General features: G+C 39.9%; 88 protein-coding genes, 1 other RNA gene and 7 pseudogenes. 67 read left to right on the forward strand and 29 right to left on the reverse strand.

The features are described from left to right. From NLX67_RS14725 to NLX67_RS14735, 3 genes are all read right to left on the reverse strand, one after another. Positions 1-317 (reverse strand): MerR family transcriptional regulator (locus tag NLX67_RS14725; protein ID WP_254312279.1); only part of this gene is annotated, 317 nt, incomplete at its 3' end. A gap of 313 nt (positions 318-630) precedes the next feature. Continuing rightward, on the reverse strand, positions 631-1,197 hold the full coding sequence (locus NLX67_RS14730; protein ID WP_254312280.1) for a PIN domain-containing protein: 567 nt from the start codon (positions 1,195-1,197) through the stop codon (positions 631-633). Next, positions 1,145-2,296 (reverse strand): helix-turn-helix domain-containing protein, encoded by a 1,152-nt coding sequence (locus tag NLX67_RS14735; RefSeq protein ID WP_254312281.1) that lies wholly within the window; start codon positions 2,294-2,296, stop codon positions 1,145-1,147. Before NLX67_RS14735 ends, NLX67_RS14730 begins: the two co-directional genes overlap by 53 nt. 394 nt (positions 2,297-2,690) lie before the next feature. Here NLX67_RS14735 and NLX67_RS14740 point away from each other — a divergent pair, with 394 nt between their 5' ends. Then, the gene (locus NLX67_RS14740; RefSeq protein WP_254312282.1) at positions 2,691-3,389 is read left to right on the forward strand and encodes a hypothetical protein; all 699 of its coding nucleotides are present in this window, start codon (positions 2,691-2,693) and stop codon (positions 3,387-3,389) included. A 320-nt stretch (positions 3,390-3,709) separates the two neighbouring features. Here NLX67_RS14740 and sda read toward each other — a convergent pair whose 3' ends face one another. The 3 genes from sda to NLX67_RS14755 all read right to left on the reverse strand — a co-directional run bounded on the left by sda (position 3,710) and on the right by NLX67_RS14755 (position 7,484). Continuing rightward, positions 3,710-3,862 carry a sporulation histidine kinase inhibitor Sda gene (sda, locus tag NLX67_RS14745; protein WP_254312283.1) on the reverse strand — a complete coding sequence of 51 codons (153 nt, stop codon included), beginning with the start codon at positions 3,860-3,862 and terminating at the stop codon, positions 3,710-3,712. Between the two features lie 214 nt (positions 3,863-4,076). After that, positions 4,077-5,498, reverse strand: a complete 1,422-nt coding sequence (locus NLX67_RS14750) for a 6-phospho-beta-glucosidase (protein ID WP_305882035.1) — start codon at positions 5,496-5,498, stop codon at positions 4,077-4,079. 72 nt (positions 5,499-5,570) lie between these two features. Beyond that, positions 5,571-7,484 (reverse strand): beta-glucoside-specific PTS transporter subunit IIABC, encoded by a 1,914-nt coding sequence (locus tag NLX67_RS14755; protein WP_254312285.1) that lies wholly within the window; start codon positions 7,482-7,484, stop codon positions 5,571-5,573. A gap of 473 nt (positions 7,485-7,957) precedes the next feature. On the opposite strand from NLX67_RS14755, the gene NLX67_RS14760 reads away from it, so the two are divergent. The 4 genes and pseudogenes from NLX67_RS14760 to NLX67_RS14780 all read left to right on the forward strand — a co-directional run bounded on the left by NLX67_RS14760 (position 7,958) and on the right by NLX67_RS14780 (position 13,228). Continuing rightward, positions 7,958-9,400, forward strand: coding sequence for a glycoside hydrolase family 1 protein (locus tag NLX67_RS14760; RefSeq protein ID WP_254312286.1), 1,443 nt, complete (start codon positions 7,958-7,960; stop codon positions 9,398-9,400). A 594-nt stretch (positions 9,401-9,994) separates the two neighbouring features. Further along, positions 9,995-10,855, forward strand: a complete 861-nt coding sequence (gene licT, locus NLX67_RS14765) for a BglG family transcription antiterminator LicT (protein ID WP_254312287.1) — start codon at positions 9,995-9,997, stop codon at positions 10,853-10,855. A gap of 378 nt (positions 10,856-11,233) precedes the next feature. Then, a pseudogene (locus tag NLX67_RS14775) lies at positions 11,234-12,347 on the forward strand (IS4 family transposase). Next, positions 12,344-13,228 (forward strand): AAA family ATPase, encoded by an 885-nt coding sequence (locus NLX67_RS14780; protein WP_254312290.1) that lies wholly within the window; start codon positions 12,344-12,346, stop codon positions 13,226-13,228. Before NLX67_RS14775 ends, NLX67_RS14780 begins: the two are co-directional and overlap by 4 nt. A 1,208-nt stretch (positions 13,229-14,436) precedes the next feature. On the opposite strand, the gene NLX67_RS14785 is transcribed toward NLX67_RS14780, so the two are convergent. Both NLX67_RS14785 and NLX67_RS14790 read right to left on the reverse strand, forming a co-directional pair. Further along, on the reverse strand, positions 14,437-14,772 hold the full coding sequence (locus tag NLX67_RS14785) for a hypothetical protein (protein WP_254312291.1): 336 nt from the start codon (positions 14,770-14,772) through the stop codon (positions 14,437-14,439). A 190-nt stretch (positions 14,773-14,962) separates the two neighbouring features. After that, positions 14,963-15,223, reverse strand: a complete 261-nt coding sequence (locus tag NLX67_RS14790) for a MerR family transcriptional regulator (protein WP_254312292.1) — start codon at positions 15,221-15,223, stop codon at positions 14,963-14,965. Between the two features lie 335 nt (positions 15,224-15,558). On the opposite strand from NLX67_RS14790, the gene NLX67_RS14795 reads away from it, so the two are divergent. Next, entirely contained in the window at positions 15,559-15,927 is a 369-nt protein-coding gene (locus NLX67_RS14795) for a YolD-like family protein (protein ID WP_254312293.1), read from the forward strand. A 141-nt stretch (positions 15,928-16,068) separates the two neighbouring features. After that, positions 16,069-17,157, forward strand: a complete 1,089-nt coding sequence (locus NLX67_RS23070) for a Y-family DNA polymerase (RefSeq protein WP_375143391.1) — start codon at positions 16,069-16,071, stop codon at positions 17,155-17,157. 338 nt (positions 17,158-17,495) lie between these two features. Here the strand turns inward: NLX67_RS23070 and ssrS are convergent. The 3 genes from ssrS to NLX67_RS14815 all read right to left on the reverse strand — a co-directional run bounded on the left by ssrS (position 17,496) and on the right by NLX67_RS14815 (position 19,176). After that, positions 17,496-17,692, reverse strand: a non-coding RNA gene (gene ssrS, locus NLX67_RS14805) — 6S RNA. Between the two features lie 109 nt (positions 17,693-17,801). Next, complete coding sequence (locus NLX67_RS14810) at positions 17,802-18,041, reverse strand: hypothetical protein (protein ID WP_254312294.1); 240 nt, start codon at positions 18,039-18,041, stop codon at positions 17,802-17,804. Positions 18,042-18,339: 298 nt separating this feature from the next. Then, a complete protein-coding gene (locus NLX67_RS14815; protein WP_254312295.1) occupies positions 18,340-19,176 on the reverse strand; it encodes an AraC family transcriptional regulator in 837 nt (278 codons plus the stop codon). A gap of 209 nt (positions 19,177-19,385) precedes the next feature. Between NLX67_RS14815 and NLX67_RS14820 the strand changes: the two genes are divergently transcribed. The 3 genes and pseudogenes from NLX67_RS14820 to NLX67_RS14830 form a co-directional block, all read left to right on the forward strand. Then, positions 19,386-20,591 carry a Gfo/Idh/MocA family protein gene (locus tag NLX67_RS14820; RefSeq protein ID WP_254312393.1) on the forward strand — a complete coding sequence of 402 codons (1,206 nt, stop codon included), beginning with the start codon at positions 19,386-19,388 and terminating at the stop codon, positions 20,589-20,591. Between the two features lie 199 nt (positions 20,592-20,790). Next, a pseudogene (locus tag NLX67_RS14825) lies at positions 20,791-21,218 on the forward strand (MFS transporter); the annotation flags it as partial. 2 nt (positions 21,219-21,220) lie between these two features. After that, positions 21,221-21,364: pseudogene (locus tag NLX67_RS14830) on the forward strand (family 1 glycosylhydrolase); the annotation flags it as partial. 561 nt (positions 21,365-21,925) lie between these two features. Here NLX67_RS14830 and fba read toward each other — a convergent pair. Continuing rightward, positions 21,926-22,780 (reverse strand): class II fructose-1,6-bisphosphate aldolase, encoded by an 855-nt coding sequence (fba, locus tag NLX67_RS14835; RefSeq protein WP_254312296.1) that lies wholly within the window; start codon positions 22,778-22,780, stop codon positions 21,926-21,928. Between the two features lie 23 nt (positions 22,781-22,803). Next, positions 22,804-23,175 (reverse strand): annotated as a pseudogene (locus tag NLX67_RS14840) (aldehyde dehydrogenase family protein); the annotation flags it as partial. Positions 23,176-23,369: 194 nt separating this feature from the next. On the opposite strand from NLX67_RS14840, the gene NLX67_RS14845 reads away from it, so the two are divergent. The 6 genes and pseudogenes from NLX67_RS14845 (at position 23,370) to NLX67_RS14870 (ending at position 29,369) form a co-directional block, all read left to right on the forward strand. Beyond that, the gene (locus NLX67_RS14845; RefSeq protein ID WP_254312297.1) at positions 23,370-24,128 is read left to right on the forward strand and encodes a DeoR/GlpR family DNA-binding transcription regulator; all 759 of its coding nucleotides are present in this window, start codon (positions 23,370-23,372) and stop codon (positions 24,126-24,128) included. A 442-nt stretch (positions 24,129-24,570) separates the two neighbouring features. Further along, positions 24,571-24,921 (forward strand): Gfo/Idh/MocA family protein, encoded by a 351-nt coding sequence (locus NLX67_RS14850; protein WP_254312298.1) that lies wholly within the window; start codon positions 24,571-24,573, stop codon positions 24,919-24,921. A 12-nt stretch (positions 24,922-24,933) separates the two neighbouring features. Further along, a pseudogene (locus NLX67_RS14855) lies at positions 24,934-25,233 on the forward strand (Gfo/Idh/MocA family protein); the annotation flags it as partial. Positions 25,234-25,819: 586 nt separating this feature from the next. Then, positions 25,820-26,779 carry a sugar ABC transporter substrate-binding protein gene (locus tag NLX67_RS14860; protein ID WP_254312300.1) on the forward strand — a complete coding sequence of 320 codons (960 nt, stop codon included), beginning with the start codon at positions 25,820-25,822 and terminating at the stop codon, positions 26,777-26,779. 57 nt (positions 26,780-26,836) lie between these two features. Further along, the gene (locus NLX67_RS14865) at positions 26,837-28,357 is read left to right on the forward strand and encodes a sugar ABC transporter ATP-binding protein (protein WP_254312301.1); all 1,521 of its coding nucleotides are present in this window, start codon (positions 26,837-26,839) and stop codon (positions 28,355-28,357) included. A 19-nt stretch (positions 28,358-28,376) separates the two neighbouring features. Continuing rightward, complete coding sequence (locus NLX67_RS14870) at positions 28,377-29,369, forward strand: ABC transporter permease (protein ID WP_254312302.1); 993 nt, start codon at positions 28,377-28,379, stop codon at positions 29,367-29,369. A 412-nt stretch (positions 29,370-29,781) separates the two neighbouring features. Here the strand turns inward: NLX67_RS14870 and NLX67_RS14875 are convergent, their stop codons facing one another. Continuing rightward, positions 29,782-30,558, reverse strand: a complete 777-nt coding sequence (locus NLX67_RS14875) for a 3-ketoacyl-ACP reductase (RefSeq protein ID WP_254312303.1) — start codon at positions 30,556-30,558, stop codon at positions 29,782-29,784. 172 nt (positions 30,559-30,730) lie between these two features. Here NLX67_RS14875 and NLX67_RS14880 point away from each other — a divergent pair, with 172 nt between their 5' ends. The 18 genes from NLX67_RS14880 to NLX67_RS14960 all read left to right on the forward strand — a co-directional run bounded on the left by NLX67_RS14880 (position 30,731) and on the right by NLX67_RS14960 (position 49,904). Further along, positions 30,731-31,591 (forward strand): AraC family transcriptional regulator, encoded by an 861-nt coding sequence (locus NLX67_RS14880; protein WP_254312304.1) that lies wholly within the window; start codon positions 30,731-30,733, stop codon positions 31,589-31,591. 137 nt (positions 31,592-31,728) lie between these two features. Next, positions 31,729-31,851, forward strand: coding sequence for a hypothetical protein (locus NLX67_RS22845; protein WP_256519898.1), 123 nt, complete (start codon positions 31,729-31,731; stop codon positions 31,849-31,851). A gap of 565 nt (positions 31,852-32,416) precedes the next feature. Continuing rightward, positions 32,417-33,886 (forward strand): CoA-acylating methylmalonate-semialdehyde dehydrogenase, encoded by a 1,470-nt coding sequence (locus NLX67_RS14885; RefSeq protein ID WP_254312305.1) that lies wholly within the window; start codon positions 32,417-32,419, stop codon positions 33,884-33,886. A 75-nt stretch (positions 33,887-33,961) separates the two neighbouring features. Then, on the forward strand, positions 33,962-34,786 hold the full coding sequence (iolB, locus tag NLX67_RS14890) for a 5-deoxy-glucuronate isomerase (protein ID WP_254312306.1): 825 nt from the start codon (positions 33,962-33,964) through the stop codon (positions 34,784-34,786). Between the two features lie 17 nt (positions 34,787-34,803). After that, a complete protein-coding gene (iolC, locus tag NLX67_RS14895) occupies positions 34,804-35,787 on the forward strand; it encodes a 5-dehydro-2-deoxygluconokinase (protein ID WP_254312307.1) in 984 nt (327 codons plus the stop codon). Between the two features lie 29 nt (positions 35,788-35,816). Continuing rightward, positions 35,817-37,727, forward strand: coding sequence for a 3D-(3,5/4)-trihydroxycyclohexane-1,2-dione acylhydrolase (decyclizing) (gene iolD, locus NLX67_RS14900; protein ID WP_254312308.1), 1,911 nt, complete (start codon positions 35,817-35,819; stop codon positions 37,725-37,727). A 13-nt stretch (positions 37,728-37,740) separates the two neighbouring features. Next, positions 37,741-38,649, forward strand: coding sequence for a myo-inosose-2 dehydratase (gene iolE / locus NLX67_RS14905; protein WP_254312309.1), 909 nt, complete (start codon positions 37,741-37,743; stop codon positions 38,647-38,649). Positions 38,650-38,651: 2 nt separating this feature from the next. Next, complete coding sequence (locus tag NLX67_RS14910; RefSeq protein WP_254312310.1) at positions 38,652-40,067, forward strand: sugar porter family MFS transporter; 1,416 nt, start codon at positions 38,652-38,654, stop codon at positions 40,065-40,067. A gap of 30 nt (positions 40,068-40,097) precedes the next feature. Then, complete coding sequence (gene iolG, locus NLX67_RS14915) at positions 40,098-41,129, forward strand: bifunctional inositol 2-dehydrogenase/D-chiro-inositol 1-dehydrogenase (RefSeq protein ID WP_254312311.1); 1,032 nt, start codon at positions 40,098-40,100, stop codon at positions 41,127-41,129. A gap of 28 nt (positions 41,130-41,157) precedes the next feature. Next, on the forward strand, positions 41,158-42,036 hold the full coding sequence (locus NLX67_RS14920; protein WP_254312394.1) for a sugar phosphate isomerase/epimerase family protein: 879 nt from the start codon (positions 41,158-41,160) through the stop codon (positions 42,034-42,036). A gap of 4 nt (positions 42,037-42,040) precedes the next feature. After that, positions 42,041-42,886: a 2-keto-myo-inositol isomerase gene (gene iolI / locus NLX67_RS14925; RefSeq protein ID WP_254312312.1), complete on the forward strand. Its 846-nt coding sequence runs from the start codon at positions 42,041-42,043 to the stop codon at positions 42,884-42,886. Between the two features lie 171 nt (positions 42,887-43,057). Next, entirely contained in the window at positions 43,058-44,203 is a 1,146-nt protein-coding gene (locus tag NLX67_RS14930; RefSeq protein ID WP_254312313.1) for an MFS transporter, read from the forward strand. Between the two features lie 92 nt (positions 44,204-44,295). Then, positions 44,296-45,318, forward strand: coding sequence for a LacI family DNA-binding transcriptional regulator (locus NLX67_RS14935; protein WP_254312314.1), 1,023 nt, complete (start codon positions 44,296-44,298; stop codon positions 45,316-45,318). Positions 45,319-45,570: 252 nt separating this feature from the next. After that, a complete protein-coding gene (locus NLX67_RS14940; protein ID WP_309143140.1) occupies positions 45,571-45,825 on the forward strand; it encodes a substrate-binding domain-containing protein in 255 nt (84 codons plus the stop codon). A 229-nt stretch (positions 45,826-46,054) separates the two neighbouring features. Then, positions 46,055-46,444: a tautomerase family protein gene (locus tag NLX67_RS14945; protein ID WP_254312316.1), complete on the forward strand. Its 390-nt coding sequence runs from the start codon at positions 46,055-46,057 to the stop codon at positions 46,442-46,444. Positions 46,445-46,881: 437 nt separating this feature from the next. Then, positions 46,882-47,805: a sugar phosphate isomerase/epimerase family protein gene (locus NLX67_RS14950; protein ID WP_254312317.1), complete on the forward strand. Its 924-nt coding sequence runs from the start codon at positions 46,882-46,884 to the stop codon at positions 47,803-47,805. A gap of 32 nt (positions 47,806-47,837) precedes the next feature. Next, positions 47,838-49,004 carry a Gfo/Idh/MocA family protein gene (locus NLX67_RS14955; RefSeq protein ID WP_254312318.1) on the forward strand — a complete coding sequence of 389 codons (1,167 nt, stop codon included), beginning with the start codon at positions 47,838-47,840 and terminating at the stop codon, positions 49,002-49,004. A gap of 651 nt (positions 49,005-49,655) precedes the next feature. Next, positions 49,656-49,904, forward strand: coding sequence for a hypothetical protein (locus NLX67_RS14960; protein ID WP_254312319.1), 249 nt, complete (start codon positions 49,656-49,658; stop codon positions 49,902-49,904). A gap of 195 nt (positions 49,905-50,099) precedes the next feature. Here NLX67_RS14960 and NLX67_RS14965 read toward each other — a convergent pair whose 3' ends face one another. After that, the gene (locus NLX67_RS14965; protein ID WP_254312320.1) at positions 50,100-50,741 is read right to left on the reverse strand and encodes a hypothetical protein; all 642 of its coding nucleotides are present in this window, start codon (positions 50,739-50,741) and stop codon (positions 50,100-50,102) included. Positions 50,742-51,181: 440 nt separating this feature from the next. Here NLX67_RS14965 and NLX67_RS14970 point away from each other — a divergent pair, with 440 nt between their 5' ends. The 5 genes from NLX67_RS14970 to NLX67_RS14990 all read left to right on the forward strand — a co-directional run bounded on the left by NLX67_RS14970 (position 51,182) and on the right by NLX67_RS14990 (position 53,598). Beyond that, positions 51,182-51,397, forward strand: a complete 216-nt coding sequence (locus tag NLX67_RS14970; RefSeq protein ID WP_254312321.1) for a hypothetical protein — start codon at positions 51,182-51,184, stop codon at positions 51,395-51,397. Then, entirely contained in the window at positions 51,398-51,823 is a 426-nt protein-coding gene (locus NLX67_RS14975) for a hypothetical protein (protein ID WP_254312322.1), read from the forward strand. A gap of 26 nt (positions 51,824-51,849) precedes the next feature. Beyond that, a complete protein-coding gene (locus NLX67_RS14980; protein ID WP_254312323.1) occupies positions 51,850-52,134 on the forward strand; it encodes a hypothetical protein in 285 nt (94 codons plus the stop codon). A gap of 83 nt (positions 52,135-52,217) precedes the next feature. Next, positions 52,218-53,375, forward strand: a complete 1,158-nt coding sequence (locus NLX67_RS14985; protein WP_254312324.1) for a hypothetical protein — start codon at positions 52,218-52,220, stop codon at positions 53,373-53,375. A 1-nt stretch (position 53,376) separates the two neighbouring features. After that, entirely contained in the window at positions 53,377-53,598 is a 222-nt protein-coding gene (locus NLX67_RS14990; protein ID WP_254312325.1) for a hypothetical protein, read from the forward strand. A 40-nt stretch (positions 53,599-53,638) separates the two neighbouring features. Here NLX67_RS14990 and NLX67_RS14995 read toward each other — a convergent pair whose 3' ends face one another. After that, positions 53,639-53,800, reverse strand: coding sequence for a hypothetical protein (locus NLX67_RS14995; protein ID WP_254312326.1), 162 nt, complete (start codon positions 53,798-53,800; stop codon positions 53,639-53,641). A gap of 194 nt (positions 53,801-53,994) precedes the next feature. Continuing rightward, positions 53,995-54,540: a MerR family transcriptional regulator gene (locus tag NLX67_RS15000; RefSeq protein ID WP_254312327.1), complete on the reverse strand. Its 546-nt coding sequence runs from the start codon at positions 54,538-54,540 to the stop codon at positions 53,995-53,997. 374 nt (positions 54,541-54,914) lie between these two features. Here NLX67_RS15000 and NLX67_RS15005 point away from each other — a divergent pair, with 374 nt between their 5' ends. Both NLX67_RS15005 and NLX67_RS15010 read left to right on the forward strand, forming a co-directional pair. Further along, on the forward strand, positions 54,915-55,487 hold the full coding sequence (locus tag NLX67_RS15005) for a hypothetical protein (protein WP_254312328.1): 573 nt from the start codon (positions 54,915-54,917) through the stop codon (positions 55,485-55,487). 322 nt (positions 55,488-55,809) lie between these two features. Further along, positions 55,810-56,148: a hypothetical protein gene (locus NLX67_RS15010; protein ID WP_254312329.1), complete on the forward strand. Its 339-nt coding sequence runs from the start codon at positions 55,810-55,812 to the stop codon at positions 56,146-56,148. Positions 56,149-56,763: 615 nt separating this feature from the next. Here the strand turns inward: NLX67_RS15010 and NLX67_RS15015 are convergent. Continuing rightward, the gene (locus NLX67_RS15015; protein WP_254312330.1) at positions 56,764-57,930 is read right to left on the reverse strand and encodes a stalk domain-containing protein; all 1,167 of its coding nucleotides are present in this window, start codon (positions 57,928-57,930) and stop codon (positions 56,764-56,766) included. A 143-nt stretch (positions 57,931-58,073) separates the two neighbouring features. After that, positions 58,074-58,232, reverse strand: a complete 159-nt coding sequence (locus NLX67_RS15020; RefSeq protein WP_254312331.1) for a hypothetical protein — start codon at positions 58,230-58,232, stop codon at positions 58,074-58,076. A gap of 213 nt (positions 58,233-58,445) precedes the next feature. Here NLX67_RS15020 and NLX67_RS15025 point away from each other — a divergent pair, with 213 nt between their 5' ends. From NLX67_RS15025 to NLX67_RS15035, 3 genes are all read left to right on the forward strand, one after another. Further along, the gene (locus NLX67_RS15025; RefSeq protein ID WP_254312332.1) at positions 58,446-58,946 is read left to right on the forward strand and encodes a hypothetical protein; all 501 of its coding nucleotides are present in this window, start codon (positions 58,446-58,448) and stop codon (positions 58,944-58,946) included. A gap of 113 nt (positions 58,947-59,059) precedes the next feature. Then, positions 59,060-59,806 carry a cysteine peptidase family C39 domain-containing protein gene (locus tag NLX67_RS15030; RefSeq protein WP_254312333.1) on the forward strand — a complete coding sequence of 249 codons (747 nt, stop codon included), beginning with the start codon at positions 59,060-59,062 and terminating at the stop codon, positions 59,804-59,806. Positions 59,807-59,907: 101 nt separating this feature from the next. Continuing rightward, a complete protein-coding gene (locus tag NLX67_RS15035; RefSeq protein WP_254312334.1) occupies positions 59,908-60,315 on the forward strand; it encodes a hypothetical protein in 408 nt (135 codons plus the stop codon). Between the two features lie 178 nt (positions 60,316-60,493). Here the strand turns inward: NLX67_RS15035 and NLX67_RS15040 are convergent, their stop codons facing one another. The 3 genes from NLX67_RS15040 to NLX67_RS15050 all read right to left on the reverse strand — a co-directional run bounded on the left by NLX67_RS15040 (position 60,494) and on the right by NLX67_RS15050 (position 62,143). Continuing rightward, the gene (locus NLX67_RS15040) at positions 60,494-61,513 is read right to left on the reverse strand and encodes a helix-turn-helix domain-containing protein (RefSeq protein WP_254312335.1); all 1,020 of its coding nucleotides are present in this window, start codon (positions 61,511-61,513) and stop codon (positions 60,494-60,496) included. A gap of 65 nt (positions 61,514-61,578) precedes the next feature. After that, positions 61,579-61,761, reverse strand: a complete 183-nt coding sequence (locus tag NLX67_RS15045) for a hypothetical protein (protein WP_254312336.1) — start codon at positions 61,759-61,761, stop codon at positions 61,579-61,581. Positions 61,762-61,969: 208 nt separating this feature from the next. Continuing rightward, complete coding sequence (locus tag NLX67_RS15050) at positions 61,970-62,143, reverse strand: hypothetical protein (protein WP_254312337.1); 174 nt, start codon at positions 62,141-62,143, stop codon at positions 61,970-61,972. Between the two features lie 547 nt (positions 62,144-62,690). On the opposite strand from NLX67_RS15050, the gene NLX67_RS15055 reads away from it, so the two are divergent. The 5 genes from NLX67_RS15055 to NLX67_RS15075 all read left to right on the forward strand — a co-directional run bounded on the left by NLX67_RS15055 (position 62,691) and on the right by NLX67_RS15075 (position 67,801). Next, positions 62,691-63,818 (forward strand): tyrosine-type recombinase/integrase, encoded by a 1,128-nt coding sequence (locus tag NLX67_RS15055; RefSeq protein ID WP_254312338.1) that lies wholly within the window; start codon positions 62,691-62,693, stop codon positions 63,816-63,818. A 309-nt stretch (positions 63,819-64,127) separates the two neighbouring features. Continuing rightward, positions 64,128-64,337, forward strand: coding sequence for a hypothetical protein (locus tag NLX67_RS15060; RefSeq protein ID WP_254312339.1), 210 nt, complete (start codon positions 64,128-64,130; stop codon positions 64,335-64,337). Next, positions 64,334-65,305: a hypothetical protein gene (locus tag NLX67_RS15065; RefSeq protein WP_254312340.1), complete on the forward strand. Its 972-nt coding sequence runs from the start codon at positions 64,334-64,336 to the stop codon at positions 65,303-65,305. Before NLX67_RS15060 ends, NLX67_RS15065 begins: the two co-directional genes overlap by 4 nt. Then, the gene (locus NLX67_RS15070) at positions 65,298-65,771 is read left to right on the forward strand and encodes a hypothetical protein (RefSeq protein WP_254312341.1); all 474 of its coding nucleotides are present in this window, start codon (positions 65,298-65,300) and stop codon (positions 65,769-65,771) included. Before NLX67_RS15065 ends, NLX67_RS15070 begins: the two co-directional genes overlap by 8 nt. A gap of 23 nt (positions 65,772-65,794) precedes the next feature. Continuing rightward, positions 65,795-67,801 (forward strand): hypothetical protein, encoded by a 2,007-nt coding sequence (locus NLX67_RS15075; protein WP_254312342.1) that lies wholly within the window; start codon positions 65,795-65,797, stop codon positions 67,799-67,801. Between the two features lie 426 nt (positions 67,802-68,227). Here NLX67_RS15075 and NLX67_RS15080 read toward each other — a convergent pair whose 3' ends face one another. The 3 genes from NLX67_RS15080 to NLX67_RS15090 form a co-directional block, all read right to left on the reverse strand. Next, a complete protein-coding gene (locus NLX67_RS15080) occupies positions 68,228-68,962 on the reverse strand; it encodes a DUF3800 domain-containing protein (RefSeq protein ID WP_254312343.1) in 735 nt (244 codons plus the stop codon). A gap of 203 nt (positions 68,963-69,165) precedes the next feature. Next, a complete protein-coding gene (locus NLX67_RS15085) occupies positions 69,166-69,609 on the reverse strand; it encodes a hypothetical protein (protein ID WP_254312344.1) in 444 nt (147 codons plus the stop codon). Between the two features lie 344 nt (positions 69,610-69,953). Beyond that, positions 69,954-70,202 (reverse strand): LexA family protein, encoded by a 249-nt coding sequence (locus NLX67_RS15090; protein ID WP_254312345.1) that lies wholly within the window; start codon positions 70,200-70,202, stop codon positions 69,954-69,956. 404 nt (positions 70,203-70,606) lie between these two features. On the opposite strand from NLX67_RS15090, the gene NLX67_RS15095 reads away from it, so the two are divergent. Both NLX67_RS15095 and NLX67_RS15100 read left to right on the forward strand, forming a co-directional pair. Then, entirely contained in the window at positions 70,607-70,978 is a 372-nt protein-coding gene (locus NLX67_RS15095; protein WP_254312346.1) for a YolD-like family protein, read from the forward strand. Further along, positions 70,962-72,254: a Y-family DNA polymerase gene (locus NLX67_RS15100; protein ID WP_254312347.1), complete on the forward strand. Its 1,293-nt coding sequence runs from the start codon at positions 70,962-70,964 to the stop codon at positions 72,252-72,254. Before NLX67_RS15095 ends, NLX67_RS15100 begins: the two co-directional genes overlap by 17 nt. A gap of 157 nt (positions 72,255-72,411) precedes the next feature. Here the strand turns inward: NLX67_RS15100 and NLX67_RS15105 are convergent. After that, positions 72,412-72,552: pseudogene (locus NLX67_RS15105) on the reverse strand (IS5/IS1182 family transposase); the annotation flags it as partial. Between the two features lie 42 nt (positions 72,553-72,594). Between NLX67_RS15105 and NLX67_RS15110 the strand changes: the two are divergent. After that, positions 72,595-72,783: a recombinase family protein gene (locus NLX67_RS15110; protein ID WP_254312395.1), complete on the forward strand. Its 189-nt coding sequence runs from the start codon at positions 72,595-72,597 to the stop codon at positions 72,781-72,783. Between the two features lie 363 nt (positions 72,784-73,146). Here the strand turns inward: NLX67_RS15110 and NLX67_RS15115 are convergent, their stop codons facing one another. Next, on the reverse strand, positions 73,147-74,217 hold the full coding sequence (locus NLX67_RS15115; RefSeq protein WP_254312348.1) for a LacI family DNA-binding transcriptional regulator: 1,071 nt from the start codon (positions 74,215-74,217) through the stop codon (positions 73,147-73,149). A gap of 257 nt (positions 74,218-74,474) precedes the next feature. On the opposite strand from NLX67_RS15115, the gene NLX67_RS15120 reads away from it, so the two are divergent. The 15 genes and pseudogenes from NLX67_RS15120 (at position 74,475) to NLX67_RS15190 (ending at position 91,987) form a co-directional block, all read left to right on the forward strand. Continuing rightward, positions 74,475-75,932 carry an L-fucose/L-arabinose isomerase family protein gene (locus NLX67_RS15120; RefSeq protein ID WP_254312349.1) on the forward strand — a complete coding sequence of 486 codons (1,458 nt, stop codon included), beginning with the start codon at positions 74,475-74,477 and terminating at the stop codon, positions 75,930-75,932. Positions 75,933-75,958: 26 nt separating this feature from the next. Continuing rightward, on the forward strand, positions 75,959-76,789 hold the full coding sequence (locus NLX67_RS15125) for a transketolase (RefSeq protein ID WP_256519902.1): 831 nt from the start codon (positions 75,959-75,961) through the stop codon (positions 76,787-76,789). Beyond that, positions 76,786-77,754, forward strand: a complete 969-nt coding sequence (locus NLX67_RS15130; RefSeq protein ID WP_254312350.1) for a transketolase family protein — start codon at positions 76,786-76,788, stop codon at positions 77,752-77,754. Before NLX67_RS15125 ends, NLX67_RS15130 begins: the two co-directional genes overlap by 4 nt. A gap of 10 nt (positions 77,755-77,764) precedes the next feature. Then, positions 77,765-79,252, forward strand: a complete 1,488-nt coding sequence (gene glpK / locus NLX67_RS15135; RefSeq protein ID WP_254312351.1) for a glycerol kinase GlpK — start codon at positions 77,765-77,767, stop codon at positions 79,250-79,252. A 34-nt stretch (positions 79,253-79,286) separates the two neighbouring features. Beyond that, positions 79,287-80,774: a sugar ABC transporter ATP-binding protein gene (locus NLX67_RS15140; protein WP_254312352.1), complete on the forward strand. Its 1,488-nt coding sequence runs from the start codon at positions 79,287-79,289 to the stop codon at positions 80,772-80,774. A 23-nt stretch (positions 80,775-80,797) separates the two neighbouring features. Further along, positions 80,798-81,766: an ABC transporter permease subunit gene (locus tag NLX67_RS15145; RefSeq protein ID WP_254312397.1), complete on the forward strand. Its 969-nt coding sequence runs from the start codon at positions 80,798-80,800 to the stop codon at positions 81,764-81,766. Between the two features lie 13 nt (positions 81,767-81,779). Next, on the forward strand, positions 81,780-82,706 hold the full coding sequence (locus tag NLX67_RS15150; protein WP_254312353.1) for a D-ribose ABC transporter substrate-binding protein: 927 nt from the start codon (positions 81,780-81,782) through the stop codon (positions 82,704-82,706). A 527-nt stretch (positions 82,707-83,233) separates the two neighbouring features. Beyond that, a complete protein-coding gene (locus NLX67_RS15155; protein ID WP_254312354.1) occupies positions 83,234-85,159 on the forward strand; it encodes a BglG family transcription antiterminator in 1,926 nt (641 codons plus the stop codon). Between the two features lie 261 nt (positions 85,160-85,420). Next, on the forward strand, positions 85,421-85,720 hold the full coding sequence (locus tag NLX67_RS15160) for a PTS sugar transporter subunit IIA (RefSeq protein WP_254312399.1): 300 nt from the start codon (positions 85,421-85,423) through the stop codon (positions 85,718-85,720). A gap of 32 nt (positions 85,721-85,752) precedes the next feature. Next, positions 85,753-86,058 carry a PTS sugar transporter subunit IIB gene (locus NLX67_RS15165; RefSeq protein ID WP_254312355.1) on the forward strand — a complete coding sequence of 102 codons (306 nt, stop codon included), beginning with the start codon at positions 85,753-85,755 and terminating at the stop codon, positions 86,056-86,058. Positions 86,059-86,146: 88 nt separating this feature from the next. Then, positions 86,147-86,281 (forward strand): annotated as a pseudogene (locus tag NLX67_RS15170) (family 1 glycosylhydrolase); the annotation flags it as partial. Positions 86,282-86,327: 46 nt separating this feature from the next. After that, entirely contained in the window at positions 86,328-87,632 is a 1,305-nt protein-coding gene (locus NLX67_RS15175; protein WP_254312356.1) for a PTS sugar transporter subunit IIC, read from the forward strand. 93 nt (positions 87,633-87,725) lie between these two features. After that, positions 87,726-89,009: a glycoside hydrolase family 140 protein gene (locus tag NLX67_RS15180; RefSeq protein WP_254312357.1), complete on the forward strand. Its 1,284-nt coding sequence runs from the start codon at positions 87,726-87,728 to the stop codon at positions 89,007-89,009. Positions 89,010-89,232: 223 nt separating this feature from the next. Beyond that, complete coding sequence (locus tag NLX67_RS15185) at positions 89,233-90,675, forward strand: 6-phospho-beta-glucosidase (RefSeq protein ID WP_254312358.1); 1,443 nt, start codon at positions 89,233-89,235, stop codon at positions 90,673-90,675. A gap of 607 nt (positions 90,676-91,282) precedes the next feature. Next, entirely contained in the window at positions 91,283-91,987 is a 705-nt protein-coding gene (locus NLX67_RS15190; RefSeq protein WP_254312359.1) for an S-layer homology domain-containing protein, read from the forward strand. A gap of 463 nt (positions 91,988-92,450) precedes the next feature. Here the strand turns inward: NLX67_RS15190 and NLX67_RS15195 are convergent, their stop codons facing one another. Both NLX67_RS15195 and NLX67_RS15200 read right to left on the reverse strand, forming a co-directional pair. Further along, positions 92,451-92,993, reverse strand: a complete 543-nt coding sequence (locus NLX67_RS15195) for a hypothetical protein (protein ID WP_254312360.1) — start codon at positions 92,991-92,993, stop codon at positions 92,451-92,453. After that, on the reverse strand, positions 92,986-93,798 hold the full coding sequence (locus NLX67_RS15200; RefSeq protein ID WP_254312361.1) for an AAA family ATPase: 813 nt from the start codon (positions 93,796-93,798) through the stop codon (positions 92,986-92,988). The genes NLX67_RS15195 and NLX67_RS15200 overlap by 8 nt, the downstream gene beginning before the upstream one ends. Positions 93,799-94,071 lie beyond the last annotated feature (273 nt).

Genomic DNA, 94,071 nt, shown 5'->3' on the forward strand with positions numbered 1-94,071 from the left:
TTCATCGGTTCTGGTTTAACCGGTATTTCTCCCGTTGCGAAGTAATATTCAATCTGCTTGATCGAATAGTTCTGGTCCCGGTTCAGTTGGCGGATCAGCATGAGCCTTTCTAACGCCCCCTGATCAAAATAGTGGTATCCGTTGTCTCCCTGCATGGTGGGGATATAAGATTTTAACTCTCTCAGCCAGTTGCGCACAACACCCGGGCTTTCATTCACATATTTCGCCGCTTCCTTCACCGTTAAGCGCATATCCTTCAAGTTTTCAGATATGTTTTCAGATAAGTTTCCAGCACCTTGATCTTTCATTTGAGTCATGATTTTCCTCATCCTTTCAAGGTATGTTGCAACGTATGTGTCTGATAAGCAGCCTAATGCGGCCTACTTTCAAAGGTGTGCGGCGGGTTTCAATAAGGTTTCCACGTATGTTTTTCACTTATGTGTTAAGTTCGGTGGATGAACACGAATGTCCTTTGACTAAATTTGTCGTCTGGTTAATTTCCGTGTACTTTGTGCATAGGTACACTTTTACGCAAATATTATTATGAGAGAGCCAATTAAAAAAGCTAAATTACCATTAATATGAGCAATTTAGCTTTTTTCGTTATTTATCAAAAAAATTTTCTATTCTCTATTTGAATTTGTAATAAGAGAATACTGCATTTTTAATTTTTGGACCTAAATATGCTGTGCATTCTGGAGAAAATAATTTTTTTATTAATTGTTCAAATTCATTTAAACTTAGAATCTCATGTTCATAAGCACAACATAAAATCCCAATAGTTCCTGTACAATCAACATCGTATTCTTCACAAATACTTAAGACTCTCTTTTCATTAGAAGTGCAATAAATCATTTTCTCTCGTGCAATGGCGATACATTCTGCATCATATGAGGAGAGAGCTGGCTTTTTTTCCAAGATCGTCAGTAAAAATTCATAAGACTCTGGCTGCTCTAGGGCGGTTGGTTGATACTCAAGCCACTCCATATTGGATTGGATCGTTTCAAGTATTGCCTCGCGATCCAGAATACTTTGTGGAATAAAAACTTTAACGAAAACTTTATTTAATAAAGATATGCATTGAAGTTCTGTAAAATCATTCAAGATGTTATTATCTAGTACACCTACTTTACCCATAAAGCTTTTAATCTTCTGAATATTGATCTCCATAGTCTTCTTCAGCCCATGCTTTAACAAGCATGCGCGCCTCCTTGTCGTTTAATAATAACAATTCGGCAACCTTATTTGTAGTTACCTTTTCATCTAAGTATAGTCTACGGAGAATAGATTCCAATTTCTTGTTTTTTTTGATTGACGATATAGGGTGAGGCTCTATTTTCTCAAATCCATTTTGTTTCAGACGATTGTACAGGAAGCCAAAGTTTTTTTGATCTATATATCCTTCCTCTTTTAACGCTAAAATTAAAGCTTTTGCACTGACCCCGAATTCTTTTTTGACCTCGAATATATTTCCAAAATTAGCAACAAATCCACGGAATAGTTTTTTATATCCTCTTAATTGGTTCCTTGGAATTAAAAAATAACTAGCAAAAGTATTTGCAATTTTTTCATTAACATTACTACGTGACTTACTATATGCTAACTCTCCAGGTTCACTGTCATAATCGTCTCTATGAAAAATAAGATGGCCCAGTTCATGAAGAGCGCTAAATATTTTTCTCTCCTCTGGTATATCTGGATGATCATTAATGACAATGAAAGCCCCTTTATCTTCTGAATATGCAGATAGACCATCAATATTACTATTATCTAATCTTAAAGCCAATACATTAATATTATTCTTTTCTAATATTGAATAGATGTCATAATCAAATATTTCTTCTAAACCAAAAGATTTTCTCTGTTTCTCAGCAATATCTCGGATCAGTTCATAATCATCTTCATTTAACTTATTATCTTTTAAATGTAATCGATATGCTTGAGGCAAGTAAGATACATTATTTTCCTCAGCTAACTCTAAGATTCGAATGTATTCATTAAGAAACTTGTTTAGATAATGAGCTAAATCGTCGTCAAAGTTTTCCTGTGGATTATCTGCCCTAAACATAAAAGACATTGATTCTTCGTTAGAAACCAAAAACCATTTTAATGGAAGGTTAAATTTACTAGCTAATCTAAATAACCGTGCACTATCAATTACTTGATCACCCGATAGGTATTTGGCTACCGTAACCCTAGTCACCCCAATAATGTTTCCGATGTCTTCATTAGTCAATCCTTTTGATTGCTTTAGACGATCAATTTTATGTCCAATCACCTTAGCAATGTCCTCCATCTTAAACACACCTCCTCTTAAATGAGCTTTCTATGTTAATAATAGTTTCCCCTCATACCATTATAATATACACTTGATGTAAAGAAAAGTTTCCTTTTTGCTTGACGACAATAAAAAAACCTTCTATAATTTAACTATAGAAGGTTTCCACATAGACAGGGATTATTCCATCGAGCCTGATACTGGAATATCAGGTAAAGGATTTGTCTACGTTCCGTTTATAAAACATGTGTATTCATTATATAAAAAATTGTTGAAAAGGGCAACAAATATTGTTTTCCTTAAAATCCCTTTAAACGGCACCAGATATCATCCTCTTGATTGGAAAAAAAGGAGGATAGCAACCCTCTCTTTGTGTAGGAAACCTCCTTACTAAATTATTGGAGGTATATCAATGAATACAATCTTTCTACAAGAAATGACTGCAAATATTCAGAGACTGTCACGTTACAATGAGGGCCGTGTAGACCGTGTAACAGTTCAAACATTGCTTCAAACCGTTGAGCCAATTGCAGAAGGACAATTTTGGTACATCCCTTCTGGAGCGAGTGTTCCACCTCATGTATTAGATTTTCTTAAAAAAGATGCAGAATCAAAAGGAGCACAATTCCAACTTCCTATGATTCCGCTTAAATCGGATATTTTGGAAAGCACTGAGGATATCCAAGAACAAGCATTGGCTGGAAACTTAAGAGAAGTATTGGATGATGTTAACAAAGCTATCCTAGTTTCAGTTATGAAAAAAACAGAGTTATCCAAATTACCTGGAAGATCTAAAGAAGGACACTACGTTTACGAAATTAATTACGAACATAACATTTACGAAGTTCCTAACCAGCCTAATCATTATGAATTCGTTACCCAATTACCATTTTCCGGCATGCAGTTGTCTCCAAGTGGAGGGAGAGTAGAATTGGTTGTGGTGATGCCAACTGGAGCAGTTGTAGATTCAAATCTAACAAAGGGTATTGATGAGAATGGTCTCGAACTACAAGAGTACATTACTCAGATTCCTGGAACCACTAAAAGTGTAGTTTCCTTTGAATACCGGTTAGATCCGACGTTTACAGTTCACTATTCTTACAATGAATAAGAAAAAGCTCAATAGGATGCTTATATAAATAAATCTTTAAAAAGAGCAAACCCTTCGCCGGGTTTGCTCTTTTTTGTGAAATGAAACATTGTTTCTAAACAAAAGGTGTGTGATCTGTTTCATTAAGGTTTTAAGGTAGGTACGTGTACAATTCGGTGTGTCCAAATTATTGACTCAAATCCATAAGTTTTTAAAACGCTTTGGCTTCTAAAGGAAAAGCCAAAGCGTTTTATATTCAATATCGGTCTACTATTGATCTGTAAAACGGAATGCAACATAAATGCTATTTTGTTGTATTTCATTCAAAAACCCCCGACGTTTTAAAACGTCAGAGGTTTTTTTGATGTTTCAGAAAGTTTTCTTAATTGGATTTCTTCCTTTAGCATATTGATGAATTCTTTATCCAAATTCAATTTTTGAGCTTGATGATATGCTTGAAGAAGTTCCTTATCCGATAAAACTGACCTTTTCATGCTTCCTCCTGCTTAATTTCAATCAAACACATTACCCTAAAAAAACAGTTTGGAAACCACATTTTAAAAAATAATATTCGCTTTCAAATGCAACATAAATGTTATCTTGTTACATTGATCAAAAAAACAGCCTGAAGAATTTATGAATTCTTTGGTATCTTTTTATACATTCGTAAGCAGGAAAGCCACAAATGGGCTTTCCTGCTTGGTTTACTTACAGTTTTTCTCCATTCGTTTCAATAACCTCTTTGTACCAGTCGAAGCTCTTCTTCTTTGAGCGATTGAGCGTTCCATTTCCTTCATTGTTCTTGTCAACATAAATGTAGCCGTAACGCTTTCGCATTTCACCCGTTGAAGCACTGACAAGATCAATTGGCCCCCAGCTCGTATAGCCAATAATTTCAACGCCGTCTTCAATCGCTTCGGACATTTCAGCCACATGCTTTCGTAAGTACTCGATACGGTAATCGTCATTAATTTCTCCATCTTCTGCCGGAACATCGACAGCACCTAAACCATTTTCCACAACAAATAAAGGTTTTTGATAGCGGTCATATAGTTGATTGGCTGTAATACGAAAGCCTTTTGGATCAATAGTCCAGCCCCACTCAGACTTTTCTAAGTAAGGATTTTCAATAGAACCAAATACATTTCCAGAGGTCATCTTGTTGATTTCTGGGTCGGTACTTGTTGTACGGCTAGCGTAATAGCTAAAGCCAATATAATCTACTGTATAATTTTTAAGAAGTGCTTCATCTTGCTCTTCCATTTCGATCTTTAGATTATTGTCCTTGAAAAATCTCTTTGCATAGCCGGGGTATTGGCCACGAGATTGGACATCAATAAAGAAGAAGGAATCACGGTCTTTTTCCATTGCATCCAATACATCCTCTGGATCACATGAATAAGGATACGTCTGGCCAGCAGCCAGCATACAGCCGATTTTGACATCAGGAATGATTTCATGTCCAGCTTTTACGGCTAATGCGCTGGCAACCAATTGGTGATGGGCCGCTTGGTACTTCACTTGCTTTTGATCTTCTCCCTCTTCAAACACAAGGCCTGCCCCAACGAACGGCAAATGCAGAAGCATATTGATTTCGTTAAAAGTCATCCAATACCTTACCTTGTCTTTGTATCTCTTGAAAAGAGTTGTCGCATATATTTCAAAGAAGGTAACGAGCTTGCGATTTCTCCAGCTGCCGTAATTCTTCACTAGGTTAACTGGCACATCAAAATGCGCAATCGTTACGACTGGTTCAATCCCATGCTTTAATAGCTCATCAAACACATCGTCATAAAATTGCAGTCCTGCTTCGTTTGGTTCAGCATCATCTCCATTCGGGAAAATTCTTGCCCATGAAATCGATAAACGCAATGCTTTAAAGCCCATTTCAGCGAACAAGGCAATATCCTCTTTATACCGGTGGTAGAAATCAATCGCTTCATGGGATGGATAGAACTCCCCTTCAAGTGGTTCGTATGAAGGCAGATTACCAAACATGATGTCAAAACGCTTTTTCCCTGTTGGCAGCAAGTCTACTGTTGTTAACCCCTTCCCATCTGCTAAATGCGCACCTTCTGTTTGGTTAGCAGCAATCGCGCCGCCCCATAAAAATCCTTTTGGAAAAGCCATCATAATCTTCCTTTCTTGAGAAACCAGGAAGAAAGAAATCGTTTCTTTCCTTTCTCCTGGAAATTTAGTTGTTTAGTGTACTAGTTCAAATAATTGATCGCCTGTTTTCACTTGTTTCTGGTTAGTCAGCTTTAAGTCTTGCTCTTTATGATTCGTCACAATGATAGGAGTGGTTAACGACTTACCCGCTTTTTCAATTTGATCCATATCAAATTCAATAAGTAATTGTCCTTTTTTCACATAGTCACCTTGAGCTATATGTGCTGTGAAATATTTCCCTTCAAGCTGAACTGTATCCATTCCAATATGAATCAAAATGTCTGCACCTGAGTCAGTTGTAATGCCAATTGCATGTTTTGTTGGAAATAATGCTGATACGGTTCCGGATACAGGAGCAACCAGCGTTCCTTCGGTTGGTTCAATAGCTACACCATAGCCTAGTGCACCAGATGAAAACGCTGCGTCTTTTACTTGTGATAACTCCAGCACTTCTCCATTCAACGGACTTACGACTTCTTCACTTGGAAGCTTTGTTGCTGCTATTTCATCAGAAGCTGCAGTGATTCCTTCCGACAGACTGGAAGGCTGCGCTTTATTAATTCCACCAAATAACATAGTTAGGACAAATGCTACGATAAAGCCAACGACGATTGAGATAAGTGCACCCCACAGATCCATTCCAAGCCCGTCAGGACTGATATATGAAGGAATACCGAAGATGCCAAGACCACCCATAACGAAACCCTTTACATTAGTAAAACCTGCAATCGCACCACCTATTGCTGCACCGATACAGCTGATAATAAATGGCTTCTTTAACGGCAGCGTGATCCCGTAAATAGCCGGCTCTGTAACACCGAAGATGCCGGAGATGAAGGCTGGAATACTTAATGATTTTAACTTTTGATTCTTTGTTTTGATCATAATGGCGAGAACCGCACCAATCTGTGCAAAGGATGCAGCAAACACAGGAGCTAAGATTGTATCATATCCCATCGTTGCCACGTTATTGATTGCAATCGGTATCACTCCCCAGTGAAGACCGAAAATAACAATAACTTGCCATAATCCACCAAGCAGAATCCCTGCAATAACGGGACTTAGATTATAAATGAATAATGATCCCTGGCCTAATAGACCGCTTGCCCATGTTGCTACTGGACCGATCACCATAAACGTAACAGGAACAACGATCAGCAAGGTGAATAAAGGTACAACAAAAGCCTTGATTACATCTGGAATAAAGGTTCTAAGCCATTTTTCTACTTTAGCCGCAAAAAAAGTAGCAAGGATAATAGGAACAACGGATGATGAGTAAGACATTAAAATAACCGGAATGCCTAAAAAGGTGATAAAAATAGGTGATGCAAACATGGTTCCTTCAAATAACGTGTAAAGCGGTTCACCAGCTGTTAATGTAGAAAGTGCCGGGTAAACTAACGCTGCCCCTATTGCCATCCCAATAAACGGAGTGCCGCCAAATTTCTTAATAGCCGTATAGCCTAAAAAGATGGGCAAGAAATAAAACAATGCATCTCCGGTGGCATTTAAAATTTGATATGTGCCGGAAGTATTCTCAATCCAGCCAAGTGCTACAAATAACGCATTAAAACCTTTGATCATCCCTGCGGCTGCTAACACCCCTAGAATTGGGGTAAAGATGCTTGAGATCATATCAATAAAACGGCTGAAAAGCGACCCTTTTGGACCCTCTTCTTCCTCAACGGTTGGCTCGCCTTGGAATCCAGCTTCCGCCACCACTGCCTTATACACATCTGGTACGTGATTTCCAATAACGACTTGATATTGCCCTCCGCTTTTCATAACGGTTACAACATCATCCATATTTTTAAGAACTTCTGTATTCGCCTTGCTTTCATCCTTTAATTTAAAGCGCAGACGCGTAATACAATGAACAACACTGGAAACGTTTTCTTTTCCGCCTACATTTGCAATGATATCTCTTGCTAACTGCTCGTATTTCATTTTCGCCCCTTCTTTCCTTATTTAATTTTTTCAAATAAAAAACCTGAACCGTCTAAAAACACACACGAATCGCGTGTTTCAGTCAGTTCAGGTTATGCCCACTTAAGGTAACATTCCTTTAAGGAATTCATTAAGTTTTACTTGATGTGTGTAATTTATCATAGGTATTCAATTTTTGTCAACGCTTTCTTTTTGATTTTTTTATAAAATTTTAGATTTCCGAAAAACATCTTATATATATAAATTTCAAAAAAAATAGCGATTACAAAGTTCTTGATTTAGTCAAATAGTGATGTTATATTTAACGCAATCAAACAAACACCTATTTAGGATTGTTACTGGTTGTGCAGGCAAAACCTAAATCACGCAGACTATGAGGCTATGATGTCCTTATTACTGCGTGGTTTAGGTTTTTTTATTTGCTTTTTATGAAAATGCAAAAACATAGCTACTAAAAAATGGAGGGATTTCCCATGAGTAAAACAGCATATCAATTTCCAGAAGGATTTTTATGGGGCGGCGCAACAGCTGCCAACCAATTAGAAGGTGCCTATCTTGAGGGTGGTAAAGGAATGAACCTGGCAGATGTAATGCCTGGTGGGAAAATTCGATTAAAAATGATCTCTACACCTGGATTCGACTTTGAGATCCACAAAGAAAAATATTCCTACCCAAACCATGATGGGATTGATTTTTATCATCGGTATAAAGAAGATATCGCTTTATTTGCTGAAATGGGTTTTAAAGCCTACCGTATGTCCATTGCCTGGTCACGTATTTTTCCTAAAGGAGATGAACTTGAGCCAAATGAAGAAGGCTTAGCCTTCTACGATCGGGTATTTGATGAGTGTTTAAAACACGGGATTGAGCCAGTGGTAACGATCTCTCACTATGAAATGCCCTTGCATTTAATTAAAGAGTATGGCGGCTGGAGAAGCCGTGAAGTCATTGCATTTTTTGAGCGTTATGCTACTACTTTATTTAATCGTTATAAAAACAAAGTAAAGTACTGGCTGACATTTAACGAAATAAATGGAGCTGTATTCCATCCGATTTTTGGACTTGGTTTTTCTCCATCTACTGAAGATGTTCGTCTGCAAGAAAGTTTCCAAGGACTACACCATCAATTTGTAGCAAGCAGTTTAGCAGTAAAAGCCTGTCACGAAATAATTCCTGGAGCTCAAATTGGCTGTATGCTTATTTATGCTCCCGTCTACTCGATCGATTGCAATCCATCGAACGTGTTGTACGCATTCCAGGAAGAGCAATTCTTTAATTATATTTGTGGAGACGTACAAGTTCGCGGAGAATATCCAGCATTCTCAAAGCGTTTCTTTAAAGAAAACGGCATCACGATTAACATGCAGGATAGTGATTTAGAAACAATAAAAAATTATCCAGTCGACTTTATTTCTTTCAGCTATTATATGTCACGCACAGAAAAGAAAGAGAAAACAGCAGAAGAAAAAGCAGCAGGAAACATCTTCTCAGGCGTGAAAAATCCATACCTAAAAGCAAGTGATTGGGGCTGGGAAATTGATCCTGTTGGTCTGCGGCTCGCTTTAAACCAGTTATATGACCGTTATCGTGTACCGTTGTTTGTCGTAGAAAATGGCCTTGGAGCATATGATAAAGTAGAAGAAGACGGAAGCATCAATGATGATTATCGAATTGATTACTTGCGTGGTCATATCGAAGCGATGGGTGAAGCAATTGAGGATGGGGTGGATCTAATAGGATACACCTCCTGGGGTTGTATTGATCTAGTAAGTGCGTCAACAGGCGAAATGTCGAAGCGCTATGGTTATATCTATGTTGATAAGCATGATGACGGGACTGGCACGCTTGAGCGTAAAAAGAAGAAATCGTTCTTCTGGTATAAAAACGTGATTGCAACAAACGGGCAGGAACTATAAAAATGGAAAAGCAGAGACTAAGAGCACTTAATCTCTGCTTTTTTATATTAACGACAGTGAATGGTCAAAACTAGTTACTGTAAAGGAAAAATGATGGACTAAACGGATTTTAGTTTATCTAACATCAAAAGGATATAAGGCAAGAAAACTACTCATTTTTTGCACGAAGAATCTTTGATTCGGCTCTTTTTTGTTTATTTTTCTATATATTAGGTATATAAGATTTAGAATTACACCTCAGATACCTCATATAAAAAGAGATAAATCCCCTTTTATTTGATTTTCGATAGGGAAGATTAACCAGCACTCGCAGGGCAAACTAAAGATAAAAAAAGAGGCATGATTGGTCAAGTAAAACTAATGAGAAAGCAACAACAGGCGAAATGAATTAGGCTAGGATGACAGGTGAATAGATATTGACAGTAACGATTGAATATGATAAAAAATTAGTAACCGCTTTCAAAATAAAGATAAATCAGGGTTGTTACTGATTAAGCAGGCAAAACCTGAATTTGTGCCGGAAAGGCTTATTTCCTATGCACAAATTCAGGTTTTTTTAGTGTCTCCCAATAAGGTAAAGGTGTGGTATAAACAATGGAGATTAAAAAAGTATTCAATAATAATGTTGTACTGACCCGAAACAGCAAAGGCCAGGAAATGGTTGTCATGGGACGTGGACTTGCATTTCAAAAAAAAGCGGGTGAAACTATCGAGACAGATAAGGTGGAAAAAACCTTTATTCTTGACAATCGCGGAGTTTCCGACAAAATTGGTGAGTTGTTGCGGGAGGTGCCGGAGGAGTATTTAACCATTGCAGACCGGATTATTTCCATGGCAAAAGAGCGGCTCGGTGCCGGTCTTGACGATTATGCCTACGTGGCGCTTATGGACCATATCAGCTTTGGTGTCACCCGCCATAAGCAGGGCATGGTTCTTCGCAACGCGCTCATTTGGGAAATTAAAAAGTACTATAAAGAAGAGTTTTCTATTGGCTTGCAGGCCCTCGATGTGATTGAAGAAGAAACGGGCATCCGTATGGAAGAAGACGAAGCAGCATCGATTGCCCTCCACCTTGTGAACAGCCGTGTCTCAGGGGAAGGTCTTGATGCCGCTGTGCAAATTGTCAAAGTCGTCAACGACACGCTGAACATTGTAAAGTATCATTATAAAATGGAAATTGATGAAACCTCCATTAATTATGAGCGCTTTTTAACACATCTCCGCTTTTTTGCCATCCGGCTTGTCCGCCGGGAGAAAACAGAAGTGCCGCCAGGGGATGATTTTATGTTTACGCAGGTGCAGACGCGTTATCCAGAAGCGTTTGCCTGCAGCGAGAAAGTTACCTCTTATGTAGAAAAAACGTTTAACTGGTCTATATCGAAGGATGAAAAAGTATATTTAACGATCCATATTCACCGTGTTACGTCGCGACAGGAATTGAATCGGCAGGGTTAGAATTCGAATAGCCCGAGTAAACAAGTTCAATCATTGACAGCATCATCTGGGTCAGCTTTTCCTTTTTCAAATAATCGACACCTGTTAGTTTAAGTGAAATCTTTACGCTTTCTTCATCCGTTCCCAAAATATCTTTCAAACTGAAATTACAAATAAGAATAAATTTGTTCTTCTACAACTATTCAAAGACCCTCGTTGAAATGTGGACGAGACATCAAAAAGAGTATGTTGTATCAGTTTTTTGAATGTTTTTCACCTTATCTGTACATAATCTCACGCGTGTTGATATGAATAATCTTCCATAAATAAACGACAAAAAGAGATGCCCTCTTGTAAAATGTAAGTACGACCAAACAATTACGAGAAGAGGCATCCCCTATGAAACGGAATACCATGTTCCCGAGTTTGATTCAAAAGTTTATATCAGATGAAGAATTGCAGCCCTTGATCCAGCTGGTTGGCTACAAAGATACCGCGAGAAAACTGAATGTCAAAACGCTGATTCAGTATCTGGTGACGGCTGCCGCCTGCGAATGGAAAAGCCTGCGCTACTGCGCAGACGTCGGTTCAACGGCCGGTCTCGTCGACGTGAATTATTCGACATTGTCCAAAAAGCTTGGACAGCTGGATTAGGCCTTAATGAAACAAGTCTTTGCGCTCATCGTCCGCAAATGCAATCGAGTCACACGCCGGACGCTTAAGATTCCAAACCAGCTGCTGCTCGTTGATTCAACGACGGTGACCGTCGGAAAAACGCGCCTGCCGTGGGCCGTCTACCACGGAGAGCGATCCGGCATCCAGCTCCATGTAAGCTTTTCGCTGGAAACTCATATGCCCCTTCATGTCATTGAAACGATCGGCTTAAAGCACGATCCACCCGTTGGCCGCCAGCTGGCTGATCCGCGCTTTGTCCTCGTTGAGGACCGGGCCTACTTTTCTATTAAGCAGATTGACCAGTACCTTGTGAAAGAGCAGGACTTTGTGATCCGGATGAAAGAAAATTTGGAGCTGCCCCATGTGAAGTCACTTCAGCGCCTGCCGGAGAAGGAGTCGAACGTGACCCGTGACATCATCTGCCGCCTTGGAACGATTCAATCCCGTTCGGAGAAATGGCACCGGGTGGTCTTTTTCAGAGACCATGAAAATCGTGAAATCCGCGTGGTGACCAGCCTGCGGAATGTGGCAGCTGAAGTGGTCGCCGACATGTACAAAGCACGCTGGGCGATCGAGTCGTTTTTCCGATGGATCAAGCAGAACCTCAATGTGCCGGTGCTTTTTGGCACGACAGAAAACGCCGTATACAATCAGCTTTTTGCGGCCTTGATTGCCTATGTGCTGCTCAAATGGGAAATCTTCCATTTCGAATGCCAAGCTGTCTCTTGCCGGCTTTCAGCGAATGCTTCTTTATGGCGCGCTGCCACTGGAATGGCAGGCAGAAATAGCCTTGTTTCTGTATCATTATTTTGAGATTAACTGGAAGGTAACTGTATGATTTTGGTTAATCAACACGCGTGTGTGGAATACTCTATAAATGAAATCAACGCGTTGTTAAAGTCATATGGATTTACTAACTTTGAACTCGCTGCCTCAAGTGAAAAAGGTAATTATGGGATAGTATGCAGTAACGGAGAAAATGCTAAAGAAACTTTAAGCGAAGGTGAAAAGACTTTTATTACTTTTCTATATTTTTCTCAACTTATAAAAGGAAGCAATAATAAAGAATCACTTAGGCGGGATAAAGTTATTGTTCTAGATGATTCCATATCTAGTCTAGATAGTAATATCCTTTTTATCGTCAGCAATTTAATACGTAAGTTAGTAGATTCAATTCGATCAAGTAATTGTGATATTAAACAGCTTTTTATTTTGACTCACAATATATATCTTCATAAAGAGGTGTCTTTCAATAAAGGAAAAGGAGCAACAAAACTAAAAGATGAAACTTTTTGGATAATCAGAAAAATTGATAACAAATCATATGTAGAATCTTATAATGAAAATCCAATCAAAACCTCATACGAGCTACTCTGGAAAGAACTACTGGCTGCCAAACAAGATGAAAGTGTAATTACAATACAAAATATAATGAGGAGAATTATCGGAAATTACTTTAAATTTTTTAGAAATATAGATATTGATAAGCAAATAGATGCTTTTCCAGAAGAAGACCGAACAGTTTGCCATTCGATGATGTCTTGGATAAATGACGGATCTCATTATATAAATGAGGATTTATATGTAGAGGCCCCTGCCGAAGTAAGTACAAGATATTTTAAAGTGTTTGAAAAGATATTTGAAAAATCTGGTCACCATGCACACTATAAAATGATGATTGGTGAAGAAATTGATAGTAGTGAACTTACTGTTTTATAACTTCCCTAAGCATTGTAGCAGATAATGGTCCCTTTATATTTACTACATCCGTCTGACGGCGGGTGTTTTTTGTTTGTCACTCATTAAAAAGTGTTCATGTGTAGTTATCCGCTATCATCAAAACAATTATTAAGCTCGTCCTCCTTAGAGTTACTTTAGGCTTCATAGCTCAAAAGAATTGCCATTTATGTTGCTCTATATGTTCCAAAACTCGTCCTTTTTTGAACACGGCCGTCCGGTTCTCAAAAGGACGCTTTTTTACTAGTTTTCCTGTTACAGAACTCTGTTCATTATTCTATGTTCAATAAGCTATACCTTTGGTTACATTTTTTATAACTGTATTTGGCAATTAAAAAATGCTGTTTACGGCAGTATGTTTTTTGAATGTAAGAAAGCCGAAAACATATAAGGAATGAATAAAAACTTGCATATTTTCGGCTTATGATAACTTTGGATATTAAACTAAAGCCCCCGTTACTTTAAGTAAATTATTTCACAAACTTTTATATCCAACATGTTGCATTGAAAGACCGGCAGCCAAGCGAAAACAGGCGCCATCCCTTATTTATCAATGAACGGCGCCTGTTTTTTTATGTATCCGCGAATGCAATAAAATTCTCTTTATGTTGCATTCTGTTTTCCTGGTCAACAGTAGACTGATACTGTTTAATAAAAAAACCTCTGGAATTCAGAGGATGTTGATTTACTTTGCTATTAATTAATTAGCTTATGAATGACTGATGCAGCTTCTTCTACACTTTCATAATGTTCGATCGTTTCGCTTTGAATAAAAGTTACTTGTATTGTAGTGGTATTTCTTAAGCAATTAGCGAAAGCTATAGGCTGATTATTCCTATAGAACCTGTGTGTTATTTCTGTACAGTTGTAGTTGCATAACAGTTCCAAAAAAATTTTTAAGCTACCTAAATTCAAATTCATCTTCGCTCTCCTTTCTAACGTATATCGGAAAGAGACTAAGCAAAGCGACTCTATATTTTTAGGTAAGTTTTTTTACGTGAATGCGCTTACATTAATTTATGCATCTAGATGCTAAAACATTCCAATATTGCCTTGTTGGGGAAAAGGAAGCGGATCTGTGCAAGCAGGGAGGCTCCGTTGACCGAAACTGTTGATGAAAAAAGAAACGTATCTTTAATGTAAACGCTGTTTTTGAATATCACGCAAAGAGTCATTGTAAAAGGTTTATGCTAATCCTGTTCTTTATTAAATACTCGGTACTGCCCATTTTCTTCGACGGCTATTGCTTCACTCACAGAAAGGTCTTTCACTTTAAAAATTGGCTCCCCTTCAGAATAAGCATTTGCATATCCGTTTTGGGTCGGAAAGCCTCCTTGTACTTGCCCTCTGATAGTACCTATTTCATTTTCTATTTCCTCTTTTGAAACAAGAGTGCCTGAACCTATATAGTCGGCATTGTCCCACCTTATTGCTAATGGATAATCTTCTATTGTGCTGGAACATCCACCTAACATTATTATTATTAGCGCTACAAAAAAAGGGAATTTAATATACCTCATTTTCATATTGACCCTCCCCATAAATAAATCATTCTTACAATAGCAGCTTAAGATGAAAAAGACTTAAATAGACATCTTTTCACTCTACAAATTCAATTGGAATAGCAAGTTTACTACTCATTGCTTAATATTCGTCAGGCATTAGTCGACACTTCAAATTATTTTTATAATTATTTTAACAATAAAGAGAAAACAATTACACTAATTGGTCAAGAGTTCGTCTAAACTGTTGAATAAGCATTAACCGTTGCAATGCCGGCTGATTAAAATAGTTATAGCCGTTTTCACCCTGTACGACAGGGATATGCGTTTTTAATTCCCTCATCCAATTGCGGATCACACCCGGACTTTCGTTCACATGTTCCGCTGCCTCTTTGACTGTTAAACGAATCTCACGAAGGTTTTCACCCAGGTTCTCCAGCAGGTTTTCAGCACGTTGATCTTCTGTGTGAGTCATGTTTCCACTCATCCTTTCCAGATACGTTTCAACATGTGTGTCTGTTCCAAGATCGATTACAGCGCTCTTTCAAAGGTGTGTGATTCCGTTCATTCAGGTTTTCAATCATTTTTAACCCATGTGTTAAGTTAGGTGGAGAAAAGCCAATGTCCTTTGACTAAACTTGTCATTTAGTAATATGTTTTAGAACGAAGAAACAGAGACGCCTGCAAACTGCAGGCGTTTTTACATAGCTTCCTTTAATAAAAGTTGCATTTTCATGCAGGAATATTTGTTCTTATGCTGAATATAATACTTATAGAACAAATGTTCTCTTTGAAAGGAGTGGTGTTGGTGTGAGAAAACTATATCCAGACCGAGGGATGCTGAAATGGAAAGGATTGATCCTTTTCGAGCATGCTGACATGATGAACGCTGAAAAAAACAAAATGGAAAGAAGAGAAATCCTGTTTGATGAACAGCGAAATGAAGAGTTTAACCGAATTATTCATCTCTCGATCCACTTGAAAAAAGATGTCATCTTTGAATTGAATACGTTTGGTGATGACGACCTGCTGAAAGTGAATGGGGTTGTATCAGAGTGCAGCCGAATTCCCGGCCAGAAACCGTATGTGAAGCTGGATGGCTTCAATTCGACGTTTTGGGTAGATGAAATGGTCTCTATCGCGCTTGCTGAAGGGGAAGAGTATGGGGACGCCGATTGAAGACGATCAGCTGCCGCGCCGCGATGTACTTTGTGTTGACGTAAAATCTTTTTTTGCCAGCGTAGAAGCGGTCAGAAGGCGATTCATCCGCTTCATGCCTATATCATCGTTATTGCAAATAAAGAGCGTTCTGGCTCCGTTGTGCTGGCTGCTTCCCCTCGCGTAAAAAAAGAATTTGGCATCAAAACAGGATCCAGGAACTTTGACATTCCCAAAGACCCGCGGCTGATGGTGGTGGAACCCTCCATGGCGCTTTATCTCAAAGTAAACCAAATGATTATTAACATCTTCCGCCGCTTTGTGGCAGATGAAGACCTGCATATCTACTCCATTGATGAAGCGTTTTTGGATGTGACAGCGTCGCGGAGACTTTTCGGCGACAAGCTAACCATTGCGCAGACGATCCAGCGCTCGATTTGGCGCGAGCTTCGGCTGGTGGTCACAGTCGGCATTGGTGACAACCCTCTGTTGGCAAAATTAGCGCTTGATAACGAAGGGAAAAATGCGCCAAACGGTCTTGCTTGCTGGACCTATGAGGATGTGCCGGAAAAAGTTTGGGCTATCCATCCGATTACGGACATGTGGGGCATTTCATCGGGATATGCCAGCTCGCTTCACAATATCGGGATTGAATCAGTAAAGGATCTCGCCCATGCGGACAAATGGAAGCTGAAGAAGAAATACGGTATCGTTGGTTTGCAGCTTTACTATCATGCCTGGGGAATCGATTACAGCGTTCTTTCTGATAAAGTGGGACCTCGTGAAAAGTCCTATTCAAAAGGGCAGATCTTAATGAGGGATTACTACAATGAAGATGAAATTATCATCGTCATCAAGGAAATGACAGAAGATGTGGCGAGCCGACTACGCCGGCATGGCGTTGCGGCGTCAGGTATCGCGCTTGGCATTTCGTATACGCGCGACATTGAAGACCGGGGATTCAAACACCAGGTTCTGCTTCCAAGGAGCACAAATTCAACCGCGGAACTCGCCGGCCATTTCATCCGGCTTTTTAAAAAATACTGGGTTCAGCAGCCGGTCCGCCAGATTCACGTTGCGTGTAGCAAGCTTCAGCCTGCAGGACACGAGCAGATTGACCTTTTTACCCCGCCGGATCTGGATGAGCGCCGGCATATTTTGGATGAAACAATCGATGAGATACGCGACCGGTTCGGCAAAGATGCCATTTTTAGAGCTTACAGCCTGATGAAAGGCGGAACCTACCTGTAGCGGGCCGGTCATGTAGGCGGGCACAAAGGTAATTCGAATTAATTTCTTAATCCTGTAGCTACAGGGTTAGGAAATAAAATTTGATCATTTTTGAAATCCTTCTCTCATTAAAGCACCCTTTAGCCATCTATGCAGCGCAAGTAATGCAGATTATATAAGGAAATCCGTTCTTACATGGGAGCTTTAATAAGAAAAAACTATGTACATCATCAGGGTTTTTGATCAATCTTTATTATAAATCGCCAAACTTTATTCAAAATCCACACTAATCAAGCATCATGGTAAAAACGCAAAAAGACCGGCCCCAAAAGGGTTCGGTCTGAATAATCATTCATATTATGGAAGCCGCCTTTGCCGTTGAATAGAAGAAAGTTTTAAACCACCACTCCTCAAAGTGGGTGTTCGCAGAAGCCTTCCTGCCTGTCCTCATTGGTTTAAAAAACGAACGAGGCATGTCATTCCGGATTCATATTAAAACTCCCTGTTACAGCTTAAAGGTTAAAACTTTATATCGTGACGTACAATGCAGCTTGTATTCATATATTACAACGATCAATCGTTACATTCAATGGTAGTTGTTGCCCTGTATTCCTAAATCATCCCAAACGGCAAAAGCTCTTCGGAACTTTTCATTCGGGAAGCTTTCAGCGATTCGGGCAGCAGCTGGACTTGTTTAATGAATCTTTAATGTATTGCTGCTGTTCATTAAGTTTTATCACCAGCTCCTGATTAAACTGCTCCTGCACATCCAGCTGTTCTAAAATAACGGCCAAGTCTCCCTGGATGTCTGCAGCGGCTTCTTTCACCGTTAAGCGCATTTCCTCAAGGTTTTCACTTAGGTTTTCAGCACGTTGATCTTGCGTTTGATTTGCGATTTTAATCATCCTTTCAAGATAAGTTTCAACATATGTGCATATTAAAAAGCTTAATGTGATCCTCTTCTAAAGGTGTGTGGCAGGTTTCGATAAGGTTTCCAAGTATGTTGTTCACTTATGTTTTAAGTTCGGTGAATAGAAACAAATATCCTTTGACTGAATTTTTCGTCTCTTTATAAGTTTTAACTATCACAAGAGTTAATGCAGAAGAACAGCCACTGTATTAAGTGCCTTTCTTTCTAACAACGTTGTGTAATAGTAAACTTTTACGCAAAATTTGTTATGAGTAATATTCAGGCTGTTTTCCTTAGATATTAAGATTTCGGAATTCCGTTGGGGTAAAATCAACTTTTTTGAAGAAAATATTAATAAATGCAGAGCTGCTGCTGTAGCCAACCTGAAAGGCAATATCAGATACAGAGAGAGATGTCGTTTTTAACAAGCTTTTGGCTGTATCAATTCTATTTTTTGTAGCAAACTCGATCGGAGCATATCCCGTTTCTGTTTTAAAGACATGAGAGAAATAATAAGGGCTTAAATTTACATGGTTAGCAACTTCTTTTAACGTGACCTGTCTGTCTAAATTCGCTTTAATATACTGAATGGCTTTATCAACAGGAGAGGCTTCGTTGTGTTGTTTTTCCGGCTTGGCGGAAAGGCTGTTTATCATGTTATAAATCATACACGTACAGTCAGAAACAGACATTTCCTGTTCATTGTGATGTGTATAGATCATTTGGTAAAGCCGTTTTCCGATCTCGACATTGTGTTTATGCTGAAAGAAAAACCCATGCTGTTTCATGATATAGCGGCATAATTCCTGAGAATTAGGTCCTTCAAAGTGTATATAGATAAATTCCAGTCGGTCTGAGCCATAATAATGGTGGGGCTCACGGCAGTCTAGTAACAGCACATCTCCTTTCTTAGCCGTTACTGATTTATCGCGATAATTTACATGCAGTTCTCCATTTCGAATATAAAGCAATAAAAGGTAAGGGAAGTAATTCCGCTTGATATTGTAGTCCGCATTGCAAAAGTAATGACCGCAGCAAATCAAATGGTAATAATGTTTTTTGATGGTTTCAGAAGGGGTGAAAAAATAATAATGGGAACCCTCTGTTACTCCAGGTTCATTCAGCAGCATGTTCATACTCCTTTCATTTTAAATCATCTTATGATTACGCTTTCAAAAAAGCAAGAATAATGAATAATAAAGCAACATTGTGTATTTTTGATTTTTTTGTTTTCAACTATATTAGGTATATAAACATGATTTTGAAAAATATCCTATAAATTGCTTTTTTATTTCTTACAGCAATAATAAAAAACTTAAATGTGGAAGAGAGGAATTTAATTATGTTGAATGGAGAGAAAAAAATCGCAAGACCGCTACGCTGGGCAATGATAGGCGGAGGAAGACTCAGCCAGGTAGGATATAAACATCGCACTGGGGCATTAAGAGACAACACAGCTTTTCAATTAGTGGCAGGCGCATTTGATATTGATGCTGCCAGAGGAAAAGAATTTGGCATTCATCTCGGTGTGGCGGAAGACCGTTGCTATGAGAACTATGAAACGATGTTTGCTGAGGAAGCAAAAAGAAAGGATGGCATTGAAGTCGTATCTATCGCTACGCCAAACGGCACGCACTATGAAATTACAAAAGCAGCCTTGGAAGCAGGCCTTCATGTCATCTGTGAAAAGCCGTTATTCTTCACGACTGAAGAAGGCTTAGAGGTTAAAGCGCTCGCAAGAGAGAAAGGGAAAATAGTGGGAGTAACCTATGGATTCTCAGGTAACCAGATGCTGCTTCAGATGCGGGCGATGATTGAGCAGGGGAAAATTGGTGATATCCGTATGGTCGAGTTGCAGTATACACATGGCTTTAGCGCGACAGATGAAGCCGATAAATTCAGCGATGCACAAAAGTGGCGGGTTGACCCGAAGATTGCAGGGCCGAGTTTCGTTTTAGGTGATCTTTCGACCCACACGTATTATATGTCCCAGTTAATCATGCCTGACATGAAGATTAAGAAGCTGCTTTGTGACCGCCAGAGCTTTATCAGCAGCCGGGCTCCATTGGAAGACAATGCATATGTCATGATGCACTACGAAAATGGCGCGGTAGGAAGACTATGGACCTCTTCAGTGAATGCAGGATGTATGGATGGCCATCGAATTCGCATTGTCGGCTCAAAAGGAAGTCTGGAGTGGTGGGACAACAAGGGTGGGGAACTCTCGTATGAAATCCAAGGCCAGCCTGCACAAACGTTGATTCGTGCTATGCCGTACCTGGATGACAGCTCTAACGCAGATGAACGTTTAGGGGCTTTACACGTAGAAGGTTTGTCTGACGCGTGGGCCAATATTTACCTTAAATTTGCGATTGCCATTGATGCAAAAAACCGTGGTGATCAAGAAACGCTGGATAACCTCGTGTATCCGGATATTGATGCTGGGATTGAAGGCATTCGCTGGATTGAACATTGTGTACGTTCGGCTGATCAGGGAGCTGCCTGGGTTGATTTTAAATATGAGCAAGAAACACAGTTAACATAATTTGTCCTTTTAAAAATCATTCGCTGTAAAATATATCTGCTGTATTCAATAGTCTAATTGCTATTGAATATAGCAGAGTAACTATAGACCCTTATTTGCTATATAAATATATAGACTTAAAAATCAAGAGAGGAATCTGAGAGAGCCAGAAGTCAAGAATAGAATAATTTTACAAATACATCTTAGAAGGGGATTTGACATGAACAAGCAGGAAAGCCAAAAGCCCTTTTTAGGCATCATTATTATTATCTCCACATTTGGTGGTCTTCTCTTTGGATATGACATAGGCGTTATCAATGGTGCTTTGCCTTTTATGTCTGAAGAACTTGGACTCAATTCATTTACTGAAGGTCTTGTAGCTAGTTCGCTTCTTTTTGGCGCTGTGCTGGGTGGTCAGTTGTCAGATTATAAAGGACGCCGTAAGAATATCCTCTATCTAGCCGTTCGTTCTTTATAGGTGCTGTTGGATGCACCCTCGCCCCAAATGTTGCAACAATGGTCATCTTTCGTTTTCTATTAGGCTTTGCGGTTGGCGGAGCATCGGTAACCGTTCCGACCTATCTGGCAGAAATGTCGCTTATGGAAAGAAGAGGAAGGATCGTTACCCAGAATGAGCTCATGATTGTTGTGCGAGTGCTTCAGAAATGTCGAAACGCTATGGATTTATTTACGTAGATCAGGATGATTACGGCAACAGGACACTAGAAAGAAAAAAGAAAAAGTTATTTGACTGGTACAAGAACGTTATTTCAACAAATGGAGAAAGTCTCTAATACGAATGGAATAAACAGAGAAAAATAATCTTTCAGGACTGCTCTTAAATAGGGCAGTCCTGAAAGATTAATAAAAATAAATTTGTGTCCTTCTTTAACTGATATGAACGAAGCGATCAATCCTCCACACCAAGTAGTTTAAACTAAGGTTTCATTCAAAATGACTAAAGATAGTCCTTATTCAACTTCATATCCACATAATCTTTCAGATTTATTCATCAAGCAACACGGTAACTTATTTAAAAAAAGAAAGCAAGCATATGAATATTTTAGATAATAAGATTTTGGTGTTGCTGGTAAAGAGGCGGCTTTTAGGAAATCTAAAGGTGTTTTTCTCGCACCTTGTTCGTCTCAAATATGATGCAATCACTGTATGAGAAAAAGCTGCATTGCTTTTCAAATCTCGGACAAAAATCCATTTGATCACCTCTTTAGAATGATCTTATTATAGATTATTTTAATTGAAAATGATTACTTTAAACTTTTTGAAATAAAGTATAGAAACATAACTAAAAAAGACATTCAGGCGCTGTACCTGAATGTCTTATATCTATCATTTATTTACGCGCGACCGCTCGTTTTAAATTCTTTCATCTTCGTTTTAGCAGCTTCCTTCACAGCTTCGATCGCCGGAAGCAGGATGAGGCGCGGTTCGTACATGTTCGGGTTTTCTGCCAATGTGCTCCGGACAGAAGCGGTCCATGCCTGAATGTTTTCGGTATTCACATTGATCTTCGCATGACCGAGTTCAGTCGCCCGGTGAAGCTGGTGAAGCGGGATGCCCGATCCGCCGTGCAAAACGAGTGGCACATCTGTTTTTTCTGAGATCTCTTTCATTTCATCAAATCCAAGCTTTGGCTCGCCTTGGTAAGGACCGTGAACTGAGCCGAGTGCCGCCGCAAGCGCATCAATGCCTGCTTCTCGGACGATACGGATACACTCATCAATGTCCGCGTATTGAATGCCGCCAACCATGCCATCCTCCTGACCGCCCACTGTTCCGACCTCCGCCTCGACGCTAACCCCTTTTTCCTTCGCATACGCCACAACTTCCTTCGTCATCGCAATATTTTCATCAATCGGGCTGTGCGAGCCATCGATCATCACAGACGTATAGCCTGCATCAATAGCCTGTATGCAGCGATCCACACTCATGCCATGGTCTAAATGGAGCGCAACGGGAACGGTAATGTTCAGCTCTTCCATTAATGCATTCACCATTGCGGCAACCGTTTTAAAGCCGCCAAGGTAATCAACAAGCCGGTCTGATGAAGCTAAAATAATCGGTGCCTGCTCTTCTTCTGCCGCAAGCAAAAACGCCTGGGCAAATTCCAAACCGTTAATATTGTACTGACCGACCGCATAGCCTTCCCGTTTTGCTTTTTGGAGCATTTCCTTCATTGAAACTAACGCCATTTTTCTCTCTCCTCTTCGCTGATTTATTTCATATACCGTGCCGTCACCATTTTTTTGCGTATATAAAACTCAACGCCGTCTTTGTCGTTCGCATGCATATCGCCATAGAGTGAATTTTTGTAGCCCGAAAACGGGAAGAACGCCATCGGATCCGGCCCCCCAACATTGATTCCGAGCATCCCCGCATGAATCGTTTCCCAGAACTGGCGCACCGCGGACGCGCTGTCGGTGTACAGGCACGCCCCAAGCGTCGATTCGTTGGCGACTTTTACGCCTTCTGCCAGGTCTTTTACACGTACTATGGACAAAACCGATGCAAAAATTTCGTCCTGCCAGATTTTCATGTTCGTTGTGACGTTATCAAAAATCGTCGGGCCGGGGAAGTAGCGGTCGCCTTCTTTTCCGCACCCCAATGGTAGTATAAAAAAAACATAATGTAAACATAATATAATAAAAAAATAATAATAAGTTAACCAAAACATGATCAAAAAAATTGAATGTTTGCATCCACAAAGAGAAAGTGATGATATAAAGAGGAATTATTGATAGTATTAAACGAAAATAGCAACTTAGAGGGTGAGCACGCACGATGATTAAAGAACAGCGCATTAGCCAGGTAAAACAATTTATTTACAGCCGCCAGTCTGTTTCGCTTGATGAACTCGTTTCTGTTTTTCAAGTATCTAAAAATACAATCCGCCGTGACGTACAAGAGCTCGTTGAAAGCGGAGAGTTTACTAAAATATACGGCGGCGTCAAGGCAAAGGAGCCGAAAATACTGGAATCCTTTCAAACGCGAAAAGTACGCAGCCAACCCGCCAAAACGGCCATTGGCCTGGCAGCTGCGCGCTTTGTCGAAGACGGCGATATTATTTTCATCGATTCCGGCACGACGACGCTGGAAATGTTTGAAGGGATTTTTGAAAAAGAGATAACCATTGTGACGAACAATTTAGAATTTATTACCCGCGCGCTTCCATTCGACCACTTAACCGTCATCGTCATTGGTGGCATGCTTGAACGCAAAACGAATGCACTTGGTAGTCCGCAAAATGTGGAGCTGTTGAAAACATACAACGTTACAAAAGCTTTTATGGCGTCCACTGGCGTCTCCATTTCAAACGGCGTCACCAATTCCTCTTCGCTTGAAACAGAGCTGAAACGAACTGCTGTCGAGCGGAGCCAGCAAAGCTTCCTGTTAATCGATCATTTGAAAATAAACCGCTACGGCCTGACCACCTACTGCAAGTTGAGCGATATCGACTGCATCATTACCGACACTGATCTGCCCATGGAATATGCCCAGTATGCCGAGCAGCATCGGATTCAAACCATCAAAGGTGAATGAATGAAAAAAATCCGGCAGCATAGCCGGATTCAGACTTTGGACAAACTCGAATTTCCTCGAGTTTGTCTAAAGTCCGTACTCTGCTATTGTAGAGGTTTTTTTGTTGAGCAGACCAGAAAAAGATAGAGTCAGTTCTTGATTTTCATAACATGTCCTGAAAGTACAATGAAAAGACCTTATATTATAAAGACATCCTTGTCCAGCTGGCTTATAATGAGGACCATAAGCAATGAAAAAGTTTTAAGCCTCTTTCTTAATGAGAGCGATTTCATCATTGGTGTTACAATAAAGAATATTCAACATAAAGAGGAATTAGCAAGGTTCGTCAAAAGACCTTTCACGTGATAAGTGGCTTTAAAAGGCAACACATAATTTTTGTGAATCGTCCTCAAAGTACAGAGAGAAAAAACACTCTTTAATAGAGTCCGGCACATAGGAGGAATTGCTTGAGGATGATAATATCGATGCGGTTTATATCCCGCTGCTGAATTCCTTGCATACTGAATGGGTAAAAAAACCTGCAGAAAAAGGCAAACATATTCTGTGTGAAAAGCTTGCTGCATTAACAGCGGAGGACGCAAAGGATATGATCAGTGTTTGCAGAGAAAATAAGGTTTTGTTTATGGAAGGCTTTATGTACCAGTTTCATCCACAGCATAATCGATTGAAAGAAATCGTAGCAACTGGCGAAATTGGCGAGGTAAAGTCGGTGCGGCTCGGCTTGTCTTTCTTCCTTGAAAATAAAAATAAAAATATTCGAATAAACTCGTCACTTGGCGGCGGCAGCCTATAAGACGTTGGTTGCTACTGTATTCACGCTATTCGGCATTTGATTGGTTCAGAGCCGGTACAAGTGATTGCTTCAAACCGAATTCACCCGGTTTATCAGGTGGATACATGCATAACTGGCATGCTGGAGCTTGACAATGGCATCACTGCTTTATTCGATGCTGGTATGGATCGGGTCAAAACAGAAACGTATGAACTGATCGATACAAAAGGGATGATAGAAGTGAAGATAGCGCTAACAACGCATCTGTTTCAAGGTGACGGCATCCTGGTCGTCACGAACGAAAATGGAGAAGAGCGCAGTGAGCATTTGTAAGGAAACCCTTACAAGCTCGAAGTAGAATATATTTCAGCGTGTATTTTATCAGGATCCATACCGGACGATCGAATGGAAGATATGATTCATAATTTAATCGCCATGGATGCGTGCACGGACTCTATTCTACGGAAAGCTTTTGTTTATATTTAGAAAACCGCGGACTGCATTTGCGACACCAGATGTAAAAAGACTCGATGATGGATCATTTCTTTTGCCAAAAAAATTTTTAAAAAAAGATTGCTCTTTCCTGATTCATGAATTATCATGTAGTTAAGCCCTTACAAAATAGATTATTCAGATAATTTATTTTGAGTTCTTTTTACAAGAGCAAAATGATAACGATTTCATAAATTCAGCAAGACAGGTATTCTAAACAAAATAATCCTGTCAGAAAGCCTGCTGTATCGCTATTCGCGAATGTATCGTTTAAATCGAATGTTTTACTTGATAATAATTTTGAAATCGTTTTCAGTAATTGTTTTGTTCTGCGTAGATTTAAGGTGCATTTTAATTGTAAAACCAAACAATTTTGAAATCGATTTCATATTTGTTATAAATATTTACTCAGGGGGAGGATTACAGAATGAAGAAAAAATTGTTGTTATTGATGGTAATGATGATGGTATTTGCTACTGTGCTAGCAGGCTGTGGGGGCGGAGAAGATTCGGGCTCTGGCGGAGAAGAAAAATTAAAAATTGGTGTTGCGCTGCCGGATTTTGATGATAAATGGCTTAGCTACTTGCAAGATGGTATGACAAACTATGAAAAAGAAGCTGGCAACATTGAAGGTGTTTATGTAGATGCAATGAATGATGCAGCAAAACAAATGTCACAGGTTGAAACATTCATTTCTCAAGGTGTTGATGCAATTGCGATCGTACCAGTTGACACAGAATCAGTTAGCACAATCGTTGATATGGCAAATGCAGCAGAAATTCCAATTGTTGTTGTAAACCGTACGTATGAAGGCATTGAAGAAGCAACTGCGTTTGTTGGCGGTAACTCAATCGATTCAGGAATCATTCAAATGGAAGCTGTTGCAGAACTTCTTGGTGGTAAAGGGAACGTGGCAATTATGAATGGCCAGTCCGGACAGGAAGCGGAAATCAAGCGTACAGAAGGAAATAAGCAAGTAATTGATGAAAATCCTGGCTTGAAACTAGTGAAAGAGAAAAATGCAGATTGGGATCGTGCAAAAGGCATGACATTGATGGAAAACTGGCTGCAATCAGGTGAGAAAATTGACGCTGTTGTGGCAAACAATGACGAAATGGCGATTGGTGCCATCATGGCGCTTGAAGCAGCAGGCAAGCAAGATGAGGTTGTGGTAGCAGGTATCGACGGTACACCAGATGCGCTTGAGTACGTAAAATCAGGCAAGCTGAAAGTCTCTGTATTCCAAGATGCGGCTGGACAAGGGTCAAAAGGTCTTGAAATTGCAGCAAAAGCAGCACAGGGTGAAGAAGTAGAAAAAATGAACTTCATCGAATTTGAATTGATCACACCGGAAAACGTTGAAACATACGTGAAGAAGTGGCAGTAAAAAGTTTGGGCGGTTCACCCCGCCCAGATTTTATAAAACAAATTTGAGGTGAGGAAAATGACATCTCCATACATTTTACAAATGTCCAATATATCAAAAAGCTTTCCCGGCGTGAAAGCACTCCAAAACGTTAAGCTGGATGTAAAAAAAGGCGAAGTACATGCTTTAATGGGAGAAAATGGCGCCGGAAAATCAACCCTCATGAAAATTTTGATCGGTATTTACACAGCGGACACGGGAAAAGTGGTGTTTGATGGAGAGGAATTAAAAATTAACAACGTCAGTGAAGCGCTGGATAAAGGCATCTCCATGATTCACCAGGAATTGAACCCCGTGCCGGAAATGACCGTTGCGGAAAATATTTTTCTCGGCCGTGAACCAACGTACGGCAAAACAGGGCTGGTTAACCAGAAGCAGCTTGTTGCCAATACGAGAGCGCTTTTTGAACGCCTGAACATTCATACGATCAACCCGAAATCCAAAATGATTGATTTAACGGTAGCGAAAATGCAGCTGGTCGAAATCGCGAAAGCCGTTTCTTATGATTCGAAGCTCATTATTATGGATGAACCAACATCCGCCATTACAGATAAAGAAGTGGCGCACTTATTCGAGATTATTCGTTCTCTTCAAAAGAAAGACGTCGGCATTATTTACATTACGCACAAAATGGAAGAACTCAAGCAGATCGCCGACACCTTAACGGTTTTCCGCGACGGGGAGTACGTTGGTACGGATTCCATTGATAATATGTCGCGTGAGCGCCTGATTGAAATGATGGTCGGACGTGAGCTTTCCCAGGTCTTTAATAAAGAGCATGCAGAACTGAAAGAAGTAGCGCTTGAAGTGAAGAACTTGACGAAAGAAGGAAAGTTTTACGATGTGAACTTCCAGGTCCGCAAAGGAGAAGTACTTGGAATTGCAGGCTTAATGGGCTCTGGGCGCAGTGAAATTCTGGAGACGATTTTCGGCGCTATGCAGGCGGATTCAGGAGAAATTTTCGTCAGCGGCCAAAAGAAAAAAATGCGTTCGCCGAAAGATGCGATCAACGCTGGAATTGGCCTTCTGACAGAAGACCGGAAGTTAACCGGCTGTTTCCTGCCACTTAGCGTACGGGATAACATGATCATGGTGAACATCGCGAAATACACAAAAGGCGGACTGCTTGATCGGAAAAAAATCGAAAACGACTGCGCGGACCAAAAGAAAAAAATGAACATTAAAACGCCGAACATGGACCAGCTGATCAGCAATTTAAGCGGCGGGAACCAGCAAAAGGTACTGATCGGCCGCTGGCTGCTTCACAATCCGGATATTTTATTCCTGGACGAGCCGACGCGCGGCATTGACATTGGCGCGAAAAGTGAAATTTACAACTTGATTTTTAATCTGGCCAAGCAAGGCAAAGCGATCATTGTGGTGTCATCGGAAATGCCAGAAGTAATTGGGCTCAGTGATCGAATCGTGGTCATGAGTGAAGGCTATCAGACAGGCGTTCTTGACCGGACGGAAGCCTCGCAGGAAGCGATTATGGAGCTTGCGACTCGTGGGGAATTAATGAAACAAAAAACATCGTAAAGATAGGGAGGCAATGTCAATGAGCAATTTATCAACCGTCACCAATAACAATCCAGATGCAGGGCTTCACAAAGAATCAAAAGCGGCCGTTATATTCAAAAAGTACGGCATGCTCCTTATTTTGATCGCCTTGGTTGCGCTGATGACGGCGCTTGAGCCGAACTTTATCAATTCCAACAATATCATTAATATCGTCAGACAGATGTCAGTGATTGGGATTGTCGCCATTGGGGTCACCTTCATTATCATTACAAGCGGAATTGACTTGTCATCCGGTTCTGTTATCGCGTTAACGTCGGTGATTGTCGCAACGTTTGCACAGGAAGGAACCTATCCGCTGATTGTGGCCCTCCTTGTTGCCGTTGCCATCGGTGCCGGCACAGGTCTTTTTAACGGCTTTTTAGTTACAAAAGGAAATATCGCTCCCTTTATTGTGACACTTGGCATGATGACGGCGGCGCGTGGGCTTGCCCTTTTATATAGCGGCGGGCGCCCGATCGGCGGTTTATCCGATTCATTGTTATTCCTCGGACAAGGCATGATTGCTGGCATCCCGGTGCCTGTTATTATCTTCGCGATTATCGGTGTTATTTCGTACGTGCTTTTAAACAAAACGAGATTTGGCAAATATGTGTATGCGATTGGCGGCAATGAGCAGGCAGCAATGATCGCCGGCGTCAATGTAACAAAAGTGAAAATTTTGGTCTACACGTTTAATGGTCTTTTAGTGGGGATTGCCGGGCTGATCTTAACCGCACGTATTGCGTCAGGGCAGCCGACAGCGGGTACGATGTATGAGCTGGATGCAATCGCGGCAGCCGTTATCGGAGGGACCAGCTTAACAGGCGGTATTGGAACCATCGGTGGAACGATTATCGGTGCCCTGATTATCGGGGTGATGAATAATGGTCTTGATTTAATGAATGTGTCTTCTTACTGGCAGCAAATTTTAAAAGGTGCCATTATTACCGTTGCCGTTTACGTTGATGCGCGGAAACATAAGAAAAAGTAAAATTTGCTGTGACCATAGCAAAAAAGAGGCTGGGACAAAACTCAGTAAAGTAAAATAAGAAATTCCCTTGCGAACAAGAGATTCATTCGCGGCATTCTTTTTATTGTTATGATATTTTTCATTCTTATTATGAAAAGAAGGACAATCTCTGATAAAATTAAAGTTACCACACTATAACCATTGGAGGTTGTCCTTATGCTTAAAAAGTATAAAATGAATCAAGTGATTTTGCCTCTGGATTTAGAGATCAAACTCCAAAATAATGATATTGCCTAAGCTGTCCACGCCCTTGTCGAACAAATTCCACGCCGTCCATCAGGATAACAGGAGAAAAAAGGCGTCGATCATCATTTTTGATGATCGACGCCTTTTTTCTTATGATTTTTGGCTGTTATATCCCAGCTTCTTTTTCTTATGGATTTGTCGACCACAGGCCCGCTGATTTAATAAAAGTGCGGCTGTTTAATTTCAATTGTCCCACAACAAATTCAGCAATGTCTTCCGGCTGCATAACGCTGTCCGGATTGCCGTCCGTTAAGTTGTTTTCAACGGCTAAATCTGTCGCCACGGTGCTCGGAGTCAAGGCGCTGACACGGATGTTATGCTTGCGTACTTCAAGAGCAAGAGATTCCGTCAGCCCGAGCAAGCCGAATTTGGATGCACTGTACGCGCTCGTCACCGGGGCACCCTTTTGACCAGCAGTAGAGGAAATATTAATAATGTCTCCTAATTTCTGCTCAATTAAATCCGGCAAAACAGCTCGTGTGACATTGTATACGCCAAGCAGATTGACATCAATGATTTTTTTCCATTCATCAGGATCCAGTTCAAGAAAGCCGCCGAACTTCGCGATGCCTGCGTTATTGATTAAAATGTCAACTCCACCGAGCTTGGCTTTCACTTTTTCCACAGCTGTCGTAACATCCTGCAAGTTGGACACATCTGCTGCGGCGAAAGCAGTTTTGATTTCTGTTTTTGACGGCAATAAAACGGGACGGCCGCACATATCGCGCGTTGCCACTATGGGATTGATGGCTAAATCCTCTGCTACTGCCTGCACATGCTCCACCGTACGGCCAATCAGCCCGACGTGAACACCCTCTTCAGCGAGCGCTTCAGCAATTGCACGTCCAATGCCGCGGCCGCCGCCAGTGATGATTGCTTTTTTTCCTTTTAGTGACTGAGCCATTTTCGTTCCTCCAATGTAAAAATTTTCTTCATTCATCATAGCAGTACTGAATGAAGACAACAACGGATTTGTATAAAATGATCGTTTGGGCCGCACGATAAACTAAACAAAAAAGATTCAATTTTGTGTAAAATGAAGGAATTATAACTTTCTGATGAAATGAGGGATGATAATGGATCAGGCGATTAACAGACTGAAAAAACAATGTATTTATGCTGGCGGAAGAAGTGTATCATTTCATGTTTACTCATGGGGAGCGCCTTCAAATCATCCGGACAACCCTTTACATAAACATTCTTTTTTTGAGTTATGTTATGTGTTTGGCGGTACGGGTCATTATTATGAGGGAGGACATCATTATCCATTAACAAAAGGGATGTTTTTCTGCACGAAGCCTGAAAAGCTTCATAGAGTGTACAAGGGGCAGGACCTTTCGCTGTTCTGGACTGGATTTAATGTGGATGCGGCCTCTTCTGGAGAAGCATGCGTTCGTTACGCGAAACAAATGGCTGAAGCAGAGGATTTGATCGCTCATAACGTAGAAGATACCCCTGCATTCTATCTGTTGAAAGCGTTGATTCTGCAGGCAAGCAGTCCTTGTTCAACGGACATTTTGCACTCTCTGAGCCATTCTTTCATGCTATCTCTTCAAACGTTATTTTACACAACAGAAAGGATCCTTGAAGATAGCAGTCCAGATGACGCTAAGAGAAGAGTGCTGGTAAATCAAGTCCAGCTATTTGTCCGGGATAATTTAAACAGGTCATTATCTATTAAAGAGGTGTCTCAATATTTACACATTTCCACTCGGCACTTATCAAGATTATTTGCGAACTATTTAGGCGTTTCCTTTACCGATTTTGTACGCCGTGAACGAGTTGACGCTGCGGCGCAAGCCTTTCGGATGACGACACTCGGAATTAAAACGATAGCGGGGCAGTACAGTTTTTCATCTGTTCATTATTCCACTCGCGTGTTTCAGGAAGAAATAGGTGTCACACTAGGGCAATATCGAAAGAAGTCCCAGCGTTAGATTCTTTCCGGGGTATTTTTTATGTCCGCAAATTATAAAAAAAGTTTTGTCAGGATAAATAATTTGTAAGCGCTTATCTACATACTTTAATTCAGAAAGCTGAAGAGATATTTAGACTGTTAAACGAGGTGAACGAATTGAGTACTCATATTGCGGGAGCTCCTTGCTGCTGGGGTGTAGATGATCCGAAAAATCCGTTTATTCCTCCATGGGAGCGGGTTTTGAAAGAGGCTGCACTCGCCGGTTATAAAGGGGATTGAACTAGGTCCTTACGGGTACATCCCGATGGAGCCTGGTCGAATCTATATGCCTGTTTCGCAGCAACGGTGGTAGCATCAGAGCGAGATGGAAAACCTTTAGACATTTGGTATCCTGGAATTGAATCTGGTGTCGAAGGTGTGCGGTGGGTAGAAAATTGTGTTCGGTCCGCAGATAATGGAGCCATTTGGGTAGAGTACACATAAGGAAGCTTAAAACTTTCAAAACGATTATGTTCTGAAAGTTTTTGAAATTCCAAAAAAAGTGTTTACAAATTCTATTTTATTGTTTAAAATCACATTATAAAGTTTTACAAGTATTTTGATATTCAATCTTGAAATCGATTTCAGTCAGCGCTTTCACGAAGTGATTACTTGCTGGATATCTTCTTTTTCATCGTTTTATTGAAATCGATTTCAGTTGGATGTTCACATTATCTTTTAAAAGGAAGCACTAGCATTGGTTTTTATTCTAATCCTACTTAGGAAATTCAGTATTGAAATTGAAAACGATTTCAAATTGAATGGAAATCAATGTATAAAAAGAAAATTGGGGAGGAACGAACAGATGAAAATTGTTAATTTAGAGGTAAAAACATTACAGAACTATATAAACGGAGAATGGGTAGATTCTGTTTCCGGTAAATTCGAAACGGTCGTCAATCCGGCTACAGGAGAAGAAATCGCACAGGTGCCACTGTCTTCAAAGGAAGATGTCGCCCGCGCGGTAGAAGCAGCAGAAGAAGCATTCAAAACATGGTCACAAACAGCTGTGCCAAAGCGTTCACGCATCCTGTTCAAGTACCAGCAGCTTCTTGTCGACAACTGGGAAGAGCTGGCGAAGCTTGTCACGATTGAAAACGGCAAAAGCTTATCGGAAGCCATGGGAGAAGTGCAGCGCGGCATTGAGTGTGTGGAATTCGCGGCAGGTGCACCGACACTGATGATGGGCAGCCAGCTTCCAGATATCGCAACCAATATTGAATCCGGCATGTACCGTTATCCGATTGGTGTTGTCGGCGGCATCACACCATTCAACTTCCCAATGATGGTTCCTTGCTGGATGTTCCCGCTGGCCATTGCATGCGGAAATACGTTCGTTTTGAAACCATCCGAGCGTACACCGCTTCTTGCCGCTCGTATTGTCGATCTATTTAAAGAAGCGGGTCTTCCTGATGGCGTCCTGAATATAGTCAACGGTGCTCACGACGTCGTAAACGGCCTTCTCGAGCACCCGGAAGTGAAAGCCATCTCGTTCGTAGGCTCCCAGCCAGTGGCAGAATATGTGTACAAAACCGGCGCAGCCAACCTGAAGCGTGTGCAGGCACTCGCAGGTGCGAAAAATCACTCGATCGTATTGGCAGATGCGAACCTTGATACAACGGCGAAAGACATTACAAACGCGGCATTCGGCTCCGCGGGCGAGCGCTGCATGGCCGCTTCGGTTGTCGCAGTAGAAGACAGCGTTGCCGATGAGTTTATTGCAAAATTGAAAGAAGAAGCAGACAGCATCAAGATTGGAAACGGATTGGATGACGGTGTTTTCCTTGGCCCGATTATCCGTGAAAACGCGAAAGAGCGCACAGTCAACTACATTAAGTCAGGTATAGAGCAGGGTGCAACGCTTGTCCGTGACGGGCGCGAAGATCCTGAAGCGAAAGGAGAAGGCTACTTCCTCGGCGCAACGATTTTTGACAACGTAACGACAGAAATGAAAATCTGGCAGGATGAAGTTTTTGCGCCGGTCCTCTCGGTTGTCCGTGTGAAAGACCTAGCAGAAGGCATCGAAACAGCGAACGCGTCTCCGTTTGCGAACGGTGCATGCCTGTACACAGACAGCGCTTCAGCGGTCCGCCAGTTCCGTGAAACCATCGATGCAGGCATGCTTGGCATCAACGTCGGCGTGCCGGCTGCAATGGCATTCTTCCCATTTTCCGGGTATAAAAACTCATTCTACGGCGACCTGCATGCGAACGGCAAAGATGGCGTCGAATTCTATACACGCAAGAAAATGGTCACTGCACGCTACGTGAAGTAATGCCTTGAATTCGCCCCTGCTGTCCGGCACCTGCCGGGCAGCGGGGTAATCAAGAAAAAACAAGGAGGTACATATATGAGCCGCTTGCTCCAAAAACCAGCGAAAAACGAGCTGTCTGAAGGCGTAACAGTCGTTCAGGACGTCACAAAAGAAAATTCTCCACTCGAATATGTCGGATTTAAAGTCATTGAGTTGGCTCCCGGCGCCACCTATACGGAATCACTTGCTAAAACAGAATGTTGCATTGTCGCCCTGACAGGCAAAATCCACGTAACAGAAGGAAGTGAAACGTTCCGTGACCTTGGCACACGCGGAAATGTCTTTGAAAAGGTGCCGACAGACAGCATTTATGTATCAAACGACAAATCGTTCCAAGTAGAAGGTGCGACACATGCACGCGTAGCGCTTTGCTACTCACCATCTACCGAGCAGCTTCCAACACAATGGATTAAAGCATCGGAGGTTGGAATCGAACACCGCGGCATTTTAAGCAACAAGCGGATGGTTCACAACATTCTGCCGGATTCCGACCCGCGTGCGAACAGCCTGCTTGTTGTAGAGGTTTATACAGAAAGCGGCAACTGGTCGAGCTACCCGCCGCACAAACACGATCAAGATAATCTTCCAGAAGAATCATTTTTAGAAGAATCCTACTACCATGAAATGAACCCGCCGCAAGGATTTGTGTTTCAGCGCGTCTATACAGATGACCGGTCCATCGATGAAACGATGACCGTTGAAAACGGAGACGTTGTTCTGGTTCCAGCGGGCTATCATCCAGTTGGTGTTCCAGATGGGTACGAATCCTACTACTTAAATGTCATGGCAGGCCCGACACGCATTTGGAAATTCCATAATGACCCGGATCATGAGTGGATTTTAAAACGGCAACCAAAGTAAAGGGGCGTTGAACACAGATGAATTATACATTTAATAACGATAAAGAACTTGATGTGATTGCAGTGGGACGTGCCTGCATCGACTTGAATGCAAACGAATACAACATGCCAATGGAAGAGACGATGACGTTTACCAAATATGTGGGCGGTTCACCGGCAAACGTGGCAATCGGAAGCGCGAAACTTGGATTGAAGGTTGGCTTTATCGGCAAGCTTGCGGATGACCAGCACGGCCGTTTTATCGAAAAATACATGCGTGAAGTGGGTGTGGATACATCGAATATGGTCATCGATAAAGAAGGCCATAAAACGGGTCTTGCGTTTACCGAAATTTTAAGCCCGAGCGAGTGCAGCATCTTAATGTACCGGGATGACGTAGCAGACTTATACCTTGATCCGTCCGAAGTAAACGAAGACTACATTAAAAGAGCAAAAATCCTGCTTGTATCTGGCACGGCGCTTGCAAAAAGCCCGTCTCGTGAAGCTCTTTTAAAATCAGTCAGCCTGGCGAAAAAGCATGGCGTAAAAATTGTCTTTGAACTCGACTACCGTCCGTACACATGGCTGTCACCAGAAGAAACAGCGGTTTACTACACGCTTGTTGCCGAGCAGTCTGATATCGTCATCGGCACACGTGACGAGTTTGATGTGATGGAAAATGTAAAAGGCGGCAACAACGACGAAACGATTGAAAACTTGTTCAAGCATTCCGCTGATATTATTGTAATCAAGCATGGCGTTGAAGGTTCATATGCCTACGCAAAATCAGGCGAAGTGTTCCGTGCGCAGGCGTACAAAACAAACGTATTAAAAACATTCGGTGCAGGAGATTCCTATGCATCCGCCTTCCTTTACGCACTCGTCAGCGGAAAAGACATTGAAACCGCTTTAAAATATGGAAGTGCTTCCGCATCAATCGTTGTCAGCAAGCACAGCTCGTCTGATGCGATGCCGGTTGCTTCTGAAATTGAGAAGCTCATTGAAGCCGGCGTGCACGTGTAAAAAATGATTCGTTAAGAGGTGAGCAACTGATGGGAACAGTTCGATTAACAACCGCGCAAGCGCTACTTAAATTTTTAAATCAGCAATACATTCATGTTGATGGTGAGGAAACGCCATTCGTTGAAGGAATGTTCAACGTGTTCGGCCACGGGAATGTTCTCGGAATCGGCCAGGCTCTTGAGCAGGATGCCGGTCATTTGAAAGTCTATCAAGGAAAAAATGAGCAGGGAATGGCCCATGCGGCGATCGCCTACAGCCGTGAAATGCTCCGCCGCAAAATTTACGCCGTTACAACGTCAGCTGGACCGGGTTCAGCCAACTTAATCGCGGCAGCGGGAACAGCGCTTGCAAATAACATTCCTGTCCTGCTGCTCCCGGCGGATACATTTGCCACGCGCCAGCCTGATCCGGTTCTTCAGCAATTGGAGCATGAGCACAGCACAGCGGTAACAACAAACGAAGCATTTATGGCTGTTTCACGCTACTGGGACCGTGTGACGCGTCCAGAGCAGCTCATGTCAGCACTTATCCGCGCATTTGAAGTGATGACGGATCCGGGTAAAGCAGGCCCGGCAACGATCTGCATTGCACAGGATGTCGAGGGAGAAGCCTTTGATTATGATGAGCGCTTTTTTGAAAAACGAGTTCATTACCTGGACCGCAAGCCAGCAGTAGAACGCGAGCTTCAAGGCGCGGTGGAACGAATTAAAGCCAGCAAAAAACCGATGATTATTGTCGGCGGCGGTGCACGCTATTCAGGTGCCCGCGAAATCTTAAAGCAAATTTCCGAAAAGCATAACATTCCGCTTGTGGAAACACAGGCTGGGAAATCAACGGTTGAAGTTTCCTTTAAAAACAACCTGGGCGGCATTGGCATTCTTGGTACGTCGGCGGCGAACAAAGCAGCACGCGACACAGACCTTGTGATCGGCGTCGGCACACGCTATACCGACTTTACGACATCATCGAAAACGCAGTTTGATTTTGAGAAAACCTCATTTTTAAACATTAACGTAAGCCGCTTACAGGCGTACAAGTTGGACGGTTTCCAGGTCGTGGCTGATGCAAAAACAGCGCTTGAGCAACTGGCACCGCTTTTGGAAGGCTATGAAACAGAATTTGGCGGCAGCCTGACAGAATGGAAAAACGAGTGGCTGGCTGAGCGTGACCGTTTAGCAGGCACAACGTTTAGCAGAGAGAACTTTACACCGGAAATTAAGGATCAGTTTTCACAGGACATCATGAATGAATACGCTGATGTGCTAGGTACTGAATTTACGCAGACGGCCGCGTTAATCGCCGCCAATGAAGCGGTTGCACCGGACAGCATTATCATCGGTTCAGCTGGCTCGCTTCCAGGTGACCTGCAGCGCTTATGGCATTCAGATGTACCAAACACCTATCATTTGGAATACGGCTACTCATGTATGGGCTATGAAGTAGCGGGTACACTTGGCGCTAAACTTGCGCATCCGGACCGTGAAGTATATGCGGCCGTTGGAGATGGCAGCTTCCTGATGCTTCATACTGAGCTTGTCACCGCGATTCAATACGACAAAAAAATCAATATTCTCTTGTTCGACAACTCGGGCTACGGCTGTATTAATAACCTGCAAATGGAGCATGGAAGCGGTACGTATTTTTGCGAATTCCGCACGCATGACAACCAGATCATGAATATCGACTATGCCAAGGTCGCAGAAGCATACGGGGCGAAAACGTATAAAGCCAACACTGTAGAAGAAGTAAAAGCAGCGATTGAGGATGCAAAAAAGCAGTCCGTTTCAACGTTAATTGAAATGAAGGTGCTGCCTAAGACGATGTCAGATGGCTACGATGGTTGGTGGAACGTCGGTGTGGCCGAGGTATCGGAATCAGAAAGTGTGCAAAAAGCATACGCCGCACGGACAGAAAAATTAAAAACAGCGAAGACGTATTAAGGGGGATGGCATCATGGGAGACATTTTGTGGGGCATTGCCCCGATCGGCTGGCGCAATGACGATATACCAGAAATTGGTGCAGAAAATACGCTATCTCATTTATTAAGTGACATCGTGGTCGCGGGGTTTGACGGGACTGAGGTCGGCGGCTTCTTCCCGGAGCCGGCCATCTTAAACAAAGAATTAAAGCTGCGCAAGTTGAAAATTGCCGGCCAGTGGTTTTCGAGCTTCATTATTCGGGACGGCATTGAGCAGGCTTCGAAGGACTTTCATGCACACTGCGCGTATTTGAAGGAAGTGAATGCGGCGGTAGCCGTCGTATCTGAACAGACATACAGCATTCAAGGACTAGATCAGAATGTATTTGCCGATAAGCCCCATTTTTCAAATGATGAATGGACGACTCTTTGCGAAGGATTAAATGAGCTTGGCAAAATCGCAGTCGAATACGGCTTGAAACTTGTGTTCCATCATCACTTGGGGACAGGGGTTCAAACATTGGAGGAAATCGACCGCTTAATGGAGGGAACTGATCCGAATCATGTTCATCTCCTTTATGACACAGGGCACATTTACGTATCGGACGGAGATTACATGACGCTCCTTGAGAAGCATATGGACCGAATTAAGCATGTTCACTTCAAAGATGTAAGAGAAAATACGATGAGTGACTGTAAAATCAAGAATACCTCCTTTAGAGATGCTTTTTTAGCAGGCATGTTCACAGTGCCAGGGGATGGCTGCATTGATTTTAGACAGCCTTTCGAGGTGCTTAAAAAGCACGGATACGAAGGCTGGATTGTCATTGAGGCTGAGCAGGATCCGGCTGTTGCTCACCCGCTTGAATATGCATTGATTGCAAGGAAGTACCTGGATGAATCATTGCTTATGCGTGCGGAGAATGAAAAAGAGGTGTATTGAAAATGAACAGTACAGCAGCTCCGACATCATTTTTACGTAAAATTATTATTATTTCAACGCTAGGTGGCCTGCTATTCGGTTACGATACAGGCGTGATCAACGGTGCTCTGCCTTACATGACTGAAGAGCTTGGATTGACATCCTTAACACAGGGCCTTGTTGCCAGCTCACTTCTGTTTGGTGCAGCGGTAGGGGCTGTGTTTGGCGGACGGCTATCTGATTTTAATGGCCGTCGGAAAAACATTTTACTGCTTGCCATTATGTTTTTCTTAGCGACGCTTGGCTGTACGCTCGCACCGAATGTAACGATTATGGTCATTTCCCGCTTTTTCCTTGGTTTGGCCGTTGGTGGGGCCTCTGTAACGGTTCCTGCTTACTTGGCAGAGATGTCACCGGCTAACCGCCGGGGGCGCATCGTGACACAGAATGAATTAATGATCGTCAGCGGTCAGCTGTTAGCATTTGTTTTAAACGCCATTCTAGGGACAACAATGGGCCATATTGAAGGCGTATGGAGAATTATGCTGGCAATTGCTGCACTTCCTGCTATATTTTTATTTATCGGTATGTTGAAGGTACCGGAAAGCCCGCGCTGGCTTGTTTCAAAGAAAAGAAATGAAGAAGCTCTTCAGGTTTTAAGCAAGATCCGCACAGAAAGCGAAGCGCAATCAGAGCTGGAAGAAATCAAAGCGAATTATGAAGCAGAAGCTGATATTAAACAGGCTGGATTTAAGGATATGGCTACGCCTTGGATTCGCCGCATTATGTTCCTGGGCATCGGGATTGCCGTCGTACAGCAAATCACCGGTGTAAACTCGATCATGTATTATGGAACTGAAATCTTGAAGGATGCCGGCTTTACGACAGAAGCTGCCCTTGTTGGGAATGTTGCAAACGGTGTCATTTCGGTATTAGCTACATTTGTCGGTATTTGGCTGCTTGGAAAGATCGGGCGACGTCCAATGCTGATGGGCGGCCTGGCCGGCACAACGATTTCTCTGCTGCTGATGGCTATTTTCTCTTCAGCACTTGAAGGGTCACCGGCACTTCCATTTGTTGTGCTGTCCTTAACGATTACATTTCTGGCATTCCAGCAGGGGGCCATTTCACCGGTGACCTGGCTAATGATTTCGGAAATCTTTCCGCAGCAGCTGCGTGGATTTGGAATGGGCTTAACGGTATTTTTTCTCTGGATCGTCAACTTCTTCGTGGGGCTACTGTTCCCGATGATGCTGTCAGGCGTAGGCCTGTCCGGAACGTTTTACATCTTTGTTGTACTCGGAGTAGGAGCCATTGCCTTTGTAGCAAAATACCTGCCTGAAACTAGAGGTCTTTCACTTGAACAGCTGGAGCAACAATTCCGCAATCATGGAAAGAAGCCTGAGACGAAAGAAGAAGTGTACAGCGAGAGAGCTTAACCATACACATCATTTTAGGAGGAATATATCATGACATTACATTTTGGCGTAATCGGCACAGGAGCAATCGGCCGGGAGCATATTAAACGCATTACAGATAAGCTTGCAGGAGGAAAAATCGTGGCAGTGACAGACGTAAATCTGGATTCTGCCAAGCAGGCTGTAGAACAGTACGGCCTGGATGCTAAAGTACATGAGGATGACCGGGCGCTTTGCCAGGATGAAAACGTCGATGCTGTCCTAGTGACAAGTTGGGGTCCTGCTCATGAACAAAACGTATTAAATGCTATTGAGGCAGGGAAGTATGTTTTCTGTGAAAAGCCGCTGGCGACAACAGCGGAAGGGGCAATGAGAATTGTCCAGGCAGAAATCAAGCATGGGAAAAAGCTAGTCCAGGTCGGCTTTATGCGCCGCTATGATCCAGGCTACGTACAGCTGAAAGAAGCAATCGACGCCAATGAAATCGGCGAGCCGCTCATGGTCCGCTGTGTGCACCGCAATCCGGAAGTGCCGGAAACGTATGGAACAGAGATGGCTGTGGTTGACACGTTAGTGCATGAAATTGATGTGCTGCACTGGCTGATCAACGATGATTACAAAACGGTGCAGGTTCTGTATCCGAAAAAAACATCCCGTGCTCATGCCAATTTAAAAGATCCGCAAATTATTATCCTGGAAACGAAATCAGGCATCATTATTAACGCTGAAGTATTCGTTAACTGCAACTACGGCTATGACATCCAGTGTGAAGTGATTGGAGAAGACGGAGTCGCGTACCTGCCGGAGCCAGCAAGCATTGTGACACGCAAAAGCGCGAAGCTTTCACAAAGCATCATGACGGATTGGAAGGTTCGCTTTATTGATGCATATGACGTAGAGCTGCAGGACTTTATGGATGCCATTAAGCAAACAGGCGAGCCGAATGGACCGACCGCCTGGGATGGCTATATTGCCGCTGTGACAACAGATGCATGTGTGAAGGCACAGAATTCAGGCCAAAAGGAAGACGTTGCTCTTGAAGAAAAGCCAGCGTTTTATGACAACAAAGCTGCAGTAAAGTAATGATAGAAAAAGACGGGAGGAACGAATGATGAAACTAGCACTTGATCCAACGATGTATGCCGATCTTTCTTTAAGAGAAATGGTGGATAAAACGGCCGAGCTTGGCTACGACTATATTGAGCTGTCTCCGCGTGAAGACTTTATTCCTTTTTACAAATACCCGAAGGTGGACGGCGCCAAAATTAAAAACCTGAAGCGCTACTGCCTTGACGCAGGTGTTCAAATTTCCTCCGTGCTTCCTGTGCATTATTGGGCAGGGCCTGAAGAGGACCGCCGCCAGGCTGCTGTACGCAACTGGAAGCGTGCGATCGAGGTCGCTGTTGAGCTGGAAGTTGACCTGATGAACAGTGAATTCAATGGATCGAAATACAATCCGGTTGTTTGCGAGGAAATGTTTATCCGCTCAATGGATGAGCTGCTCCCAATCTTTGAGAAGGAAGGCGTCAAATTGAATCTGCAGGCGCACCCCTACGATTTCATTGAAACAAATGCCGGAGCGATGGATATGATTCGTGCACTAGATAAAGACTGGATCAACCTTGTGTATTCGACACCGCACACGTTTTACTATGATGAAGGAAAAGGCGATATTGAAACGATGTTCAATGAAGCAGGGGACCGCTTAACGCATATCCTTTTTGCTGATACATTTAACCATATCGCTTCTGACGGGCTCCGCTATATTTTAAATCCGCCAGCAGTGGAAGCGACTGTTCACCAGCACTTGAACATTGGCGAAGGAGAAGTGGATTTTGATACGATTTTCCGTAAGCTGAAGGAGATGAAGTTCGATGGCATCGCAACAAATGCTGTCTTCGCCTGGAAGGATAAAGCGGACTGGTCGAGCAAATTAATGCTAAATAAAATGAGAGAAGGTCTCGGCTTGGCTGAGAAAGTGGAGGGCTGAACAGATGAAACTATGCTTTAATCAAGCGACAACGCTTGAAAATTCAAACCTGGCAACTGATTTAGCGCTTTGTGAAAAGCATGGCTACGACTACATTGAAATCCGGACCATGGACAAGCTGCCAGAGTATTTGGAAACAAAGTCAATGGAAGAGCTGGCAGGCTTCTTTCAAAGCAACCATATTAAGCCTTTAGCCTTTAACGCACTTGTCTTTTTCAACAACCGCGATGAAGAGGGATATAACGCGATCATCACAGAGTTCAAGGATATGCTCGAAAAAGCAAAAATTCTCGGTGTCCAGTACATTGTAGCAGTGCCGCTTGTCACAGAAGAAAAATTCTTAAAAGCAGACATAAGAAAAAGCAGCGTAGATGTCTTAACAGAGCTGTCGGACTTGGCTGCGCCGTATGACATTAACATTGCTGTTGAATTTGTCGGCCATCCACAGTGCACGGTCAATACGTTTGGACAGGCTTATGACATTATCGAAGCCGTCAACCGTGACAATGTCGGGCTTGTATTCGACTGCTTTCACTTCCATGCGATGGGATCGAAGCTTGAGGATCTTCAGAGAGCGGACGGTCAAAAAATCTTTATTCTGCATATGGATGACACAGAGGATTTTCCGATTGGCTTCTTGACGGATGACGACCGCGTTTGGCCTGGACAGGGCGCGATTGACCTTGATATCCTTCTTGTCACGTTAAAGGAAATTGGCTATGACGGTGCTGCTTCTGTAGAGCTGTTCCGTCCAGAATATTACAAGCTGGAAGCAGAAGAGACGATTCAGACAGCGAAGGAAACGACTGTAGAAGTGGTGAGCAAGTATTTCGCTTTCCAGACAGTGTAATAAGGATCCGGCATTCTGCTCAATCAGCTTCAGGGCGTACTAATATTTGAATTAGGCCCGAATCTAAAGATTGTCGGCGCAATTCACTTGTAAACTGGTGCGATTTAATGTAAATCGCGCCATCATTATATAAAAACACGCCAATTTGTACAAAGAGTGGGAAGTGGTCACGTGAGGAAAAGTAATCAACCACTTTTTTTAGTGATTTCCTTTCTTTTTTGGTTTTCGCATTTTATTTATATCCCAATGCTTTCTCCTTATATTGAAAGCCTCGGCGGCACGTACACGCTTACCGGCATTGTGCTCGCAAGCTATGGATTGATGCAGTTTATCTTTCGGCTTCCGATTGGCATTACATCGGATTTGCTGAAAAAGCTAAAAGTATTCGTCATCGCCGGGATGGCCATCAGCACAGCGAGTTGCCTAGCTTTTTCGCTGACGGAAAGCCTTGAATGGGTTCTGTTTTCACGCTCGCTGGCAGGCATTGCAGCAGCTTTTTGGGTGGTCTTTACGATTTTGTTTTCAAGCTACGCAGCTGAGGATAAGCTCCACAGCTCAATGGGCAGCTTATCCTTTGCAGTCGTACTTGCTCAGCTTCTTGGCCTAGCGATTAGCGCCTGGATCGTGGACGAATGGGGCTGGCATGCTCCTTACTGGCTTGGAACCATTCTAGGGGTGGCCGGACTGCTGCTCTCCTTTTTTATCCCAGAATCGAAAGGCCATAAAAGCCGAAAACCGCCTGATCTGCGAGACATCATTAAGGTGCTGAAGGAACCTATGTTGCTCAAAGTGTCCTGCCTGTCTATATTGGCTCACGGTATCATGTTTACGACGATGTTCGGCTTTACAACGGCGTACGTGCTGTCGATTGGCATCCAGCCAGGTGAGGTCAGCCTGGTTGTCTTTGCTTTTATGATTCCACACGCGCTGTCCACGATCATGAGCGGCAGAACATTTGTCCCGGCTTTGGGAAAATGGCAGACGCTTCAGGCTGCTTTTTTTGCTACAGCTATTTTTACCTTTCTCATCCCTTTTGTTGAGACGAAGGGGCTCATGTTGCTGCTTCAGATGATTAATGGTTTTGCGCTTGGCCTTTTATTTCCTTTGTTTTTAGGTATGGCAGTAGAGGAAATCGAACATAAAAAAAGGGCAACAGCGATGGGCGCGTACCAGGCACTTTACGCAGTCGGCATGTTTTTAGGTCCTTTCCTAGGAGGTCTTTTAAATTCATTTTTTGGTCTGGAAGCAAGCTTTTACTTTTCCGGATTGATGGGCGGAGCAGGCTTTCTTCTTTGCTTACTCTGGCGGAAGAGCTAAGGGAAAAAGCGATTTGTTATCAGAATAGCAAGTTGTTCGCTATAATAGAAAGAAAAGATTTCTCGTACCGAGAAAAGTGGGTGGACAGCAGGATGAAAATGAGTGATGTAGCAAAAAAAGCAAATGTTTCGCCGGCCACTGTTTCACGGGTGCTGAGGCAGCCTGATCTGGTCAATAAGAAAACGAGAGAAAAAGTTCTTAAAGTGGTCAGTGAACTGAACTATAAGCCGCATATGATTGCAAGTCAGTTCCGGACACAGGAAACGAAAACGATCTTAGTTATTGTGCCCGATATTACTCGCCCGTTCTTTTCAGAAGTACTGCGCGGTATCGAGCATATGGCTTTAAAACACGGCTATCAGGTTATTCTGGGTGATACGGAAAACAATATCGAAAGAGAAAAAGAGTACGTTGAATTAATGTACAAAAAGCAGGCAGATGGGGTTCTTCTTCTGACAGCTCGTATGGACAGCAAAAGCCTTAAGGAGCTGTCGGCCTCCTTTCCAATGGTGCTTGCGTGCGAGTATGTAGATGAGCTCGATATTCCGACAGTATCCATCGACAACATAAGTGGTGCCCGAAAGTTGACAGAGCATTTAATTAATGTCGGCCATAAAAAAGTCGCCTACATTTCCGGCCCGATGAACGTTATTTTAAGCCGCGACCGTTTGCGCGGATTTCAGCAGGCTATGGCCCAGTATGATCTTCCGGTGGATCCTTCTTATATACAGGAAGGGGATTATGAGATTGAATCTGGCTACAATCAGATGGTCAAACTTCTTGCCCTCGAAGATCCGCCGACTGCTGTGTTTGTCTTCAATGATGAAATGGCCTTAGGGACGATTAAGGCTGTACAGGATCATGGCTTGAAGGTGCCAGAGGATATTGCGGTCGTGGGCTTTGATAACTTGAAAATGGCCACCATTTTCAGTCCGCGGATGACAACCATTGACCAGCCTAAGTATGAAATTGGCCAGCGTGCAACAAATATGTTGCTGACATTAATGAAGGGCGGTTCTTTGGAAAAGAAAAAAATTGTCTTGAAGGATGAGCTGATTATCCGTGAATCGTGCGGGTATTTCCAGCAAAAATCGGTGACCAAACCGGTGAATTGATGCGCCAGATATTATCCTATCGCAGGGTGGAATAAATGAAATCGATCACATTTTCAATGATCCCGTGATCAAAGGGCTGCGCCTTGATAATAAAAGGCGCAGCCAACTTTAAAATAGTACTGTACTTATCTTTGGTAAGCGTTTACCAAAAGTGGTGGACGAGTTGAATTATATGCAATCCGATTGGAATCAACCGATTAAGGAACGGCAGACTGGAGCCGGGAGCAAGGAAAAGAATTGATGAAAAACTAGATTGAATCCGCTCAGAACCTTGATGCCGTTATTGCACATAATGATGAAATGGCTATTGGAGCGATTCAAGCAGCGGAAGAAGCGGGTGTACTTAATGAAATGATGTTTGCAGGGATTGATGGGACTCCTGATGCTTTGAACTATATCCAGCAAGGCAAGCTCGCGGTAACCATTTATCAGGATGCAAAGGGACAAGGGCAGGAGGGCATTGAGGCAGCGCTAAGGCTGGTGAAGGGCGAACGAACAACCCGATGAAACAACTTATAGCTTGTGAATAGGGCAGCGTCTGTTTCCATTCAATCCGCTGATAGCAGCCAGAATGTAGCGGCGCTTCAGAAGAGCAGACGGCGTCGATGGAGAAAATGGCTTCTTCGACAGAGCTGTTGCGAAACATGGCGTCCGATCTCCAGGAAACGGTTCAACGGTTTCGGCTTGAGGGCATGAATTCACTAGAAAAATAAATAAATTAAATGGAGGATTATATATGCCATTATTGCGTTTTGATGTAGTTGAAGGAAGAACAGAGGAAGAGTTAAAAAAGCTGCTTGATGCGGCTCATCGCGGGATGCTGAAAGCATTTGAAGTGCCGGAGCGCGACCGCTACCAAATTGTGCATCAGCACCCTGCACATGAAATGATTGTGGAGGACACAGGTCTCGGATTTGAGCGTTCAAAGGATGTGGTGCTGATCAACATTACAAGCAAGCAGCGGACAGAAAAGCAAAAACAAAACCTGTACACGTATATTGTGGAAGAGTTGAACGTAAGCTGCGGCATCGATCCAAAAGATGTGATGATCTCGATTAGCATTAATGGGGACGCAGATTGGAGCTTTGGTTTTGGAAGAGCACAGTTTTTAACAGGCGATCTATAAGACATTTCAATACTAATACACCTGCTTTCTTCGTTTAACATAAAGAAAGCAGGTGTAAAATTGAAATTCAACAAGTACAGCCCCTTCTCGTAAAGTATTGGGTGGTACTTGTATTTTACAGGAGAGCGTCTCTTTTTGTCGTTTCTTTATGAAAATTTATTCATAATCAACACGCATGGGTAACTACTCAGTCCATACTGAATAGGAAAAAGTGTAAAAAAACGGAATTAAAGAAAACTCCAAAATGAATCAGTTCGCATCAAAAAAATGAAAGCGATTTCATTTATGGTGTGATTTCGAATGACTATCTTGAAAAAATGAGAATGACAACTGTTTTATTAAAGAGATATACATTTCAAAAGCAAGTGGATCGTATCTCCAGGAAGACAGGAACGAAAAAAGTTTACCATAAATAATATTAGATTGAGGTGTTTGGAGTGGGAATTAAAATTGCTGGAGCTCCTTGTTGCTGGGGTGTGGATGACCCGAAAAATCCATTTCTTCCACCATGGGAATTAGTATTACAAGAAGCATCACAAGCCGGCTACAAAGGAATTGAATTGGGACCTTACGGCTATATTCCGATGGACATTGAACGCGTACAAACAGAGCTTACCAAAAACGATTTGACGATTATTGCAGGAACCATTTTTGATGATTTGGTATCCGCTTCTAATTTAGAAAACTTATTGAATCAGGTAGATGACATCTGTTCTTTAATTACAAAACTTCCACCTTCTTTACAGGAAACAGGGCAACATTTTGCTACTCCCTACCTGGTGATTATGGATTGGGGGCATGATGAAAGAGATTTCAAGGGTGGGCATCCTGATGAAGCACCACGTTTATCAACCGAAGATTGGGATCGGATGATGGCACACATTCGTACTCTGGCAGATCGTGCATGGACAAAATATGGCGTACGGCCGGTTATTCACCCTCACGCCGGCGGCTATATTGAATTTGAAGATGAAATCAACAAATTATTGCAAGATATTCCCTATGAAACTGCAGGACTCTGTCTTGATACAGGGCACCTATACTATTCAAAAATGGACCCGGAACAGTGGCTTAGAGACTGTGCAGATCGACTAGATTATATTCACTTCAAGGATATTGATCTAGACGTATATCAAAGAGTGATGGGTGAACGCATTCGCTTCTTCGAAGCTTGTGCTCAAGGCGTAATGTGCCCGATTGGTCAGGGAGTTATTGATTATGATTCTATTTATAGGTTATTAAAAGAAATCGATTACAACGGATATATCACAATTGAGCAAGAGCGTGATCCAAGAAATGCAGATACAAGCCTTCAAGATGTTAAACAAAGTATCGATTATTTAGTAGGAGTAGGCTATTAATTAAATCACAAAAAGAACAGGAGAAATAAAAGATGATTAATGGTGAAAAAAAAGTAGAGAATCCGATCCGCTGGGCGATGGTAGGCGGTGGACGAGGTAGCCAAATTGGTTATATTCATCGTTCAGCTGCATTGCGAGATCATAATTTTCAGCTCGTAGCTGGTGCTTTTGACATTAACCCGGAACGTGGAAGAGAATTTGGCATCAATTTACATGTCAATCCAGAACGTTGCTATTCTGATTATAAAACGATGTTTGCAGAAGAGGCCAACCGTGAAGACGGCATTCAGGCTGTCTCGATTGCTACACCAAACGGCACTCACTATGAAATCTGCAAAGCGGCACTTGAAGCAGGATTGCATGTTGTATGTGAAAAGCCGTTATGCTTTACGGTTGAGGAAGCAGAAGAATTAGAGGCTCTCGCAAAGCAAAACAATCGTGTTGTTGGCATTACGTATGGTTACTCAGGGCATCAAATGATTGAACAGGCCCGTCAACTAATCGCCAATGGAGATTTAGGCGAAATCCGAATTGTCAATATGCAGTTTGCCCACGGTTTTCATTCTGAAGCTGTTGAAACGGCTAATGCCAGCACAAAATGGCGGGTGGACCCAAAAGTGGCAGGACCGAGTTATGTATTGGGGGATTTAGGAACGCATCCATTGTTCTTATCGGAAGTGATGCTGCCAAACCTGAAGATTAAAAAACTATTATGTACGCGTCAAAGCTTCGTCAAAAGCCGTGCTCCACTAGAGGACAATTCTTATACAATAATGGAATATGACAATGGCGCAGTCGGAACATTATGGTCTTCCTGTGTAAATGCCGGTTCTATGCATGGACAGAAGATTCGTGTAATTGGCTCCAAAGCCAGTATTGAATGGTGGGACGAACAGCCAAATCAGCTTCGTTTTGAAGTCCAGGGGAAACCTGTACAAATTTTAGAGCGTGGCATGGACTATCTACATCCAGCAGCATTAGCGGATGACCGTATTGGCGGTGGCCATCCTGAAGGCTTGTTTGAAGCCTGGTCTAATTTATATACTCGTTTTGCAATGGCGATGGAAGCATCAGATCAAGGGAAAATGCTGAATGATACTTGGTATCCAGGGATTGAAGCAGGTGTAGAAGGCGTACGGTGGGTAGCCAATTGTGTACGTTCCGCAGATCAAGGAGCTGTCTGGGTTGAATATCAGTAATAGAAAAGCAAGAAATAAACACGCTCTATTAAGCAGAAATTTCCTTAAAGAGAGTAATAATCTTTTGCAGAAAATAAAAAGAAATCGCTAAAATACCCTAACCCCTGAGCATCAAAGCGGCTTTTATAGTCAGGTCCCCGCCTGGCTGTTTTTTATGCTTTGCGAAACTTCACATAGATTTATGCTAACAACATGCTCCTACATCACTAATCATTTCCAGTAAAATTTCCTTGATCATTAAATGTTGTTTCTCTTCAAATCAGTTTACCAACACATCCTGTAGAAAAAATCCGCAAACAGCCTGCGGCTCTCTGAAAAGATCAATTTGACGACTGGATGCTGCTTCATCCTTTTCCTCTTCCTTATAATGGCTCAATCAAGAAAGAGTCCACTCCATCATTCAATTTGCTTCCTTTCTTCCTTCTTATTTCATTACGTACGTTTTTATTGATGTTTTTCTTTTCTTATTCTAAAAATTAAGTATCTATTTTACGTCTTTTATTTTAATGATTAATACAACTTTGTCATTTAACTTAATTATATACAATTTAATTATTTTAATTTAAATATTTATCATATATATTTTTAACTAATTATAATAAATAAAACAAAGGGAAGGTTTACTTTTTCGCCATGTACAGCGGATTGGAAATGCCCGATCGAATCGGAGAATTGATTGCCGAGCAAAAGAAACTGATGGAACAGATTAAGGCGAAAGAAGCGGAAAAGTCATTCAATCCTTTTGATGAATTTCAAGCATTGGATTTGAAGAAAGCAGCTACGCCAAAAACAAATTCATTTGAAGATTTATTTGGTGAGAAAGAGGAAGAGGATGCGAATAAGAAGGCGGCAAAAGGAGAAAATGACTTTGCTGCTATGTTCGGATCGGATGATCTTTAAAGAAAATAGCAAAACAGCCGCTTCTTGCTGAAAAGCAGAAGCGGGATTTAATTAAAACCAATGTGTAAAGGTATGTGTTGGTGAAAACTTTTGTTTTAATTAACGGAAATATTATCTGATAAACATTAATATGAAGAAGCAAAAATAAAATTTAGATGTCTGCTTGGGCAAAGGTTCAGACATATGTTTGAAATCTTATTTATTACTTCTTCTTGCACTAGAATCGAAAAGAGGAAACCATTCTCTTGAATGTAATACCATCACATAAAGATAAGGACTGTTATAAGGCCATCTTGCAACACCAAATCCCTGAAAGATATGTCTAAATGTTCTAAATGAATCAGTGCTTCCCACTTCAAGTGGAAGATAACCATCTTTAAGAGGTATTAACGTCTTAGTCCCTTTTGGATGATTTTGTTTTGCAAACCACATTTCTTCGTTCCATTTAAAAATCCCGTCATCATTTGCAGAAGCACCCTGTTGAGGAACAAATGTTGCTTTGCCTGGACAATCCGTATCCGCTATTTTTTCCAACAATTTATTGTTTAACTCAACCTTGCTATCTTGGTAGGGTCCTTGTCCGATTTCAATTGCAGCCGTTATAATGATTTCACTATGGATTCCAGCCCAAATATGTGCAAAACAATAAGCGTCTACAATATCTATATCAGGGTTAAATCTCGATTTTTGAAAAATAGAATCCACTACATATTTAGGTTCATAATGACCATTTTGTAATTTGTCTATATATCCATACATGAGGGGAAACCATTCTGGCTCTTTCAAAAATTTACTTTGAAGGTTTCTTTTAAAATCTAATCTCATCGTATTAGTCAATAGTAATACCCTCCTTTTATAATTATTTAAAAATTCAGATTATTTTTTGTTACTTGAATTATATAACTTTTCCGTTTAAAAGTCTGATTTATTCTATTTATAAGGAAATCTTTAATAAGTTCCAAGTCGAAGATAAAGGTATTAAGAAATTCAATGATCTAAGAATCAAATGTAATTTAGAAAGAATAGTGTTCTAAAAGTCTGTAAACCCGATAACTGAGAAAGCAGAATTTCAATAATGATGATGGAACGCCTTGTGAAGGGAAACTTTCATGCACGGTGTGGACCGGGGGAAAAGGTAGAGATTATCTCAAAACCTTACCTATCGGTATCACCTGTTAATTTTTAAAAAGAATATGATTTGGTCCATTCCAGTAACAGTGACACGAAAGGTTGTTAAAAACCTGTGTGAATCGGCTCTCGCAACTTGGCGTGACCTTGTGCAAGCCGCTTTGGAACACTTAGGTGGAACCTCAAACCTTGATGCGTTGTATCAGCTGTTAGAAGGAACAGATAAAGCGAAAAAGAACCAGCACTGGAAAGCAAAAATCCGTCAGACCTTGCAGATAGGAAAAGTATTTGCACCGATTGACCGTGGCATTTGGTCGCTTCAGCCGCTTGACCAAAATGATTCTTTCTTAAAGGGGGTTATCTAAATGGCAAAGGCAAAAATGCCCTCTTTAACCTTAGTTGAAGGCGCAACCCTTGAAAAAGGGGAACGGATTGAAGTGTATTTCAACATTCGGAAAGGCGGCTTTTCGATTAAATCAATCGACAAACAAAACCCATTAAACGGAAAGGTGATTGCTCATACAGATACCTTAATGATCGAGCAGGCAACCTTCCAATACAGTCAAAAAACATTAGAAAAGATACATGCCAAACAGCAAAAAGCTGTGTATGCCGTTGTACGGGGCTATTATGTTGCGACCGGGGATATGAGTGAGGAAACATCTTCATTTATGCCAGGATACTGCAACCCTTACACAACCGATCATTTTATTAATTGGCAGACAAAAGAAGAGATAAAAGAAGCGGATCTTGTATATTTTTACGACAAGTATTTCAACTACAAACAATAAAAAGTGAGAGAAAAGAGGATAATCAAATGAAAATTTCAAATGTAGAAGTAGTTAATACTGGCGGCGGCTGCCTAGTTACATGTATTTCGGTATCGCCAAAGGCCACAGATATTGAGGGATTGAAAATGATTGGCATTAACGGAGAAGGTGTTGTCGGTTACAGTAGTGAAGAAGTAACCGGTGACCTGGATGATGTGCTTTTCATTGCCGAAAATTTTGAAGATGCCATTCTTTTTATTGGTGAAGAGTTTGCTGCTGAATGCAAGCAAATCAATGCTGATAACGATGGTAGAATGCCCTACAAAAAATAAGGCGGGAATTTCCCGCTTTATTTTGCGAATAGCAGTTAAATTTTACAACATATTTGATATATTTACGTATGGGGTGATAAAAGTTGGAAGAAACAAAAGTTTTTGACAGGCTAGCACACATTACGAATGAATTAGATCAAGCTGTAAAAACAATTCGTTTGGCTGAAAATGATACTACTAATAAGGTAAAAGGCTGGGTGCTTCTGTGGTTTATTCTCCCCTTTATGTCAATGGGGAATTTAAAGGCGCTAACCAAATTGAAAACCTTAGACTTGTCTCCAGGGTTGCCTATGTATATTGGTGTGGGGCTTTATAGCATTTTAGTATCTGTCACAAGTATTAGCCCTATTCTCTTAGCGATTTGGATATTTATCGGCGCATATGCTATTTCCTTTGCATTTCTAGCTCCTAGAGCGATGTGTAACTTTAAGAGCGGATATTTCCGTTTTAAAGCATATGCATTATTCCGAAACCAGGAATACGAGCTTTTAAAGTCAGCACTGGCTGAAGGGGATGAATTTTATTTTCGTTCTATTCCAAGAAAGTTAGGGCTTATTATACAAAATAATCAACATTATAAACATATTTACGAACAAATTAACGCTTTTGTTAATCAAGAAAAGCGGGATTGGGAAATACGACTAGAACGAGCAATAGCTATTAGCGACGCTGAAAAAGAAGACTACAAGATGGCTTTAGAAGAATTTGATGATGAAGTCGGATCGTTAGTTGATGAACTTTCCGAAGTTCACTTAACGTTAAAATACCTTATTGAGTTCATAAAAAATACGAATACAGCATTATATCGTATGCATAACGATTGTTTTTCTGTTGCCGATTTGGTTAATATGGTCGGAACAGGAGTAACGATTTATGAACTTATTGAACAGGAAAGCGCGGTTGTCCTTCAAAAAATCTATGATGAAGGGACGTCTGGCATTAGTCCTCAATTTATTACATTAGATCAGCCATTAGCAGCTGCTAAAGTTGTAAATGAAGGGAAATTCGAAGAGCACATCATAGATGAACCAAGTGAAGGAAGGTTTGTCGTTTCGCGATTATTCAAAATGGGGTATAATAAAGTATGGGTCATAAACTTTCATCCGGATTTTACACAGGAGAAAGCATTGTTACTGACTATCCCGAATGAAGAATTAAATACTCGTGAAATTATGAGAGTCATTCACTCAATGTGTTTACTAATGCAAGAAAATGACCATTTAAAAAAGGGGGATTCTTAAAATGCCCAACAAAAGCAAACAAAATTTCAGATCCAAATTAGTTGAAAATGCGCGTTCTCAAGCAAATAATTCTTGGACTGCGAAGGGGTCTTCTTCTTTAAAAAGTTCCATTTTAAACAGTTCCAGTTTAGCAGGAAGCATGCTTGTAGAAGAGAAACAGACAAAAATTGAACAGAACGTTGAAAAACTACGCAGAAAACATGCGAAAGTTCTTTCTCAATAAAAAAAACGGCTCCTTGATTAAAAATTTAATCAAGGAGTTTTTATTTTTCCTCATCTAAGTTGGGATCATACCGCTCGGGAATCCATTTTTTTCTTAACTCATTATGTGTCCTTCTATACTTCTGCTCTTTTTCTGCTATTAATTGCTCCATTGATTTTCCCGCAGCTTCTTTACTACCGGCAATGAGCTTTTTTACATCCATCCATACCCTGCTTTCTAATTTAGAATAATCGCAGATCTTTCGTGTCCGTTACAGTATGGCCAAAGAAGTTATATTTTCTATCATATTCAGACTTTTTTATGGTATTAAAAAAAGCCGCCTTTAGGCAGCAGGAGAATACTGTTATAAACCTCTTTGGTCGGTATCACTTAGGTTTTGAAGTAGGTTTTACGCTTTTAATTAAACCAATTAAAAAATCGTTTCTTTTTGATCTCAGCTTTTTTTGCATCCTGTGTATTTTTAAGTGATTCAAGCAAAAGCTGATCCCGCTTATTCAACGAATCCTTAATATATTGCTGCTGCTCATCTAATTTCATCACTAATGCTTGGTTAAACTGCTCCTGCCGTTCGAGGCGCTCTAAAATGGTGTCTAAATCCTTCCTTATGTCACCCGATGAACGTTCTTCCATTTCCTCCGGTTCAGCTTTCGTTTCTCCCGTGGCAAAGTAGTATTCGATCTGCTTGATCGAATAGTTCTGCTCCCGGTTCAATTTTTGGATCAGCATGAGCCTTTCTAATGCCGGCTTATCAAAGTAGTGGTATCCATTCTCCCCTTGTACAGTAGGGATGTGTGTTTTTAATTCCCTCATCCAGTTTCGGACAACACTAGGACTTTCATTCACCTGTTTCGCCGCTTCCTTCACCGTTAAGCGCATTTCCTCAAGGTTTTCACTTAGGTTTTCAGCACGTTGATCTTGCGTTTGATTTGCGATTTTAATCATCCTTTCAAGGTAAGTTTCAACGTATGTGTCTGATAAGAAACCACATATAATGCCTTCTCAAAGGTGTGTGATGACTTTCATCAAGGTTTAGGAGTAGGTTTATCACTTATGTTTAAAGTTCGGTGTGTCTACGTAATCTCCTTTAAAAAATCAAATGATCATTTTGGTGATAAAAAGAAAAGGCTCTGTTAAAGTCCAATGTCGATAAAATCCGTATTAGTTTGTGCTACGCTATATAGACGAACTGTTGAGAAACTTTGCTTTTAAATTTATTGCTAAATAATGATATAATAGGAAAATAACCATTTATTTGAATTAACTGTTCTATTTTAAAAATAAGATTACAGTGAAAAATAGAAATGAGGCTTAGAACAATGCGGTCTTTAGTAGCAAACTTTTTGTTATCGCTTAGCTTGGTAATGGCCGGCTGCAGCGAATCGGCAAAAACGGAACCAACTGAAGGGGAGCTTATACTATATGATGATGAACTGTTCCCGGAAGAAAATTCGCGCCATCTGTTGGATCACACGACGATCATTGCAGGTGATGCCGTCCGCTTGAGTGAGCCGGCTAAAGTGATTGTCACGTATGAAATTTGGCAAAATGGCGAAATTGTCCAATCATACAGTTCTTTTTCGAGCAGCAGTACAGATAAGATTATTGCTTTTTCCGTTCGTCCATCAATCAATCAAGCAGAAAGGCTCACGCTCACTGTTTCTACAAATAACGGCTCTGCTTCACATGACTTACCAAAACCTGCATCAGAGTACAACTCAACCACCTACGGCACAATATTTATGAGCGAAACGCCGCTATTACCAGACCAAAAACAGGCTGTCTGGAGTATGGTCTCAACAGATGAAGCTGAAACGTCTCTGTCAGAGAAAGGTGTCAAGGCTGCAAAGTGGGGCTTGATTATTTACGTTGAAAGAGATGAATCCAAATAATTCGCTGGAAGACTGCGTTTTCTTTGTACTAACATGTCATATTAATAAATATAGTGCCTTCCTAAAGGTGTGTGATGCCTTCCGCAAAGGTTTAGGAGCAGGTTTATCACTTACTTTATTACTTATATTTTGAAGCAAGGAGGTAGAAGATGAAAAAAACTATAATTTGGATTATCTTAATCGTTGGAGCTTTATTCGGAGGAGTAGGGTGGAATTCCAATAAAAAGAATGAACAAAAATGAAGTAAATTCACATTCTTTAAAACACTTCACAAAGGCAGTTGGATGAGACCTTAAAGCCGAAGTAAGGGGTGGCATAAAAAATGATAAAAAACGCAGTAAACATTTTTTTCAGTATCTTATTTGTGGCTGGATGTGCAAATGCAAATACTAGCGATGGAGCCTATGCTGCGATAGTCAGGATTGATGGAGAAAACTATGTCGCCCAGGATTTAGTAGCTAATGATGAATTTACTGTAAAAGAACAAGTCGGTGAAGTGCAGCAAGTCACCGATAACATGCCGGAAGATGACTGGAGTGCCAATGCCTTTGAAAAGGGAAACAAAATATACTCTGTTAATGAAAAGGATAATATTTTTTTAATTGAAGAAAATGAGGGCCAATACACTATTCTTAAAGAAAAAGAAAATGAGACTGAATAAGATCAAGCATTAATTACCTCTTATAAAAAGCTGCACGTTTTTCGCGCAGCTTTTTGTGTGTTCAAATATCGTTTGTATCAAATTAATGGAAATAAACAGTTCGATTAGAATTTAGTGTTACCTTTATAAACTTCCTCGATTATATCCCCTGCAACTTCCTGCATACTGGTGCCTTTCTCTTCTGCTTCTTTCTTCAGCCATTCCTTAATCTCGCGTGGCAGGTACACGGAAAGCAATTCTTCTTCCGATTTCGAGAAATAGACCCGGAAACTCGTCAGTTTAAGATGTACACTCCACAACAACCTGCTCGCAACACCAAGAATGAATTTATAAATGTAATTGAAAAAGCCCTAGATTACAGTTCACCCAAAGGAGCAATAAAAGGCATATTGAATGCTTTGAAAGATAAATAAGACTGTTTTCGTTTATGTCTGATAAGAAATCAAATAAAGGGTCTTCTAAAGGTGTGTGACGACTTTCATCAAGGTTTAGGAGTAGGTTTATCACTTATGTTTAAAGTTCGATGTGTCTACGTAATCTCCTTTAAAAAATCAAATGATCATTTCGGTGATAAAAAGAAAAAAAGAGCAGCTGACTAAGCCGCCCTTTCTGCTATTAATAAGTTGGTTTCACTAAGAACATGGATGGATCTTTAACGAAAGTAGCATCCGTCACCGTTGTTTCTTGAAACGTCCCGCCATCAACGTTGTACCACTTGCCATTGATTTTCACTAGTCCTGATGCATGATTGGTGGTTGCGTGAATTGCCGTGCTGTACCCCATTCTGTCATAAAAGGCTGAAAGTGCCTGAGCATAGGAATCGCAATCATATTGTTTTGTAATCAACACATGATAAGCCGAATTTATTCTGTTATCCACCGCAGTAGAGGAATCTCCAATTCGGGTAGACACAGCTATTGATAGATTAACCAGTTTTATAATTTCCTCTTTACTTACCCCGCTGTTCACTAAAGATTTCAAGCTCAATTCAGCCATACCAATGTACCTCTCTTCGCGATTGGCATACGCTGGATCGCCTACATATCTTGCACCGTTTAAATAACTCTCAACACCCTTTAGATATAGGTCAGCCGTATTTAACTTTGTAAAATCAACGGAAGCTAGCGTTTTTTCCACTTCGTTCATGACTGCATCATACTCGGCTTGGTTTGTGCTGGCATATGTGTGGCTGCCATAATACATATCAATAGACCAACTGTAAGGGCCCGGCTTTTTCGCCGGTCTAGCAGGCATCCCGTTTTTCAATACTGCTTCCGAACCTGCACCATATGTAAAATTAATTTTTTTGGTGGCAGAACTGCTTGTTACTTTCAAGTTTGGGAAGAGCTTCGTGACCGCTTCGACGGATACCATTGTATTGCCGTTAATCGTAGCAACCGGTTCAGCCAGGGTGAACGTTTGGCCATTAATGTTTGCTGTGGTAGAGCCGCGTGTGACAGTTAGCACTTTCGATCCCGATTTCACCATAACCTTAGTTCCGCTCGCTGTGGAGATTTTGCCGCCCAACCGCTCAAATACCCCGCGTAGTGGGATCATAAAGCCTTTACTTGTTTTTTGCACGTTTACGCCAAGATGGACTTCCTTACCATTAAACAGCGTTTTGTAAGGAATATCTTCAATGGTCGCTGCTTGTACATAAGCAGTCTGATCAAGGGAAAGAGTAGCGGCCGGTGAGAAGCTCCCTAATAGTACAATTCCGCCCAACAATGTTCGAGTTAAAACTTTCTTTCCGGAGAAAGAGGCTATTTTATGTGTCACCATTCAATATTCACCTGCCATTATTCATATTTGATTTGTTTTTGCTACTGAGAAAGGCTAAAATCAGATAACCTATCATTCTATATACCTATCGTATAGTAGATGAATATAAAAGTGAATGGTTTTAATGGAAATAAACTGTTCAATTAGAATTTAGTATTACGTTTATAAACTTCCTCGATTACATCCCCTGCTACTTCCTGCATGTTTGTCCCTTTTTCTTCCGCTTCTTTTTTCAGCCAATCCTTAATCTCTCTTGGCAGGTACACGGACAGCAATTCTTCTTCCGACTCAATGCTTATCAATGCTTAATGCTTCATGTTCGGGGCTGTATCTTGCTCGGCCCTGTACCAGCTGGCGCTTTAAAAAACTAGCCATCTAAAGATAACCTCCATTTTTAGATTTTTTTATGCACTTCTTGAATTCGACAGGTAATTGGACCCGTTTTATAGAAATATAGATAGAATAGTTGAATGATTCGGGCTATTATATACATATCAAACTTAGGAGGAATATTTTTGTATAAAATACATAAAACTACAGCCCTTTTACTTTCTTGCTCGTTGCTGCTACCGACTGGTTCATTTGCTGAATCCCCTTCAACTATTCAAGACACACTTGGCGACTCAACGTACACTGTTACTTCTAATCCTAATCAAGTAAACAAGGAAACGGCTAAGCTAGCTGTAGAAAATTTAATAAAAATACAGGAGGATATACAAGATCTTAGAAATGGACACGTAGTTTTAAAAAATACATTTTTTGATGTAGATGAATTGCCAATTTCCTATCATTTTGTAGTCGAAGGTGCTAAAACTGATGCGTATTTTATAGTATCAGCGACAGACACAAGAAACCCATTCCTTCAGCAAGGGATAGGTGAAGGAATTGAGTTTTCAGGTCACACAGAAGTGGCAACGGGAGAAAAGCTTTACTATCTAGGTTTAGACACAGTTGTAGCTGCTAAAGATGCAAAAGAATTAAAGGCAAAATACGCAGAACAAAAAATAAAGTTATAAAAGAATTAAAAGAAGACAAAGAAAAAGTAAAGGCTAAAAAAGAAAAGAAAATTAAAGAAATCCCTACCATAACTGATAATGCTCAAGCAAAAATAGAAGAAGAGAACCTATCAATGATTGATGAGAAGCTTCAGGAACTAGGTACTTTAATAAATCAGTACGAAACGAAGGAACTAAAACCTAAAGAAAAGCAAGGCAAGAAAAAACCAATGTGGGATCAAGTCCTTAGCTCGGCTACTGCAACTGCCGAAACATCATATAGTGCAGCAGCTATTAATTATAGAGTTTTAGCGGTAGACCGTTTTTACCAACGCTTATCGGGTGTCCAATTTAAAAATACAGCTTGTGGGCCTACTTCAGGTGCAATGATTTTTGACTATTATTATGATGTAAAAGGGTATAACGTTCGTGATAATGCATATTTCGGGGGCGATGCCAATACATCAGTAGCAAGGCTCATCAATCACTTAACAGTAGAAATGAACACTAGCGGAACAATTGGTACTTATATGAGCGATTGGATCAATGGAATGTACACGCATACACGGGAAACCACATCAGCATTTTCACGAGTTACAGTATCAAATTTAGACTCCGATAGTTATGGTAACAGTCTAAAATACAGAAGTGCTATTAATAACGATAATCCTGCAGGCTTAAGGTTTGATCGTTTCTCAAGTTTTGAATCTGATGGTATTGAATGGCACTTTTTAGCTGGGATTGGGTATGATTTAAGTGGAATTTATGCAGAAAATCTTCAAGTATATTATTTAGATCCCGACGGGAGTGACTCTTCTGTTAAAAAGTTTGATTGGTCTGCAAATGATCAAGATTTTGTATTTGCACATTTAACTAGGTAATTTAATTAGGTAATTCTAAAGTCCTTAGATATCTAAGGACTCTTGTTTTTATTATTATTTATTGAAAAAATAGAGTGTTCATATTACAAAGGAGGGAGATTATGTCATCACATGGTTCAGTCACTGCTTTCATGATGGTTGCACCTATTTTTATTCTTGCAGCTGTTGCTTATTTTTGGCCTAAGTGGCGAATAGCTTTATTGTTTCTAGCTGTTACTGTGAGCACAATTGAAGTCATAGGTTTAATTTGGGAAAAAGATAATGAAAAACAAACAATAGTAGAAAACATGGATTATGTAAATTCTTATTTGAATGATAACTATCCAGGAGAAGAATGGATATTAAGAAGGAAAGAAGGAATTTCCCTTAAACATGGGGCAATTGAAGTGGTTTTCCTCAACGAGCCAAATCATGTTTATACTTACAATGTGGAAAGAGGAGAAGTATGGCAGTCAGGAAACCATTCAACAGAAGGTACCAGGGTTGAAATGAAACATGCGGAAGAGTAGGGAATAGGAAAAGGTTAATTTAGAATTAATCATAAATAAATATGAGTTTAATGCTTACATGATTTTTAAACAAGAAAAAATACCCTACTGGTTTACAGGTAGGGTATTAATCAAAGGACAAGGTTAGTATCTTGAGATATAAAAATAAAGGGGTATATTAGATGAGTCAGCCGCAATTTTAATTGAATGCCTTAAAAGTTTCGGTATTATCCCTGTTTTCGCCTTGTTCACGATTATAGACTTCCTCAATTATATCGCCAGCGACTTCCTGCATACTGGTTCCTTTTTCTTCCGCTTCTTTTTTCAGCCATTCCTTGATCTTTCGTGGCAGGTACACGGACAGCAATTCTTCTTCCGATTCAATGCTAATTGCTTCATGCTCTCGGCTGTACTGAATGCGGCCTTGTACAAGCTGACGCTTTAAAAAGTACCCTAATTCCTCTGAAACTCCACGTAGGATTGTATCTTTCATATGAAGGACAATGCGGTCCCCGATCAATTCAACATACAGATTAGCTGCCTTTACATGCTGGTAAATCAGATCCATCGCTTGATACGTAAGGGAATACTCAGTAGGCAATTTTAAAATCGCATATCCAGGTGTACCGGTTCGTTTGCCGAACTCAACGGAATAGTTAGGTGTTAACCTATGTGTATAAATTCCTTCATTATAAGAGAAGGTCTGTTTTGTCGCCGGATCAATGAAGTACCATTCCCCTAATCCTTCACGCATTAGCCGAGCTTCCGGCAGGGAAGGAGAGGAAAAACGCTGATAAACCGCTTCTTTTGTCTTTTTGTTGTAATACTGGCGCTGTGTAAGCCGGTCTTCTTGAATCCTCTTTTGATAACGTTCGCTAAATTCCTTTAGGTCACTTTCATGAATTAATGTGGCTGTTCGTCCTAATACTTTGCCTGTTGTAGAAGGCAGGAGCCCTTCATTAATATATGTAGTAATAGAAGCCCGGTTTGTATGCAAGCGTGCAGCTGCTTGGTTTAAGGACATGCCGGTCGGTTCTTCGGGCATTGCTTCAATAAACCGTTCCACTTCTTCTTTTGAAAATAGATGCCCATGATGCCCGCTCCACGGATCTTCCACGGGTGTCAGTTTTCCTTCTTGTACGTAAACATGCACCGTTGGAACAGATCGTTTAATCAGTTCTGCGACTTCTTTTGTTGAGTAATACTCTGGATTCGACATATGTGTACTCCTTTGTTTCAATTCATCTTTACTATTTCGAGTTCTTCGTTCAAGATAAGTTGAGGTTACTTGGACTTTCGTTGAGACTTTTCCCAAGCCGCTTGAACTGCGCCATTTAACACTTCATAGACATCGTCATCTAAAGCGTTGTCTCTAAGTACGGTTAATATAAAACCTAGCTCATTTATATCAATGTCCGCCTCCTTTTCATTCAATATGCTTAGGGCACTCTCCATTGAAATACTCATAAAAAACCCTCCTAAAGTGTTTTTTTCGCTTAAATGCTTAAATTAATTTATGGTTTTCCATGATCGGTTTTATTTACGCATAACATTCCCATAAATGGTGCATACTGGTACTGGATTTACATTCCCGCTCCTAAAGTGTTGATGCTTTTACAGCCGGATCAAACCTCTGGCTGTTTTTGCTGTGCATTTATTCAAGAAAAACACTTTTTTACATAAAAAGCATACGATAATCCATTTGGCTAAGGCTGTCATTACGGACATTGGTAATCCACAAGCCCATTTCCTTCGCAAAGCGATACGCCAGTAGCTCGGATTCAAAAAAATCCGAAAACCGGCCTAACCCACCTTCAAATGTGGCGATCACGACGGGATGCTGCTCCATCTTCAATCCTCAATTTCTCTTAAAATCGGATTCTGCTGAAAGATTGATGCGGCATTTAATCAACTCCTTATAAACATGAAATCCATGAAACTAGCTAATGGTATATGTACATTATTCTGCATGTTCTTCTTTTTTTAAAATGACTTTCACAAATGAAGTTATTAGGTTCTCTTTATCTCTTTCTTTCTCTTTTTTTCTATAAATAATTTATCACATATTTAATTAATTAACAATTTTCTATCTTTTTATTCATAATATTAATCATTTTTATTTATAATTAATTATAAGAACCCAAACAAAGAGGACGTTTTTTTCACTAAATTAAAATAATTAAAAATAAGATTAATTAAATAATGATATAATTAAGTAACAAATAAAATAATAAATATAAAATAAACTTTCATAAATAAGAATTTTTATATTAATTATATTTAATACTCACTAATTTTAATAAAAATAGAAATGATTATAGCAAAAGAAGAAAATTAGATTTAATGAGAGATAAAAGAAGAAAGAGACCAAATGAGGATAGGGAGAGGGACGCAGCATGTTTGAGCTGACAAAAAATAACCAGCCGCTTTTTCCGGCTAATACAATAGAAACAGTCGGCCGGCTGTTAGAACGAATCGAACAGGCAGAAAAAGAAAAGGAAGATCCGTTTTTTTATTTTGACGATAGAGATGTGCTTCATTACTATTTGTATCGCAGTATCAATTTAAACAAGGAAGCGGAGCGTTCAGACCGGACCATCAAAGAGTATGAAAGGGAGCTGTCTCAGCTGATCGAGAATATGCTGCAGTTTCCACAGGAAATCGGGCTGGATATTGAGCAGATTGAAGAAGGGTCCTTATTTAAAAGTTTGTCGCCGCGGCATCTGCGCCGGTACCAATCCTGGCTTGCCGAGGAAAGCCTGCATGTAAAAACAAAAGGGCCTTATTCACCAGCGACTCTCGCGCGGAAAACGACCATCCTTAAGAGTTTCTTTCGTTTTTTGCACGAGAATCGCTATCTCAAGCAGTCCATTCACCAAGGTTTGCGCCCGGCAACCGTCCGGAAAGATGATCGCCCGAACCGTGACTTGGGACCGAGTGAAGTCATTCAGCTGCTGGACTATTACCAGAAGCGCAATCCTATTATGTTCAGTCTGATTCATGTATTAGTGGGAACCGGAATGCGGAATGATGAGCTGTGCCGCTTAAAAGTATCGGACGTCCGTTTTGACCCAATCCTTGGCGGTTTTTACTTACATGTAATCGGTAAGGGAAATAAACAGCGGGATATTCCGCTTCGAGACAAGGTGATGGACAGCATTGTGCTGTACCGGAAAACGCGGCTCCTGCCGGCAGACTTCCCAAGCGACAGTGATGAACCGCTTTTTCCGAACAGCCGGTGGAAAGCGTTCCGCCCATCTTACTTCGCGACAATGCTCGGGGACGAAATCGAGAAGGTGCCGATCTTATCGATCCAGGCACGAAAGAAGAGAATCACCCCACATGAGTTTAGACATAGCTTTGCGATTATCAGCTATATGAATAACAGTGATGTGTATGCGATCATGCGTGCACTTGGCCATGAAAAAATCGAGACAACCATGATCTATTTGCAGAAGATTATGGAGCGGGAGCAGCATGTGGTTCATCAGTGGAAGGACAATGCGCTGGGAAGGTATATATAATAGAAGAAAAGCGGAAAATGACAATCTTTTTTTTTTAAAAGCATAAGGATTTAAGAAGCCATATCGATCTTAAATTCATATTTATGGGATGCGAACATATTTCTATTGATATTATTTAAGGTAATAAAAACCTATCTCTTTGATGCTAAAAATACAAAAAAGTGATGCATTAGACATGGTTTCTATGTAACAAATATTAGTACTAATAGGTATTTATGTTAAACTAGAAGAGATTATTTTCGAATAATATATATCATTGTCGATTAAGCCAATCAAAATCCTCAAAATTTGCTTGATTAGGAGGTATTTATGGTTGAGGAAATAGTAAAGGGCGAATCTTACTATTTTATTAATAAAGAAATAGTTATTGTAAAACAAGTCAATCTATTTAATTTAGCTATAGTGAGATATGTTGATTCTATTAAAGAATTCGTAGTGGATATTAATTTTATCGACACCCAGCCTTCAAAAGAAACGTTTATATCTGTAATTGATTTAGAAGGGGGAAAAAATAGGTGATTCTTGACTTTTTAGACACCTCTTTAGATGGTCATAGTTGGGAGAAGTTATGCATATCTTGTTATACCATGAAATATCAAGATCAACATTTTACAGAAGTACGAGCTGAACATAAAGGCGACGGTGGAATCGAAGGATTTACAAGGTCTGGAGTTGTAATTCAATGTTATTGTCCAAATGATCCTAATTACTCACGAGACGACCTCTATGAGAAACAGAGAGAGAAGGTCACTAAAGATATTGGGAAGTTTATTGATGAAAAAAATGCAGGTGTTTTAAAAAGTTTGGGTTTATCCGGTATACGAGAATGGCATTTTGTTGTTCCGGAGATTAGAGACAAAAGAATCATCCAGCATATGGCTTCTAAGACAAAATTGGTAAGAGAAACAAGAGAGAAGAATCCCGAATTTTATGACTATATTGCCGAGGATTTTGACATAATTATAAAAACCGCTGAAGATTTTAGAGTGGAGCTTACAACGATTTTAAGAAGTAATTTAACTAATACAAAGTTAAGCTTTGCTATTTTGCAATCACCACAGATTGATTGGACAAAATGTCCAGCTGATAAGGTGGCGAATGTTACAAGAAAATTAATTGCTATAAATCCTTACTTGGCTGAAGATAAAGATGATCTGAACACCCTTTTAGAGATGTATATGTCTGCATATATCTCTGGGATTGCTTTGATAGAACAATTAGGAGAAGGTTTTCCAGATATAAGGAAGGGCATATTAGATTTAGCTGAGCAATATAAAAGACATGTTAAAGCTAAAACACTGTTAAATAGCGATAGATCTTTAAACAATAAGGTCTTTAATGAAATATCAAATGATTTTCAGCAAAAATTAAAGGCTGAGTTTAAACATATAAGTGACGCATCTATTATGAATTTGCAGATGTCTTTAATTGCTAGTTGGCTTGCTGATTGTCCTATGGAATTCAAAGGGGCAGTGAAAAATGGATAACGACAATTTTATATTAACAGATCAAATAATTTTTGATCCTAAACCTGAAGCTGTTCCATATCAATATAGACTGAGTTATAAGATAGCTTTAACTTGTTTAATACTTGGAATGGCATGTGGAAGAGGTGGTTGTTCACTATCTAAATTACATTTAATAAGTGTATCAATGTATTCAGAGAAAGAAATGAACAATCTGTTAAACTATGTTAACGGAAAGCCTGATACATACTTAGTACTTAGATATGATCCCACTATTAATAAAACCGTTGACTTTATGCTTGCTGAAAATATTTTATTCCAGCAAGGCAATGGTTTATTTCGTTTAACGAAAAGCGGAAAAAATTTTTTAGATAGAATAAAAAAAGACAAAGAACTGTTGAAAAATGAAAAAGACTTTTTAAATCAATTATCTAATGGGCTAACTGAGTATTTGATTGAATTGATAAAAAAATCACTGTTGGGGTGAATAAAATGTTACGAGTAAGGCGATTGAAAGTAGAAATAGTGACCGAGTTTGACGTAATAGGTTTTGATGATGCTTTTGATGACGATATGAATATCATTTGTAGTGATGAAAATACAAGTGGTAAAAGCTCAATTCTATCTAGTATTTATTACGCTTTAGGATTAGAAGAAATCATTGGAGGTAAAGGATATAACGTTTTAACTTCTGCGTTCAAAACAAAAGTTCATTACGATAATAAGGATTTAGACGTCATTGAGTCAAAAATTTTCCTCGAGATATTTAATGGAAATGAAGAAGTCACTATCCTTAGAGCAGCTAAAATGGAAAATAGAGAATCAAATTTAATGACAGTTTATTATTCGGAAATGAATAAAATATATGACAAAGACACTAAAAAAGAAGATATGTATGTGCATTTGCAAAATTCCGCAACTAATAATAAAGGTTTTTTTACTTTCTTGGAAAATTTCATAGGCTTGGACTTACCTTATGTTCCAACAAATGATGATAAAGAGAGAAAGCTTTATTTGCAATTAGTATTTTCGAGCATGCTAATTGAACAAAAAAGAGGGTGGTCTGACTTGTTTTCGGGAATGCCGCATTTCGGAATAAAAGAACCGAAAAAGAGGGTTATAGAGTATTTATTAAACATGGACACTCTTAAAAACGAAAAATTAAAACATAACTTAAAAATAGCTAAGCGAGAAATAACAGAAAATTGGAACGGTTTATATAATAACACAGTTAGAAGTTTAGGGGATCTTGGTTTATCAATTATCGGGGTTAATAATGAAGTGAAAATCCTGGATGATGAACCGATCAATATAGTTTTTCAAGAACACGATAAAGTTTATTCACTAGAAGAGTATATAGAACAAAAAGAAAATGAATATAATAATTTAATCAAAACAAAACCAAAAAAAATTGAAAACTTTAATGAGCTTAAAGAAGAATTAAATAAAATCGACGAGGAAACAATTAAGTTTGAAGAAAAGATTAGAACATTAAAAATAGAATTCAACAATGAAAAAAATAGTTTGGATAGGCTGTTAAGCAGTTTGCAGATTATACAGACTGATATTGTTAATAATCAAGACGCAAAAAAATTAAGAAGTCTAGGATCAACTGAAGGATTTAAAACATTTAAAGATATTTGTCCCACATGTCATCAGACTATTTCAGACTCTTTATTAGTTGGGCAGAATAGCGACAATGAAGTAATGAGTATCGATGATAATATTAAGCATTTAAAGTCACAAGAGAACCTATTTGAATTTGCTATTGAACAAAAAAAAGCTAATCTTATTAGAATTGAAAAAGATTTGAGTAATTTAGAAAAAAACTTGTCTAAACTTTATCAGCTTGCAAGAGTTACAAGGAATGATATTTTTGAAATACATGGATCGATATCAGAAGCAACTATATATAAAAAGGTAGAGCTAAGTAAAACATTAGATGAACTGAAAAAAATAAGTAACCAAACAGGAGATATAGAAGATATGTTTAAAAATCTTTCTGATAAATGGAAAGAGTACTTAAATAACTATAAGAAACTCCCTGAGAATAGACTGACTGATTTAGATGAGACAAAAATAAGGTCGTTAAGAAACAATTTTGTAGCTAATCTTAAGGAATTTGGTTACAGAAGTTCCGCAGATATTGATAAAGTAATGATTTCTAAAGATACTTATATGCCTATAATTGAGAATTTTGATCTAAAATTTGATTCTTCAGCCAGTGATCATATTAGAAGAATATGGGCATTTACTATAGCTATGGTTCAAACGTCTGATGAGTTTGATGGTAATCATCCTGGAATTTTAGTATTTGATGAACCTGGTCAACACAGTATAATTGTTAAAGATATGGAAGCATTTTTAGATCGTTTAATTGAAATTTCTTCAAAGAATCAAGTTATAGTTGGGATTACTATTAAAGAAACAGATACAAAAAAACTTATATATAAAAAAATAAACAGCGGTTCTAACGGAATTGTAATTCAGGACAGAGCATTTAATAAATTAAGATAAAGTACTGTAATTCTTTTAAGCCTTTGTGTACATTCGGAAGTTAGTTGAATAAGCTAAATTTAGTATTTATAAGGGACATTTTTAAATAAAAACAGACCCTAGCTATTCAGCAAAGGTCTGTTTTTACGTTATAAGGCTGAAGAATATTCATAATTCATACCTTATCTTCATTAAAGTGGGAAGAACTATCGTAGTTCCCATGTGTATAGTTTATTCAACTTGAAGCTAATTATGTGTAGAAAAATTCAAAATAAAAACACCTTAACTATTCAGTAAAGGCATTTCTGTAGTAATGAGCGAAGAACTATCGTAATTCCCTCATATCCTTCTGTAAATTAAGGAAAACTATCGTAAACCTCAACATCAGATTATAGGTTAATTTTAAGCTATCTCGAACAAATTGTCAAAGAAAAACTTTTAAATCTTTTACGGTAAAACTTTAAATCCAAATCTTTTTTGTAATTCATGGCCGCCATCATATAAGGCTGCATTAATTAAAGGCAGTATGCCAGGGTTTTTTGGATTCAGCCCATTGCAATGACGATTTAATGTACCCGGAACAAAATCTGCTAATTGAAGCCCAATATTGTTATCTGCTTTGATTTGAAAGTTAATATTTATTAGTCGATCTTGAAAAGCGTTTGGATTGTAATACAACGTTCCATTTGCAATGATTTTGTGATACGTGTTTCTTAACCTTATATCGTCAGTGGTGTTGATGCCCTCGATATAAACTTGACCCTTTGCGTCGTTGTTTCGTAAAAAATGAACAAAATTTTCAAGAACAATTTGTAGAACAATATAATATTCATCGTTTAACTCACTGTCACTATAATAAGTTTTATAGTCGTTAATATGAATAGAAGCTCCAATTGTGGTTAATGAGAAGTTTCTAAAGATGTTGGCCATGCCTTGCCAAAATTCATTTCGTTTTTCTGGCTGTCTTAAAACAGTATACTGATCTTTGGCAGCCCGCACTTCTGACTCGTGAAGAATGATTTCAGTGTTGCCGAACACGTTATTCTTTAGAGCACGTACTTCAGGAATTATTTCATTCTCGTATGTTTCTTTTTTAATAATAAGACCAGCTAAACACAAATGATGAATATTCTGTCCGTTTGGTTTCGATTCATCAAGGAACAAATAGTATTCTGTACTCATAATTATTCCCCCAATGCCTAATGTCGTCATCTAAGTATATCAGTATCAGCAATTAGTTAAATTGCTAGGAAAAAATATACTATGTTATTGTCACAATATTATATTCCATGTCTAATTCGCGTATTATATACAATGATTAAAAATCAAAGACGTTGATTTGAAATTAAAAACTTTTCTTGTTAATAATCTTATAATTTTATTATCTATTTTTGTCGATTGATCTCATCGCTATACGTTTTAGCCAATTCATTATTAAAACTTTCAAGATCATTAATTAATTTTTTCATCTTTTGAAGAATTGGAATATCCTTTTCATCAAGAAGAAGCACATCCACCGATTTAGCGACATCCTCTAATTTATTTATTGATTCGACGACTCCACCATAAAGCTTAGAAACTAAAGTGGGTTCTCCTTCAATCTCATTAGGGTTATAAGAATATGTCCCTCTAGACACATTGAAAACGCTATTTTTTCGGTTTTTAATCAAGGAATGAAGAGAACCGCTTATAGTTCCGTCTGTGATTTCCTGAGTTGATTTCAAGGAAATTTCTTTCTTTATTTCAGGAATTGTAAACTCTTTTCCGGGTTCACTTTTTAATAAAGATAAAATAATTTCTTTAGCTTCTGAGGTAGGCGTTTTTCCCAATAGTGATCACTCCAAAACTATTATTATCTTTACAATACAATAAACTTTAATAAAAATAAAACTTTTTATAAACTTTATAAAAATTGTAAAGTTTTGATGATAATTTATTTTAGGATTTTAACAAGAAAGTAAATTTAAAATAAGATTGAAATGCAAAATAAAAAACATATCAGGGTACTACCATTTATCGTGTCACTATTGAGACAGCTCGGCTTTTCCAATCGAATCTAAGCATTAAAGGGTAACAAGTATTAAGAGCGATGTCAGTTTCACTTTTGGGATCTAGAAAATTAAAAAAGAAGGAGCAATAACAGTCTTCGTGCTGTCTTTGCTCCTTTTATATATTAAGCATTTAATCTCGTAGGGGTTATTGCGCTTCTTTTCACAACATTCAATGTCCGCGGCTTTCCCTGTTCCCAAGTTACATATCCGGACGCCTTTAAACGATCAAGATGGCCTTTTACGGTCGAGGAAGACTTTAACTCAACCGCGTCACCTGTTTCACGAATAGACGGGGGATAATTTTTGACACTGACATAGTCATCTATAAACTGGAGCATTTTTTCCTGGCGTGCAGACAGTTGTTTAAGCATAACCCTTTCTCCTTTGCGGTGCTTTTCCTGCTGCTAAAATGTTGGACCGCTTAAATTTCCGGATCTGTTGTCTCTTTAAGCAGTAAGCTTGGATGTGAATATTATCTATTTTCCTAACTATAATACTTCGATCCGTAATCGTATGATCATCAGCCATGTACATAATGTATTATTGGCTTTTTTTGTTCCAGCGATATGTTAAACAATCCATTCATTTTAACAACCTCCTCTTCATAACCTCATTATACCGAACAAACGTTCATTATTCAACAAAAAAACGAACATATTTTCGGTGAAAAGAGGAATAATAAAAAAAGTTTTCATTGTCAGCAGGAATATTTGTTCTTATACTGAATTATATAGTATATACGAACATATATTCTCGTTGAAAGGAGTTATCTTGGATGAAGAAATTGTATAACGACCGGGGAATGATGAAATGGCAGGGACTCATCCTAGCCGAGCATGCTGAAATGATGGAAAGGGACAAAAGCAAACCTTTGAAAACGGACATTTTATTTGACGAACAGCAATTGGAGGAATTCGACCGGATCATTCAAAGCTCACTCCATCTAGAAAGGGAAGTGGTGTTTAAGATGAATACTTTCGGTGACCATGATCTTCTGCAGGTAAAGGGGATTGTCTCAGAGTTTTGCCGGCTGCCCGGCCAGCATCCCTATGTAAAGCTGAAAGGATACAGTTCCAGGTTTCGATTAGATGAAATGGTTTCGACTTCATTTGCCGCGGGAGACGAGGAATATGGTGAGGCTGATTGATGATGAATACTTGCCGCGCAGGGATGTATTTTGCATTGACGTGAAATCCTTCTTTGCCAGTGTAGAGGCCGTGCGCCGCAGGATTCATCCGCTGCATGCCTATGTGATTGTAATCGCCCATAAAGAACGGTCCGGTTCTGTTGTACTGGCTGCCTCACCACGGGTAAAAAAAGAATTCGGCATCAAAACCGGATCGCGAAATTATGAAATACCGAAAGATCCGCGGTTAATCATTGTCGAACCCTCTATGGCTCTTTATCTGAAAGTAAATAAAATGATCCTGGATATTTTTCGGCGCTTTGTAGCAGAAGAAGATCTGCATTGCTATTCCATAGATGAAGCATTTCTAGATATAACAGCCTCAAAAAGGCTCTTTGGTGGAGATAAATTCACGATCGCCCGCACCATTCAGCGTACAGTCTGGCAGGAGCTGCGCCTGGTTGTCACAATAGGGATTGGCGACAATCCTCTGCTTGCGAAGCTGTCACTTGATAACGAAGGAAAAAACGCTCCTAATGGAATTTCTTACTGGTCATATGAAGATGTCCCAGCGAAGGTTTGGGCGATTGACCCTATAACAGACATGTGGGGGATTTCTAATGGCTACGCCAAGGCTCTTTACAATATAGGAATTGAATCGGTAAAAGATCTTGCTCATGCAGATAAGTGGAAATTAAAACAGAAATTTGGTGTTCTTGGCACGCAGCTCTACTACCACTCTTGGGGAATTGACTACAGCGTTCTATCTGAAAAAGTAGGAGCGCGTGAAAAATCTTTTTCCAAAGGGCAGATTCTGCTGCGGGATTATGACAGGGAAGAGGAGATCATGATTGTCATCAAAGAAATGACAGAGGATGTGGCGATGCGTTTACGCCAGCATGGGACTGCTGCATTAGGGATTGCGCTTGGCATATCTTACAGCCGGGATATTGAGGACCGCGGCTTTAGGCATCAAATAGTGCTTCCAAGAAGTACAAATAAGACAGCTGAACTGTGTGAGCACTTTGTTCGGCTGTTTAAAAAATATTGGAACGGACAGCCAGTACGCCAGATCCATGTAGTGTGCAGTAAATTACAGCCAGCAGCACATGAACAAATGGATTTATTTACACCCCCTGAACTGGATGAAAGACGCCGTGTTCTAGATGAAACAATCGATCAAATACGTGACCGTTTTGGCAAAAGAGCGATTTTTCATGCGTATAGTCTAATGAAAGGAGGCACTTATCTGCAACGAGCCGGACACATTGGAGGGCATAAAGGGGCTTGTTACTAAATCCGCATAAGGTACTAGCATGCAGCTAGTACCTTCTTTTTGTTCGTTACGCATGCGAAATATATTTTTATATTAATATATATTTGAGTCAATTTCATAAATCAGCTTTTTCAAATGTGCAGGCTTCGCCCGCTGTCGTTTTTTGTTTTTTTTAAAATCAAGCTGATTGCTTCATCCCATTTAACTGTGCATTAAGGCGGTCAACAGCCAGTTTGCTGGCATTGTAAATAAGCGTCACGATCCTAAAATGAAGCCTGGCTTTCTTTCCAGTGCGGTGACGGACATTATTCAGCTGAAAGTGACACACAAAATTAAAATTCGATCACAAAAAATGAAAGGCATGAAGCTAGGCTATGCCAGAGCCAGCACGATTGGTCAGGGTTTAGAGACGCAGATTGAGCGACTGGAATTGGCTGGTGTGAAAAGAGATCAATTATTTATTGAAAAAGTGACCGGTACCAAAATGGCAGCAAGAGAACAGATAAAAGCACTCCTAAAACATGCCGTCCTGGTGATCATATTCATGTAACCGAAATTGACCGTTTGGCCAGAAGTATTCTGGTGTTCTCAGCATCAATTTGTCTTTCGGCGCGTCACTGCTAGTAAAGTCTACTTTTTCGGGAAAATATGTGCTGTATAATCCAACAGGTAATGAGAAGTCCTTTTAAACAGAATAATTTTACCTTAGCACTATTAAAATAAGACACAGGTAAGATCTCTTCATATAACTTACCCATTGACGATGCAATTCACTTGCCGAAATGAGCGCTAATTATCTCTTTTATTTGCAATCTAGGTGATAGCATCACATAAACAAGAGCGTATTGATCATCTGCATCACACTTTGCATTCGTATTAATGCTGAAACGAATTTGCTTTTCTTTTGGGAATATTATAGGACGAGTTTAGGATTGTTTTCAATTACCTCCTGGTTAAATGGTTGACATGATTTTCGTTCGATTAGCTCTGTGTCGACAAAGATTTTTAACTTGTCTGTTTCAAATTGATTTATTTCACGAAGCAATTTTTCTACCGCGAGCAATGCAATCCTATCTTTTTTGACATGAATTGTTGTCAGCTCCGGTGTAATGACCTGAGATTCAAGGATATTATCAAAGCCGATGACCGAAATATCATGAGGAACACGCAACCCCAGCTCTGTCAATGATTTAATGACACTGATTGCCATGTAGTCACATTCACAAAAAAGAGCCGTAGGTAGATTCTCTTTTAATTCCTGAATCTGTGTTTGAAATTCAGGTGTAGATTGAATAAGCGTTGGCGACATCACAAATATATGTTCATCAGCTACAGAAATCTGATGTTCATCCATTGCTGTAAAAAATCCTTTTTTTCTCATATCAAAATTATACATGCGGGATTCGGAAGAACAATATCCGATACGCGTATGTCCTTGTTCAATCAAATACTCCCCAGCTTTATAAGCCCCGTGCATATTATTCATGACGACAAAGTTCACATCCAGCATGCCATAGCATGTATCCAGAACAACTAGGTTCGGATGGATATTGGCCACCAATTTAATCTGTTCCGCTGTTAAGTTTGTTCCGAGCAACAAGATGCCCGCAGACTTTTGCTCATCCTCCAACCGGTTGATTTCTTCAAACAAATTCTCCGCTTTAACAGAAGACACCATTAATGAATAACCTGCAGCGTCAGTATGACGATCTAAACTGTTGATCAATTCCATAAAAAACGGCAAAGATTCATATTGCTCCGTGACAATCCCTTCATTTGTACACGCAATGAAACGGAATGCTTTCGTATTTTGTCCTGATATTTCATCTGCTCTTACAATTGGACGGGGAACGTAGCCATTCTCTTTAGCAATTTGCAACACTTTTTGGCGTGTTTTTTCACTAACACCATTTTTCCCATTTAGCGCTAATGATACCGCTGATTTGGATACATTCGCTAATTTAGCAATATCATTTATCTTCAATTGTTTATGCACCTGCCTCTTTTCGATCAAAATTATTTAGTTAATTCTATTATAACTCAAATAAAAAAGTTTAGCTAAATTTTAGCTATATTCTATTATATTAACCGTTTTCACTAAAAAAACAACGAAATTAGAGAGTTTTTATAAAAAAATTTAGTTTTTTCGAAAAATACATTGACTGTTTAGACAATAAATTGATATGATTCCCTCAACAACAACTAAAATAGTTTAGTGAATGTTTATGAGGAGGAGTAATTGTGGAAAAATTAGTTCTTGGATATGCACCGACGCGCCGGTTTACATTCAGCAAAGAAGATGCAATGAAATATAAACAATTAATTAAAGAAAAAATGGAGAGCTTTGGTTTAGGAATAGACATTGTTGATTTAGAAGGAATCAATGAAGAAGGTCTTTTGTATGAACGTTCTGAAGAAGCGGCTATTATTAAGAAGTTTCAAGACGCAAAAGTAGACGCTGTCTTTTTCCCTCATTGTAATTTTGGAACAGAAGATACAGTCGCAAGGGTTGCAAAAGCGATCGGAAAACCCGTTTTATTATGGGGACCTCGTGATGAAGCGCCTCTTGAAAACGGCATGAGGCTACGAGATACACAATGCGGCTTGTTTGCTACAGGCAAAGTGTTAAGAAGATTTAATGTAAAGTTTACCTATATTACCAACTGTTCCGTTGAGGATCCTACTTTTGAGCGTGGTTTCAAAAATTTTATCGGAGCAGCAAACGTTGTTAAGCACTTTAGCAGCTTACGAATTTTGCAGATTTCAACACGCCCGTCCGACTTTTGGTCTGTCATTTGCAATGAGGGAGAACTCCTTGAGCGATTCGGTATTCAAATTCATCCAATTACATTAGATGAACTAAAGCAAAAAACACTGAAAATTGAAAAAACAGATACGCCAGAATTACTGGAAGCGATTCAGTATATTAAAACGACACTTGATTGGAGTTCGGTAACAGAAGAAAATGTACGGCGTATTGCTTCATTAAAAGTAGCCATGAAACAGCTTGCTGCGGAAACACGAAGTACAGCGATTGCGATCCAGTGCTGGTCGACTCTTCAAGACCTTATTGGTATTATGCCTTGTCTTGCAAACGCTATCTTAACAGATGAGCAAATTCCGGTCACGTGTGAAACCGATATTCATGGCGCCATCACATCGATTATGGTGCAGGCCGCAACACTGAATACACATCCAACTTTCTTTGCGGATATTACAGTGCGTCATCCTGAAAATCCGAATGGAGAATTACTATTCCACTGCGGCAATTTCCCTGTTTCGCTCAGCGTGGAAGAAAAGCCAAAGTTAAATAAGCACTTTTTATTTGATGATCATTCTCCGGGTACACATGAAGGTGAAATTAAAGGCGGCAGCATGACATTAGCCCGCTTTGACGGAGATCACGGTGAGTATTCTTTGTTTCTTGGCAAAGCGAGAGGCATTGAAGGACCGTTTACACGCGGATCATATGTATGGGTGGAAGTAAACGACTGGCCATTATGGGAGGAAAAGCTGGTCAAAGGGCCGTACATTCATCACTCAGTCGGCATTCATGCGAATGTTGTTCCGGTGCTGTTTGAAGCATGTGAATACATTCCGGGACTCACCCCTGATCCAGTTGATCCGACAGAACAGGAAATTCGGGCATGGCTTCGCGGCAGTGACTTAAATAAACCGAGCATGGTTGTGTCGCAATAATTTAAATAAATAAGGAGGTTTCATCATTGGCAAATATTGAAGCGTTAAAGAGAAAAGCAACGGAAATTCGAATGGACTTATTAACGATGATTTACGCGGCGAAAACAGGGCATACAGGCGGATCTCTTTCGAACACTGATATTTTAACAGCGCTTTACTATCATATTATGGACGTTGATCCTGCCAGACCGGACTGGGAAGACCGGGACCGGTATGTACAAAGCAAAGGGCATGCGGTCGAATCATATTGGGCGATTTTAGCGGACAAAGGTTTTTTCCCAAAAGAAGAATTAAAAACATTCTCCCAATTTAACACGCGTCTTATTGGCCACCCGAACAATAAAGTGCCGGGTGTGGAAATGAACACAGGCGCACTTGGACATGGACTCGCTATTTCGGTCGGAATGGCTCTGGCCGCAAAAAAAGATGGAAAGTCTTATAAAGTATATACGCTTATGGGCGATGGCGAACAGGCGGAAGGGTCAGTCTGGGAAGGCGCTATGGCAGCATCACAATATGGGCTGGACAACCTGGTCGCCATCATTGACCGGAACCGATTGCAGATTACCGGCAGTACCGAAGATGTCATGTCGCTGGAGCCGCTGGCAGACAAATGGAGGGCATTTGGATGGGAAGTCGTCGATATCGATGGAAATGACATGGAACAGGTTGTTGACGCATTGGAGCAGGCACCGAAAACAGCTGGAAAACCGACATTAATTATGGCGAACACGGTCAAAGGTAAAGGCATTTCTTTTGCCGAAAACACCGTCGGGTGGCATCATCATGTGCCGAGTGACGAGGAATATAAACAGGCAATGGACGAACTTTCACAGCAATTGGAGGTATTTCAATGAACCACACAGCATTGAAAACAAAAGAAAAGAACACAGTCGCTAACCGGCAGGCCATTAGTGAAACATTACTTCAGCTTGCTCAGGAAGATAAAGACATCCTTGTTTTAACGAGTGATTCACGCGGTTCCGCTTCGCTCGTTCCGTTTGGAAAAGCGCTGCCGGATCAAATTGTCGAAGTCGGCATTGCAGAACAAAACATTGTCGGGGTAGCGGCAGGACTTGCAGCCTCCGGAAAAAAACCGTTTGTTGCGTCACCTGCCTGCTTTTTAAGCATGAGAGCGATTGAACAGGTAAAAGTCGATGTGGCTTACTCCAATACAAATGTAAAGTTAATTGGCATCAGCGGCGGCATCAGCTATGGCGCGCTTGGCATGTCCCATCATTCTGTGCAGGACCTGGCTGTTACTCGTGCTATTCCAGGGCTTGATATTTTTATGCCGGCAGATCGCCACGAAGCGAAAAAAATGATTGAAACGCTCGTTGATTACGACCATCCTGCCTACATTCGGATCGGCCGCAACCCGGTACAGGATGTGTATTTGTCTGACGACTATGAGTTTGAGATCGGCAAAGCCGTCGTAATGAATGAGGGAAATGACGTGACAATTATCGCGGCGGGAGAAACAGTCCGGATCGCACTGGATGCAGCTCTTGTGTTGAAAGAAGAGGGTATCAGCTGTCGTGTGCTGAATATGCACACGATCAAGCCGCTTGATGAACAAGCGATTCAGCAAGCTGCAGAGGAAACGGGATGCATCATTACGATTGAAGAGCACAGCATTTATGGCGGACTCGGTGCAGCGGTGGCGGAAGTGGTAACGCAGCACAAGCCGGTTCCGATGAAAATTATGGGCATTCCGGATGAGCCTGCAGTCGCTGGAACAACCGCCGAAGTATTTGAGCATTACGGATTGACCGCAGCCAATGTAAAGAAGCTGGCAATTGAATTGATTGGCAAAAAATGAGGTGGGTACGATGACAAAAGCATCCTTTATTTTATCCATTGATCAAAGTACTTCAGGAACGAAAGCACTGCTTGTGAATGAGGAAGGAGCGATCGTACAAAAGCGGTCGCTTCCTCACAAGCAGCATTACCCGCAAACAGGCTGGGTAGAGCATGACCCAATCGAAATATATGAAAATGTAAAGAAAGCCGCTGCCTCTGTAATAAAGGATTCAAATACGAAGCCTGGCCAAATAGCAGTATTGGCTATTACAAACCAGCGGGAAACCATTGTTGTATGGGAAAAGGAAACGGGGACGCCAATCTATAACGCAATTGTTTGGCAATGCCGAAGAACAGCTGATGAATGTCGTAATCTTCAAGAAACAGGTAATGAAGAGTTGGTTCGGCAAAAAACCGGGTTAACGATTGATCCTTACTTTTCTGCATCAAAAGTAAAATGGATTCTCGATCATGTAGAAGGAGCGCGTGATAAAGCAGAAGCAGGGAGCCTGCTTTTAGGCACAATCGACAGCTGGCTTATATGGAAGCTGACAAAAGGAGCCATCCACGCAACAGATTTTACAAATGCGAGTCGGACCCTTTTATTTAATATTCATTCGTTAGCGTGGGACAAAGAGCTGCTCCGGTTGTTCACTATTCCTGAAACGATGCTGCCGGAAGTGAAGGATTCAAATGCGATTTTTGGAAAAGTAGTGGATGAAGCATTTTCACAGGAAAATTGGCCGATTTCCGGGGTCATCGGCGACTCCCAGGGTGCTTTGTTCGGTCAAAAATGCTTTGAAGCGGGCATGGTGAAAGCAACTTATGGCACTGGAACATCTGTCATGATGCAGACGGACAAGCCGGTAACCGGCACAAAGGGACTCGTTACCTCAATTGCCTGGGGAATGGACGGGAAGGTTCAATACGCGCTGGAAGGGATTATTAACAGCACCGGCGACGTATTGAACTGGATGACCAATGAACTTGGCCTCATTTCTGATTTAACAGAAGCTGAACACTTGGCTCAAGCACTGCCAGGCAATGAAGGAGTTTATCTAGTACCTGCTTTTGTCGGGCTCGGTGCCCCATATTGGAGCCCAAATACGCGGGCAGCCATCGTTGGAATGAACCGCAATACAGGAAGATCACACATTATCCGTGCGGCATTTGAGAGCATTGCGTATCAGGTAACAGACATTCTGAAATTGATGGAGCAGGAAGCTGGAATCGAAATGAAAGAATTGAGAGTGGATGGCGGCGCTACATGTAACCGTTTTCTTATGCAGTATCAGGCAGATATGCTTGACATTCCAGTTGACGCTTCCGACGTAGCCGAACTGTCTGCGATGGGTTCTGTTTATTTAGCGGGACTAGGTGTTGGGATTTGGAAAACAATTGATGAGGTAAAAACAATTCAGCAAAATCAGCAAAAATACGATCCATCAATGTGTCAAGATATGAAAATCGTTTATTATAACGGTTGGAAATCATCTGTCCAATCAGTCCTAGTATAAAATTCAGATCTTCTTTGAAAAGAGGTGGGCAATTGTGCAAGTAGAAATGACAAATATTCATAAATCATTTGGTGCTAACCAAGTTTTGAAAGGGGTTGATTTTCACCTTGCAGATGGTGAAGTTCATGCGTTAATGGGAGAAAACGGGGCTGGAAAATCCACTTTAATGAATATCCTGACAGGCCTTCATCAAAAAAATAAAGGTGTGATTAAAGTCGATGGAAATGAAATTTCTTTTTCCAATCCAAAAGAAGCGGAGCAGTTCGGCATCACATTTATCCATCAGGAATTAAATATTTGGCCTGAAATGACGGTGCTGGAAAATCTGTTCATTGGCAAAGAAATGAAGAACTCTGTTGGATTCTTGAAAATGAAAGAGATGAGACAGTTGGCTCAGCAAAAGTTTAATGATTTAGCTGTTTCAATTTCCCTTGATAAGCCGGCAGGGACATATTCTATTGGTGAACAGCAAATGATTGAAATTGCAAAAGCACTCATGACAGAAGCAAAGATCATCATTATGGATGAACCAACGGCCGCGCTGACAGATCGCGAGATCGTGAAATTGTTTGAAGTAGTAGCTTCATTAAAGAAAAAAGGCGTATCGATCGTTTATATTTCTCATCGCATGGAAGAAATATTTTCTATCTGTGACCGCATTACCGTCATGCGTGATGGACAGACTGTGAGCACCGAAAAAATACCCGACACAACTTTTAATGAAGTGGTTCGACATATGGTTGGACGTGAACTGACAGAACGTTTCCCAGAACGGAATACAAAGCCGGGTGAAGTAGCAATTGAAGTAAGGAACCTAAACAAAAAAGGACTATTCGAAAATATATCTTTCTCTGCCCGCTCTGGAGAAATCGTAGGTTTTTCTGGCTTGATGGGAGCAGGCCGTACGGAAATTATGCGCTCTTTATTTGGGCTAGAGCCACTAGATAGCGGCGAAATATTATTAAACGGGAAAAAGCAATTGATCAAGCACCCAGACCAGGCCGTTAAACATGGAATTGGCTTTATTACAGAAGACCGCAAAGATGAAGGGTTGATTTTAGATTTTTCCGTTCGCGAAAATATTGGTTTAACAACCCTTCCAAGCTTTTCAACCAAAGGGTTTATTAACAAGAAAACAGAAAGTGAATTCGTCGACTTGTTGATAAAAAGATTAACTGTTAAAACGGAGTCATCTGATACACCGCTGCGTCATTTATCAGGAGGAAACCAACAAAAAGTAGTCATTGCTAAATGGATCGGAATTGCCCCGAAAGTCTTGATTTTAGATGAACCTACCAGAGGTGTTGATGTAGGCGCGAAGCGGGAGATTTATCAAATTATGAATGAACTGACAGACCGCGGTGTCTCCATTATCATGGTTTCTTCGGATCTTCCTGAGGTTTTAGGCATGAGTGATCGGATTTTTGTAGTTCACGAGGGAAAAATCACAGGTGAATTACAGAGCGGTGAAGCATCACAAGAAAAAATTATGGTATTGGCTACAGGAGGGGACAAAAAATGAAATCAACAGGAGCCGAAAAAACGATGAAATGGCCAGGTGGTAACACACAGGCTGGCGGCCGGTGGTTTAGTACCTCTATGGAAAAGATGGGGCCGCTATTAGGGTTGTTTTTACTTATTATCATTGTCTCCTTTTTAAATACGAGCTTTCTTGAGCCAACTAATATATTAAATTTGCTGCGCCAAGTAGCGATCAATGCGCTCATTGCGTATGGCATGACCTTTGTTATTTTAACCGGAGGTATTGATCTCTCTGTCGGATCAATTCTGGCTTTTTCAGGTGTTTTAACAGGGGATTTTATTGTAAAAGGAATGGATCCTGTTTTAGCTGTTCTTTTAGGTTGTATACTCGGTGCTCTGATGGGTACGATCAATGGTTTATTTGTCACGTTCGGCAAGGTAGCACCGTTTATCGCAACACTAGCCACCATGACCCTTTTCCGTGGACTTGCTATGACGTATACAGATGGAAATCCGATCACAGGAGTTGGAAGCGATTACTGGTTTCAGCTTTTCGGAAAAGGTTATTTTCTAGGCATCCCAATTCCGGTTTTCACCATGATCATTACCTTTGGGATTCTTTGGACTATTCTTCATAAGACCACTTTTGGGAGACAAACATATGCCGTAGGCGGAAATGAAAAAGCGGCACTCATTTCCGGGATTAAAGTCAATCGTGTAAAAATCATTATTTATTCTCTTTCCGGCTTAATGGCGGCACTTGCAGGTGCCATCTTAACGTCCCGCCTTAATTCAGCACAGCCGGGAGCAGGAACATCTTATGAGCTCGATGCCATTGCAGCCGTTGTTCTTGGTGGAACAAGTCTTGCTGGAGGAAAAGGTCGGATTTTTGGAACCTTAATCGGTGTTTTGATCATCGGCGTGTTAAACAATGGATTGAATTTGCTTGGTGTCTCTTCTTTTTATCAAATGGTCGTAAAAGGAATTGTGATTTTAATTGCTGTATTACTGGATAGAAAAAAATCAGCTTAAAGGAGTGTTTCTTATGAAAAAATTATTGGTTGTTTTTCTTTCAATTTTTGCGGTTATCGTCAGCGGCTGTTCATTAAACGCGCCTGGCGGGGAATCTTCCTCAGGATCTCAAGGTTCTCAGGACTCGGAAGGCATTAAAATTGGATTGTCCATGTCAACGCTCAATAATCCATGGTTTGTGACGCTTAAAGACAGTGTCGTTGACACGGCTGAAAAAAACAGTGGAACAGTTGAAGTGGTGGATGCGCAAAATGATTCCGCAAAACAAACAAATGACATTGAAGATCTGCTCCAAAAAGAAATTGATGTGCTTCTAATCAACCCAACAGATTCCGCTGCGATTTCGCCTGCAGTTCAATCAGCTAACAGTGCAGGTATACCGGTTATTACTATTGATCGTTCTGTAGACGAAGGAGACGTTGAAGCGCTAATTGTTTCAGATAACGTTAAGGGCGGAGAAGAAGCTGCTAAATATTTAGTTGAAACACTTGGCGAGGGAGCAAAAATTGCAGAACTGGAAGGAATTGCAGGAGCATCTGCGACAAGAGACCGTGGTGAAGGATTCCATAGTATTGCAGATAGTCAATTAGAAGTTGTGGCTAAGCAGGCTGCAGATTTTGACCGGACAAAAGCTTTAACAGTTACAGAAAATATTTTACAAGCTAACCCTGACATTCAAGGCATCTTTGCGCAGAATGATGAAATGGCTCTAGGTGCTCTTCAAGCTGTACAAGCTTCGGGAAAAGATATTGTTATTATCGGTTTTGATGGAAGTGAAGACGCATTTAAGGCGATCGAAGCAGGGGACCTGCAGGCAACAATAGCCCAGCAACCTGTCGAAATGGGACAGATTGCGGTTGAGTCAGCAATCGATGGAATCGATGGAAAAACAATTGAAAAAGAAGTCATTATTCCAACAAAGCTAACAACAAAAGAATAATATTCAAAGCTAGAAGAACAACAAAGAAAAAATTATACAGGATGGGTAGTGTCTGTTCGGCATATTCTTGTTGTGTAACAAGCTTACTCTCTTCCGTATGAAGCTTTTTTGAACCAGATAGTTAAAAAAGTATGCGAGCATTTCATTTTCTAGGTGAAAACGAAATGCTTCGATAATATCTTATTTTTTTACTAGAGCATCGACGATATCTGTTGTAAACTGGTTCATAGGGAAGGCCTCTTTTCTGTGAATTGTGTTGTGGTGATTCAATTCTACAAGAAAAGGTCTTCCTTTTTCTATTTTTCATTTACACAAGATATTGTACGCTCTCATAAATTTATTAAAAATGAAAACAATTTATAAATATCTTTTATTCTTTTTACAAGTAAAAGTATAATGTTAAATGGCTTTTAAAAATCACGCATAAAAGCATAAAGCCGATCCCTTCATTCCTGGGGTATCGGTTTATTTAATATATTTGGATCCTGCTCGAAAGACAGTCTAAAATGGCGAAAGGAGAAGGGAAAATGGATGAGAGATTATTGAAAATTTTTAAAAGCTTGCTGCTTGCGCGGTCCCCTTTGACTAGTACCCATTTAGCAAATTCCATTCAAGTAACATCAAGAACAATCAGAAATGATATAAAAGAATTAGCAATTATTCTTGAAGAATATGGAGCAACAGTTAAATCTATTAGAGGAACCGGATACCAATTAGTCATAAACCAGCATGAAACATTTCAAAGATTCGTGCATGAAACAATGAATAATCCAGCAACAAGTGATAGTTACACACCGGAAGGCCGTATCCAGTACATTATTAATCGATTACTTCTTACAAATGATTATCTTAAGCAAGAAGAATTGGCTGATGACTTGTATATTAGTAAATCAACGCTTCAAAAATTAATGAGGGATGTTAAAAAAGTATTTGAAAAATATAATATCGAAATTGAAATGCGTCCGAATTATGGAATGAAACTAAAGGGTGAAGAGATCAGTTTACGTTTCTGCTTATCTGAACACTTGTTAAATCGTTCAGAAAATGAAATAGAGAAAATAAATGATCTTGTCAAAATTGTTACAAAAGAAGAACTTCAAACCATTCGGACGATTATTTTGAAAAAAGTTTATGAACGCGATGTGACACTTTCAGATATTGGATTAAACAATTTAATTATCCATCTCGCCATAGCGTGTAAACGGATTAGAGATAATAACTATGTATTGTTTATTAATCAGGAAATAAACAATTTAGCCAAACAAAAAGAATATGACGTAGCATTGGAAATAATAAATAACGTTGGGGAAAAATTAAACGTTGATTTTCCACCTTCAGAAATTGCTTATGCAGCAATACACCTGTTAGGAACTAAAATGATTTCAAATGATGATTTGGATGAAAATGAAGTGGCGAATATGTTGGATGAAAATATCCATAATCTTGCTAATGAAATGGTTGAAAGAGTAGAAAATTCTTTGAAAATTGGTGTTGAAGATGATCGGGAGCTTTATCTTGGAATATGCCTCCATTTAAAACCGGCTATTAACCGATATCGGTATAAGATGAACATACGGAATCCAATGTTAGAAGCAATAAAAACTAATTATCCACTGGCTTTCCAAGCAGGTATTATTGCTGGAACTGTTTTAAAAGAAGTTCTGAATATTGACATTGACGAAGGAGAAATCGGTTACCTTGCATTGCATTTTGGTGCTGCAATTGAGAGAAGTAGCATGAAAAGTAAAACCAAGCGGTGTTTAATTGTGTGCGCTTCTGGTCTTGGCAGTGCAAAATTGCTTTATTATAAATTACGGTCAAAGTACGGAAGTGATTTGGATATTATTGGCACTACAGAGTATTATAAATTGAGTGAATTTCCGTTCGAAACAATTGATTTTGTTATTAGTACCATTCCCCTAAAAGAAAAGTTGCCTGTTCCCGCAATTTTTGTTCATTCTATTTTAGACCAATCAGACTTAAAAAAGGTTGAAGATGTAATAAGCGGAAAAGCTGCAAATAGTTTTAAATACACACGTAAAGAACTTACGTTTTTGAATAAAGATTTTCGAACGAAAAAAGAGGTTCTTGCTTTTCTATCATTGAAGCTTCAAGAGCTTCAGTATGTAGACGAAACGTTCCTTGATTCGGTTTTTGAAAGAGAAGAGGCTTCGCCTACATGTTTCGGGAATTTAGTAGCGGTTCCTCACCCTCTCAAACCTCAAACGGATGGAACTTTTTGGGTGATTTGCACATTAAAAAAACCAATTCAATGGGCCGATAAATCGGTTCAGTTTGTTTGTTTATTATGTGTTCAAAAAGATGGTGAGCACAATTTAAAACGTATGTATGAAATGCTTCTGGGGATACTTGAGAATTCCGAATTAGTGCATCAATTATTAAAATGCGAAAATTACCAACAATTCACAAGCGTACTTCTAAAAAATATATAAAGATAATTTGTTGTTTTGTATAAGAAATAAGGCGTGGAGACTTAAAAGCACAGTTCTTCTCAAGAACTTATGCTTCATGTCTCTTTTTTTATGATCATGCATCGCTTTTTCCGTTGTGATGTGGAAAAAGAAAACGTATAGATGAAAGCGTTTTTAATTTATACTAAATTTAGTTAAAAGAACTAAAAAAATTTAGGGAGATCTACTAACAATAATATTTTAATGTCGAGGTGAAAAAGTTTGGACTATCAAGAAATTATTATGGGGCTAATAGTCAATGCAGGAAACGGCAGGAGCAAAGCAATGGAATCCATAATCTTAGCGAAAGAAGGGAAATATCTAGACGCCAGAAAAAAATTAGAAGAAGCAGCAGAAGATTTGGGAAAAGCACATCATTTACAAACTTCACTAATTCAGCAGGAAGCAGGAGGGGAGAAGAAAGAAGTTACCCTGTTGATGATCCATGCACAAGATCATCTAATGAACGCGATGACTGTAAAAGATCTGGCCGCTGAGTTTGTTGACTTATACGAAAAGCAACAAATTATAGTTGCTCAATAAATGATATATCAAAAAATTTTGGAGGGAAAATTATGAAAAATATTTTATTGGTTTGTGCAGCTGGGATGTCTACTAGCCTATTGGTATCAAAAATGAAAGAAGCAGCTAAAGGTCAAAATATTGAGGCTGAAATTAATGCTATTTCAGGCACAGAATTGAGGAAGCATATTGATAAAGTGGATGTTATTTTGCTGGGTCCTCAGGTATCGTATCAAAAAGGTGAGTTTGAAAAAATGGCAAATCCAATTGGGGTGCCCGTTGAAGTTATTAACAGTGTAGACTATGGAACAATGAACGGGGAGAAAGTTTTAAATCGCGCTCTAGAAATCAGTAAATAATTAAGTTTTTCCTTGAACAGCTAATAATCAATGGGAGTGGTAGGCATTCCCGTCAGATAGTAATACTCACCAAGGATGTATTGATTGATATGGATTTATCTATGTTAATCGAGATGAATTCAATTTAAAAGACCTTAAACGAATAAGAAAGAAAAGCTTTAATTGGTACAAAAATGTAATCAAAACAAATAGAAAACATTTTGACACTGGAGCAAAATTATAAAAGGGAATTTGATTTTTATTCAAGAAGAAAATTGGAGGGGTAACAGATGGCACAAATAAACAGCATCGTTCCAACGTTACAAAAGTATGCCGGAAAATTGCAGCAAAATCGATATTTACAGTCTATTTCGGATGGGCTTATGTCCACTTTGCCATTTTTAATTATTGGTGCATTATCCACTTTATTAACGAGCATTTCTTGGGAGCCATATCAGGCATTTATCGCGCCTGTGAAAAGCTTGCTTGGCATACCGGGAGCTGTTACAACAGGCATGATTGCTTTATATGCTGCTTTTTTCATTGCATATAAATTAGCTGAGACATTTGATCACGATCCTCTTTTACCTGGTGCAGTCTCATTGGTTACTTTTTTGCTTTTAACGCCCATTTCTGTATTTGATGAAGTGAGAGCGCTTCCTTTACAATGGCTTGGAGCTCAAGGCTTGTTTGTAGCAATTATTATTGGTCTTTTGTCTTCTAGACTATATGTTTGGGTGCTAGATCGAAACTGGACAATTAAAATGCCGGAGGGAGTTCCCCCTACTGTAGCCAAAACATTTATCGGTCTAATTCCAGCAATTATTGTCGTAATGATTTTTATAGCAGTAGCTGGTCTGTTTCAACTGACCTCATTCAATACGGTCCATGAATTTATTTATTCATATTTGCAAATTCCATTACAAGGTTTGGGTGGTTCTCTTGGAGCCCTTATCATTGCATTAATTATTATGCAGGGACTATGGTTTTTTGGAATTCATGGTGCTATCGTTACTCTGGCTATTGTTAAGCCTATCTGGATGAGTCTAGATTTGCAAAATTTAGAAGCTTTTCAGGCCGGTGAACCACTTCCGAACATCATTGGACTTGCATTCTGGTCGCTTTACGCCAATTTTGCTCCGATGATAGCTTTAACACTCTTATTAGCATTCCGTGCAAAGAGTAAACAGTTGAGAACGATAGGAAAGTTAGGGTTGCCGGGGTCATTTTTTGGTATACATGAACCTCTCATCTTTGGGATTCCTGTCGTACTGAATCCGATTTTAGCCGTTCCCTTTATTTTAGGTCCAGTTTTGTGCGTTATTGTAGCATATATTTTCACTACATTAGGTATTGTGCCTGCCCCAATAGGCATTTATCCACCTTTTGGGACACCAATCTTTGCGATGGGCCTTCTTGAAGGAAGTTTGCGTATTGCCTTATTGCAGGTTTTGCTTGTTCCAATATGTTTAGTAATGTATTATCCGTTTTTCAAAGCTCTCGATAAACAATATGTCGAAAAATCCAAGGCGGAAGAAGAAGCGTCACAATTTAATGATAATACTACATTAAATGAAGTTTCAGCAGGTAAATAAAGAAATAAAAATAACTGTCGAAAAAGAAGAATATCCACTTTTTCGACAGTATTTTATCTTTTGAAAAAGGAACCTTCATAGGAGTGGAATTCTTTGATAGAACTAAAAATATCAGAAAACAATCGGCATTTTTTAAAAGAAGGAAAAAGGTTTTTCTATTTGGCTGATACCGTATGGAGTGCGTTTACAAATATTTCTTTAGAGGAGTGGGAAGAATATCTTAACTACCGCAAGCAGCAAGGTTTTAACGTTCTTCAGATAAACATTCTCCAACAATGGGATGCAAGTGGTTCAGATATTTCCATTAAACCATTTAAATGCAATCTGGACGGCTCTTTTGATTATTATTCGATAAATGAAGAATATTTTCAAAGAGCAGAAAAAATGGTATCGATGGCTGTAGAAAAAGGGTTTGTTCCCGCACTGGTTCTTATATGGTGTAACTACGTGCCAGATACTTGGGCATCTGTACTTCAAAAAGAAAACAAAATGCCAATTGATGTTGTTGAACAGTATGTAGAATATGCTGCAAGTATCTTTTCTAAGTTTAAACCCATTTATTTAATAAGTGGCGATACTGACTTTCCATCTGAGCAAGCGATAGAGTATTATCGAAAGGCTTTAAAAACAATTAAAAGAACAAGTCCTGACTGTTTAACCACTTTACACATCCAGGGCAGGCTCAGTGATATACCTAAAGAATTCATGGACGAATCCAATATTGACTTTTATATGTACCAATCAGGCCATAACTCAAGTTACCAGTACATGTCTTTTAAGTTAGCACAAGAATTTTACAACAAACCAGTGAAAAAACCAGTATTGAATTCAGAGCCGTGTTATGAACAAATGGGATATAGCAGGAAAGTTTATGGAAGATATTCAACTTTTGATGTTAGAAAAGCTGCTTGGCAAAGTATACTATCGGGGGCAAGCGCAGGAATTACGTATGGAGCACATGGTATTTGGAGCTGGCACAAAAAAGGCAAAAAGTTTGGAGTGACAGGAGAAGGATTTGATGCTCCTTACGATTGGAAAGATGCTTTAAAATTCGAGGGTGCTTGGGATTATGGATTTATTAAATACATTTTTGATTCGTATAATTTGAAAGATTTACAACCAATAGATATAGTCCTTAAGAATACAGAAGAGATTCGTACAGCTCTAACCCCTGATAAAAATAAAATAATTATGTATATTCCTTATGCAACAACATTGAATTTAAAGGAAAATCTTTCTGATTATTCATTTACAATCATTGATTTAGATAAAAAGAGGTTTGCAAAAGCAGATGTGAGCAACAAAGAAAATAAAACGACACTTGGGATGCATACTTTTGAATCGGATGTTGTCATCATTGGAACAAAAGAAGTTTAAAAGTTTTTCATACTATATTATTAAAAGAAGCAGAAAGCATTATCTGGCTAAAGGGTTGAGGATCGAATACGCACAGAATACAGATTCAGCAGGAGTAATAGGTGCTGCTTTGGATTTGCATTCGAAAAATAAGTGGTCTTTTAGGACAATATTAACTAATATGAAGAACATTTAATTTCTGGCTGGGAACAGGATACATGATTAATAAAAAAGGAGAATCATTATGACAAGTTATAGTTTTCCTGAAAACTTTTTATGGGGCGGCGCAATTGCAGCCAACCAAGCGGAAGGAGCCTTTCTGGAAGGCGGCAAAGGACTTTCAAATGTTGACTTGCTTCCATCCGGAGAAAAGAGAATCAGTATTATGAAAGGAAACGTTCCTTCTTTAAGCCCTGTTGATGGAGAGTATTACCCTTCGCATGAAGCAATCGGTTTCTACCACCGCTATAAAGAAGATATCGCCCTATTTGCTGAAATAGGCTTTAAAGCATTGCGTATCTCGATCGCCTGGGCGCGCATTTTCCCAAATGGAAACGATGAAACACCAAATGAAGCTGGCCTTCAATATTACGATGAGTTGTTTGATGAATTGCTGCGTCATGGCATTCAGCCTGTTGTAACTATTGCTCATTTTGATGTTCCTGTTCACTTAATTGAGAAATATGGAAGCTGGCGGAATCGAAAACTTGTTGATTTTTTTGAAACTTATGCAAAAGCCATTTTTACCCGTTACAAAGATAAAGTGAAATATTGGATGACATTCAATGAGATCAACATGTTACTTCACCTCCCTTTCTTGGGCGCCGGTCTCGTTTTTAAAGAAGGTGAAAATAAAGAGCAGATTCAATATCAGGCAGCCCATCACCAGCTTGTAGCCAGCGCACTGGCTGTCAAAGCAGGGCATGAAATTATTCCAGATGCGAAGATTGGCTGTATGCTTGCTGCCGCTATGACTTATCCATATACATGTAATCCTGACGATGTGATGAAAGCGATGGAGCGTGACCGCGAGTCGTTCTTCTTTATTGATGTACAGTCAAGAGGGAAATATCCAGGCTATGCAAAGCGTTTCTTTAAGGATCACGACTTAAACATTGCCATGGAAGAAAATGATGAAGAACTATTGAAAAATCATACTGTTGATTATATTGGTTTCAGTTACTATTCCAGCCGTTGCATCAGTACAGACCCTGAAGTACTCAGCAAAATGACATCGGGAAATGTCTTCTCTTCTGTATCAAATCCTTATGTGAAAAAATCCGAGTGGGGCTGGACAATTGATCCAAAAGGACTCCGCATCACAGCAAATCAGTTATACGATCGTTATCAAAAGCCTCTTTTCATTGTAGAAAACGGTCTTGGTGCCATTGATGAATTAGAAGGAGATCAAGTGAATGATGACTACCGTATCGACTATCTCCAACATCATGTTAAAGAAATAGCGGAATCGATTCAGGACGGTGTCGAAATTCTAGGTTATACAAGTTGGGGACCAATTGATATTGTCAGCGCCTCTTCCGGAGAAATGAAAAAACGATATGGCTACATTTATGTGGACAAAGACAATGGCGGCAATGGATCATTAAAACGAATCAAGAAAAAAAGCTTCTACTGGTACAAAGAATTAATCGCTGCTAATGGGGCAAATCTAGCCATCAGAGAGTGATCAATTGAATTGATACTAATTTTCATAGTATACATTCTTTTTCTCTAGAAATTTTGTTTAAATGAGTCGGCTTTAAAATTTATTCACAAGGTAGCTTAATGAGTAGAGTATATGGCTCTTTTATATCAACATCTCTTTTTAAAAAATCTATACGACCGAAATCAATTTTTGGAAGAGTTGATTATTTCAATTTTATAATTAGCTTCAGTCGTTGTTTGGGGCGGTCTAAAATTTAGACCGTCTTTTTTTACTATCATCCTGCTTGAACTCCACACCATATAAAAACTATCTATAAGTGATATGTTGTATAACTATCCTCGCGGTCGGTAGGCTGATGCGTTCTATAATTACATGGCTAAAATTTCATATAATTAGAGGAGGGGAGACCAGAAAAATATCTTCTTCAGTGAATTCAAACTTTGCGCTAAATTCTCATTTAATGCAGAGTTTACTTGTAGCAAAAATCCCTATCACATCTTTTTGTAAACATGCAGTGGTTTCATTATAAACATATATCAGGGATTATTACTTTTTTCATCTATTAATCCATTTATTACTCTATTATACTAGATTATAGAATAAAGGCTGAGATAAGGAGAGGATCATAATGAAAAAGCCATTACATGTTTTAGCTGCGGTGTTAGCAGCGGGGACAGTGTTCACCTCGTCCATTTCTCCAGCATTTGCGGAAGAGAATACAAGCCCAGTACAGGATACAATTGTTGATTCGCCAGCGGTGCAGGAAGGATCAACACCATTCCTTGATGTAAATGGGACAATCTACGAAGAGGCTGTACAATTCCTTTTGGACAATATAATTACCATGGGTTTAAGTGAAACGCATTTCGGAGTAGAAGAGCCAATCAAACGAGTGGATACTGCTGTAATTATGTACAAATACTTGGCACTTGATGGTCAGAACAATGCCCCTAAAACCAATTTCAAAGACGTGCCGGCTCGTGCAGTTCCAGCCGTGGCAGCTCTTAAATACAATGGAATCATAATGGGTAAGTCAGATGTATACTTTGGATCTGCGCTTAACATTACGCGAGGCGAAGCAGCTATTATCTTTTCTAGGTCATTTGGATATGAAACTACAGATAAAGTTTCTATCCAGCCAGTTGAAGAAGCGAGCAAATTCACAGATGTAACGGGCCACTATGTGTCTGCTGTAAATATGCTTGTAGAACGTGGTATTATCCAAGGAAAATCGAACAACAGGTTTGGCACAAACGAGTACTTAACAAGAGGTCAATTCGCTTTAATGGTTTATAGAATGAGCCAATATGAGCGCCCGTCGATTAATGACTGAGCACTTTAAATAAGACTATTTTTGATATAATATACTAGTTGCTTGACTGGTAACATAAACTCGCCCAAAACAGCGTTCAGAAAGGAAGGTATAGAAGATCTTCCTTTCTGAACAACCTAGTAGAGAAGAGAGCGGCCTTGTTCAACCGCTCTTTTTTCTTGTCTAATTTTAAACTATGCGTAAAATCTTAATTCCGCGCATAGTTTGACCATTTTTGACCAATTAGAAAGGATTGATTTTTATAGCTGCACCGCAAGAAGAACGTCTTGCAGAGAACCGAATTGAAATCTTGCTCCCGTTATTTCCTTTCTACGTGCAAAACGCCGGTATGGACACCTCTGGTGCGGGTATGTTTAGACAAAAATTTTCTATAAGCTAATTATTAATTCAAAATTAAACAACAAAAGTATACCTAAACAAATGTATACTTTTGTTTAGGTATACTTAATTATCTTCATTAGATTTATTTCTCCTCTTGAACAAACTCGCTCATAAAGTGAAACTGTTTTTGCTGCCGTTCTGTTAGACGGTTCTCCACATAGTTTTCAACCAGCTCGTTAAGAATCGCATAAGTTTTATTCTCATCCATAAATTTACCGAGCATGTTTATCTGGGTATGAAGAAGCGTTGGAACTTTTATTGTTTTGATAGAATTATTCTTTCCTACTACCGCTTTACGTTTTTCTTTGTCCCTTGGAGGTTCAACTGATGCCGGTACTTTCTCAAAGTATTTCTTTTGTTGGCTGTTTAATTCTTTTTTTTGTTCTTCGACCTTAGGATCGATACTCTCTGTTATATTTTCTCTAAAAGTTTCTTTCTCCTTATCATCGATCTTAATTTCTGTTTCTCCAATCTCATTTCCTTGGTATTCTCCTTCATTAGCCGATCCTGATTTCTTGACACTATATTTAAAAGGTTCTTTATCGTTAAATTTTACCGGCTGTGCTCGTAAGCTATCTACTCTTTTTAGATTTAACAATTGACCTTTTACATTTTTTTCACTCACCGCGAACTTCACCGCCTTCAAAATGCTCTATTTTATCAAGCATTTCTTGAACAACCTCAATAAAAATTTGGTGCGCTCTATTATCATGATGATCTCTGTATGTAATACCTGTGATATCCCATGCTTTTAATCTTTCCAAATGTTTTATATAGTTCTCAAATACATTATCTTCTCCAAACAATTCTTTTGCTCTTTCGACAGTTGCATGATCAACACGGCCTCCTGGACGCAGTAAAACAGGGAGTACTCCTGCGACTTGAATATAAGCACTGTACTCATCTATCATAAATTGGAGATAAGAAATGTATGTTTCAGCGCCTTCAAGAGAAAGCTCCTGAGCTTGAAGTATAATTAATACATAATCAGCTGCCATCATGGCATTGTCCGAGTAATCACTGATTGTGGGCGGTACATCAATGAAAATATAATCATATTTTTTTTTCAACGGCTCTAACAGTGTTTTTAAATAAGATACTTGGTCAATGTCATCTGGAAATCTACCATATAAAAATTTAGGTAGGTTTTTAAAAGAAACAGCTGCAGGAATAAGATCCAAATTCTCTTTTACATTTAAAATTGACTTCGATAAATCACCATTTTCAAAACCTTCAAATATAGAAGACTCTATTTCTGTAATCCCGGCTGATCTTGCAATAAGAGTAGTGGCATTTGCCTGTGGATCCATATCAATTAGCAGAACTTTTTTATTCATTTCATGAGCCAGTTCCCACGACGCCATGACTGCCACTTTTGTTTTTCCAACGCCACCTTTAAAATTACCGACTACAATTGTCTTTGCTGACATTCTTTTCATCCTCCCAACAAATGTTATTCACGAAAGTATACCTAACACTTTTCCACTTATGTTTATATTACCATAGGTAGAAGTTTGCGAGAAGCACTTTTGCATTTTTTGTCTGAATAGGATAAATGTTTTTATTTATGATTAAATTTGTAATAAAAATGTAATATTTCGTGATTATTAGGTAATTATCTCACACAAGTAGAAATTTCTACTTTTCCACCTGTGCGAGAATAACCACCTTCCTCGCATAAGTAGAAATTTCTACTTTTCCAC

This window comes from Domibacillus sp. A3M-37 (assembly GCF_024213455.1).
In the GTDB taxonomy this organism is placed as follows: domain Bacteria; phylum Bacillota; class Bacilli; order Bacillales; family Domibacillaceae; genus Domibacillus; species Domibacillus tundrae.

Excerpts from the sequence above, each read along its gene's own strand:
- NLX67_RS14750 (WP_305882035.1), bottom strand. The coding sequence starts at position 5,498 with ATGGCTTTTCCAAAAGGATTTTTATGGGGCGGCGCGATTGCTGCTAAC.
- NLX67_RS14885 (WP_254312305.1), top strand. The coding sequence starts at position 32,417 with ATGAAAATTGTTAATTTAGAGGTAAAAACATTACAGAACTATATAAAC.
- NLX67_RS15080 (WP_254312343.1), bottom strand. The coding sequence starts at position 68,962 with ATGAGTACAGAATACTATTTGTTCCTTGATGAATCGAAACCAAACGGA.
- NLX67_RS15145 (WP_254312397.1), top strand. The coding sequence starts at position 80,798 with ATGAAATGGCCAGGTGGTAACACACAGGCTGGCGGCCGGTGGTTTAGT.
- NLX67_RS14995 (WP_254312326.1), bottom strand. The coding sequence starts at position 53,800 with ATGGATGTAAAAAAGCTCATTGCCGGTAGTAAAGAAGCTGCGGGAAAA.
- NLX67_RS14760 (WP_254312286.1), top strand. The coding sequence starts at position 7,958 with ATGAGTAAAACAGCATATCAATTTCCAGAAGGATTTTTATGGGGCGGC.
- NLX67_RS15015 (WP_254312330.1), bottom strand. The coding sequence starts at position 57,930 with ATGGTGACACATAAAATAGCCTCTTTCTCCGGAAAGAAAGTTTTAACT.
- iolC (WP_254312307.1), top strand. The coding sequence starts at position 34,804 with ATGAATTATACATTTAATAACGATAAAGAACTTGATGTGATTGCAGTG.
- NLX67_RS14735 (WP_254312281.1), bottom strand. The coding sequence starts at position 2,296 with ATGGAGGACATTGCTAAGGTGATTGGACATAAAATTGATCGTCTAAAG.
- NLX67_RS14880 (WP_254312304.1), top strand. The coding sequence starts at position 30,731 with ATGGATCAGGCGATTAACAGACTGAAAAAACAATGTATTTATGCTGGC.
- NLX67_RS14740 (WP_254312282.1), top strand. The coding sequence starts at position 2,691 with ATGAATACAATCTTTCTACAAGAAATGACTGCAAATATTCAGAGACTG.
- NLX67_RS14875 (WP_254312303.1), bottom strand. The coding sequence starts at position 30,558 with ATGGCTCAGTCACTAAAAGGAAAAAAAGCAATCATCACTGGCGGCGGC.
- NLX67_RS15100 (WP_254312347.1), top strand. The coding sequence starts at position 70,962 with ATGGTGAGGCTGATTGATGATGAATACTTGCCGCGCAGGGATGTATTT.
- NLX67_RS14960 (WP_254312319.1), top strand. The coding sequence starts at position 49,656 with ATGCCCGATCGAATCGGAGAATTGATTGCCGAGCAAAAGAAACTGATG.
- iolE (WP_254312309.1), top strand. The coding sequence starts at position 37,741 with ATGGGAGACATTTTGTGGGGCATTGCCCCGATCGGCTGGCGCAATGAC.
- NLX67_RS15035 (WP_254312334.1), top strand. The coding sequence starts at position 59,908 with ATGTCATCACATGGTTCAGTCACTGCTTTCATGATGGTTGCACCTATT.
- NLX67_RS15175 (WP_254312356.1), top strand. The coding sequence starts at position 86,328 with ATGGCACAAATAAACAGCATCGTTCCAACGTTACAAAAGTATGCCGGA.
- NLX67_RS14755 (WP_254312285.1), bottom strand. The coding sequence starts at position 7,484 with ATGAAATACGAGCAGTTAGCAAGAGATATCATTGCAAATGTAGGCGGA.
- licT (WP_254312287.1), top strand. The coding sequence starts at position 9,995 with ATGGAGATTAAAAAAGTATTCAATAATAATGTTGTACTGACCCGAAAC.
- iolD (WP_254312308.1), top strand. The coding sequence starts at position 35,817 with ATGGGAACAGTTCGATTAACAACCGCGCAAGCGCTACTTAAATTTTTA.
- NLX67_RS14860 (WP_254312300.1), top strand. The coding sequence starts at position 25,820 with ATGAAGAAAAAATTGTTGTTATTGATGGTAATGATGATGGTATTTGCT.
- NLX67_RS14990 (WP_254312325.1), top strand. The coding sequence starts at position 53,377 with ATGCCCAACAAAAGCAAACAAAATTTCAGATCCAAATTAGTTGAAAAT.
- NLX67_RS15095 (WP_254312346.1), top strand. The coding sequence starts at position 70,607 with ATGAAGAAATTGTATAACGACCGGGGAATGATGAAATGGCAGGGACTC.
- NLX67_RS15055 (WP_254312338.1), top strand. The coding sequence starts at position 62,691 with ATGTTTGAGCTGACAAAAAATAACCAGCCGCTTTTTCCGGCTAATACA.
- NLX67_RS14790 (WP_254312292.1), bottom strand. The coding sequence starts at position 15,223 with ATGACTCACACAGAAGATCAACGTGCTGAAAACCTGCTGGAGAACCTG.
- NLX67_RS15000 (WP_254312327.1), bottom strand. The coding sequence starts at position 54,540 with ATGATTAAAATCGCAAATCAAACGCAAGATCAACGTGCTGAAAACCTA.
- NLX67_RS14810 (WP_254312294.1), bottom strand. The coding sequence starts at position 18,041 with ATGATTAAAATCGCAAATCAAACGCAAGATCAACGTGCTGAAAACCTA.
- NLX67_RS15060 (WP_254312339.1), top strand. The coding sequence starts at position 64,128 with ATGGTTGAGGAAATAGTAAAGGGCGAATCTTACTATTTTATTAATAAA.
- NLX67_RS14785 (WP_254312291.1), bottom strand. The coding sequence starts at position 14,772 with ATGAAAATGAGGTATATTAAATTCCCTTTTTTTGTAGCGCTAATAATA.
- NLX67_RS15110 (WP_254312395.1), top strand. The coding sequence starts at position 72,595 with ATGAAGCTAGGCTATGCCAGAGCCAGCACGATTGGTCAGGGTTTAGAG.
- NLX67_RS15070 (WP_254312341.1), top strand. The coding sequence starts at position 65,298 with ATGGATAACGACAATTTTATATTAACAGATCAAATAATTTTTGATCCT.
- NLX67_RS14920 (WP_254312394.1), top strand. The coding sequence starts at position 41,158 with ATGAAACTAGCACTTGATCCAACGATGTATGCCGATCTTTCTTTAAGA.
- NLX67_RS15200 (WP_254312361.1), bottom strand. The coding sequence starts at position 93,798 with ATGTCAGCAAAGACAATTGTAGTCGGTAATTTTAAAGGTGGCGTTGGA.
- NLX67_RS15150 (WP_254312353.1), top strand. The coding sequence starts at position 81,780 with ATGAAAAAATTATTGGTTGTTTTTCTTTCAATTTTTGCGGTTATCGTC.
- NLX67_RS15155 (WP_254312354.1), top strand. The coding sequence starts at position 83,234 with ATGGATGAGAGATTATTGAAAATTTTTAAAAGCTTGCTGCTTGCGCGG.
- NLX67_RS14945 (WP_254312316.1), top strand. The coding sequence starts at position 46,055 with ATGCCATTATTGCGTTTTGATGTAGTTGAAGGAAGAACAGAGGAAGAG.
- NLX67_RS14955 (WP_254312318.1), top strand. The coding sequence starts at position 47,838 with ATGATTAATGGTGAAAAAAAAGTAGAGAATCCGATCCGCTGGGCGATG.
- NLX67_RS14845 (WP_254312297.1), top strand. The coding sequence starts at position 23,370 with ATGATTAAAGAACAGCGCATTAGCCAGGTAAAACAATTTATTTACAGC.
- NLX67_RS15185 (WP_254312358.1), top strand. The coding sequence starts at position 89,233 with ATGACAAGTTATAGTTTTCCTGAAAACTTTTTATGGGGCGGCGCAATT.
- iolI (WP_254312312.1), top strand. The coding sequence starts at position 42,041 with ATGAAACTATGCTTTAATCAAGCGACAACGCTTGAAAATTCAAACCTG.
- NLX67_RS15050 (WP_254312337.1), bottom strand. The coding sequence starts at position 62,143 with ATGGAGCAGCATCCCGTCGTGATCGCCACATTTGAAGGTGGGTTAGGC.
- NLX67_RS15160 (WP_254312399.1), top strand. The coding sequence starts at position 85,421 with ATGGGGCTAATAGTCAATGCAGGAAACGGCAGGAGCAAAGCAATGGAA.
- NLX67_RS14815 (WP_254312295.1), bottom strand. The coding sequence starts at position 19,176 with ATGCTGCTGAATGAACCTGGAGTAACAGAGGGTTCCCATTATTATTTT.
- NLX67_RS15190 (WP_254312359.1), top strand. The coding sequence starts at position 91,283 with ATGAAAAAGCCATTACATGTTTTAGCTGCGGTGTTAGCAGCGGGGACA.
- NLX67_RS14865 (WP_254312301.1), top strand. The coding sequence starts at position 26,837 with ATGACATCTCCATACATTTTACAAATGTCCAATATATCAAAAAGCTTT.
- NLX67_RS14935 (WP_254312314.1), top strand. The coding sequence starts at position 44,296 with ATGAAAATGAGTGATGTAGCAAAAAAAGCAAATGTTTCGCCGGCCACT.
- NLX67_RS15130 (WP_254312350.1), top strand. The coding sequence starts at position 76,786 with ATGAACCACACAGCATTGAAAACAAAAGAAAAGAACACAGTCGCTAAC.
- NLX67_RS15090 (WP_254312345.1), bottom strand. The coding sequence starts at position 70,202 with ATGCTTAAACAACTGTCTGCACGCCAGGAAAAAATGCTCCAGTTTATA.
- NLX67_RS14910 (WP_254312310.1), top strand. The coding sequence starts at position 38,652 with ATGAACAGTACAGCAGCTCCGACATCATTTTTACGTAAAATTATTATT.
- fba (WP_254312296.1), bottom strand. The coding sequence starts at position 22,780 with ATGGCGTTAGTTTCAATGAAGGAAATGCTCCAAAAAGCAAAACGGGAA.
- NLX67_RS15165 (WP_254312355.1), top strand. The coding sequence starts at position 85,753 with ATGAAAAATATTTTATTGGTTTGTGCAGCTGGGATGTCTACTAGCCTA.
- NLX67_RS15010 (WP_254312329.1), top strand. The coding sequence starts at position 55,810 with ATGATAAAAAACGCAGTAAACATTTTTTTCAGTATCTTATTTGTGGCT.
- iolG (WP_254312311.1), top strand. The coding sequence starts at position 40,098 with ATGACATTACATTTTGGCGTAATCGGCACAGGAGCAATCGGCCGGGAG.
- NLX67_RS14980 (WP_254312323.1), top strand. The coding sequence starts at position 51,850 with ATGAAAATTTCAAATGTAGAAGTAGTTAATACTGGCGGCGGCTGCCTA.
- glpK (WP_254312351.1), top strand. The coding sequence starts at position 77,765 with ATGACAAAAGCATCCTTTATTTTATCCATTGATCAAAGTACTTCAGGA.
- iolB (WP_254312306.1), top strand. The coding sequence starts at position 33,962 with ATGAGCCGCTTGCTCCAAAAACCAGCGAAAAACGAGCTGTCTGAAGGC.
- sda (WP_254312283.1), bottom strand. The coding sequence starts at position 3,862 with ATGAAAAGGTCAGTTTTATCGGATAAGGAACTTCTTCAAGCATATCAT.
- NLX67_RS15040 (WP_254312335.1), bottom strand. The coding sequence starts at position 61,513 with ATGTCGAATCCAGAGTATTACTCAACAAAAGAAGTCGCAGAACTGATT.
- NLX67_RS14975 (WP_254312322.1), top strand. The coding sequence starts at position 51,398 with ATGGCAAAGGCAAAAATGCCCTCTTTAACCTTAGTTGAAGGCGCAACC.
- NLX67_RS15045 (WP_254312336.1), bottom strand. The coding sequence starts at position 61,761 with ATGAGTATTTCAATGGAGAGTGCCCTAAGCATATTGAATGAAAAGGAG.
- NLX67_RS14870 (WP_254312302.1), top strand. The coding sequence starts at position 28,377 with ATGAGCAATTTATCAACCGTCACCAATAACAATCCAGATGCAGGGCTT.
- NLX67_RS15030 (WP_254312333.1), top strand. The coding sequence starts at position 59,060 with ATGATTGATGAGAAGCTTCAGGAACTAGGTACTTTAATAAATCAGTAC.
- NLX67_RS14780 (WP_254312290.1), top strand. The coding sequence starts at position 12,344 with ATGATTTTGGTTAATCAACACGCGTGTGTGGAATACTCTATAAATGAA.
- NLX67_RS15005 (WP_254312328.1), top strand. The coding sequence starts at position 54,915 with ATGCGGTCTTTAGTAGCAAACTTTTTGTTATCGCTTAGCTTGGTAATG.